Annotated in this window: 107 protein-coding genes and 2 pseudogenes (1 of these 109 running past the window's edge); 67 read left to right on the forward strand and 42 right to left on the reverse strand. The window is 45.6% G+C overall.

From position 1 onward, the window contains the following. The first annotated feature begins 445 nt into the window (after window positions 1-445). The gene (locus BLW33_RS05165) at window positions 446-856 is read left to right on the forward strand and encodes a Fur family transcriptional regulator (protein WP_090306032.1); all 411 of its coding nucleotides are present in this window, start codon (window positions 446-448) and stop codon (window positions 854-856) included. 72 nt (window positions 857-928) lie between these two features. On the opposite strand, the gene lsrF is transcribed toward BLW33_RS05165, so the two are convergent. The 4 genes from lsrF to BLW33_RS05185 all read right to left on the reverse strand — a co-directional run bounded on the left by lsrF (window position 929) and on the right by BLW33_RS05185 (window position 3893). Then, on the reverse strand, window positions 929-1816 hold the full coding sequence (gene lsrF / locus BLW33_RS05170) for a 3-hydroxy-5-phosphonooxypentane-2,4-dione thiolase (protein ID WP_090306035.1): 888 nt from the start codon (window positions 1814-1816) through the stop codon (window positions 929-931). A 62-nt stretch (window positions 1817-1878) separates the two neighbouring features. Further along, window positions 1879-2880: a dihydroxyacetone kinase subunit DhaK gene (locus BLW33_RS05175; protein ID WP_090306038.1), complete on the reverse strand. Its 1002-nt coding sequence runs from the start codon at window positions 2878-2880 to the stop codon at window positions 1879-1881. Window positions 2881-2924: 44 nt separating this feature from the next. Next, window positions 2925-3251 carry a hypothetical protein gene (locus BLW33_RS05180; protein WP_143032591.1) on the reverse strand — a complete coding sequence of 109 codons (327 nt, stop codon included), beginning with the start codon at window positions 3249-3251 and terminating at the stop codon, window positions 2925-2927. A gap of 18 nt (window positions 3252-3269) precedes the next feature. Then, the gene (locus BLW33_RS05185) at window positions 3270-3893 is read right to left on the reverse strand and encodes a dihydroxyacetone kinase subunit L (protein ID WP_090306044.1); all 624 of its coding nucleotides are present in this window, start codon (window positions 3891-3893) and stop codon (window positions 3270-3272) included. A 247-nt stretch (window positions 3894-4140) separates the two neighbouring features. Here BLW33_RS05185 and BLW33_RS05190 point away from each other — a divergent pair, with 247 nt between their 5' ends. The 11 genes from BLW33_RS05190 (at window position 4141) to BLW33_RS05240 (ending at window position 17543) form a co-directional block, all read left to right on the forward strand. Next, window positions 4141-5124, forward strand: coding sequence for a sugar-binding transcriptional regulator (locus BLW33_RS05190; protein ID WP_090306047.1), 984 nt, complete (start codon window positions 4141-4143; stop codon window positions 5122-5124). A gap of 146 nt (window positions 5125-5270) precedes the next feature. Continuing rightward, window positions 5271-6602, forward strand: coding sequence for a peptidoglycan DD-metalloendopeptidase family protein (locus BLW33_RS05195; protein WP_090306050.1), 1332 nt, complete (start codon window positions 5271-5273; stop codon window positions 6600-6602). Between the two features lie 125 nt (window positions 6603-6727). After that, on the forward strand, window positions 6728-7087 hold the full coding sequence (locus tag BLW33_RS05200; protein WP_090243630.1) for a YlbF/YmcA family competence regulator: 360 nt from the start codon (window positions 6728-6730) through the stop codon (window positions 7085-7087). A gap of 12 nt (window positions 7088-7099) precedes the next feature. Continuing rightward, window positions 7100-8350: an endolytic transglycosylase MltG gene (gene mltG / locus BLW33_RS05205; protein WP_090306053.1), complete on the forward strand. Its 1251-nt coding sequence runs from the start codon at window positions 7100-7102 to the stop codon at window positions 8348-8350. Window positions 8351-8359: 9 nt separating this feature from the next. Continuing rightward, a complete protein-coding gene (locus tag BLW33_RS05210; protein ID WP_090306057.1) occupies window positions 8360-9595 on the forward strand; it encodes a peptidase U32 family protein in 1236 nt (411 codons plus the stop codon). Window positions 9596-9780: 185 nt separating this feature from the next. Next, window positions 9781-10530, forward strand: coding sequence for a DeoR/GlpR family DNA-binding transcription regulator (locus BLW33_RS05215; protein ID WP_090306060.1), 750 nt, complete (start codon window positions 9781-9783; stop codon window positions 10528-10530). 1 nt (window position 10531) lies between these two features. Further along, the gene (gene pfkB, locus BLW33_RS05220; protein ID WP_090306062.1) at window positions 10532-11434 is read left to right on the forward strand and encodes a 1-phosphofructokinase; all 903 of its coding nucleotides are present in this window, start codon (window positions 10532-10534) and stop codon (window positions 11432-11434) included. A gap of 22 nt (window positions 11435-11456) precedes the next feature. After that, window positions 11457-13451, forward strand: a complete 1995-nt coding sequence (locus BLW33_RS05225; protein WP_090306066.1) for a PTS fructose transporter subunit IIABC — start codon at window positions 11457-11459, stop codon at window positions 13449-13451. An 81-nt stretch (window positions 13452-13532) separates the two neighbouring features. After that, window positions 13533-13790, forward strand: coding sequence for an HPr family phosphocarrier protein (locus BLW33_RS05230; RefSeq protein WP_090306068.1), 258 nt, complete (start codon window positions 13533-13535; stop codon window positions 13788-13790). 175 nt (window positions 13791-13965) lie between these two features. Further along, complete coding sequence (locus tag BLW33_RS05235) at window positions 13966-16983, forward strand: MrcB family domain-containing protein (protein ID WP_176966632.1); 3018 nt, start codon at window positions 13966-13968, stop codon at window positions 16981-16983. A gap of 122 nt (window positions 16984-17105) precedes the next feature. Further along, the gene (locus BLW33_RS05240; RefSeq protein ID WP_090306073.1) at window positions 17106-17543 is read left to right on the forward strand and encodes a hypothetical protein; all 438 of its coding nucleotides are present in this window, start codon (window positions 17106-17108) and stop codon (window positions 17541-17543) included. 61 nt (window positions 17544-17604) lie between these two features. Here BLW33_RS05240 and BLW33_RS05245 read toward each other — a convergent pair whose 3' ends face one another. The 5 genes from BLW33_RS05245 to cysS all read right to left on the reverse strand — a co-directional run bounded on the left by BLW33_RS05245 (window position 17605) and on the right by cysS (window position 22009). After that, complete coding sequence (locus tag BLW33_RS05245) at window positions 17605-18960, reverse strand: MATE family efflux transporter (protein ID WP_090306076.1); 1356 nt, start codon at window positions 18958-18960, stop codon at window positions 17605-17607. A gap of 64 nt (window positions 18961-19024) precedes the next feature. Then, complete coding sequence (locus BLW33_RS05250) at window positions 19025-19777, reverse strand: DUF3169 family protein (RefSeq protein ID WP_090306079.1); 753 nt, start codon at window positions 19775-19777, stop codon at window positions 19025-19027. Between the two features lie 5 nt (window positions 19778-19782). Continuing rightward, window positions 19783-19995 (reverse strand): helix-turn-helix transcriptional regulator, encoded by a 213-nt coding sequence (locus tag BLW33_RS05255; protein ID WP_090306082.1) that lies wholly within the window; start codon window positions 19993-19995, stop codon window positions 19783-19785. 197 nt (window positions 19996-20192) lie between these two features. Further along, window positions 20193-20627 carry a Mini-ribonuclease 3 gene (locus BLW33_RS05260; RefSeq protein ID WP_090306085.1) on the reverse strand — a complete coding sequence of 145 codons (435 nt, stop codon included), beginning with the start codon at window positions 20625-20627 and terminating at the stop codon, window positions 20193-20195. Further along, window positions 20612-22009 (reverse strand): cysteine--tRNA ligase, encoded by a 1398-nt coding sequence (cysS, locus tag BLW33_RS05265; protein WP_090306088.1) that lies wholly within the window; start codon window positions 22007-22009, stop codon window positions 20612-20614. Before cysS ends, BLW33_RS05260 begins: the two co-directional genes overlap by 16 nt. A 134-nt stretch (window positions 22010-22143) precedes the next feature. Here cysS and BLW33_RS05270 point away from each other — a divergent pair, with 134 nt between their 5' ends. From BLW33_RS05270 to guaA, 10 genes are all read left to right on the forward strand, one after another. Beyond that, entirely contained in the window at window positions 22144-22428 is a 285-nt protein-coding gene (locus BLW33_RS05270; protein ID WP_090243659.1) for a YerC/YecD family TrpR-related protein, read from the forward strand. After that, window positions 22425-23642 carry a pyridoxal phosphate-dependent aminotransferase gene (locus BLW33_RS05275; RefSeq protein WP_090306091.1) on the forward strand — a complete coding sequence of 406 codons (1218 nt, stop codon included), beginning with the start codon at window positions 22425-22427 and terminating at the stop codon, window positions 23640-23642. The genes BLW33_RS05270 and BLW33_RS05275 overlap by 4 nt, the downstream gene beginning before the upstream one ends. Before the next feature lie 5 nt (window positions 23643-23647). Then, window positions 23648-23944: a PspC domain-containing protein gene (locus BLW33_RS05280; protein WP_242911599.1), complete on the forward strand. Its 297-nt coding sequence runs from the start codon at window positions 23648-23650 to the stop codon at window positions 23942-23944. Then, window positions 23922-24386, forward strand: a complete 465-nt coding sequence (tsaE, locus tag BLW33_RS05285) for a tRNA (adenosine(37)-N6)-threonylcarbamoyltransferase complex ATPase subunit type 1 TsaE (RefSeq protein ID WP_090306095.1) — start codon at window positions 23922-23924, stop codon at window positions 24384-24386. Before BLW33_RS05280 ends, tsaE begins: the two co-directional genes overlap by 23 nt. Beyond that, window positions 24349-25089, forward strand: coding sequence for a 2-C-methyl-D-erythritol 4-phosphate cytidylyltransferase (ispD, locus tag BLW33_RS05290; protein ID WP_090306098.1), 741 nt, complete (start codon window positions 24349-24351; stop codon window positions 25087-25089). Before tsaE ends, ispD begins: the two co-directional genes overlap by 38 nt. 108 nt (window positions 25090-25197) lie before the next feature. Then, window positions 25198-26157 (forward strand): thiamine pyrophosphate-dependent dehydrogenase E1 component subunit alpha, encoded by a 960-nt coding sequence (locus BLW33_RS05295; RefSeq protein ID WP_090306101.1) that lies wholly within the window; start codon window positions 25198-25200, stop codon window positions 26155-26157. Between the two features lie 13 nt (window positions 26158-26170). Beyond that, window positions 26171-27166: an alpha-ketoacid dehydrogenase subunit beta gene (locus BLW33_RS05300; RefSeq protein WP_090306104.1), complete on the forward strand. Its 996-nt coding sequence runs from the start codon at window positions 26171-26173 to the stop codon at window positions 27164-27166. 12 nt (window positions 27167-27178) lie between these two features. Then, the gene (locus BLW33_RS05305; protein ID WP_090306107.1) at window positions 27179-28633 is read left to right on the forward strand and encodes a 2-oxo acid dehydrogenase subunit E2; all 1455 of its coding nucleotides are present in this window, start codon (window positions 27179-27181) and stop codon (window positions 28631-28633) included. A 12-nt stretch (window positions 28634-28645) separates the two neighbouring features. Beyond that, on the forward strand, window positions 28646-30040 hold the full coding sequence (locus BLW33_RS05310) for an FAD-dependent oxidoreductase (protein ID WP_090306110.1): 1395 nt from the start codon (window positions 28646-28648) through the stop codon (window positions 30038-30040). A gap of 39 nt (window positions 30041-30079) precedes the next feature. Beyond that, the gene (guaA, locus tag BLW33_RS05315) at window positions 30080-31615 is read left to right on the forward strand and encodes a glutamine-hydrolyzing GMP synthase (protein WP_090306113.1); all 1536 of its coding nucleotides are present in this window, start codon (window positions 30080-30082) and stop codon (window positions 31613-31615) included. A gap of 67 nt (window positions 31616-31682) precedes the next feature. On the opposite strand, the gene BLW33_RS05320 is transcribed toward guaA, so the two are convergent. From BLW33_RS05320 to BLW33_RS05340, 4 genes are all read right to left on the reverse strand, one after another. Beyond that, complete coding sequence (locus tag BLW33_RS05320; protein WP_000237797.1) at window positions 31683-32876, reverse strand: site-specific integrase; 1194 nt, start codon at window positions 32874-32876, stop codon at window positions 31683-31685. A 26-nt stretch (window positions 32877-32902) separates the two neighbouring features. Then, complete coding sequence (locus BLW33_RS05325; protein ID WP_000633907.1) at window positions 32903-33103, reverse strand: DUF3173 family protein; 201 nt, start codon at window positions 33101-33103, stop codon at window positions 32903-32905. A 497-nt stretch (window positions 33104-33600) separates the two neighbouring features. Beyond that, complete coding sequence (locus BLW33_RS05335; RefSeq protein WP_000845143.1) at window positions 33601-33831, reverse strand: helix-turn-helix domain-containing protein; 231 nt, start codon at window positions 33829-33831, stop codon at window positions 33601-33603. Beyond that, window positions 33828-34310: an RNA polymerase sigma factor gene (locus BLW33_RS05340; protein WP_000675479.1), complete on the reverse strand. Its 483-nt coding sequence runs from the start codon at window positions 34308-34310 to the stop codon at window positions 33828-33830. Before BLW33_RS05340 ends, BLW33_RS05335 begins: the two co-directional genes overlap by 4 nt. A gap of 470 nt (window positions 34311-34780) precedes the next feature. On the opposite strand from BLW33_RS05340, the gene BLW33_RS05350 reads away from it, so the two are divergent. Next, complete coding sequence (locus BLW33_RS05350) at window positions 34781-35134, forward strand: helix-turn-helix domain-containing protein (RefSeq protein WP_001227350.1); 354 nt, start codon at window positions 34781-34783, stop codon at window positions 35132-35134. Window positions 35135-35191: 57 nt separating this feature from the next. On the opposite strand, the gene BLW33_RS05355 is transcribed toward BLW33_RS05350, so the two are convergent. The 21 genes and pseudogenes from BLW33_RS05355 to BLW33_RS05460 form a co-directional block, all read right to left on the reverse strand. Further along, the gene (locus BLW33_RS05355; RefSeq protein WP_032506803.1) at window positions 35192-35380 is read right to left on the reverse strand and encodes a cysteine-rich KTR domain-containing protein; all 189 of its coding nucleotides are present in this window, start codon (window positions 35378-35380) and stop codon (window positions 35192-35194) included. Window positions 35381-35477: 97 nt separating this feature from the next. Next, complete coding sequence (gene tet(M), locus BLW33_RS05360) at window positions 35478-37397, reverse strand: tetracycline resistance ribosomal protection protein Tet(M) (protein WP_000691737.1); 1920 nt, start codon at window positions 37395-37397, stop codon at window positions 35478-35480. A 15-nt stretch (window positions 37398-37412) separates the two neighbouring features. Further along, window positions 37413-37460 (reverse strand): annotated as a pseudogene (locus BLW33_RS14610) (hypothetical protein); the annotation flags it as partial. 313 nt (window positions 37461-37773) lie between these two features. Next, complete coding sequence (locus BLW33_RS05370) at window positions 37774-38703, reverse strand: conjugal transfer protein (RefSeq protein WP_000584387.1); 930 nt, start codon at window positions 38701-38703, stop codon at window positions 37774-37776. A gap of 16 nt (window positions 38704-38719) precedes the next feature. Continuing rightward, window positions 38720-39511, reverse strand: a pseudogene (locus BLW33_RS05375) (bifunctional lytic transglycosylase/C40 family peptidase); the annotation flags it as partial. Window positions 39512-39552: 41 nt separating this feature from the next. Then, entirely contained in the window at window positions 39553-40422 is an 870-nt protein-coding gene (locus BLW33_RS05380; RefSeq protein WP_143032593.1) for an IS3 family transposase, read from the reverse strand. A 14-nt stretch (window positions 40423-40436) separates the two neighbouring features. After that, complete coding sequence (locus tag BLW33_RS05385) at window positions 40437-40730, reverse strand: transposase (RefSeq protein WP_090306115.1); 294 nt, start codon at window positions 40728-40730, stop codon at window positions 40437-40439. Between the two features lie 35 nt (window positions 40731-40765). Next, complete coding sequence (gene tcpF, locus BLW33_RS05390) at window positions 40766-43234, reverse strand: conjugal transfer ATPase TcpF (protein WP_090306118.1); 2469 nt, start codon at window positions 43232-43234, stop codon at window positions 40766-40768. Beyond that, window positions 43218-43613: a conjugal transfer protein gene (locus tag BLW33_RS05395; RefSeq protein WP_000723887.1), complete on the reverse strand. Its 396-nt coding sequence runs from the start codon at window positions 43611-43613 to the stop codon at window positions 43218-43220. The genes tcpF and BLW33_RS05395 overlap by 17 nt, the downstream gene beginning before the upstream one ends. Before the next feature lie 71 nt (window positions 43614-43684). Further along, on the reverse strand, window positions 43685-44323 hold the full coding sequence (locus BLW33_RS05400) for a DUF6037 family protein (RefSeq protein ID WP_000248477.1): 639 nt from the start codon (window positions 44321-44323) through the stop codon (window positions 43685-43687). A gap of 55 nt (window positions 44324-44378) precedes the next feature. Then, window positions 44379-44873 (reverse strand): antirestriction protein ArdA, encoded by a 495-nt coding sequence (locus BLW33_RS05405; protein ID WP_000870467.1) that lies wholly within the window; start codon window positions 44871-44873, stop codon window positions 44379-44381. A gap of 66 nt (window positions 44874-44939) precedes the next feature. Continuing rightward, window positions 44940-45719, reverse strand: a complete 780-nt coding sequence (locus BLW33_RS05410; RefSeq protein WP_000675717.1) for an abortive infection family protein — start codon at window positions 45717-45719, stop codon at window positions 44940-44942. Between the two features lie 41 nt (window positions 45720-45760). Then, the gene (locus BLW33_RS05415; RefSeq protein ID WP_001009054.1) at window positions 45761-45982 is read right to left on the reverse strand and encodes a hypothetical protein; all 222 of its coding nucleotides are present in this window, start codon (window positions 45980-45982) and stop codon (window positions 45761-45763) included. 283 nt (window positions 45983-46265) lie between these two features. Next, complete coding sequence (gene mobT, locus BLW33_RS05425; RefSeq protein WP_000426689.1) at window positions 46266-47450, reverse strand: MobT family relaxase; 1185 nt, start codon at window positions 47448-47450, stop codon at window positions 46266-46268. Window positions 47451-47631: 181 nt separating this feature from the next. Beyond that, complete coding sequence (locus tag BLW33_RS05430; protein ID WP_001130244.1) at window positions 47632-49035, reverse strand: FtsK/SpoIIIE domain-containing protein; 1404 nt, start codon at window positions 49033-49035, stop codon at window positions 47632-47634. 21 nt (window positions 49036-49056) lie between these two features. Further along, a complete protein-coding gene (locus BLW33_RS05435) occupies window positions 49057-49830 on the reverse strand; it encodes a Mom family adenine methylcarbamoylation protein (RefSeq protein WP_000185761.1) in 774 nt (257 codons plus the stop codon). 9 nt (window positions 49831-49839) lie between these two features. After that, window positions 49840-50217: a YdcP family protein gene (locus BLW33_RS05440; protein ID WP_001234191.1), complete on the reverse strand. Its 378-nt coding sequence runs from the start codon at window positions 50215-50217 to the stop codon at window positions 49840-49842. Window positions 50218-50237: 20 nt separating this feature from the next. After that, a complete protein-coding gene (locus tag BLW33_RS05445) occupies window positions 50238-50552 on the reverse strand; it encodes a YdcP family protein (RefSeq protein WP_000421279.1) in 315 nt (104 codons plus the stop codon). Window positions 50553-50751: 199 nt separating this feature from the next. Beyond that, window positions 50752-52545, reverse strand: coding sequence for an ATP-dependent helicase (locus BLW33_RS05450; protein ID WP_000181735.1), 1794 nt, complete (start codon window positions 52543-52545; stop codon window positions 50752-50754). Then, complete coding sequence (locus BLW33_RS05455; RefSeq protein ID WP_000470931.1) at window positions 52542-54731, reverse strand: ATP-dependent nuclease; 2190 nt, start codon at window positions 54729-54731, stop codon at window positions 52542-52544. The genes BLW33_RS05450 and BLW33_RS05455 overlap by 4 nt, the downstream gene beginning before the upstream one ends. A gap of 133 nt (window positions 54732-54864) precedes the next feature. Then, window positions 54865-56055, reverse strand: a complete 1191-nt coding sequence (locus BLW33_RS05460) for an IS256-like element ISLgar5 family transposase (protein ID WP_010706102.1) — start codon at window positions 56053-56055, stop codon at window positions 54865-54867. Between the two features lie 620 nt (window positions 56056-56675). Here BLW33_RS05460 and BLW33_RS05465 point away from each other — a divergent pair. The 7 genes from BLW33_RS05465 (at window position 56676) to BLW33_RS05495 (ending at window position 62889) form a co-directional block, all read left to right on the forward strand. Beyond that, window positions 56676-57992 carry a PocR ligand-binding domain-containing protein gene (locus BLW33_RS05465; RefSeq protein WP_090306121.1) on the forward strand — a complete coding sequence of 439 codons (1317 nt, stop codon included), beginning with the start codon at window positions 56676-56678 and terminating at the stop codon, window positions 57990-57992. Between the two features lie 16 nt (window positions 57993-58008). After that, window positions 58009-58674 carry a cobalamin B12-binding domain-containing protein gene (locus BLW33_RS05470; RefSeq protein ID WP_090306124.1) on the forward strand — a complete coding sequence of 222 codons (666 nt, stop codon included), beginning with the start codon at window positions 58009-58011 and terminating at the stop codon, window positions 58672-58674. Window positions 58675-58682: 8 nt separating this feature from the next. Beyond that, on the forward strand, window positions 58683-59300 hold the full coding sequence (locus tag BLW33_RS05475; RefSeq protein WP_090306127.1) for a GTP-binding protein: 618 nt from the start codon (window positions 58683-58685) through the stop codon (window positions 59298-59300). A gap of 3 nt (window positions 59301-59303) precedes the next feature. Next, a complete protein-coding gene (locus BLW33_RS05480) occupies window positions 59304-59807 on the forward strand; it encodes a hypothetical protein (protein WP_090306131.1) in 504 nt (167 codons plus the stop codon). A 218-nt stretch (window positions 59808-60025) separates the two neighbouring features. Next, on the forward strand, window positions 60026-61402 hold the full coding sequence (locus BLW33_RS05485; RefSeq protein WP_090306134.1) for a methyltransferase MtaB domain-containing protein: 1377 nt from the start codon (window positions 60026-60028) through the stop codon (window positions 61400-61402). A 25-nt stretch (window positions 61403-61427) separates the two neighbouring features. Continuing rightward, on the forward strand, window positions 61428-62063 hold the full coding sequence (locus tag BLW33_RS05490; RefSeq protein WP_090306137.1) for a cobalamin B12-binding domain-containing protein: 636 nt from the start codon (window positions 61428-61430) through the stop codon (window positions 62061-62063). Between the two features lie 25 nt (window positions 62064-62088). Then, the gene (locus tag BLW33_RS05495; RefSeq protein ID WP_242911607.1) at window positions 62089-62889 is read left to right on the forward strand and encodes a methyltetrahydrofolate cobalamin methyltransferase; all 801 of its coding nucleotides are present in this window, start codon (window positions 62089-62091) and stop codon (window positions 62887-62889) included. 95 nt (window positions 62890-62984) lie between these two features. Here the strand turns inward: BLW33_RS05495 and BLW33_RS05500 are convergent, their stop codons facing one another. The 4 genes from BLW33_RS05500 to BLW33_RS05515 form a co-directional block, all read right to left on the reverse strand. Next, entirely contained in the window at window positions 62985-64229 is a 1245-nt protein-coding gene (locus tag BLW33_RS05500) for a glycosyltransferase family 2 protein (protein WP_090306144.1), read from the reverse strand. A 235-nt stretch (window positions 64230-64464) separates the two neighbouring features. Further along, on the reverse strand, window positions 64465-66336 hold the full coding sequence (locus BLW33_RS05505; RefSeq protein ID WP_090306146.1) for an ABC transporter ATP-binding protein: 1872 nt from the start codon (window positions 66334-66336) through the stop codon (window positions 64465-64467). Continuing rightward, window positions 66329-68587 carry an ABC transporter ATP-binding protein gene (locus tag BLW33_RS05510; protein ID WP_090306149.1) on the reverse strand — a complete coding sequence of 753 codons (2259 nt, stop codon included), beginning with the start codon at window positions 68585-68587 and terminating at the stop codon, window positions 66329-66331. Before BLW33_RS05510 ends, BLW33_RS05505 begins: the two co-directional genes overlap by 8 nt. Next, the gene (locus BLW33_RS05515) at window positions 68574-69077 is read right to left on the reverse strand and encodes a MarR family winged helix-turn-helix transcriptional regulator (protein WP_090306151.1); all 504 of its coding nucleotides are present in this window, start codon (window positions 69075-69077) and stop codon (window positions 68574-68576) included. The genes BLW33_RS05510 and BLW33_RS05515 overlap by 14 nt, the downstream gene beginning before the upstream one ends. A gap of 138 nt (window positions 69078-69215) precedes the next feature. Between BLW33_RS05515 and BLW33_RS05520 the strand changes: the two genes are divergently transcribed. The 3 genes from BLW33_RS05520 to BLW33_RS05530 all read left to right on the forward strand — a co-directional run bounded on the left by BLW33_RS05520 (window position 69216) and on the right by BLW33_RS05530 (window position 73333). Beyond that, a complete protein-coding gene (locus BLW33_RS05520) occupies window positions 69216-70190 on the forward strand; it encodes a P1 family peptidase (protein WP_341456144.1) in 975 nt (324 codons plus the stop codon). 91 nt (window positions 70191-70281) lie between these two features. Beyond that, window positions 70282-71925 carry a DEAD/DEAH box helicase gene (locus tag BLW33_RS05525; protein ID WP_090306155.1) on the forward strand — a complete coding sequence of 548 codons (1644 nt, stop codon included), beginning with the start codon at window positions 70282-70284 and terminating at the stop codon, window positions 71923-71925. A 13-nt stretch (window positions 71926-71938) separates the two neighbouring features. Further along, window positions 71939-73333, forward strand: a complete 1395-nt coding sequence (locus BLW33_RS05530; RefSeq protein WP_242911600.1) for an MATE family efflux transporter — start codon at window positions 71939-71941, stop codon at window positions 73331-73333. Window positions 73334-73417: 84 nt separating this feature from the next. On the opposite strand, the gene BLW33_RS05535 is transcribed toward BLW33_RS05530, so the two are convergent. Both BLW33_RS05535 and BLW33_RS05540 read right to left on the reverse strand, forming a co-directional pair. Continuing rightward, entirely contained in the window at window positions 73418-74251 is an 834-nt protein-coding gene (locus BLW33_RS05535) for an ABC transporter substrate-binding protein (RefSeq protein ID WP_090306158.1), read from the reverse strand. A 101-nt stretch (window positions 74252-74352) separates the two neighbouring features. Then, window positions 74353-75321 (reverse strand): tyrosine-protein phosphatase, encoded by a 969-nt coding sequence (locus tag BLW33_RS05540; protein ID WP_090306281.1) that lies wholly within the window; start codon window positions 75319-75321, stop codon window positions 74353-74355. A 110-nt stretch (window positions 75322-75431) separates the two neighbouring features. Here BLW33_RS05540 and hemW point away from each other — a divergent pair, with 110 nt between their 5' ends. From hemW to BLW33_RS05705, 33 genes are all read left to right on the forward strand, one after another. Next, window positions 75432-76580, forward strand: a complete 1149-nt coding sequence (gene hemW / locus BLW33_RS05545) for a radical SAM family heme chaperone HemW (RefSeq protein ID WP_176966633.1) — start codon at window positions 75432-75434, stop codon at window positions 76578-76580. A gap of 127 nt (window positions 76581-76707) precedes the next feature. After that, complete coding sequence (hrcA, locus tag BLW33_RS05550; protein WP_090306164.1) at window positions 76708-77745, forward strand: heat-inducible transcriptional repressor HrcA; 1038 nt, start codon at window positions 76708-76710, stop codon at window positions 77743-77745. A gap of 8 nt (window positions 77746-77753) precedes the next feature. After that, window positions 77754-78344, forward strand: a complete 591-nt coding sequence (grpE, locus tag BLW33_RS05555) for a nucleotide exchange factor GrpE (RefSeq protein WP_090306167.1) — start codon at window positions 77754-77756, stop codon at window positions 78342-78344. Window positions 78345-78395: 51 nt separating this feature from the next. Next, window positions 78396-80228, forward strand: coding sequence for a molecular chaperone DnaK (gene dnaK / locus BLW33_RS05560; protein ID WP_090306169.1), 1833 nt, complete (start codon window positions 78396-78398; stop codon window positions 80226-80228). Between the two features lie 122 nt (window positions 80229-80350). Beyond that, the gene (gene dnaJ, locus BLW33_RS05565) at window positions 80351-81517 is read left to right on the forward strand and encodes a molecular chaperone DnaJ (protein WP_090306171.1); all 1167 of its coding nucleotides are present in this window, start codon (window positions 80351-80353) and stop codon (window positions 81515-81517) included. Between the two features lie 13 nt (window positions 81518-81530). Beyond that, window positions 81531-82085: a dihydroxyacetone kinase transcriptional activator DhaS gene (gene dhaS, locus BLW33_RS05570; RefSeq protein ID WP_090306174.1), complete on the forward strand. Its 555-nt coding sequence runs from the start codon at window positions 81531-81533 to the stop codon at window positions 82083-82085. A gap of 150 nt (window positions 82086-82235) precedes the next feature. Beyond that, a complete protein-coding gene (gene radC, locus BLW33_RS05575; RefSeq protein WP_090306177.1) occupies window positions 82236-82937 on the forward strand; it encodes a RadC family protein in 702 nt (233 codons plus the stop codon). An 82-nt stretch (window positions 82938-83019) separates the two neighbouring features. Continuing rightward, window positions 83020-83943: an RluA family pseudouridine synthase gene (locus BLW33_RS05580; RefSeq protein WP_176966636.1), complete on the forward strand. Its 924-nt coding sequence runs from the start codon at window positions 83020-83022 to the stop codon at window positions 83941-83943. A 13-nt stretch (window positions 83944-83956) separates the two neighbouring features. Beyond that, complete coding sequence (locus tag BLW33_RS05585; protein ID WP_242911601.1) at window positions 83957-86035, forward strand: transglycosylase domain-containing protein; 2079 nt, start codon at window positions 83957-83959, stop codon at window positions 86033-86035. 80 nt (window positions 86036-86115) lie between these two features. Continuing rightward, window positions 86116-86475, forward strand: a complete 360-nt coding sequence (locus BLW33_RS05590) for a cupin domain-containing protein (protein ID WP_090306179.1) — start codon at window positions 86116-86118, stop codon at window positions 86473-86475. Next, a complete protein-coding gene (nth, locus tag BLW33_RS05595) occupies window positions 86468-87115 on the forward strand; it encodes an endonuclease III (protein ID WP_090306181.1) in 648 nt (215 codons plus the stop codon). Before BLW33_RS05590 ends, nth begins: the two co-directional genes overlap by 8 nt. An 86-nt stretch (window positions 87116-87201) precedes the next feature. Continuing rightward, complete coding sequence (locus BLW33_RS05600) at window positions 87202-88350, forward strand: ABC transporter substrate-binding protein (RefSeq protein WP_090306183.1); 1149 nt, start codon at window positions 87202-87204, stop codon at window positions 88348-88350. A gap of 89 nt (window positions 88351-88439) precedes the next feature. Next, window positions 88440-89318, forward strand: coding sequence for a branched-chain amino acid ABC transporter permease (locus BLW33_RS05605; protein WP_090243718.1), 879 nt, complete (start codon window positions 88440-88442; stop codon window positions 89316-89318). Window positions 89319-89321: 3 nt separating this feature from the next. Beyond that, on the forward strand, window positions 89322-90329 hold the full coding sequence (locus BLW33_RS05610; RefSeq protein WP_090306184.1) for a branched-chain amino acid ABC transporter permease: 1008 nt from the start codon (window positions 89322-89324) through the stop codon (window positions 90327-90329). Next, entirely contained in the window at window positions 90329-91087 is a 759-nt protein-coding gene (locus BLW33_RS05615) for an ABC transporter ATP-binding protein (protein ID WP_090243722.1), read from the forward strand. The genes BLW33_RS05610 and BLW33_RS05615 overlap by 1 nt, the downstream gene beginning before the upstream one ends. 15 nt (window positions 91088-91102) lie before the next feature. Beyond that, window positions 91103-91807, forward strand: coding sequence for an ABC transporter ATP-binding protein (locus tag BLW33_RS05620; protein WP_090243724.1), 705 nt, complete (start codon window positions 91103-91105; stop codon window positions 91805-91807). 152 nt (window positions 91808-91959) lie between these two features. Continuing rightward, window positions 91960-93249 carry a trigger factor gene (tig, locus tag BLW33_RS05625; protein ID WP_090306186.1) on the forward strand — a complete coding sequence of 430 codons (1290 nt, stop codon included), beginning with the start codon at window positions 91960-91962 and terminating at the stop codon, window positions 93247-93249. Between the two features lie 18 nt (window positions 93250-93267). Next, window positions 93268-93849: an ATP-dependent Clp endopeptidase proteolytic subunit ClpP gene (clpP, locus tag BLW33_RS05630; protein WP_090306292.1), complete on the forward strand. Its 582-nt coding sequence runs from the start codon at window positions 93268-93270 to the stop codon at window positions 93847-93849. 15 nt (window positions 93850-93864) lie between these two features. Beyond that, the gene (gene clpX, locus BLW33_RS05635) at window positions 93865-95130 is read left to right on the forward strand and encodes an ATP-dependent Clp protease ATP-binding subunit ClpX (RefSeq protein WP_090306188.1); all 1266 of its coding nucleotides are present in this window, start codon (window positions 93865-93867) and stop codon (window positions 95128-95130) included. 57 nt (window positions 95131-95187) lie between these two features. Continuing rightward, window positions 95188-97578 (forward strand): endopeptidase La, encoded by a 2391-nt coding sequence (lon, locus tag BLW33_RS05640; protein WP_242911603.1) that lies wholly within the window; start codon window positions 95188-95190, stop codon window positions 97576-97578. Continuing rightward, window positions 97575-98186 carry a ribosome biogenesis GTP-binding protein YihA/YsxC gene (yihA, locus tag BLW33_RS05645; protein WP_090306189.1) on the forward strand — a complete coding sequence of 204 codons (612 nt, stop codon included), beginning with the start codon at window positions 97575-97577 and terminating at the stop codon, window positions 98184-98186. Before lon ends, yihA begins: the two co-directional genes overlap by 4 nt. Then, window positions 98167-99105, forward strand: a complete 939-nt coding sequence (gene queG / locus BLW33_RS05650; protein WP_176966634.1) for a tRNA epoxyqueuosine(34) reductase QueG — start codon at window positions 98167-98169, stop codon at window positions 99103-99105. Before yihA ends, queG begins: the two co-directional genes overlap by 20 nt. A 61-nt stretch (window positions 99106-99166) precedes the next feature. Beyond that, a complete protein-coding gene (gene gltX, locus BLW33_RS05655; RefSeq protein ID WP_090306195.1) occupies window positions 99167-100657 on the forward strand; it encodes a glutamate--tRNA ligase in 1491 nt (496 codons plus the stop codon). A 32-nt stretch (window positions 100658-100689) separates the two neighbouring features. Further along, window positions 100690-101949 (forward strand): protein translocase subunit SecD, encoded by a 1260-nt coding sequence (secD, locus tag BLW33_RS05660; protein WP_242911604.1) that lies wholly within the window; start codon window positions 100690-100692, stop codon window positions 101947-101949. A gap of 14 nt (window positions 101950-101963) precedes the next feature. Next, window positions 101964-102914, forward strand: a complete 951-nt coding sequence (gene secF / locus BLW33_RS05665; protein WP_090306198.1) for a protein translocase subunit SecF — start codon at window positions 101964-101966, stop codon at window positions 102912-102914. Between the two features lie 61 nt (window positions 102915-102975). Beyond that, window positions 102976-105048, forward strand: coding sequence for a single-stranded-DNA-specific exonuclease RecJ (gene recJ / locus BLW33_RS05670; RefSeq protein WP_090306201.1), 2073 nt, complete (start codon window positions 102976-102978; stop codon window positions 105046-105048). A 43-nt stretch (window positions 105049-105091) separates the two neighbouring features. Then, a complete protein-coding gene (locus BLW33_RS05675) occupies window positions 105092-105610 on the forward strand; it encodes an adenine phosphoribosyltransferase (protein WP_090243740.1) in 519 nt (172 codons plus the stop codon). A gap of 40 nt (window positions 105611-105650) precedes the next feature. Beyond that, window positions 105651-107828 carry a RelA/SpoT family protein gene (locus tag BLW33_RS05680; protein WP_090306202.1) on the forward strand — a complete coding sequence of 726 codons (2178 nt, stop codon included), beginning with the start codon at window positions 105651-105653 and terminating at the stop codon, window positions 107826-107828. A gap of 8 nt (window positions 107829-107836) precedes the next feature. Next, a complete protein-coding gene (dtd, locus tag BLW33_RS05685) occupies window positions 107837-108289 on the forward strand; it encodes a D-aminoacyl-tRNA deacylase (RefSeq protein ID WP_090306205.1) in 453 nt (150 codons plus the stop codon). Window positions 108290-108298: 9 nt separating this feature from the next. Then, window positions 108299-108925 carry an MBL fold metallo-hydrolase gene (locus tag BLW33_RS05690; RefSeq protein WP_090306208.1) on the forward strand — a complete coding sequence of 209 codons (627 nt, stop codon included), beginning with the start codon at window positions 108299-108301 and terminating at the stop codon, window positions 108923-108925. Then, window positions 108925-110367, forward strand: a complete 1443-nt coding sequence (gene hemZ / locus BLW33_RS05695; RefSeq protein ID WP_090306211.1) for a coproporphyrinogen dehydrogenase HemZ — start codon at window positions 108925-108927, stop codon at window positions 110365-110367. The genes BLW33_RS05690 and hemZ overlap by 1 nt, the downstream gene beginning before the upstream one ends. A gap of 62 nt (window positions 110368-110429) precedes the next feature. Continuing rightward, window positions 110430-112208, forward strand: coding sequence for an aspartate--tRNA ligase (gene aspS / locus BLW33_RS05700; protein WP_090306214.1), 1779 nt, complete (start codon window positions 110430-110432; stop codon window positions 112206-112208). Between the two features lie 50 nt (window positions 112209-112258). Further along, on the forward strand, window positions 112259-112699 hold the full coding sequence (locus BLW33_RS05705; RefSeq protein WP_090306217.1) for a SoxR reducing system RseC family protein: 441 nt from the start codon (window positions 112259-112261) through the stop codon (window positions 112697-112699). A 100-nt stretch (window positions 112700-112799) separates the two neighbouring features. On the opposite strand, the gene cls is transcribed toward BLW33_RS05705, so the two are convergent. Both cls and BLW33_RS05715 read right to left on the reverse strand, forming a co-directional pair. After that, entirely contained in the window at window positions 112800-114188 is a 1389-nt protein-coding gene (gene cls, locus BLW33_RS05710; RefSeq protein ID WP_242911605.1) for a cardiolipin synthase, read from the reverse strand. Between the two features lie 103 nt (window positions 114189-114291). Then, entirely contained in the window at window positions 114292-115116 is an 825-nt protein-coding gene (locus tag BLW33_RS05715) for a 4Fe-4S binding protein (RefSeq protein ID WP_090306225.1), read from the reverse strand. 98 nt (window positions 115117-115214) lie between these two features. On the opposite strand from BLW33_RS05715, the gene BLW33_RS05720 reads away from it, so the two are divergent. Continuing rightward, window positions 115215-115343, forward strand: the start of a protein-coding gene (locus BLW33_RS05720; RefSeq protein ID WP_176966635.1) for an HAD family hydrolase. Its footprint extends 588 nt past the window's final position; only the first 129 of its 717 coding nucleotides appear in the window; it begins with the start codon at window positions 115215-115217; its stop codon lies beyond the right edge, outside the window.

Here is a 115343-nt window from a genome sequence, read left to right on the forward strand (position 1 = left end):
TCAACACTGTTGACCTTTTTAGAGTCTTCGTGAAGTTGATCTACAATATCAGTCAGAAGACAACTACCAGAAGCTAACATGCCATAGGTCATGTCCGCAGTAAACTTTTTGTCCGGTTTGGAAAGCTTACGGGATATTTTGTTTGAAAAAGATAAAATTTCACGTTTCAAAGTGTAGGTTTTTGTAGTAGAATTAAGCATGAGGAATCCCTTTCTTTATTGTTTAGTGTAGATTTTGTTTCGCAACTTAATTCTACTACAAAAGGACTGGTGATTCCTTATATTTTGGGCATTTTCTGAAAGTTGTTCATTGCATTACCAGTGAAACAAGGGGTTTGTGGATAAAACTACGAAAACTCAAGCGTACCCTCCCTTGACATTTTCTAAAGTTTAAATTATAATCTTTATAAGTAACTATGGTCTAAAAGCACGGGAAGGAGATCCACATGAAGGTAAGTGAGGAGCAAGTTAAAAAACGCATTCGGGATGCTGGTTTACGGGCTACCCCCCAGCGCATCCATCTGCTCCGTATTTTGATGGAAACACCGACCCATCCATCCGCAGAAATGTTGATGACGATGTCCAATGAATCTGGGTTTGAACTGTCCATTGGAACGGTGTACAACACCCTGGAGTGTTTTGAGAATAAGGGGCTGGTTATTCGGGTTCACGATGCCAGCGAGGTTATGCGCTACGATGCAAAAACAGACTTCCATGTCCATTTAGTGGACCGGGAGCACAATGTCATCATGGACTTTTTTGATGACGAGTTGGAAGGGATCATTAAGGGCCACCTCAAAGGAAAAGTTCCGGCAGAATTTTCTGCTAAACATATTGACATTTCGCTTTATGCTTGAGATAGTGTTAAAGCAAAAGAAGCTTCCTCCACAGAGTATCCTCTTGGAGAAAGCTTCTTTTTTTTTGTGGTGTTAGAGGGATTTTTGTAAATCCAGATAGCATTCATAGCCCTGGGCACCGGTGGCACCGTGGTGGACCACCTGGCGGATAGCTTTAATCATAGCCTGGGGATGATCGGCCTGGAAGACATTCCGGCCCATATCTACCCCGTGGGCACCGCGTTTAATGGCCTGGTAGGCCATTTCCAGGGCGTCAGCTTCTGGAATCTTCTTTCCACCGGCAATGACCAGGGGAACGGGACAGGCGGCAGCCACTTCTTCAAAATCTTCGCAATAATATACCTTGACGATTTGACAGCCAAATTCAGCCAGCATCCGGGTAGCCAGGGAAAAATATTTTTTATTTCGTTCCATCTGCTTGCCAACAGCCACAACCCCAAGGGTGGGGATGCCATAGCGGTTACCCGCATCGATGGTCCGAACGATGTTATGAATGCTCTGGCACTCACCGGTATCTCCGATGAAGGTCTGGATGGCCATACAGGTGGCATTCATTCGGATGGCATCTTCAATGTCCACGCCGATGACCTCATGGCTCATGTCATCTCCTACGGAAACCACTGAGCTTCCGGCAGAGCAGCGCAGGGCGATGGCTTTTTTACAATCTGCTGGGATGCAGGTACGCAGGGCACCCCGGGTCCCCATTAGGACATCAGCATCAGCCATGAGTGGCGGAATGGCCAAGTCCAGACGCTCCAGGCCCTGGGTGGGTCCCATGATATAGCCGTGGTCAAAGGCCAGCATGATGGTGTTCCCACTTTGGGGATCGAAGATCTGGGACAACCGGGATTTCATTCCCCAGTCGACATTTTCCATGCCTTTAACGTGGAAGGACGCATTCGCCTGGGGGCGGTCAAATCCAAAATCTTTAGCTTTTTTATTACCAATATTATCTGCCATATGTATTTTCCTCCATGAATAAAGGGCGGTGTTGGCCGCCCTTGTTTTTTTAAATCCGTGTGTTACTGGACAACCTTATAGGGGGTGTTGCAGGGGGCGTTCCAGTATTTCAGTTCCTGCTCGTCGCAGCGGGCCATAAACATTTGGAAGCCTGCAGTTTCCTGGACGGTGAGGATTTCACCGACCCAGCTGGCCACAACGTTGATTCCCTTGTCTGCCAGGTGCTTATAGGTTTTACGGAACACGATGAGCTGTTCCATGAGGGTGGTGGCACCAGAACCATTGATAAAGACTAAAACATCTTCTCCGGCTTTTAAGTCGAGATCGGCAATGAGGGCATCGGCCATGATCACAGCAGTTTCATCGGCGGTTTTCATGGTTTGACGGCCACCGCCGCCTTCACCGTGCTGTCCCATACCGACTTCCATTTCATCATCCCCCAGGGAGGAAATGACTTCCCCATTGGCTGGGTGTGTCGCCCCTCTGGCAGCCACGGCAATGGTGGCCATATTATCGGCGAATTTTTGGGCGATAGCAGCAACCTCGTCCAGGGATTTACCCTGGGCAGCGGCGGCAGCGGCAATCTTATAAACGGCAATACAGCCTACTAAGCCCCGGCGATCGTCGGAATTGGAGCGGGGTGCATTGGAGATATCCTCCTGGGTCACCACCTTGGCCACGTTGAGGCCCAATTTTTCTACTTCTTTCATGGTCTTTTTGCCGGTGAGCATATCCCCGGCGTGGTTCAGGACCACGAAGAGGACGCCGTGGCCCTTGTCGGCCATTTTGATGGCTTCAATACAGGCCTTGTAGCCCGGAGCGGCAAAGACATCGCCAACCACGGAGATATCCACCATCCCTTCACCAACAAAGCCTTCGATGGCGGGTTCGTGGCCAGAGCCGCCAAGGGTGACGATGGTGACACGGTCAGCATCGGCCAGCTTTTTGCTGACGACTAAATTGTTCCCCGTAACTTCCACTAAATCGGGATTGGACAGAGCCAAGCCTTCCAGTAATTCAGCAGTAATGTTTTCCGGTTGATTCAAGAATTTTTTCATAACCATAATATTTCCCTCCCAGTTTGCAATCCGATTTGAATCCGATTCGATTAGTTTTTGAATTCCATTAATTCCAGACAGGTACCATTGACATCGACAAAGGCGATATCCAGGGTATCATCCACGGTCATGCGGCCATTTAAAATGGTGGCCCCTTCGTCCTCAACAAACTTGTCAATATTGGGAACCTTGTAAGCCACATGGGTTTTGTTCACCACATCGGGGTGAAGGGGCGTGCCCTCTTCAAACCGTAAATACTCGAACTTTAAAGGATTGTTGTCCGGACCGGAGATATAAACCTTTAAGCCCTCGGCATAATCCTCGGGGAGCACCGTTTCCTTTACAGGGACTCCAACATGCATGATTTCGTACATCATCGTACCTCCTTAAGCACCTTATATTTGATAGCCTTTGGCTAATCCTTCAAAAAACAGAGCAAATGTCACAGATCCGGGATCGATGTGTCCTAAGGCCCGTACCCCAATATAACGCCCCCGGCCGAATTTAGCGAGCATATCGGCAGTGGCATCAGAACCGGCTTTGGCAGCAGCTGCCGCGGATTCCAGCACTTGGGCAGAAATCGTATCACAGGAGCGGATGATCTGGATAGCCGGGTAGATGGCATCCATCATGGTCTTTCCACCGACCTCTGCACCGGACATATCGTAGAATTCATCGTAGCCACCCAAGAGGATTGTTTTGATAAAAGAATCCGTATCCTCTGTGTTATCAGCAGCTTCGGCCATGCCACAAAAATAGGACCCGACAAGGGGGGCTGCAGAGCCGCCGCTGACATCTTCCAGGACACCATTGAGGGACTCCAGGCTTTCCTTCACATCCGTTTTTTCATCCCAGAGATTGACCTGGGAGTGGATGGTTTTGGCAATTTTTTCCATGGTGGTGCCATGGTCTCCGTCGCCCAGGTCACAGTCTAACTTGGTGAGCTCTGGAATGTGATTGAGGATGGTCTGTGCTGAGGTGAGCAGCATGTTCTTAATTTTAATGGGATCGACAGACATATGTATACCTCCATAGGTCGTTTTCTTGCCCTCAGTATATCAGCGAAAATAACATTGGTCAAATTATAAAAGCCAATAGAATAGAATTAAACGTAAAAATGCTGATGTTTCGTATAATATATAACATATGACAGAATAATGATGAGACAATCCTTATTATTTAAATTGACATATGTTAAGTAAATGCTATAATAAATTTTAATTCTAACTTTTGTCAGGAATAGTGGATAGGCATGGAGGACCCCAAATGAAAGAAAAAGAGTTAATCCGATTAATTAAAGCTTCCCAGCTTTATTATGAACAGAATATGACCCAGGCTGAAATTGCCAGGGAAATGGAGATTTCCAGACCATCGGTGAGTAATCTTCTAGCCCGGGCCAGAAAGGAGGGATTGGTCACCATTACGGTAAAGCCCTTTGAAAGCACTACCTTTGGAAAGGCCCAGGTCCTTAGGGATTATTTCGATTTAAAAAGCTGCCAGGTGGTTGCCGTCGGAAGCACTAAGAAGGAAACGGAGCAGAATATCTCCAATCAGGTGGTGGATACCCTTTTGAGTGTTTTACCCCGAACCCGGGTTTTGGGGGTGGGCTGGGGCTATAATATGGGTCAGGTTGTCGGGGCACTTTGTCAGCGGGAGATCAAGGAGAAACTATCCGCAACGTTGTGTCCTATGATTGGTACAGCAACCATTCCCCATAAGGGTTATCACCCCAATGAGCTGTGTACCGATGTATCACAAAAACTGGGTATTCCGGCGGAATTTCTAATCTCACCCGCCTTTCCCACCACGAGACAAGAATACCGATTATTCATTAATACAGAAAATTATGCCAATATTTATACCCTGTGGAAACGCATGGATACCTGTATGGTCACCCTGGGAGGATATCCCTGTGTGCCAGATCACGCCACCGCCTCCCGTTTTGGACGGCGGCTGGTGTCTGAACGGGCGGTGGGCAATATGCTGTCCTTCTTTTTTGATATCCATGGCAATGCCATCCGGGGAGAAGATGATTGTGCGATTCAAATTCCTTTAAAACAACTGGGACGCATTCGAAATTTCATTGGTGTTGCCCCCGCTGGAGGCAGTGCCTCCGCTGTCATTGGGTGTCTGAATACCCATGTGGTTAAGCATTTAGTCATTGATGAAGGGATTGCAGGTGAGGTGGTGAAGTACTTGTATGACACTGAAAAATTGGGAAAGTTTGATGAGGGTGGGGCAATCCTTTAAGGCTTTTCTTTAGGATATTGATTTTTTGTAAATAATAAGCTATAATTGTTACAAGTTCGAAACAAATAGGGAAAGACGAAAACGAAGGAAGGCGGTGGATCCGTATTAAAGTCAGAAAGAGTGACTCAGACCAGAAGGTCTGTGGTTTGTTGGAAAAAAGAGAATGGGTACTCATTGTTGGTGCCGTTTTAGTGCTGTTAATTGGATTGTTTTCCACTTTTGGAATGGGTTATCAGATCAGCATGGATGGTCGAATCATCGGCTATACTAAGGATACCCAAGCATTTACAGACAGTGTGACCCGCATTGATGATATTATGAAGGCGGCATATGGTGTTGACACCGCCAAGGTTTCCGATGAATTTAAAATCCAGCATGTTCCAGTGTTTGATAAAGTGGAAAGCAGCGTGTCAGACTTTACCAGGGAACTCATTGCAAAGGATCATGATGTGAGTGTTTCCGGTGTTGCCATGTCCATTGATGGGAAAGCAGCGGGCAATTTTGTTTCAGAAAAACAGGCCCAGGAAGCCCTGGAGGCAGCGGTTAAGACCAGCGCTGCTGTAGGTGAAAATGACCGGATTGTCGGTTATCAGATACACTCAAACATTACTTATCAGGATAAAACCTTCGACGTGACCGAAGTCAGGCCCACAAAGGAATGGGGCACGCTTTTGGCAGCTGGACAGTCAGCGTCAGAAGCCGCCACTGTCCAAACCGTGGCCTCCGCGGGAACTGGCCAACAGGTCAATCGTGGCGCCATGACAGCACTGGATAACGTGGTCGAAGCTGAATCCGTGCAGCCTGAGGGAGAAGAAACGCCTGTACTGAAGATGGATGTCACAAAGCAGTCGGTGATTAAAGAAGCCATTCCCTACGATGTTGTACGACAGGAGGATTCAAGTCTTTATGTCGGGCAGATCCAAATCCGTCAGCCGGGCCAGGCTGGGGTTCGGGAGCATGTGGTGGAATCCCAGTATGTTGACGGCGTTGTCACTACCCAAACCCAATTGTCTGAGACCGTGACAAAGGAACCCGTTGCCCAGATCATCGCAGTGGGAAATAATACCTATCCTACCATGGGGGCAAAAAAGGGTGACTTCATTCTGCCAGCGGCAGGAGATGTTACCTCAACGGATAAAAGCGGCAGCCACGCAGGTTACAAAGCCATTGATATTGCCGCCGCCCAGGGAACCCCCATTTACGCACCGAAGGATGGAACCGTGACCATGGCTCAGGAATACGGCAGTTATGGTTTAACCGTCCAGGTTGAGGCGGATGACGGGACCGTTTTCCTCATGGCTCATAACTCCGAGTTTAAATGCAGTGCAGGTGATCGGGTGAGTAAAGGCCAGGTTATAGCCCTTATGGGCAGCACTGGGAATTCAACCGGGCCCCATTGTCATTTTGAAATCCGAATTGGGGGAACCCAACAATGTATGACGGATTATTTTGATTTGGGCCTGGGGGATATTGTATAAAAAGAAGGAAAGAACGCTAAAGTGGCCTTGGCCCAAGGCGTTCTTTTTCGTAAAAAGACTAACAAAATTGTGACACTTATGTTACAATGAAAAAGAATCACTGAAAAGTAGAGGATCGGAAAACAATGAAAAATATTTATGATGAAGCACATAACTTGGCACAGGCCATCAAAGAATCACCCGAAGGACAACGTTTCCGGGAAGCACAAGACCGTTTAAAAGCTAGCCCAGACAGCGAACGGATGGCAAAGGACTTTTTCGCCAAGCAGATGATGGTACAGACCCGACAGATGATGGGCCAGGAATTATCCCAGGAAGAAATTGCTGATTTTAACATTCAGGCAACGGCGGTTATGGGGAATCCCGATGTAGCCCAATATATTCAGGCACAAATGGCTTTTATCACCATTTATCAGGACGTTCTCAAAATCGTTAACGATGCCGCTGGAATCGATATGGATTTCTTCGGAAATGCCGGTGCCTAGAGGACGACGCTCATGGAGAATGAAAAAAAAAGGAATACGAAGAAATCATCCATACCCAGTGCAAATCGAAAGCGCGAGTTAGGAACCCGGGCAAAGAGTACCACTGGGACAAGGCCTAAAGTACCGATAACGACAGAACCACCGGCCGCTGCATCTAGAAAACCTCAGACGGGGGCAGGCGGTGGAAACCGACGCTCGGTCCAGACTAGAAAACCAGGGAACTCACCAGTAAAGCGGATGATTATCGGGCTGGTTGCTCTGGTTCTTTTTGCCGCCCTTCTCATTGGAGGATGGATGGTTTTTTACAATATGAATTTACAGCCGGTGGGGACAAACACTGAAAATGTGGTGGTCGATATCCCCGATGGTTCAACCATTGATGAAATTGCCCAGATCTTACATGATAAGAATCTCATACGGAATACCCTTGTTTTTGAGAGCTATGCCGGCCGGCACAGCCGTGGGTCCAAGCAGATTCAGGCGGCCAACTACGAATTCAACCAGGCCATGTCGGTCCCCCAGATTTTTAATAAGATGCTCAATGGTGAGGCTTACACCGGAGCTGTGGCCATCACCCTGCCAGAGGGACGGAATATTAAGGAAATGGCTGAAATTCTGGAAAAAAACCATGTATGTGCGGCTGCAGATTTTATTGCAGAAACCAAGAAAGTTACCGAGTATAAAGCGAAGTATCCCATATTAGGAAGTATTCCTGATGGGAAGGATCGAACATTAGAAGGTTATCTCTTTGCAGATACCTATAATTGGGGAACAGGAACGGAGCCATCGGTTATTGTCACCAATATGTTGGATCGTTTTGTGGATGTTTATAATGCCTCCATGGAACAGCGAACCCAGGAAATGGGCAAGACGGTGGATGAAATCGTCATTATGGGGTCCATTGTTGAACTGGAAACCAAGCTGGCAGAGGATAAGGCTAATTGTGCCAGCGTATTCTACAATCGGATTGCGGCGGGAATGCCCCTTCAATCGGATATTACAGTAGACTATGCCCTGGGAACGAAAAACGCAGTGCTGACAGAAGCACAAACCCAGGTGGATTCTCCCTATAACACCTATAAAAACCTGGGATTACCCGTGGGTCCAATATGCTCACCCAGCAAATCCTCTTTGGAAGCAGCTCTTTATCCGGCGACGACAACCTATCTCTTCTTTGTTGCAGATATGGACAGTGGGAAGCTGTATTTTAACGAAACTTTGGAAGGGCACAATGCTGATGTCCAGAAATATATGGGAGACTAGACAATCCAGATGATTACAAAAACAAAACCAGAATTGCTGGCACCAGCGGGTAATTTTGAAAAGCTGCGCTATGCCTTACATTATGGTGCGGATGCCGTCTATTGTGCTGGAAAGAAGTTTGGCTTGCGGGCCAGGGCAGATAATTTTACGTCCGAAGAGCTGGAAAAAGCAGTGGCCTTTGTCCATGCCCGGGGAAAGCGCCTTTACGTTACTCTGAATATGATTCCCCACGATGCTGATTTAGTGGCGTTGCCGGAATATGTCCGCTTTTTAGAATCCATTGGTGTGGATGCTGTCTTAGTGGCAGACCCCGGGGTTTTTAATGTTGTCCGGCATCATGCCCCGAATTTGAAGATTACGGTGAGTACCCAGGCCAATAACACCAATTCAGAGACGGTTTCGTTTTGGCATGCTTTGGGGGCAAGCCGCATTGTGTTGGCCAGGGAGCTATCCGGAGGAGAAATCCAGAATATGGTGAGCCAGGCCCCTGAGGGCATGGAGATTGAAACCTTTGTCCACGGAGCCATGTGCATTTCATACTCCGGGCGTTGCCTTTTAAGCCATTATCTTACGGGGCGAAACTCCAACCAAGGGGACTGCGCCCAACCCTGCCGATGGAATTACCAGCTGGTGGAAGCCACCCGCCCGGGAGAAGCCTTCACCCTTGAGGATGGGGAGGATGGTGCTTTCCTTTTCAATTCAAAGGATTTATGCCTGGCCCGGGAAATTCCCCAGCTCATGGCAATGGGTGTGGCCAGCTTTAAAATCGAAGGGCGGATGAAAAGCCCTTATTATGTGGCCACTGTCATTTCGATTTATCGCCGCATCATCGATGCCTGCTGGGCTAATCCAGAATTTGTGGTGCCCGATGCCTGGATCCGGGAATTGTCCAAGGTCAGCCACCGGAATTACACCACGGCCTTCTATTATGGAAAGACCTCTGGAGAAGATCAAAATTACGGAACAAGCAGCTACACAAGACATTACGATTTTATCGGGGTGGTGCTGGATTACGATGATGATACGGGCATGGCCACCATCGAACAGCGCAATAAGATGACGGTGGGGGATACCGTTGAATTGATCTCTCCCGTTGGTGATGCCCTTTATCACAGCCAGAGGGCGGAAATCATTATGGATGCTGAGGGTAATCCCCTGGAGTCCACCCCCCATCCCAAGATGATTTACCAAATGAAAATGGATCGCCCTGTGGCACCCATGGATTTAATACGGAAAGAAAAATAACAATTATAAAAATAACCACTGTATTTGTCATGAATGCAGTGGTTATTTTAATGTTCTCTTGCTACAATATAATCAATAACAGTCATATTAAAGCTTAAAAACGACTGAATATGGCTATAAATGACTAAAAATGATTGACTTTGACTAAAAATGGTGATATTCTAGCAACAAGAAAGGAGTAATGGATGCTGACAGAGGAGAGACAAGGAATTATACTTGAGGTTTTAAATGAACGTGGTGCCATTACAGTGGGGGAATTAACGGATATTTTAGAAACTTCGGAATCCACCATTCGCAGGGATTTGACCACCCTGGGCGAGCAGGGACTGCTTAAAAAGGTTCATGGTGGTGCGACGGCCCTGGAAAGCAGTGCCTATTCAGCGTCTGAGAAGGATGTGCGTTTTAAACAAAGCCAGTACGGTGACGAAAAACACGCGATTGGCAGAAGGGCAGCGGATATTATAAAGCCCGAGGATTTTGTGTATATCGATGCCGGGACGACCACAGAAGCCCTGGTAGAGGCAATTACAGAAACCCAGGCGATTTATGTGACCAATGGGCTTGTCCATGCGGAAAAGCTTCTTAGAAAGGGGTGCTCAGTTTATGTGCCCGGAGGGCGGCTTCGCCCGGAAACAGAAGCCATCGTTGGGGCAGAGGCTCTGGAGGCCATTGGGAAATACCATTTTACCATTGGTTTTTTCGGAACCAACGGTATTGATATTCGGGCGGGATATACCACACCGGATGTTGGCGAAGCCCGGATTAAACAGGAGGCCTTTGGTCGATGCCGATGTGCGTATGTATTGGCGGACGCATCCAAATTTAATCAAATTACACCGGTGACCTTTGGACAATTGGAAGGGGCCCGGATTATTACCAACGCTATACCGGATCTTCGGTATCAGCAGGTAACGGAAATAGTTGAGGTGAAATAAATTGATTTATACCGTAACCTTTAATCCATCCCTGGATTATATTGCTTCGGTGGACGGTTTTAAGCCAGGCATTATAAACCGGACGACATCGGAGCTTCTTTTCCCAGGGGGGAAGGGCATTAATGTGTCCATCGTACTGAATAACCTTGGCATTGAAAGTACAGCACTGGGATTTATTGCCGGATTTACAGGGAAAGAGATTGCTGAAAGACTGACGGTTCATGGCTGCCATTCTGATTTTATAACCATAGCCGAGGGAATGTCCCGAATTAATGTTAAGCTGCGTTCCGATGAGGAAACAGAGATTAACGGGATGGGACCAGCGATCAGTCAGACAGATATTGAGCGGCTCTATGGAAAACTCCATGAACTAAATGCTGGGGATTTTCTAGTGTTAGCTGGAAGCATTCCGGCCAGTATGCCCGCGGATGTGTATGAGAAGATTATGGCCCGCCTTGAAGGACGCGGTGTTCATATTGTGGTGGATGCGACAAAGGATTTGCTTTTAAACGTCTTACCCTATCACCCCTTCCTGATCAAACCCAATAATCATGAGCTTGGGGAGATGTTTGGCGTCGTCTTAAAAAGTGAGGCTGATATTATTACCTATGGGAAAAAGCTCCAGGAAATGGGCGCACGCCACGTGCTGGTGTCCATGGCCGGTGATGGCGCTATTCTCCTTTCTGAGGATGGTGGGGTTTATAAAAGCCCGGCACCTAAAGGCGTGTTAAAGAATTCAGTGGGTGCTGGAGATTCCATGGTTGCTGGCTTCCTTACTGGTTATTTACAAACCGGCAATACGGAAACAGCATTTAAAATGGGCCTGGCCACAGGCAGCGCCAGTGCATTTTCAGATGAACTGGCCACGAAGGCAGACGTAATGGCATTATTCAATTCAATTTAATCTTTTAACGCAGGGGGAAAACATGCGGATTTCAGATTTATTAAAAAAAGAAGGTATCGATTTAAATGGTCCCTCCGCTTCTAAGGCGAAAACCATCGATATCCTGGTTGATTTGATGGCGGCTACGGGGAATTTAAAGGATAAAGAAGTCTATAAAAAGGCGGTTCTGGATCGAGAAGCCCAGGGAACTACTGGGGTTGGTGAAGGCATTGCCATTCCTCATGGGAAATCACCGGCGGTTGAGCGGGCAGGGCTCGCAGCCATGGTGTGCAAAAATGGGACGGATTACGATGCCATGGATGGGCAGCCCGTCTATTTGATTTTTATGATTGCGGTGCCGGATAACTCCGATGATACACACCTGGAGCTCCTCAGCCGTTTGTCCATGATGCTCATGGATGAGGATTTTAGGAAGACACTGATTAACGCATCCAGCAAGGATGAATTCCTAAAGCTGATTGACACTAAGGAACGTGAAAAGTTTGCAGAGGATGAACGGGAGGCTACGGCAAGTGTGGATGCCGAAGCGGTAGCAGAAATTGACGCTGGGGGAGCATCTCCCAAAAGCGGGCCCTATGATATCGTCGCAGTAACGGCCTGTCCTACGGGAATCGCCCATACTTATATGGCAGCTGAAGCCCTGGAGGAAAAAGCCAAGAAAATGGGGATTCGCATCAAGGTCGAAACCAATGGCAGCGGGGGTGTGAAGAACGCACTGACTCCTGAGGACATTGCAGGGGCTAAGGGTGTTATCGTCGCAGCCGATAAAAAGGTGGCCATGGCTCGGTTTGCTGGTAAGCCAGTCCTCCAGACCAAGGTTTCTGACGGCATTAACAAAACCCAGGACCTCATTGAGAAGGCCATGGCAGGGGATCTTCCCATCTTTCAGGCCACCGGAGAGGATTCAGAGGAAATGGGCAGTGACGGTAAGGAAAGCATCGGCCGTCGTATTTATAAGGACCTGATGAATGGGGTTTCCCATATGCTGCCCTTTGTTATCGGCGGCGGGATCCTCATTGCCCTGGCCTTTCTCTTCGATGATTATTCCATCGATCCCTCCAACTTTGGGATGAACACCCCCTTTGCGGCCTTCCTCAAAACGGTAGGTGGGGCGGCCTTCGGCTTTATGCTGCCGGTACTGGCGGGCTTCATCGCCATGAGTATTGCGGACCGTCCGGGCCTGGCTGTCGGCTTTGTAGGTGGATACCTTGCCAGTGAAGGCTATATCCTAACTACGGTGAATGGCAGCCTCACCATTGCCACTGGAGGAACCTCTGGTTTCCTTGGGGCACTGTTGGCTGGTTTTATCGCCGGGTATTTGGTTTTAGGCCTGAAGAAGCTCTTTGATAAGCTGCCGGAAACCCTGGAAGGCATTAAGCCGACGCTGCTATATCCCTTCTTTGGATTGCTGCTCATCGGGGCTATTATGGTCTTTGTGGTCAATCCTCCAGTGGCCTGGCTGAATACCGCAATGACCAATGGTCTGAATAGCATGGGCGAAAGTTCCAAAGTCATTTTAGGCATCGTCCTTGGCGGGATGATGGCCATCGATATGGGTGGTCCTTTCAACAAAGCGGCCTACGTCTTTGGGACGGCTTCCCTGGCCAGTGGGCAGTACGATATCATGGCGGCTGTTATGGTCGGCGGGATGGTCCCACCCCTTGCCATTGCCTTATGCAGCACCTTCTTTAAAAATCGATTCACCAAAAAAGAACGGCAATCGGCATTAACCTGTTATGTGATGGGCCTATCCTTTATTACAGAGGGAGCAATTCCCTTTGCTGCCGCAGATCCGGCAAGGGTGATTCCATCCTGTATTGCCGGTTCAGCCGTTGCTGGTGGTCTGTCCATGTTCTTTGGATGTACCCTGATGGCTCCCCATGGTGGGATCTTCGTATTCCCTGTGGTGGGGAATCCGTTGTTCTATGTGGTCTCACTGGCGGTGGGCGCATTAGTAGGGATGATTCTTCTTGCAATTTTAAAGAAACCTTTACCTGTGGATAAAGTTGATGATTGATTACAATTAAATTTTCATTGAATTTCAATGAATCAATGATAAAATGTAAACAGAAAATAAATTATCCGAAGGAGCGCATTGATGAGAGAATTTACGTATACCATTACGGATCACGCTGGTATCCACGCAAGACCTGCAGGTCTTTTGGTTAAACAGGCACAGCCTTACGCATCTGAAGTCACCATCTGCAAAGAAGACAGACAAGCCAACGCAAAGAGCATGCTCAGCATTATGGGGCTTGGTGCTAAGAATGGTGAAGTTGTTACCGTTAGAGCAGAAGGTGCCGATGAAGACAGCGTTGTCGCTGAACTGGAAGCTTTCTTCAAAGAAAATCTCTAAGACAAACATCTGAGACGGACACCTTAGACGTATCATAATCGCTGATTGCGATGGGCCGGAACCTTTCCATCTGGAAGGTGTTCCGGCCTTTCTTATTGCCAGCCCTTTGGGTCTGTTTTTTTTGAGACATCCATGATACAATAATTAATATTGTAAAAAATGATGGAGAATGACAATGAGTGAATTAACCTTTGGACGAAATAATGAATGGACCCTTCAGAACGATTACGTCGCAACCTGTGTGACCAATGCACGGGTGTTTTCTGAAGGCGAATTATACATCCCGGATGGGCTGCAGGATTTTTTTGGTGCAGACGCCCGGGAGAAACGCATCGTTTTTCTATTTGAAGGCCGGGAGTACCCCTCTTACTTGGAATCAGAAGGGGGAGATGGCAGCTACAAATTGAGCTGGAGTAAAGCCCTCAACAGCAAATTTATCGGGCTTTTTCCGGACTATGCTAATTTCTTTGAAAATGTCAATGAATATAATGCAGGCGAAACGCCAATTGTCTATTTTGAAAAAATGGAGGAAACGGAGTTTCTTTTAAAGCTCATTCTTCCGTCGGATGTCGCCCTGACCTTAAAGCAGTCCCTCTTTGATTTTCTGGGACCAGGTAAATCCGTGGCGGCCTTTGCCGATTCCTACGAGATGGTGTTCTTAAGATACTATATGGAGCAGGTGGATAATCGGTGGCGCTCGGATGTGTTCATGGTTTCGGCCCAGGTACAAAAGTTTTACATGGCCCGGATTAACGCCGGAAAGGACCAGGATCAAAATGCCGAGGCCGTTATTGAGAATATTGCCACGGCAGGCCTGGATGATGTACTCTCCTTTTTGATGGAACATCCCTACATGACCTACGCCGAAAAGGGATTAATGGCGATGGAAACCGTGGATGAGCACTTCTATTTTACCGTAGAAAGTGCGTTGATCGATGAATTAAGCACCGATGACCGCCGCCTCATTATCGAGATGCTGGATCAGAAAATTGAATACTATTTTGAACGTTTGGATGGACCAGGTCTCCAGGAGAATCTGACAACTCTGATGAATGAGTACGCCAGCTTCTTTACCAAGGACTTCCGGTATTCCTTTAAAGATGTTTTAACAGAAGCCATTCCTGCCTGTCTGGGAGGACTTCGGATTCTGCCGGGGAAGCGCTACAAGACTGTCGGATTTGCCGGGGATGAGGAATGGGCTTTGGTGCCCTGGGTCAGCATCCTCGATAAGGAAGTGACCCGTTTTCCAGGGACTGGGGTTTATATTTCCTATTTACTCAATAAGGATACCCAAAAGCTTTATCTGGCCCTTTGCCAGGGATACAAGGAAATCGAAACCCAGGTGCGTAAAAACGGCCTGGAAAATGATGCCACGGTTCGAGTAGCGGTTGAGGGGGCCCTGGAGCCACTGGTTGATGAAATCAAGACCATCGTCCGTCCAGGCAGTTTCGCATCGGATAATTCTGAGGTCGATTTACCCGACGATGCCCATCGGGCCAGTGTTATTTTCTTCCGGGAATACCAGTACACGGTACCTGGAAATGCCATTTTGGAAGAGGACCTCAAAGAAATGCTGGCCGTCTATAATGAGTATTATGAGCGCGTCATCCTCAAGGTACCCTACGAAATAGAGGAAGTCGATGAGGAAACCGAAGGTGTTGAAGCCGAGTCCGAAGCGGATGAAATTCTGGATAACACAGAGGACGATGAGACGGAGGATGAAGCTTGGAGCGAAGAGGAAGAAGGGGTGGAAACCGAGGATGACGAGGATGAAATAGAGGGTGATTCAGTCCTTGAGGCAGGAGACTCGGATGGGGATGAGGACGCTAAAGCAGCCCTGGATATGGCCATGACCATGGCCGAATCCTTGACCGAGGAGTCACCAGAAACCAAGACCGGAGATCAAAAAACAAAGAAAAAACACCCAGGGAAAAAAGTGACAGCTGGGGGAGACGGTGGGGCGTCTCTGAATGCCGCAACCCTGAAGGCACTCCAGCAGATCATTGCATCCACGCAGAAAGAAACCGTTCCTTCCCTCAACAAGCGGGATCGAACGGAAAAAAGGAGTGAGGAGGTTGTGGCTAAGGCTGCGGACTTACCCGGGACGCTTCGACGAATGACCGAGTATATTGTCTCCGGGGGCTTCTCCTGTGAGGTGGATTTAGTCCAAAACCTTTATTTAAGCCTCAAGTCAACGCCCTTCGTCCTTCTAACCGGTGGTTCTGGGGTTGGCAAGAGTCAGTTTGTCCGCCTGTTTGCTGAGGCCATGGGGGCCAATACGGATAACGAACGGTATCTTCAGATTCCGGTTCGGTCGGATTGGAAGGACTCCCGGGAGCTGCTGGGCTACTTGGATGCCAATGGGCATTATATACCGGGATCCATGGTGGACTTTATCGCCGATGCTGTGGATAATCCAGAGCTGCCCTTCTTCCTGTGTCTGGATGAAATGGGAGTCGCCCCACTAGAAGGGTATTTTGGGGAAATACTATCTATCCTGGAAACCCGTCGGGAAAGGGAAAATCGCATCATCACCGATTCCCTTCTGGGCAATGCCCTATTCGGTCGGGATGAAGAAGCCCGGAAATATTATGGGGATTTGTACCTGCCGGGCAATCTGATGTTGGTGGGTACGGTGACTAATGCAGAAGCACGCAGTGGTCTGAGCCGTAAAGTGTTAGACCGGGCAGGGCAAATCGAGATCCGTCCGGTAGGGCTAAAGCTTCAAACCCTTCCTGCTGCCGCACCCCAGGCCATGCCTTTAGGATCGGACTTTCTAAGAAGTGAGGTGCTGGTGCTGGAACGCTGCACCCATCATCGGGAAATGGTTCAGGAGGTGGTTACTCTGTTGGAGGCCATCAATGGCATCTTGGCTGGGGCCGATGCTGGAATCGGCTATCGCATTCGAGACCAAATCTGCTTCTATCTACTGTACAATGCGGAATATGGCCTGATGACCCAGGAAAATGCCTTGGATCACGCACTACTGCAAAATATCCTGCCCCGTATTATGGGTGGAGGGGCAGCCGTGGAATCAGTGATGACGGACCTATTTAAAATCTGTGCAGGGACCCGGGCGGAAAATGCGGTCCGTAATTATCCCGGTGGGGGGCTCTTCCCTAAGAGTGCGGAAAAGTTAAGTCAAATGGTGATGGGCTTCGATCGGGATGGCATTGCAAGCTTTTGGAAGTAACAACTTGCAAAAACCTTAAATTTTCACCAAACGATCACTTTTTTAACAAAAGGCTTTCACTTTTAAGGGTTATTATATACACTTAATAGTGCAATTATTCTATAAAGACGAAGGAGAATTTTATGGAACGACAAAAAATCAACTGGATACCAGTTGTACTGTATGTTTTTGCAATCATCTTTGGGCTATACGCTATTTATGCGTTAGTGAACACCTCCCAATACATCGGGCAGATGCTGGCCTCTGGTTATATTACCATGGCGGATAGCTTCACAGATATTATTGCATATTTCGTGACCAATGTGGCTGTATATGTGTTTTACACATTGGTACTGGGGACCTTTGGGTATGTGGTCGATGTCCTCCAACGTGGTGTGAAGGTTAAGTCTGAAACACCAGCAAGTGAAAAGGCTCATACACCCGAAGTTAAAGACGCGTCAGATGCAGTGGCTGAAACTGAAGTCCTCGCAGTTGATGAAGAAGCGGACACAGCGGAAGCTGTTATTGAAGAAATTGTGGAAGTCACAGAAGCTGAAGAAGAATCAGAAAAAAATAACTAAGGATTTCCAGCTATCATGAAAATGCGTAAACGGCCTGTACATCAGGCCGTTTTTTATATCTTTAATAAAGAGAGGTGTCATCCAGAGAAAGCAGGGTCTTTTTTCGGATAATATAGTAAAGAATGCCGACGAGATCGGCCAGGAACCAGCCGATGGGGACAGACCACCAGATGCCGCTTACGCCCAGGGCTGGCAAAGCAGAAAGCCCGTAGGCCAGCACAACCCGAGACCCCAGAGAGATAATGGTCAGCGCCACGGACATCCCAGGTTTTCCAAGGGCCCGGTACAGGCCGTAGAGAAGGAATAGCGTACTGATTCCGCAGTAAAAGGCACTTTCAATATGGAGATATCGAACGCCCTCCAGGATAATTTCAGCTTCTCCTGGGGGGACAAAAAGTGTCATGAGTGGGGAAGCAAACACCCACACCACAATGGATACCCCAATGCTAAAGATCAGCGAAACGAAAACTGCCGCTTTGAGCCCTGCTTGAATGCGGTCTTTCTTTTTAGCACCGTAATTTTGGGCAATAAAGGTGGAGAAGGCATTGCCAAAATCCTGAACGGGCATATAGGCGAAGGCATCGATTTTAACCGCAGCCGCAAAGGCCGCCATGATGGTGGGGCCAAAGCTGTTGACCAGCCCCTGTACCGCCAGGATGCCCAGATTCATAATGGACTGTTGGATGCAGGTTAAGATGGAAAAGTTAGCTATTTCCCGGACACATCTCCAGCGTATGGGGCAGCCCCTTTTAAGAATCCGAAGAGCCGGGCATCGAATTAGTGCGTACACCGTAATCCCAATACCTGAGACATATTGGGCAATCACCGTTGCCTCTGCCGCCCCGGATACACCCCATCCAAGCCCCAGAACAAACCACAGGTCTAAGACGATGTTCAGTGTGGCAGAGATGGCCAGAAAAATAAGGGGTACGACAGAATTACCCATGGCCCTAAGGAATGAAGCAAAATAATTGTAGAGGAAGGTTGCGGTAATGCCATAGAAAATGATGATAAGATATTGGCGCAAAAGGCCCCAGACTTCCCCAGGCACTCGAAGGAGCGTGGGGATAAAATCCAGGGAGAAAAAGGCCAGGCCGTTAAGGAGGAGCGTCATACCGGCGATCATGACAAAGGAAACAAAGATGCTTTCACCCAGTCCTTTTTCATCGCCCTGGCCAAACTTAATGGAAAACAACGCCCCGCTGCCCATACAAAGCCCCAATAGGATCGAAGTTAAAAAAGTCATCAATGTAAAAGCAGAGCCCACGGCAGCCAGGGCATTTCTCCCTAGGAATTGTCCAACAATGAGGGTATCGGCAATGTTATAGCATTGCTGCAGCAGGTTTCCCACAATCATGGGAACGGCAAAAAGCAGCATGGAGCGCATGACAGGTCCTTGGGTCAAATCTTTATTCATCGTCTCACATCCCGGTAGAAAGTTTATTGCTTCCATTTTACTATCATTATAGCAGTAAAGATCTCTAAATGGAAGTGGCCCCTTTCTGGGAGTAAGCATAAATGGCAATGACCTGAATGGCCCAGATCATGGCCAGAAGAAGAACGGGGAAGACCCCAGTGCCAAAGTAGAGATTACCTACCAGGGCTAGCAAAATGAGGCCGATAATAACATTCTGGACCAAACGGTATGTTTTATAGGCCGCCTGGTAAAGGGTGAATTTTTCACCTTCATCCGAGGTCGCCAGCCAAATTTTTTGGAAAGAAAAATCCAGGGGATTCCCCCGCTTTTCAGGATTGATTTTTTTAAGCAGATTAATGGGCAGGACCTGCATTACCGTGGCGAGAAGAGTAACCAGGATAAAAAAGCCAATACCAGCTAGGGCGGCGTAATTTTCATGAACTTCCAGGATGGCCAGAAAGACAAAAGCAGCAATCAGGGAGAGACTGGCAAATACCACGGACCGATTAATCATTCCATCAGCACGGGCCAGTTGCCCTTCGTCCTCGGGGGATAAATCTGCCTCAGGGTTGATTCCCTGGATGCACTTACGGGCCTGCCAGTACTGAATAAAAGAGACTAAAAGCAGTCCCCCGCAGACCAGGATAAACAAGGGGAGCTGCAGGGGAATGAGGGTTTCCCCCAGGGCCGCACCATCCTGGTTCATATAATCACTGATGCGGAAGCTGAAAAATCCCAGCAGTCCCCCGCAAAAGCCTGCGGCAATGAGAACACCGAAAAATTTAGAATAGACATGCTTACTTTCTTGAACTTTCATCTTACTTAGACCTCCTTGTCCTCTTCATATTGGAAAATCGCTTCCACAGGCACTTGGAACACCTTGGCAATTTTAAGGGCCAGTGTTACCGATGGGGAATAATCCCCCCGTTCAATTAAGCTGATCGTTTGTCGGGACACCCCTACCAGCTTTCCAAGGGTCTGCTGGTTGAGTTGATCCCGAGCCCGATACATTTTGAGTTGGTTGAGTAAGGGCATAAAATTCCTCCTTAAATTCGACAATAAAACAAGTCAGCACGACAAATATACTTGTCATTATTAGGATACTGCTGACAAGGATATTTGTCAAGGTGTTTTATGAAATCATTAAGACAATGAATCGGTCAAAATAAAAACAGGAACCGAAGGTGCATGGATAACACCTTCGGTTCCTGTTTTTGATGGAAAGAAAATTATCAACATTCCAGAGCGTTTTCTAAGTACTCAAGTCCGGTCACCATAAGTTCCCGGAGGCGACGCTGGTTCCCGGTGAGCTCCAAATACCCCACCAAGGCCTCTAGCCCCGTGGCATAGCGATAGTCCATTTTATCCGCATTTTTGGGCGGTGTACTCCGGGTATTACGGCCCCTGCGGACAATGGATTGCTCCTCATCGGTCAGCTGATCCATCAGGGTGTGGACCATCCTGGCCTGGGCATCGGCCTTGACATAGCGAATGGATGCCTTGGTTAGATGGTTGACATTGGCCATGCCCTGGGCCACCAGATATTTCCGGATATAGTCTGAAAAAACACCATCCCCAATGTAGGCCAGGGTCAGTGGGTTCATGGCCCTGGCCTCTGCCTTGGTGTAGGTACGGTCTAAAAAATCCGCGATTACGCTTTTTTCCATTTGACCCCTTCGCGTGTATCCTCTAATACGATACCCCGGGCTAACAAATCATCCCGGATTTGGTCCGCCATGGCGAAGTCTTTATTTTTACGGGCTTGCTGCCGTTTTTCAATGAGGGCTTCCACTTCAGTGCTGAGGTCCTCTGTTTTTTCCTTAACAGCAATCCCGATAACTCCGGTGAGCTCCTTAAAGAGGGTGAGGGCGGCGGCGATACATTCCTTTGAAGATGCATCATTTAAGGTGGAATTAATTTCCCGAACCAGTTCGAAGATGGCGGCGATGCCGTCTGCTGTATTCAGGTCATCCTCCATGGCGGTGACAAAGCTGTTCTTATACTGGGAGAGGGTATCCATCCATTCTCTTTCTGCTGAAGTGGCATCCTCTGCCTTGGCATGATCCAAAAGATATTCCATTTGATACTTGGCGTTATATAGTCTGTCCAGGGCGTTTTTGGCTTGCTCTAATAATTCGTCAGAGAAATTGACAGGGCTTCTGTAATGGGCCATGAGCATAAACATCCGGACGACTTCCAAATCGAAGTGCTTGGCAATATCCCGAACGGTAAAAAAGTTCCCCTTGGATTTGGACATCTTTTCGTTGTTAATATTGATATAGCCATTGTGGACCCAGTAGTTGGAGAATTTGCACCCGCAGGAGCCCTCAGACTGGGCGATTTCGTTTTCGTGATGGGGGAAGATCAGGTCCTGGCCACCACCGTGGATATCAATACGCTCCCCTAAATGCTTGCGGCTCATGGCAGAGCATTCAATATGCCAGCCCGGCCGGCCGTTACCCCATGGGCTATCCCAGAAGGGTTCCCCTGGCTTGGCCTTTTTCCACAGGGCGAAGTCTAAAGGACTGCGTTTTTCGTCGCTTACTTCAATGCGGGCACCGCTTTTTAAATCGTCGATGTTTTGGTGAGAAAGCTTGCCGTAATCATGGAAATGCTCCACCTGATAATATACGTTGCCGTCCACATTATAGGCCAGACCGTTCTTTTCCAGGTCGGAGATCATCTGGATGATCTCAGGCATATGGTCAGACACCCGGGGATGGACATCCGCCCGCTCAATCCCCAGGGCATCGGCATCTTTAAAATATTCGGCAATGTATTTATCGGCGACTTCCTTGGCAGTGATGCCTTCTTCAAGGCTGCGATTAATGATTTTATCATCGACATCGGTGAAATTCTGGACGAATTTGACGTCATAGCCGATGTACTTTAAAAACCGCCGTAATACATCGAAGACGATGAAGGGGCGGGCGTTGCCGATGTGGAAATAGTTGTAGACCGTGGGTCCGCAGGAATACATGCGGACTTTGCTCTCCGTCAGGGGGACAAAGGTTTCTTTTTGCTGGGTTAAGGTATTATATAATTTCATTTGATTGTTTTCCTCCATAAAAGCTGATTGTATTATAACATACCTGCTTTTTTTTTTCGACTGGGAAACATAGGTATTTTACTTTAGTTCGGTGCGTGGTATAATGATTTTTAATCAATTAAAAGAGGTAAATCATGGATACGAAATTAAAAGATCTGGCCACGGCGATCATGGCCATCGAGGACGAGCAGGAGTGCTTAAGCCTTTTAGAGGATATGTGCACCATTAAAGAAGTCGATGATATGGCCAACCGGTTCCATATCGCTTTGCTGCTTTATGCGGGCAAGACCTTTATCGATGTTGAAAATACGACCGGTGCCAGCTCCGCGACCATCAGCCGCGTGAATCGGTGCCTGAAGCATGGCACGGGCTACCGCACCATCATTGAACGAATGACAGGGGAGGCGTATAAGAAATGAGGACCTTTCGAAAGTCCCACAAATTAGATAATGTGTGTTATGACATCCGGGGTCCGGTGGTCCAGGAGGCCAGCCGGATGCAACGGGAGGGTGTAGATATCATTATGCTCAATACGGGGAACCCCCCTACCTTTGATGTCAATGCGCCGGATGAGGTCATCCACGATGTCCGCAGCAATCTGCGCAATGCCGAGGGCTATTGCGATTCCAAGGGGATATTTTCCGCCCGTAAGGCCATTGTCCAATACTATCAGACAAAGGGGCTTATGGACGTGACGGTGGATGACGTGTATATTGGCAACGGAACCAGCGAACTGGTGCAGTTCTGCACCCAGGCCCTGATGGACGATGGAGACGAGCTGCTCATCCCCATGCCGGATTATCCGCTGTGGACGGCAGCCGCTACCTTAGCTGGCGGAAAACCGGTTCATTATCTTTGCGACGAATCCTCGGACTGGTATCCGGATTTAGAGGATATTCGCAGTAAGATTAACAGCAACACCAAGGGGATTGTCATCATCAACCCCAACAATCCCACGGGGGCCGTCTACCCCAAGGAAATTTTAGAGGAAATTGCAAAAATTGCGGTGGAGAATGATTTGATTATCTTTGCCGATGAAATCTACGATCAGATTATTTATGATGAGGTCCCCTTTTACCCCATGGCGAAGATTACGGATGAAACCCTGGTGGTGACCCTCAATGGGCTGTCCAAATCCCATCGAGTTCCGGGGTTTCGCGTGGGATGGATGGTGCTTTCCGGGAACCGGGAGTGTGCCCGGGACTATATCGAGGGGATCGATATTTTAACGACCATGCGTCTGTGTGCCAATGTCCCGGCCCAGCATGCCATCCAGACCTCCCTTGGCGGTTATCAAAGCATCGATGATTTGGTGGCCCCGGGTGGCCGTCTCCACCAGCAGCGGGATATTGTCTACAAGCGGCTCAATGAGATCCCTGGCATTTCCTGTGCCAAGCCAAATGGTGCGCTGTACGCCTTCCCTAAAATTGATGTGGCACGTTTTAACATCACGGATGATACCCAGTTTGCCCTGGACCTTTTGAAGCGGGAAAAGGTGCTTTTGGTTCAGGGAACGGGATTTAATTGGAAAGAGCCGGATCATTTTCGGGTGGTCTTCCTGCCCGCACCCATGCGGCTCAGTGAGACCATGGATCGTTTAGAGCGGTTTATGGCGAATTATATCCAGGCGTGACTAAGATGAAAAAGCGACTGATGCGGGACAAGGAAGCGGGTATTTTTTCTGGCCTGTGCCAGGGACTGGGAGAACGGTTTGAGCTAAGCCCGTGGATATTTCGGGCATTGTTTGTCATTCCGGCTTTACCCTTTGTGCTGACCTGGGTATCCACTGTGGCCAGTATTGCGGTGTACATCATCCTGTCGATCCTGATTAAGGATAAGCACAAAATTACAAGCCATAACGTATCAGTGGAGTATGAAATAGTAGAGGACGAAGAAGGAAAGGAAGAAGACGATGCAGATGATTGTAACCAGTGATGGCCCTGAAACCACCGAAATCGTCGGAAGGGCTATGGGCGGCCTCTTGGCAAAATGCCCGGCGACCCTTCTTTTAATTGGAGATTTAGGGGCGGGTAAAACCACCCTCACAAAAGCCATTGTGGCAGGGATGGGATTGTCGGATTTGGTGGTGAGCCCGACCTATACCCTGGTGAATACCTATGGGACGGAGGCACAAAAAGCCTACCATTTTGACTTATACCGCCTGGAGGACTTTGACGAGCTGCTGGAAATCGGCTTTGACGAGTTTGTGACAGAAGGGGTGCCAGTGATTATTGAATGGCCCCAGATTTTAGGGGATTATACCTTTGATCGCTCGGCCACTGTTACCCTGGAATATACCGATCACGCCGATGAACGACGGATCACCATCGAAACAACCGATGAACAATTGGCGAAGGGACTTGAGTGTATTGGATGAAAAGCAAATAAAAAAAGCCTTTACCAGCGTTGTCATCCCCGCGGCCGGACAGGGTAGTCGGATGAATGCTCCCATTAACAAGCAATATCTTACCCTTCGGGGAAAGCCGATTCTATCCTATACCCTGGAAGTTTTTGAAAATTGTCCCCTCATTGATGAAATTATTTTGGTGATTAATAAGGATGAATTTAAAATCTGTAAGCACCAGGTTTTAGGGCCCGGCAAGTTTAAAAAGGTTCGGATCACCCAGGGGGGAGCAACCCGCCAGCAGTCGGTTTACGAGGGATTAAAGGCTGTTAATTCGGCCTGCGATATCGTCATGATCCACGACGGTGCCCGTCCTCTTATTGGTGAAGAAATCTTAGTGCGCTGTATTTACGAAACCCTCCAGAGCCAGGCGACCATTGTGGCCGTTCCGGCTAAAAATACCATTAAGGTGGTTAAAAAGGCCGGTATCGTAGAATATACCCCGAACCGGGACTTTTTATACGAGGTACAAACCCCCCAAACCTTTTCCTATCCACTGATTATGGATGCCCATGAACGGGCCATTGAGGATGAGGTGGAGGGGACGGACGATGCCTCCCTGGTGGAACGTTTATGTGTCCCGGTCAAGATTGTTCGGGGGCATTATAATAATATTAAAATCACAACACCTGAGGACCTCATCATCGCAGAATCCATCATTGCGGTGAGTCGATAGAGTCTGGTGCGAGAGAGGCATATCCTCTCTTTCTTTTTAAGTAAAAAAGGGATATAATAACGTATAATAGGTTAATGTGAAATACAATCAAGGGGAGGAAAATCACCCATGGTATTAAACGAAGAATTATTAGGTAATCTTTATTATCGGATGAATCAAGCCCGGGACTTTGAGGAAAAAGTCGCATGGATGCTTTCCCATGGACTCATCCATGGAACCAGCCATATGGCCATGGGGCAGGAGGCATCGGCTGTGGCATCCTGTATGGCATTGTCCGAAGGGGATTTGGTGAGCCTGACCCATCGGGGGCATGCCCAGGCCATTGGCTTTGGCTTAGATGTTTCCCGGATGATGGCCGAAATCATGGGGAAGGCAGACGGTTACTGTAAGGGGAAGGGGGGCTCGATGCATATTGCCGACCTGCACTCTGGTAATATTGGGGCTAATGGTGTCGTGGCCGGAGGCTACCCCCTGTCCTGTGGAGCGGCCCTCACCCAGAAGCTTAAGAAAACGGGGAAGGTTGTCCTGTGCTTTGGTGGGGATGGCTCCACCAACGAGGGGAATTTTCACGAAGCCTTGAATTTAGCCTCCGTCTGGAAGCTGCCCGTTGTTTTCTTCATTGAAAATAATTTTTACGGCTTGTCCACACCCATTGAGATGCATATGAATATTGAAAATATTGCCGATCGGGCCGTTGCCTATGGTATTCCAGGGATGACCATTGATGGCAATGATGCCATTGAAGTTTATGAAGCCACGAAGAAGGCCCTGGAATACGCCCGCTCTGGGGAAGGGCCCTTCCTGATCGAATCAAAAACCTATCGCTACAACGGCCATTCCAAAAGCGATCCCCAGGTGTACCGAAGCAAGGAAGAGGTGGATGAATGGCGGGCCTATGACCCCATTTCGAATATGCGCACCTATTTATTGGAATCCGGCACCATTGAGGAGTCCGTACTCGATCAGCTGGAAGAAAAGGCCCAGGCAAGTATTGATGCGGCCTTAGAATTCGCTAAAGCTAGCCCAGAACCAGAAATACTCACCGTTTTGGATGATGTGTACGCATAGAGGAGGATGAGCAATGGAAATCAAAGAAATGAGCTACCGGGAAGCCTTGCGCCTGGCCATGTCCGAGGAAATGCGCCAGGACGAGGATGTTATTTTTCTGGGAGAAGATATTGGCGTCTACGGCGGCACCTTCCATGTATCCACCGGGATGCTGGATGAGTTTGGCGAAGATCGTGTGTTAGATACTCCTATTTCAGAGTCCACCATCGTGGGGTGTGCGGCAGGGGCCGCTTTAACGGGGATGCGCCCCATCTGTGAAATGATGTTCATGGATTTTATTGCCTTTGGGATGGACTCCCTGGCTAATCAGGCGGCTAAGCTGCGCTATATGTTTGGTGGTGAAGCCCAGGTACCCATGGTCCTTCGTCTGCCATCAGGGTCAGGCACCGGGGCAGCAGCCCAGCATTCCCAGTCCTTGGAAGCCTGGCTTTGCCATGTACCGGGTTTGAAGGTCGTGACACCATCGACTCCGGCCCAGGCCAAGGGCCTTTTAAAAGCGGCCATCAGGGATAATAACCCGGTATGCTTTGTTGAGCATAAAATGCTTTATGGCATGAAGGGTCCCGTACCAGTGGATGAGGATTATGCCATTGCTCTGGGAAAGAGCTTTGTGGAACGTAAGGGCAGCGATGTCACCGTGGTATCCTGGGGGCGTTGCCTGGTGGATGTCATCGAAGTAGCTGGTGCCCTGGAAGAAGAAAGCATCGATATCGAAGTGATTAACCCTATGACCTTATATCCCATGGACATGGAGCCGATCTATGACTCCGTTAAAAAAACAGGGCGGTTGCTGGTGGTTCATGAGGCCGCCAAAACCGGTGGCGTTGGGGGCGAGATTGTCTCTAAGGTCGTTGAAAGTGACTGCTTTGATTATATGCAGGCTCCTGTTATCCGTTTGGGGGGACTGGATGTGCCCATTCCTCATAGTGAAGGATTGGAACGCGCTGTCCTGCCCCAAAAGGAGGATATTGTAGATGCCGTCTATCGCCTGATGGGCATAGATGCCTGATGGAGGGGTGCCATGGAACGAGATGATCGTCGGATATCCCGAGAAGAGCGAAGCCGGCTGCGTAGCATTGGTGAAGGGCACCCGGCAGAGCGTGTCATGGCCACGGGGGAACCCGTACGAGCGACGCCAGTGGCGAGACGGTATGCAGTGGAAAAGGGCGTGGATTTAGCGGATGTCGCAGCGACCATGCCCGGTCGGCGCATTCAACCCGAGGATATCGACCGTTACTTAGAGCAGCGTCAGATTTTTGCCAAGCAAAAGGCATACCGCAGTCGCATCGTCCCTGATGATGCGGGTTTTTTGCCCGATGAACAGAAAGTCTTCAAGGCAGTGGAAGAGGAGATGGAAAAGGAAGAAATCATCGCCAAGGCCGAGGCCCGGGAGGCGAAGCTCCTTCAGTCCACAGAGCCCATTCCAGAACCTGAAAAAAAAGATGGGGAAGAGGCCTCAAAGGAAAACGAGGCCGACGACAGTGTAGAAGCTGTGGAAGTGGCCGCACCCTTGGCGGTTCCGGTCATTAAGGCGTCTCCCCTGGCCGAGGCCATGGCAGCGGCTGAAGGCATCGACCTCACCCTCATTGAAAAGGGAACGGGGCCGGACGGCTGTATTATTAAGGCGGATATTACCGCTTATTTAAATGGGCTTAAGCCCCAATACCCCGATGCCCACCTCGTTATTTTTGAACCGCCGGCACTTCCTGCGGTCATTCCGGTTGAACCAGAATTGGCCCAGGAGGAGGTATCGGAGGAAGTCGTCCTCCTGCCAGAGACCGGATCGGAGCTGGAACCGGAGGCGGAGCCAGAAGCAGTCGCTTCTGACACGGATCGTCCCGAGGGACAGCTTAATCCCCCCAGAGTTTTAACCCTGACCATGGAAATTGATCTCACAGAACTGAAGGAAACGCGGAAACGTATTACCAAACGGGTAGAGGTCCAAACGGGATGCCGCTGTACCTATACCGATTTTATCCTCATGGCGGTTGCAAAGGCACTGAAGCTGCATCCCCAATTAAACGGGCGATTCGAAGGCGAGGCCTTTGTCTCTAAAAACCAAGTGCATCTAGGGATTGGCATAAGCAATGGGGATGGATTAGCTTTTCCTGTCATTGCCAATGTCCAGAATCAAAGCTTTGGCGAGGTCGTAAAGATTCGAAATGGTTTTCTTGGGGACATTAAAGAACAGGGAAAGCTCCCTGAGCAAAAAGAAGCCAGCACCTTTGATTTAGTTAATCTCGGTGTTTATGGGCTATTAAACGCCACGCTGCCCTTGGCAGAAGGCCTTGGAGCAATGCTCTGCATCGGAGATGTGGTCGAGCGTTATCGTTATGATCAGGGGGTGGGCTCCAACCGTCCAGTGGTTCGGGCAACCTTGCTGTTAGACAGCCGGATTGCTGGCATTGGGACGGCAGCTGGCTTTTTACGGGATATGAAAAAGGAGCTTGAACATCCGACGGCAATATCATTTTAGATTGAGGTAAGAATGGAAAACGAAGTACAACAGGAAATAAGGTCCTATGATGTGGTGGTCATCGGCGGTGGCGTCGGTGGCTATACCGCGGCCGTTCGGGCGGCCAATGCCGGTTTAAAAACGGCATTGATTGAGCGTATTCAACTGGGGGGAGCCGGGGTCAACCAGGGCTGCATCCCCATCCAGTATTTATATAAAAATGTCCAGTTTATCAAAGAATGTGCCCAGGCCAAAAAGCGAGGGCTGATTATTAAAGGTATTGAGCTGGATCTGCCCCGTATGATGCGGGATAAAAATCAGAAAATCAGAAAATACATTGCAGGGATGAAGGAACGCCTCGAGGATCGGGGCGTCGATATTTTTATGGGAACGGCCACAGTCAATGCCGATAAAACCGTAGAAATCGCCATGGGGAACGGAATCGAAGGTCGGATAAAGGCGGAAAGCATCATTTTGGCCACCGGCTCCACCGGTCGTATCCCCAAGCAGTATCAATCCATGCCGGAGGTCCTCACCGATGAGAATGCCCACGATCTTGTGGAAATTCCACCGGAATTGGTGATCATCGGTAGTGGTGGAAGGGCCTGTGAATATGCCACCTTGTTCAGCATGCTGGGGTCCAAGGTCGTTCTTTTTGTTGGAGAAGACCATCTGTTGTCCTCAGAGGTGGATGGTGCCATCCAGGAGGCAGTAGAACAAAACCTACTTGCCATGCAGGTGGATATCCATTACAACGTCACCGTTTCGGATGTCTTTGAGGATTCCTTGGGGGATATCCATCTGGATGTTAAATTAGGCAGTCGGGATAAAATGATTATTTGTTCCGATATTTTAGTCGTAAAGGAGCGGTGCCCCAATTTACTGGGACTATCCGGTCTAGACCTTAAGGTGAAAAATGATGGTGTCATTGCAGATTTTAGTGGGATTACTTCTGTACCCGGGGTGTATGCCATTGGTGATTTGGTGTCTGGAATGGCATCAGCCAGCGCTGCCGTGGCCATGGCAATCCAGGTGGTGGATACCATCACCGGGAAACAGCGGACACTAAAAAACCAGTGGATTCCAAAAGCCATCCACCTTCTTCCGGAAATCGCCGTGGTTGGAATGAGTGAGGCGGAAGCCCGGCAAAACGGTTATCCCGTTAAGGTTGATCGCATTAATCTGGCCACAAATCTTAAGCTCTATCTGGACGACGCGACCACCGGCTTTGTCAAAATTATTTCCGATGTAGACAGTGGCGAGCTGCTGGGGGTCTGTATTTATGGCGAGGGGGCGGCAGAGCTGATCTCCCAGGCCCAGGCCATCCATGCCATGGGGGGCGGGATCGAGGACTTAAAACGGTCCCTTCACGCCTATCCGGCAGCATCCGCGGTATTATCTGAAGCAACGTTGGCATTTTTGAAATGAATCTGTTACAATAACCCTATAAAACTTGAAGGAGTACCAATGTCAGAGCAAGAAAAAATTATAATTATTGACTTTGGAGCACAATATAATCAGCTCATTGCCCGCCGTGTTCGGGAAGAGCGGGTGTATTCTGAAGTCGTCCCCTACGATGTATCCATCGAACGGATTAAAGAGATGGCACCCAAGGGCATCATCTTTACCGGTGGTCCCTCCAGCGTTCACCAGGACGGTGCCCCCCGCTGTAATCCGGAGATCTATACACTGGGTATCCCGGTTTTAGGCATCTGCTACGGCGCCCAGCTAATGGCAGAGCAAAACGGTGGGAAAACCGATTCCGCTGAAATCCGGGAATACGGAAAAAAGGCCCTGAACATCAAGACGGATAGTCAGTTGCTGGAATCCGTCCGGGATGGTTCCGTCTGCTGGATGAGCCATACTAATTATATCGACCAAATTCCAGAGGGCTTTACCATAACCGCCACCACAGAAACCTGTCCGGTAGCCGCCATGGAAAATCCGGAAGCCGGGTTATACGCTGTACAATACCACCCGGAAGTCGAGCATACGGAGTGTGGCAGAGAGGTGCTGCATAACTTCATTTACAATATCTGTCGGTGTGAAGGCACCTGGACCATGGCTAACTTTGTGGAGGAACAGATTGCCGCTATTCGGGAACGGGTGGGGGATAAGAAGGTGCTGTGCGCGTTAAGCGGCGGCGTTGATTCCTCTGTTGCTTCAACCCTGGTCTTTCGGGCCATCGGCGATCAGCTGACCTGTATCTTTGTGGATCATGGCCTGCTGCGAAAGGACGAAGGGGATCAGGTCGAGGCCATTTTTAAGGATCGCTTTAAGATGAATTTCATCCGTGCCAACTGCCAGGATCGTTTCCTATCCAAGCTGGCCGGAGTAACGGACCCGGAACGCAAGCGGAAGATTATCGGAGAGGAGTTCATCCGGGTCTTCGAGGAAGAATCCGGTAAACTGAAGGGGATGGAATACCTGCTCCAGGGGACCATTTACCCCGATGTCATCGAAAGTGGTACTAAGGATGCAGCGGTCATTAAAAGCCATCATAATGTCGGCGGTCTTCCTGAGGATGTGGATTTTGAGCTCATCGAGCCCCTGCGCAACCTCTTTAAAGATGAAGTCCGTGCCTTAGGTGAAGAGCTGGGATTAGACCATGATTTGGTTTGGCGTCAACCCTTTCCTGGGCCAGGACTGGCCATCCGTGTTATGGGTGAAGTCACAGGTGAAAAGCTGGACATCCTTCGGGAAGCTGACTATGTCTTCCGGGATGAAATTGCCAAAGCCGGATTGGACCAGGAAATCTGGCAGTACTTTGCCGTCCTTCCCGGCAACCGCAGCGTTGGGGTCATGGGGGATGAACGGACCTATGATTACACCATCGGCCTGCGTGCGGTGACCTCTGTGGATGGCATGACCTCCGACTGGGCCCGGATTCCCTTCGATGTGCTGGAATCCATCTCCACCCGCATCGTCAATGAGGTGCCCCACGTCAACCGGATTGTTTATGATATTACGAGTAAGCCACCATCTACGATTGAGTGGGAGTAGTTGTAGGAGAGCTAGAAATCCTCTTATACCAAGGGTTTCTGGCTCTTCTTATCTTTTTACTGCACTTTTATTGCACTTTTTTCATTTCTTTGTTTCGCAAGTAGTCTACAGTAAATTGATTCTTTGGTGAAGTATCATAATTTTGTTTTGCTTCTTTAAAGGAAATGGCTCCATTTAATTTGTTAGCTACCTCGAAATTACTGTTAGGATAAAGATGTCCATACGTTCCTAAAGTCGTCTCAATATCTTCGTGTCCTAGACGATCTTTAATGATAAGTGGATTTTCTCCCATACTGATTAACAAGGAAGCATGAGAATGCCGTAACCCATGGATTCTGATTCGATGGATACCAGCCAGCTTAGCATAGCGTTCAATAGCATATGATAGTGTATGTTTTTGGGTAGGAATACCGTTATAGCTCATTACAAAGTCTGTCTGAATTAGATTTTGTTGTACTTCCTTCCATTCGGATAAATAAGTTAATGTGCATTTATCTAATACAATATGACGAACGCTCGCCTTTGTTTTTGGTTCAACAAATCTATAATTCGATTGATTCTTGTAATAGAGTGTTTTGTTGATGGTTAGTACTCCTGAGTCAAAATCAATATCTTCCCATTGAATGGCAGTAGCTTCACCAATTCGCATTCCAGTCATAAATAAAAACCACAGAGAGATAAATAAAAAGTGTTGATAGTAATCTTCTTTGTAAATTAGAGAGATTACTTTTTCAAATTCTTCTTTTGTCCAAAATTCAATTTTAGACTTTTGCTTTTTCACATTGCCAATAATCTTAGATGGATTTGTGGTGGTTATCCCAAGGACAATTGCTCGATCCATAGCAACTGAAAATAGTCCTTGAACAGCTCTTACATAAGAAGACTTACACTTCTTTGATAATTTTAGTTGCCAATTTTGCACATCAATAGGCTCAATATCGGAAACAGCCATTTTATCAAAATAAGAGAAATGCTTCTTAATAGTTGGTAAGCGATTTTCATATGTTCTGAGCTTTACCTGTGTCTTATACCATGGAAGGAAAATTTCAAAGATATAATGTTTAAACGTCATTTTATCCTTATTCTCACTTAATTCTTCTGGTTTCATCAATAGCAGTTTCGAATATTCTTCTCTTGCTTCTTTTTTAGTAGTGAATCCACTACGATATTTTTGAATTTTTTTCCCTTTAGAATCATAACCTAGATTTGCACGAAAATAATAGGTTCCATTCTTTGCTTTTTTTATTGGGTCTTTAACCATAGTTTTTACTCCTTACTGTGCAAAAACTACTCAGACCTGTTTTCATTTGAAAACCGAATTCCTAGAATTTCTTCAACAGCTTCACGAGGGACTCTATCTAGCTTTCGAGATTGATAGTAGATATGCCCTTTTGTAATCATCAATTCTTTTGCTTTTTTTATGATGTCTGCTGAAAAAGAAGTTCCATATCCTAGCTCAACTAAATCCTTTTTTGTGACCGTTATCATTATTACTCCTTTCCCAATTATAGGCTAGGAAAACTCCAATATTCACCTATAATTATATCAAATAGTTTTATAATAATACACTGACAAGAGAAGAATATCTTAGCAATCGAACAGCTCTAGCAAAGCTCACAGGAATTTCACTTCTGCATGGTTCTCATGTAGCCGTACCCATTGCCTGTGACGCTTCTAACGCTCGGACTATGGCTATACGGGAGTATCATTATCACGATAAGAAAGTCATGGCAGCAATCCTGCTAAAGATTACTTTCGAATTACTAACATGAATCGCTCACTAATTTTGTAGGTCATGGCGTGTTAGTTCATCAGCTCTTTTCTTACCGAAACGTATTCGATTGCCTTTATTTGGTTGTCAAAGAACGTTTGGCTTGTTAGCCTATCAAAACCTACTGAACACACAATATGCTTTGATGGAATAACAAACCTCCCAAATCGGGAAGCGTGGATACGATTCGACACGCTTCCACGAAAAAATGGGACTATTTAATTTCGAACGATAAAATCTTAGAGATGAGTTTCGTTTCCATTCTGCCACGTAGGGTTTCATCAATAACCATATGAGAATTTCCATATTCGTCTGTCATGCGACGTAATGAACGTTTTGAGGTATACCCTCGATAATGTTTAACAATCTGATTAATTGCTTCCACGTCGCCATCTGTCGCCTTTACAATGAGGGGGAAGGGAACCCTTGGATAAGCTGTTTTCATTCTTTACACTCCTTCATGAATTCTTTAATCATCGCTAGTCCACTTATTCGATGACGATAAACAGTCGAACGATTCAAATTTAGTAACTCCGCAATCTCCACATCACTCATATCCATAAAGTAATGAAGTAAAATAATGTTCCGTTTTTTCTCTGAAAGATGACGCAGGGCTTCACTTAATAAATCACTTTCAACATTGATTCTTAATCCAAATAATTTAAATAGTTGGAAATCAGTGACGTACGTATCAACAGTAGAAAAAGAGTTGACAAGGTAGTTATCTATATCAGAAAACGAGACTTCTTTTGCTGATAGTCTGTCTAGATGTTTGAAGTAATCTTTTCGTTCATCTTCAATAACTTGTTTGCAGATATAGTCAAACTGATTTTCTATGGTTTCTTGAAAAGAAGATGGTTTCATGCTTTTCACCCCCTTTCTGTCGTGAAAGGGAGTGGCATGTGCTTCTTTATCTCCCTTCATACTAAGCCCCGACACGAAAGGGGGATTTGTTGCATAAATGAAGAGAAATCCTAAAAGATATTTATTAAGTGACCAAAAAAGCACATAAACAGATTGTTTTCTCTGTTCATATGCTTTGATTTTTCTATCTATGTAATCTGCAAAACCACATTGATGGTCATATCTATCCAGTACAGGTGGATAAGTTTTTTTGATAAGAACTTAATTAAGAGAACTAGATGACAGATTATCTTTCTCATGGCGACTTTTCCCTCCATTAAGTCGCCAATTTTATCTACTTTCTAGGAGTATGACTAAATTTTATAAAGTTGTATAGGTAAATAAAATCAGCGACCTTTCTATTTGAAATTGGATTCATCGCATTAATAAATTCCACAGTGTTCTATAGGAACTCATAAACTATATAACATGTTTTTCTATACCTGTTTATGGTTATATAGGAACAGTAAAATGTATAGAGGTGATTTAGTATGCGTAAAAAAGAAGATAAATACGATTTTAGAGCCGTTGGTTTAGCGATTAAAGAGGCTCGAATGAAACGGGGTCTCACTCGTGAACAAGTGGGAACAATGATTGAAATTGACCCACGTTATTTAACAAATATAGAAAACAAAGGACAACACCCAAGTACACAAGTGCTGTATGATCTTGTATCATTACTCCATGTATCTATTGATGAATTTTTCTTACCTACAGATAATTTGATTAAAAGCACTCGAAGGTTACAGGTAGAAAAATACATGGATAGCTTTACAGACAAAGAACTATCCTTAATGGAAGCACTAGCAAAAGGTATCAATGAAGCAAGAAATATTGAAGGCTAGTCAGTAAAATTCAGATAAACAAAAAGAGCCGATAAGATGAGAGTTTCATTTCTCAAATTATCGGCTCTGCGTCTTGGCGTCTGGCTCTTTGATTGTTATTATATTCATTTTTTGAACATTAATTAAAGTTTCGTTCTTACATTTGGGGCAGTATAAAGGGAAATTTTTAAGTATAGTATCCACTCGTATTCGTAGTCTTGTTTTATTTCCACAAATAGGACACAATATCCACTTGTAGTTTATAATAACAATCTCCTCCTTTCCACTTTAATTCAAATCTATATTAAAGAATATTTCATCTTATTTAATAAGAAACCATATTTATATAACAACATAAAACGCACTAAGTTATTTTATTGAACATATATCTTACTTTATCTATCCGACTATTTAGACGACGGGTCTGGCAAACAGGTTCGCCAGTGGTAACCTGATATCCTTTTAGCTCTGCTAAACAAACACTAAGCCCATTTGTAAAAAAAGTTAAATCATTGCGATAATCTTGAATACATCGAGCAGGAATTTCTCCAATAATAATGACCTCATTATTTTTCAGTTGAGTATTTACGATATTTGCACAATATTTGGGAGCATCGTTATATGCCCGTGAAAGATATTCCTGTGGTGCATAAACTTTAAAACTAAGATATGGCTCTAACAATTCTGTTCCAGCTTTTCTAAAGGCTTGCTCCAGTACAATAGGAGTAAGCATCCGAAAATCTGCTGGAGTACTAACAGGGCTATAGTATAAACCGTACTTAAAACAGATTTTACAATCCGTCACATTCCAACCATATAATCCTTGTTCGCAACCATAGCGTATCCCTTCCATAACTGCATTTTGAAATGATTGATTTAAGTATCCAAGAGAAACCGAGCTCTCATACTGCATTCCACTTCCCAACGGAAGCGGTGATACAGATAAACCAATGGAAGCCCAGAAAGGATTTGGCGGCACTTCGATGTGAATGGTATATTCTGCATTTTTTAACGGTCTCTCCATATAAATGACTGTAGGCTCTTTTAGTTCTATCTCCACATGATACTTTTCTTGCAACAGTGCACTAATCACTTCCATTTGTACTTTCCCTAAGAAAGAAAGTATAATTTCATGTGTCGTAGAATCCACGTAATATCGTAGAAGCGGATCACTATCTGAGATTTCCAAAAGGGCATCAAGCAACATTTCTCTCTGTTCAGGTTTACTCGGTTCAACAGTTGTTTGTAGTAGAGGGTGCGGATTTTCAATCTTTTTTCTCTGTGGCAATAGTTTTGTATCTCCAAGAACACTATTTAACTTCAAAAACTCATTTTGCAAAATAACAATTTCTCCAGAATAAGCTCTATCAATCTTACATAATTCACCATTTATTGAAGTATACATTTCTGTAACTTTTATTTTTTCTTTTTCTGATACTCTAACCGAATCTCGTAAATGTAGTACTCCACTATAAAGGCGTATATATGCAAGACGTTGTCTTTTTTTTGTATATTCAATTTTGAAAACATTTCCGCAAAGTTCAGACGGACCTCGATGTGTTGATGAATAAAATTTATTAGTAATAACTTCTATAAGGTTATCAATCCCTATATTACTTTTTGCACTTCCATGATAAAGAGGGAACAGAGAACAATTCTGAAATCTTATGCTTTCCTCTTGTTCGAGTTCCAATGCTTCTAATGATTTACCGGACATATATTTCTCTAAAAGGTCATCGTTTCCCTCTATTACCGTATCCCATTGTTCAGATTCGGTAAAGTTCGTCACACACATATTAGGATACAGTTCTACCTTCTGTTTGATTACAATTTCGGCAGAAAGTTTCTCTTTAATATCCTGATAAACCGTTGATAAATCAATTCCATTTTGGTCAATCTTATTGATAAAAAAGATTGTGGGAATCCCCATTTTCCTAAGTGCATGAAATAATATACGAGTTTGTGCTTGTACGCCATCTTTTGCAGAAATCAGTAGAATTGCCCCATCTAAAACTGATAATGAACGATATACTTCTGCTAAGAAATCCATATGTCCTGGCGTGTCTATGATGTTCACCTTCGTATTTTCCCACTGAAAAGAGGTTATTCCTGTCTGAATTGTAATTCCTCTCTGACGTTCTAAAAGCGTATTATCCGTCCTCGTTGTACCTTTGTCCACGCTTCCTAATTCTGTAATCGCTCCACTGTTATATAATAAGCTTTCTGTTAAGGTAGTTTTTCCTGCATCAACATGAGCTAAAACTCCAATATTAATAATTTTCATGTGATTTTCCTCCATTCAAAAACCCAAAAGGGCATAAAAATCCCAGTGATAAATACTTTTATCACTGGGATTTTTATGCATAACCATAGGTATACAAAGCATACAGATATTCTCTGGATACTTTAGAATCACATGATAAAGGTATTCTTAAACTGGGTACAAAAAACTAAGCCCTCCTAAAAAAGGACATCTAATTATTTGTTCCCGCTATCAAATTGACAGTTTATTTAAGAATACCTTGCCGCATATTTATTAACTCCTTTTAAATAGTCACTTAAATAATAGCACGTAAGAGCATATTTGTAAAGGAATCTCCAATTTTTTATCAAAAAGAGTACATGATTACAAAGTATCTGTAATCATGTACCAATATTTGTTATTTTACAATCTTCCAATTATCTTGTTTTTCTAATATCAACTCAAATTGCGAGATTTGGGTTGCCTTTGTTTCTTGATCTAAATATTTCACAGCGACATTCACGATTACTTGGTTATCTTTTCTGGTAAAGATAGGATTCACCAATTCCTCGAAAACATATTCCTTGTTAATCATAGGTAACACATGATTACTTACATAGTAAGTCAATTCTTTTTCTGTGGCGGTAGGATAGAGCTGGAAGAACGTTTCTAAAAAGCTAGTGATTTCGTCCATCGTTTCTGTATCTACTGTATGGTCACTTTCTAGCTGTTTGGGTTGGTAGTCCGATTTTTGAGGTTTCTTACTCATTGTCGGATTTTTGATAATAACCATATTATCTGATTCATCTATATGGACAACCACATGAAAGCTAGACGATATAGTTTCCTTGTCTTTGTCTTCGGTAATAACTTGTTCAACAGAAAACAGTACCTCAAAGGTGTTCTCATTCACTTGAGAAACCTGCCACACCTGTATATCGTTCACACTAGAACTAGTAGGAATATCCTTACGAATCATTTCTTCATTTAATACCTGCAATTCTTCCGTCAAATAATGGGTCAATTTTTCATTTCGTTTATCAATGGCTTCTTGGGATTGTTGCCACGAAAAGTAGTCTTTCGCAAAGGATTTCACAAAACTTTCTACTTGGTTGGTATCGACAATCTGCTGTTTAATGATTTCTGTTTCACGGACAGTATGAGTGTCAATGGCAGTAAAATTTTTATAGATTCCAAATCCGACACTACCAATCAATAAAACCCATAAAACAAAGGTTAATTTCTTATGCGTGCCAACTTTAATCATCGGAACTTTTCTTTGCTTGCTCGGTTTTTTAGATTTCTTTGGTTTCTCCTTCTTTTCTTTTCGCTCGATTTTTATAATCATTTGATTCATTCCTTTCTTAGTTATGAATAACACGTCTAGCCCCAATCAGATGGTCTTGCCAATAACGACTGCTTAAGTCGCCATAACCGATTGGGTCGCCTGCATGATAAAAGCGATTTCCCTCTAAATATATCGCCACATGAGTCACATATGTGCCTGCATTATAGGTTGAATGAAAGAAGATAAGGTCGCCTGCTTGGGCTTCTTCCATAGAGATTTCTTGCGTAGCGTCATACTGATCTTGGGCGACACGAGGGAGAGAAATGCCAGCTTTGTCATACACCCATTGTATTAAGCCACTACAATCAAAAGAGGTGGTAGGCGACGCCCCTCCAAAGACATAGGGAAACCCTTCGTATTTCAAGGCTTCGTCCATAATGACTTGCACGGTTTCATCATCAAATTCTGTTGGGGAAGTGTCGGTTAGGTATTGTGAAACCAACTGAACATAAAACTGATTTCCATAGTTATATCGCCAACCACCATTCACAGGTATGGCTATGGGATTGGGATAGTCTGCTTTTTGACCACCCGACTTCTCTTTAGAAAACTGTTCGGCTAATTCATAGGTATATTTTTTCCCATGACTCCTCACATAATTTAAAAAGCCACCGCCATAATTATAAGATTGGATAACAGAATCTATATCCACTCCTTGTTGTTCTGCACTGGTTAATAATTCACTGAAATATTTAACCCCTTGTTTGATGGACTCTTCGGTACTCAAACTGTTGGGCGGTAAACCCAAAGATTCGGAACTTTGCATAACATCTTCTGCTGTACCGCCCGATTCCACTTGCATAATGGCTGGAATTGTCAATAAAAGTTTAGTCCCATCGGCAAGGAGAATTATGCAGCAACAGTACAGTGGTAAAGTGCCCGCTTGGAGAGCGGTGGGAGACCACCGTTGGTGCTGTAAATCCGACGATGATTATAGTATTGGATATATCTAAAGATAACCGTCTTAACCATGTCCTGGGTCATCTTCATCGTATCGATACGATAAAGTTTTTCTTTCTTGAGCGTTGCGAAAAAGCTCTCCATCCGGGCGTTATCATAGCATCGACCAACACTGCTCATACTTTGGATCGCGCCCTTTGCAGCCAATGCGGTGCGGAAGGTTGTGCTTGTAAATTGCGACCCACGATCCGAGTGAAGGATCATGCCTGAAGCACTATAAGTATAGCAAGCGTTTTTAAAGGCTCTGGTACAGAGTGAAGCCCGCATATTGTCATCCATATGATAACCAACGATCGTTCCATCATAGCAATCCAGAATCGCTGCAAGATAAAGCTTCCCATCAAAACATGGAACCTCGGTAATATCAGTCAGCCATTTTGTGTCGGGGGCCTCGGCTGTAAAATTCTGCTTGATCAGATTTTCAGATTTCTGTGCTTCTCCATCGGCCTTCGTAATCCCGTTGGGGTGTGATTTTCGACGAATGATCAGGTTGTTCTCACGACAGATTCGGTAAACCATTCGAAGGCTTCCCTTATAATTGTTATAAATACGAAGATAGTCATAAATTCGACGGACACCGTAGTTACTGTTCTCTGGGTCTTCCTTTAAGCAGTCATAGATTTGCGCCAGAAGAAGGGTGGTCTTAGATGGGGTATACGGTTTTCTCAAATGCTTATAATAACCGGCTTCTGTAACGCCAAGTACCTGACACAGTGCTTTAACACTGAAGGTCCCACGCTTAAGCGTAATATAGCTCATCCGCTCCCGTTTACTTACTTCTTCTGGCGCTTGACGAAAAAACCGAGGGCATCCTGCAGGATTTCGATTTCTTCTTCGCGTTCCCGGAGCTCGCGTCTTAGCTGCTTGTTTTCATCAGCTAAGGCGACCGTACCACCTTTTTTCTGGATTAAGGCATCAACTTCGCTTTGATGATGCTTCGCCTTGCTAATCCAGGTATACATTGTATCAAGATTGATGTTGAGGCGTTCAGATGCTGGCCGTGCGCCAATTTCTTGGGATAGCTTGACGGCCTCTGCTCTGAATTCGGGTGTGTATTTTTTTGCCATTGGGGTGTACAGTCCTCTCTGTTTTCTTTATTTTATCATTTCCTTGCATTTTTGACTGTACTTTTATGATAACACTCCAGTCTGGTATCAAAGGCATGAAGCAACTCTTCAAAAATCGGGTGAAACTGCATAACCCCTACACGACCATAGATGTCTGAAACTAAACATTGTCCATTTTCTAATTCACGTAAGCGTTTCTGATTGTTTTCATCTTCCTTGTCCACACCAAAAAATTCTAAGGTCTTTTTGATTTCCACTAGGTCAGTGGAACGAAAGGCAAATTTCAAGCCAATATTATTCTTCATCTTTTCATCTAGTAAATCGTCCGCGTTTTGAGTAACGAAATAGACCCCTGCATTCATGGCACGTCCTGCTCGAACCAATCGCATAGATAGAGCTTTTCCTTGTGCCACTTGTAAAAAACTCCAAGCCTCATCAAGGTCAACAATTTTAAAAATGGAACGGTCAGAGTGGATAAAGTCTAAAGCAAAGGTACTAATGACAATCAGCATTGCCACACTTAATAATTCCATGGTAGTGTATTCTTCAAAAGAGCTATTGGAATCGGGTAAGACCAAATCTGCCACTTGAATAATATTGAGTTGTTTTTCCAAGCTAATGGATTGGGTGACACTGCCATCACTGAATAACAGATGGGCAAAATCATAATCGACAAAGCTTTCGATATGGTCAGCAATACTATTGCTGATGGGCGTATCTTCTTTTCGCAATTCATCAATCACCAATAACAACCCTCGTTGTTTGCTTTGAGTTACACTCCGAATAGCTTTACGCAGGACAGGAAACTTCTCGCTATCTCGGCTGGAAATACCTGTTAAGAACGTGAGAATATCAATGGCAAGGCTTTCTGAATCTTTCGGGAGTTTTAAAATCACATAAGGGTCAAGTAACCCTTTATTGTCGTTCTCACTCGTGAGATTAACAATATTGATTTCATGGGCAATATCAGGTAAGGTTTCTTTCCATTCACCACGTTCAGCTTTTGGGTCAACAATGGTTGCCTGTCCGCCAAAGAGTACTGAATAATAGACCAGCATATTGTTAGAGAATGATTTTCCGCCACCTAATGAACCAATAAAAGCGGACGCTAATGCATTTGTTACAGAGCCTTTAATTCCTTGACTTGCAAGGCTAGGTTGGAGATAAATATTTCTGCCTGTATCGAGATTGTAACCGACGTAAATACCAGAATTTTCACCAATCATTTGTGTAGCACCGAAACCAAGACCAGCCAAAAAATCCGACGTGACATATTGAATATAGTCATTGATATATCGCTTGCTTGAGGGAATAAATTCATTATGCAAGCCTAGCATATCGCCAAAAGGTCGTACTAATTTGATAGACAGATCATCATAAAAATCTTTTACTTCATCACAACGTTGTTTCAGCTCGTCCAAATTCTTTGCCGATACCCGTACCACATAGCTTAGTTTGTACATAGATTCTTTGGTTTGGTCTAAATTACTTTCTAATTCATCGACAGATTCTAAAGCGTCCACCACATTAGTACTGGTTTCGTTGTCGCTTTCCCATGCGTGGCTATCTAAATCTTTCAGTTCTTTCTTTTTATTGCGAACGGTAGATAAGGCTTTTTTATTGGCGACAATTTCAACATTCATACTGGTATCAACGGGGAAAGTAAACTGCTGTTGCTGGTAATAAAAAATTTCACTATTAGGGAAATCCAATTCACCAACAATACTATTAATTGTAAAATACGCCACATAAGTAGTGGTATCTTCCTGTTCAATCCGTAAATAGCGTTGATTTTCTTCGATTAAACAGCGAGTGGGTTTGAGAATATCGTATTTCTTTACCAACACTTTTTTATCTTCGTATCGTTTCGGTAAATGGTAGTCGTAGTCATCAAAAGGGACACCTGTTTGCCCGTAAAGATGTTCAATAATATAACCAAAATCATCTTTCTCCAATTTACGAATCTGAAAGCGTCTGGATAATTTACTTTCTAACAACTGTTCCATCTTAGAAAAGCGTTCGATTTCCGCCATAGGCATAGAAACAAAATCGCCCATTAATTTGTGATTCACACCATGAAAGAATTCCGCAAATGCTTTTTGAATTTCTTTCCCAACATTTTTTACGGATACTTCCTGTTCATTGAGGTAGAGTTTAAAACCAATAAAAAAGCGATAGTCTACTTGATTGTCACCAATCATAGAAATTAACGCTTCGGTCTGTTCATCTATTTTTTCGTAAGCTATCTCTTTTAATCGTCCAGTGATTTCTTTTTTCGATTGTTCCTGTGTGGCTCGAATACTTGATTCGGTTGCTAGTTGCAGAGCATGAATCTTGCCATCACGATTTTGGGCAATCAATTGACAGAAATTATCATGAACTTGAATTTTTTCATCGGAACTTAAAAAACTGTAATTATAGGGAATTAATTCATAATAAGCGAATACTTCGCCATCATGATTAAATACGAGATTATCTTCCATATATTTAATCGGATATGCCATCTAGTTGTTCACTCCTTACAATCGTAATCGATTCATTCATTGTTTCTTTTTTTAATCGTATTTGTTTGCCAGCGTAGGTTACTTTAGGGCGTAGAGCATAGGTAATGATAGACTTTAGAAATCCATAGGGTTTCTTTCCGTCAAAGGTCTTTTGGCACATGAACCCAGTGAGAACAATGGGAATCCCTAAGTATTTGAGTAGTGCTCCGTCAATCAGAGAAAGTGGTGGTAAACTGCCAAAGAGTATGACGACAAACAAAGAAACGATAAACCATGTCATTTGCGTAAAGGTAATTGGGAAAGGGAGTTGTAAATCATTAATCGCATAAATCACTTTTTCTACTGACCAAATACTGGTGTAACTTCTTATTTTTTTCATGTCTTCACGTCCTTTCCGTAAAAATAGAAAAAGAACAATCAAAATAGGTGATTGCTCTTTCAATGCTTTAACTATTCAATTTTATTTTTTGTCCATTTTGCAATAATACCTTCATCAGTTTCTTCATCATCTGGATTCATTGAATATCTGAAACTTAAATTGGTATCTGACCCTAATCGTTCATATAAGCTGGGTCTATACAATCTCGTTTTATTGTCATTAAAAGGACTTCGTTTTCCCAGCTCACCATTTCCCTTTAAAGGATTTCTTCTAACTGAAAAACAATATTTTTTTCTGGGATCTTCTGAATCACTTTGACTTAATGAGAAACACATGGCTTCTTTTTGGTCTTCATTTTTCTTCTCACTAACTTCTGTCGGAATAAATCGAGCAAGAGTTTGGCTAAATTGAAATAAAACATCTCCCAAGTTACTACTGTATTCGATACCAAAATATTCTCTTATTGTTTTCGTGTCTGTATATAATTTTACCGAATTAGCATAGACAGCTAGCATATCTGAAAAATCGTTTTCCTTTAAAAATTCTAGTTTTAACAGAGCATATTCTGGAACTTTTTCCTCTTTTTCAAATAGCTTAACAAGTACAATATAATTTTGCTGTTTGTAACGAAAGTAAAAGGAATCTATCACCCAGCCTTTATCTTTCATGTCTAGTTTTAATAGTTTAAGATTTTCAAATACATTTACCATAATTTATACCTCTCCGTGCTATTTATTAATTTAATTATAACACGGATTGTTAAACTTACTGACAATATTCAAATACCCCATGAGAGGTAACTAGGTAATTACCCTCTATTTCCATATCACGTCCCAAAGATTGGTAGTCAATATAATTTTGTAAATTGGAAGGGACTTCACCAAGCTGTCCTGTTTCTTCCACGTAATAACGGGCGACATCTTCCATCGAATCACAATCACTATAACAATGAATATCCTCTTTGTTTTCCAGTAATTCTTCCAAGCTACTAAACCACATGCCTTGAATTTCTTTGAGTTCATTATAAATAGGTGTACCTTCGATTTCTTGAATGGCTTCACATAGACGGTTGATTTCACTAATCGGCGTGTATTCGTCCACATCAAAAGGAAGCTCAAAATCATGTATTGCATATTCTTCGTAGTCCTCATTTAAACCGATTCTTTCTGCCATTTCTTCCTCATCAATTGGTGGAGTAAACCATGCTCCGACTAATTCACCTTCATTATACCGTCCTAAATTTGCCACATAGACTTTCATTTCCAATTCTTATCACATCCTTTTTATAAAAATAGTCATAAAAAAAGTAGCAATCAGTTAATGACGCTACTTATCAAGGTATCCGCTAATATAATCTGTAACTGTACTTGAAATACCTATTATTAGTTTTGCTTCTCTCTTTCCAATAATATTTGTATTAGGGTGTGCAAGTGAATGCCTATTTCTTGCTTCATTAAGAGAGCTAATCATTCCATTTGATGACCTTATCGTTGTCTTCACTATATCAGCAAGTTCAGTAGGTTGAATTTCTTTTTCAATTAATTGTTGTATCCTACTATATAATTTAGATAGATTTTCGTCTCTAGGAACTGTAATTTCATATTTTTTTAGTATTTCAATTAAATATCCATGAAAAGCAGTGTGAACTCTGTCAAAGGCACGTTGATATTCACCATTACTCATAAAAGACTCAGCGTCTTCAATAGCTTGTGAAACCACATCACTAATTTTCAACTGACTAAAGTTAATTACTTCGTAATTCTCTGGAAGTGGTACTAAAATAGTATCCACTAATACATTATCACCTTGTTTATCATATATGGAGCTTGCTGTCTGGGTAATCAAATCTTTATGACTTTCAAAAAAGTCTAAATCATCAAAAGGAACTCTTATTTTAAGATATGTGCAAAGCGTATTCCAGCCCTTTTTATATCCTTTATAATAAGTAAAATCGTCAGTCTCATCTAAAGTTACCTCTGATATTTTCATTTTAGAAACAATCTCGTTACCTCCTTCATAATAATTTGAAGAGCTCTTTCTTTCTAATGTTTTAATTAAAAGAGATTTAAATTGATCATTTGTAAACATATTCATAAATCCTTTCATAACAAAATATATACTTCCTATTTTATCATGAAAAATATCTGTTAAGCACCAATGATTCGGTTAAATAAGTTTAATAACACATCTTTCACGCCAGCTGCATTGAACACAAGTCCGACGGCGATTAGAGCAATAATCAAGAAGCCAATGAGTTTTGAAAATTCTCGTTTAAAACCTAAAAACAGTCCAATGACAACAATCGCTAACAATACCAATGACTGTGCATTATCCAAGAACCAGTTGTACAAATTCTGCCCAAAATTCATGTGATTGTCCTCCTTTCCTTAAGATATTTTTCTCGATAATAGATATAGCTTTTTACACGCCTTAATAATTGAAAAGGGGTTAAATGCTCTCCATAGACGGTTACTCGATTGGTATAATTATTATAAAATCTCACCTTGTAAAAATCATAGGTATAGATGGTATCACCAGCTTGCCGTTTTCCCTCAATAATGAGAGACGTATATTTCCCTGTATTTTGTATATACGCTTGAAACTCAATGCCACACTGAAACCCTAACTTCTTTAATTCTTTTGTTAAAAGGCTCATGTAATCAAATCCTCCATGGCTAGATGTTGTTGTTCAATTAATTTCTCATGTTTTTCTGTCAGTTTGGCTTCCTGAATCATGGTGGAGATAATGGTTGTACCGTTGAGAACATCTAAAATGCTTGCGATTTTTAATGTAGGGGCGACTTGATGATGTAACCAGTTCAATGTTCGTTCAAAAGAATAAGGCTCTGGCTGTGTGGTTAGGCGTAATGCTCCACGATTTTTACCGATAAACCATTCCCAACGTTCATTAGTTTTCCAATCACTCCGACGTTTAGTGTCGTCTTTATCTGCAAAGCGGATATAGCGATTGATAATTTCAAAGGCTGTTTTTTCCGCCTGTTGATGTGCCAATAAATCTTTCATGGCTTGGGTGGCTCGGTCATTTTTTAACCGAATTTCAAACCGATTCTTTACTTCTGCGTCTTCTAAGGGAACATCATTTTTCACGTATTGCTCATAATCTTTCTCATATATACAGAAATAGACTTCACTTTTTAATGAGCCAATATAAAGTGTGTTTCCCATGTATGGTTTTTCATCACGGTGAACCAATTCACCACTGCGATAATTTTTAAAGCTTCGAAAGACGGAAATGCATTCTTCCTGTTTACATTTCTTTGCCAAATCTGGAATATTCAAAATCCCTGTTTTATCGTTGATAGCTAAATCCAAGCGTTTGAAAATACCTTTATGTTCCATGCAATCTTGAAAGAAATCATACCAGCTCCGATGTTGAGCCAATAGAAAGTTTTCAAATTGCCGACAGCCTTTTCCTTTCAGTTCTAATAAAACACCTTTACTTACATCATGAGAGACTAGGACAACAATATCACCGAAACGATAGTGTTCGGGATAAGAATAATAGCCAAAGTCTTCGTGTAGCATATAATCCATATTCAAACGTAAAACCTCACCGATAATTTGAGCCACATCATTGGTAGGGAATCGAATCCGTACATAGTCGAATAACATCTCCAATGGGTTATCGGGATTGAAGCGTTCCAAAGCGTTCAGTAAATCTTCTTTCACCTGTTGAGTAGGGACTGCCTTGCCTGTTTCAATATCCGATAGGTAAGGTCTGGTAATATGAGAAGCAACCGCCAGTTTATTTTGAGAAACGCCATAAGCCAGTCGCTTTTCTTTCAATTCCTTAATCCAAATTTTTTCGTTTTCCATTCGCAAACCTCCAATCTAAAAAAGATGTAAACTATGACCCTTGAGTTTACACCTTTCATATTTTCCGCAATCCTTTGTACCATCAACATTGGTTGATGAGAATTGCCTGTTTTCAGTTGTATTTGTGCCCCCCTGTTAGATAGAGGGGGCTAAAGGATTGGCGTGGCTAACGCCACACCAATCAAAGCAAGTCTGAACCTGTACCTTTCACTTCGTGCGGTACAGGCTCAGATTGCTTTTTTTGAATGACTTTTCCTATTTCTCCTAAGAAATCGTACCTTTTTGGTACAAGGGGTGTATAAAACTCACTAATCACACTTTTTCCTGTATCCACGTAACCTCTTCCCTTGATGGGTTTTAAGAAAAATTGTTTTTGTGTATCGCTTCCGAACATCATACCAAAGCCCATTTCAGACATACGACCCAAAGCCACACGGAAGTTAAAGTTGTCCCGAATCCCATCACTAAAATATTTTGCGTCTGGACGTTGACAGGCAAGAATTAAAAAGAAGCCTGCTTGTCGTCCTAACATTACAATTTGTTTGAGTTTATGAATAACGGTGGTACTTTCACGACCTAGCATATCCATCATTGCCACATATTCATCAAAAATAAGAAAATTGGCAGACAAACCAAGATAAGCATAATTTTCTCCTGTTTTATAGTTAGGGTGTTGTTTCATGGTTTCACTGCGATCAATCATATCTTCGTAAAATTGATTGATACATGCCAACATATCTTCTTTACGGTAATAGACATTATTCATGACCGCCCCTAAGTCTGCCAAATCAGCATTTTTAGGGTCAAGAATATAAAGCTTTGCATTTGTATGCAGGAGAGATTCAATCAATGTGAGAATAAAATAGGATTTTCCACTACCAGTGCCCCCAGCAATTAACATGTGAGGGAGAGAATCGAACTCCCAATAGACCGATTCCATCAATTTGACACGTCCATCTTGAGCTACCACGTCTTCAATGCCAATTCGATTGCCAATAGTATCATAAAGTAGGACATACTCTACATAAGAATCTTTCAACGTTTTTTCCACTAATTCACAATACAATCCTGTTTCTAGTTTGTTTTCTAGGTGCAAAAGCTGATCTTGATATTTCCCTAAGGTGATTTCTACATGAATATGGATTAGTCCATCTTTCATTCGATAATATATTTTAGGAAAATGGCGGATTCGTTGTTTGGTTTTCTTGCTGGGTAAATCTTTAAAGAATCCCTCTGATTGAGTTTCTTCGGCTTCATACCAATGATTTTCTAAAATCATACGAGCTAACTTTTGACGGTGCTCTAACTGTTTTATAGAATCTATACGATAGTGATAATAAAGCCAGCTGATAAGTCCGCATACAAAAAGAGCAGTGAGAATACTGCTCCAAAAGTATGGCGTATGAAGTTGATAGAAAAATGTATCTAACTGAACTGCTTGCCAGTTCACCGATTGTAACGCTCTCCAATGAAAAGGGAGTAGGACGACTAGAAAAACTACCAGCAATGAAATTAGTACAAAATGATAGACCAAGTGCTTATCGTTGGCTTTGATTCGCTCTCCTCTGTCATGAAGCAATGGCATAAAAATCCTCCTTTCCACCTATCAAAATAATTGTGTATTGTAGATACGAGCCTGTTTATCAAAAGTTGGTTGAGAAATGGCTTCATATTTCTGATAAGCGATTCGCTTTTCAAAGCGTAAATTTTTTTCTTTCGGATAATAATGACGTCGATAGAGAGTGTGTCCTAACAGTTTTTTCGCTTCTTTTGTCAACGGATAGAGATAGCGAAACATGCGTCCATTGATTTTCTCAATCCCTTTGTATTCGCAAAATGCCTGGGAAAGCCAATGCTTTTTCTCTACCTGTTCAAAGCGAGCATTTTCCTCTAATAAAAGGCGAGCACTTCGAGGGTGTATCTTTTCCCATGACTGCTTATCACGATAGACACTTGTCTTGAAATACCCGCAGTAAAAGAAGTTGGACGCTTGATAGACATAGCCACATTTTCCCTCAATTCCATCTGCCAGTGTATATAAAAAATGACAGTCCGTATGTTCTTTCAACCACTTAATTAGAGCTGAAAGAGCTTGACTGCCAAAATAATTGGTTTGATTCATTTCTGGAAGAAAACACATCTTTCCAATTTCTAAATAATCTGTGGTTTGAAGGGAACTGTCGGGAAAGAGTTTGCGTATGGTTTGTAGGGGTTGCGTACCCCAGCCTAATTCCACAACGCCTAATAATTTTTCTTCTGAAAAAATCCCTAGAAAGTATTTACACAATCTAGGGAGTATCTTTGAATAATGGTATTGCCGAATAAAAGAAATGGCTTCATCTTTCGGAATTTCTTTCAAAATCAATGGTGTGTTTGTCATAAGCAACACCTATTTTTCACTTTCGGACGCTTCTTTTTTATATTTCTGATGAGGTTTTGTCTGTCCTTTTAATACAAGATCGTCTGCTTTCACGTACCAATCAACGTCTGCCCCTCGAAAAGTAGCCGTCGCTACGGTATCTGCCACAGGATTGATTAATTCCACTTCTGCGTTGTAGTCAAATTCTTTCAAAGGAACAGAAGCGGGGATACTGACTTGTATCATGCGTCCTTGTCCTTTTGATTTTAAGTCATAGGTACGTTCTTTAATTTCTTCGGAAACCGTACCATCTTCATTCTGGATACGAACCTCACGACGCAAGGCGGAAAATTTCAATGTGCCAAATGTCTGGTCTTTTTCAATCACAATACCTTCTGCTAATCTCATATTTTTTCACCTTTCCTTTCTTATGCTTTCACCATATCGTCTGCGTGCATAATGTAATTGGTAAATCCTCGATTGCCAATTTTATAACCTTCTGCGGTAATATGTGGGTTGATGAGTTTGACTTTTTCGTCGGATTCAAAATGTTTCTCGCCAGCTTCGGAGGGAAGAATGACAACAATATCATCTGCTCGTTGAATCGTTGAGTATAAATTGTAACTACGAGAGAGAATGGTTGGTCTGCCATTTATTCGACGTTGTTCAATGTTCCCTTCACCAGCATATTCTAATTGTCCAAATGTTTTTTCCATATTGGGAATGACATATTTAAGTTCCATATTTTTACCTATCCTTTCTGTTTTTATGTTTGAATGAATCTTATTTGTGTGATGGTTTTAAAGGGGGGAGAGCGACCTTTTGATTCTTGATTTTTTATTTTCATAAGTTCACTTCCTTTCAAAATTGGGTAAAAAAATAGACGCTCCGTACTGAGCGTCCGATTCCTACTATATTTAAAACAACGACTACCTAGGTATTTTAAATATTATAATCAAATTCTATTTTATCTAATAATTGAGTGGGATAAAGCAAGTCTCCTTTACTCGTAAAATAACCCACCTCTGAGAAAAGAAATAAATTATTTTTTGCTCTTGAACAAATTACGTATAGTAGTTTTCTCGCTGAACTAATTCCTTTATCAGAAACATTAAAAATTTCATTCCAATGAGGAATTTTCCCGTTTAGAAGATTAATAGCGATAACAGTATCATACTCATTTCCTTTAACTTTATGTGCTGTAGTAAGTGTGATACCATCTCGAGATTTAAACATCTTCTTAAAACTAGATACACTACTAGATAATGAATTATTTTTTATCCGATCTTCTACTTCGTTAATAAAAAATAGATAGTGCTTAAAAATAGACGGGTAATTTTTCTCGTCAATATTAAGATTAACAAATATATGTTTGGTAACAAATTTGTATAAATCAACACCGTTGTCGTCTCCACTATACATTCTTTTCACACTGTTTATTAGCTGTAATAAATCTAAGTCAATAAAATAATCTTTAACTTCTATTCCAAATTCATTTTTTAATATAATTAAAATATCGTTTGCAATTAGCTTTCTTCTTCGAACCTTTTCACCTGATTCAGTAAAGTACAAAATTGCTAACTTGAAAAATAAACTATGATTATTTACCTTAATTGGTGATATATTTATAGCATCAAAATTGCAATACGGTAATTCTTTCTTTAAATACTCACCCAGTGAAAACAGAGGATAGTGTTGAGGAGCAAGTACACAAATATCTTTTTCATGAATGCCGCTTTCAATCTTTTCCTTTATTATATTTTTTATTATGTTGGGTAAATCCTCCTTAGTAACTTTGCAATCATAACTTATAAAACCACGGTCGTTTTTATTATTCCCTCTGCTTTCAATCTCGTAAGGACAACTCTGAAAATTAGAGTAGAAGTCTACTAATCTCTGATTAGACCTGTAACAGCCATGTAGCGTCTTTGATTGAAAAGTGTGACTAGTTAGCATTTCTAGTTCTTCAACTGATTTAGCTATACCATCTAATGATCCATAAATTGCTTGGTCAATATCTCCAACAAACATTGACTGAATTTGAGGGTTGTTTTGAAGTAATTTAGCTATTACATTGTATTGTAATTCTCTAGTATCTTGAAATTCATCCACATAAATCGCCCTTATATTACTAGCAATATTACGTGCAACGTTACTGTTTACAGTTAAAATTTTATACGCTACTAGTAAAATCATATCAAAATCAATTTCTTTATTTTTTTCCAACATAGTGTGATACATTTCAGAAACTTGAGTATACTGAACTTCATTAATTTTAAAATCATGAGAAAGTGACAAATCAATTTTGTTCAGTTCATACGTTTTGAGATTTAAATTCAGCATATTATTAATTTGGCTGACGTAAGCTCTTTGAGTATAATCATCAATAATTGTAAATCCTTTTGATACTCTTGAGAGATTCATTTTAAAAGGATAAATAATAAATTCAAGACAAAACTGATGTATTGTCCCCACCCAAATATTAATATCATCATCTATACTAAGTAAACTTAGGCGTTCCTTAATTTCTTCAGCAGCTCTATTAGTGTATGTGATAGCAATTATTCTTTTTAGTGATCCATCGTGTTTAATTGCTTGGTAAGCAATTTTCCTTGTAAGTACCCTTGTTTTCCCACTCCCAGGACATGCATTTACATAAAGGTTATCTTCACTTTCCACAACATCTTTTTGTTCTAAATTTAAATCATTTACGATTTTTTCGAAGATATTTGTCATTTTGAAACCTCAGCATAAAGTATTTTTGTGTAATTTTCTATCTGATTGATTAGATACACAACATCCTCATCTTTACCAAAGTACTCTAATAAAGAAATTATTGCTATATTCAAATCAGCTGTATCACTTGTTTTTAAACTAGCTGATAAAGCTGACAATTCTGTAGTTTCCTCGTACAAGTCGATTGTATGGAGTAGAATTTTTTTATAAATTGAGAGATCTACTATTTCCTGACATGCAAAAGCAATAGCATTAAGAATATACTTAGGAATTTTGATTAAAAAGTCAATTTTTTCACCTAACTCAATTGCAAACCACCCCTTACCAACATGATTGGCTAGTTTTAACATCGCTAAATTTCTTTCTAAATATTGTTCACTTTGTATTTCTTCTTTATAAGCAGTTATTGTTTTTTTATCTTTGAATGCGTCATCTATAATTGGACTGACATAAGTTAGAATATTTTCTTTATTCACATCTAAAAACTCAATTTCAAATGTTGTATTAGCATAAAAACAATTAACCCAATTGTTTTCATTAAAAAGGGAGGATAATTTTTCTTTTCTTGCTTGACCTTTCTCTTGTGCAGTGCTTTTATACAATCGATGTTCTGATGGGATTGCCTGTTCATCTAAATCAGTTACAATAGCACACTTTCTCTGTATTCTATCATCGTCAAACAAGCTAGCGATATATTCAAACGAAGTACTACCAACATTAATCAAACCTATTCCAAGTTCGTCTAAGTTTATACCAAATAATTTTTTTACTATTTGAGGAATAAGTATTTCTTCAGCATCTCCTTCAACTAAGATAACACCTTTAGAAAAAAGCAATCCATTTCTTTTAACATCTAAATATCTCTCTACTGCGTTTATTAGATTTAGATTGTTCTTTTTTAACTTTTCTTTAGCAAATGAGTTCAGATTATTTGCTGGATTCATAACGATAGATTTGCCATTAAACGATTTTAATACATTCATCCGAGATATTTCAGACACTTCAGCTAAATGTACAGAATGTGTGGTCATGAGAATCTGAGTATAGTTTTTTTGAAGATTTAATCCTTCGAACAGAGTTTTTTGAATATGATGATGAATATGAGCTTCTGGTTCTTCAATCAACATAATATTAAGTAGTTCTCTTGAACGACACGCTTCAAATTCGACTATTTTCAAAGCTAAATAAATCATATTTAGATGTCCTAACCCTAGTAAGTCTAAGTCGATATTTTGTTCTGGCTTCATTGAAAGAAATTTTGCTAAAGAACCCATATCATCTGACATAGTTGAGGAAAGAAGAAGATTAGGAGAATACACTGAACCAATTATGCTATTTAGTTGCCGATTAATATTTTCGCCAATTTTCCTAATTTCAGGAACACTGGTAATAGTCTCATTTAATTGCTGTATAATTGTTTTTAATGACTCAACATTATCTGATGATATTTTTGATTCAATTGTTTCCATGATTCTTTTGACTGGGTTTCGATTGTTTTTCATTTCTCTAAGAACATCTCGAAGAGCGTCAACATAAACAACCGAAATATGCTTGAAAATATCTGACATGTCAATTCTTGAGCCCAACAGAGCTTCATCGTCTTCTTCAGGATTACTAGCTATATTGTCATTGAGTCTTCCTACCAATTTATCATAATTTTCATTGATACAGAAATTTAGATTTGATTTAGATGTGTAGTAAAATTCATAGTCGGATAGACGAATAGAATTTCTAAATTCGTTAAATTGATGAGAGTCTAATTCAGTGGAAATATCAAATAATTGCTTTCTAATAGCTTTGTTAGGTCTAATAAATAGAGAAATACTACCTACACCTTTATCTGCATTTGAAATCAATTCTTCTAAGATTGTTTGACTTTCAGAATTTAAAGAAATGGAAGCACAAATCTCATTGTCAAATTCTTCTTCGCTGATTCCTTCAAATGTCGCAGAGATAATAATCCAATGCCCTTGCCACCCATTTTGAATTCCATGAAAAAAATCTGATTCTTTCAGTGTTTTACTACTATAGTAATAACTATCATCTAATAAGATTCTCAATGCAGTAAGAGCATTGGTTTTCCCTGAATCATTCTCACCTATAATAGTATTTGTCTCATTATCGAATCGAAAGATTTCGGATTCATAATTTCTAAAATTTCGAATTTGAAGAGTAGATATAAACATAAGCAGATCTCCTAACTATTTAATTAATATGATTATATAGTAAGTTTATCATAAATTATGTTAGTAAAAGTTCTCATTATAAGGGAGCGTCAATAATTTTGTGTAAATGATTCTTCCCTACTGCAGATTGTTTCTAATTCTCAATCAGTTGGCTTAGCATTTGTTCAAGTTCGCCTTCGGCCTGTTGAAAGCCTTTATGACTGCGACCTAGGAATTTTTGGTTGTAAGTATCAAAAGACGAGACTAAGAAACGTTCCATCGACTCTTCGTTTTGGAACTGTTCCTTGCGGTGGCTGTATTTCTTGATTTGCTTATTAAAGGATTCAATCAAGTTCGTAGAATAAATACTCTTGCGTATGGCCAAGGGGAAATCATAGAAAGTGAGCAAGTGATCGTTCGAAAGAATCGATTCAACCACTTTTGGATAGCTGGTTTTCCATTTTTCCGCAAAAGCACCACGTGCTTCCAACGCCACCTCTTTAGATGAGGCTTGATACACCATTTTAAAATCATCACAGACTTCCTTACGATCATCGACACGCACTTTGTGACTGATATTACGGGAAACGTGTACACAACAATGTTGAAAACGAGCTTTGGGATAGAACCGACTAATCGCTCCTACCATCCCCTTTAAGCCATCCGTGATGAACAGGAGGACATTTTTCAAACCGCGCTCTTGAAGGTCCAATAAAATTTCCTCCCAAATCGTGATGGATTCAGTCGGTGCAATCGCATAGCTCAATACTTCCTTTGATCCGTCCGGGCGAATGCCAACTGCGATATGAATAGCTTCCTTGGCGACGGTTTTCCGCTTTAACGGAATATACGTTGCGTCCATATAAATAGCAGCATAACGGTCATGAAGCTCCCGCCCATTAAACGCCGTTACCTCTTCTGTAAATGATTTTGTTATATTGGACATGGTTTGGGGCGTGTAGTAATGCCCATACATTTTCTCAATCAAGTCTGCGATTTCCGACATGGTAATACCTTTTCGGAAGAGGTGAATGACGGTCTCCTCTAACGTGTCATTCGTCCGTCTATAAGCAGGAACAGTCTGTTGCTTGAACTCACCATTGCGGTCGCGCGGAATCTGGAGATGAAGTTCCCCATACTCGGTCTTGACCGTACGGTCATAGGAGCCGTTACGAGAATTACCCGTGTTAAAACCAATGCGATCATACTTTTCGTAATCTAGGAAAGCCGTTAACTCCGTTTTGAGAAGCGTATTGACTGCTTTCTCCAAATGGACACGGAATAATTCATTCAAATCGCCTTTGTTCGCTAGAGTCTTTAGAATTTCTGTAGTAAAATCGTTCATAGGGAAGTCCTCTCTTCTGTGAATGTGTTGTGGTAACTCTATTCTACAGAAGGGACTTCCTTTTTTCTATTTACACAAAATATTTTACACTCTCCATTATAACAATTGGGTTAAAAAGAAAATAGATAGTATTCTACCTCATATTTATTTGAAAGTAATATATAAAAGACGTCCAAATTCGAACGCCTCTCGTTAACCAAATATTGGATTCAGAATCTAGTTTTCATATATAAACAGAGTATGATTAGGTGCAAAAATTGCACTTTTATTGCACTTTTATTTTTATTTATAGTGTTTTACTGTTCTGTATATTGTTTTAACTCCCTTGATAGTATCGCATTCTGTTTTATACACTTTACGTTGAAAACAGAGTGGGAATAAATAAAAGAAACCCGTAATTCCTTTGTAACAGGGGGGATTTGCGGGTTGTTTTTAATTCAAGGATAATAGGGAATTAAGAAACTGTGGGATGAAAGATAAAAAAACCACAAGATTATCCACAAAAAGCAAGATAGTACCAGAATGAACAAAATAAAACCTGTTCTAAATCACCGTTATGCATTATAACTAGGGTATAGCAATAAGAATTGTAAACGGATTAGGATAGCTGGAGGAATCCGATGAATGATTATAACCATGCACGTAATCAAGAAAATCGCAAGAAGCTATTACAACTAGTGGACAAGGATTTTTTAAAGCAAATTCTCGATGCTTTTTCAGCCGCCACAGGGTTAACGGCGAATATTGTCGATGTGGAGGGAAAGTCTATTTTCTCGGCGGAGGATTCACAGAAGAATTGTGATTTTTGCAAAATTATTCGGCGGGCGGAGCGGGAAAAGGGAGTCGATCGGTGCCAGGGTGCCTATGCCCGTGCGGGAAAACAGGCGGCTATTTTCAACGAGCCCTATATCTTTCGTTGTCCGGCGGGCCTTATTGAGTGGGCGGCGCCGATCATCATCGATGAGGAGAACCTGGGGACCATCATCTGCGGCCAAATTCTCATGTGGGACCCCGAGGCCTTCTTTTGGATTGAGCTGGAGGAGATGAACACCGGTGTTGTCGACGATTTGGCGCCGCTGTTTGAGGCGGCAAAGGAATTACAGGTGATCTCTGGGGATAAGGTCCAGCACGCGGCTTTTTTGTTATACATTATTGCCAATTTTATTGTGCGCTCAGCCTTTGAGCAGCGAAACCAGCAGAAGGAGCTTAAAATCCAGCACTCCCTATTGAATCAGGAAATCCAGACTCGTAAGGAGCTGGAAAAGCAGCTGAACAGCCAAAGCCTGAATTTTTATATGGAGAAGGAAAATGCCCTCATTGGGAAGATTAACATTGGGGATTATGAAGAATGCCTGAAGCTGTACAAGGTGATGCTGTCGGATATTTTTTCGGAGCACACTGGTGATTTGGGTACAATCCGGGCCAGGGTGTGCGATTTGACGGTGGCCGTCTCAAGATCCATGATTACCAAGGGGGTGGAGCCCCAGCAATCCATTGTGATCAATACCGAATTCTTTAAGGAATTGCATCATTGCTACGATATTGGGGAGATATACGACGCTGCGGTGAAGCTTGTCCAGACCTATATTAAGAAATTGGAACGCCAGGGCAAGAATAAGAACAAGTCCGCCATCCAGGGGATTAAGGGCTATATCCGCAATCATTACAAGCAGAACCTCACCCTGGAGGAAATCGTGGATTCCGTTTATCTGAGCCCCTATTACGCCTGTCGGATATTCAAAGAGAGCGAGGGAATCACTGTCATGGATTATGTGACGATGGTCCGCTTAGAGGAAGCAAAGAAGATGCTCAGCAATACAAAATATAAAATTGATGAAATTGCCACAATACTGGGGTACAAGGATGCCAGCTATTTTTCCAAGGTATTCCGGAAAAATCTGAATATGACACCCACTCAATTCCGCAACAGCCAATAGAGGGGAGGCGCGAGACATGCTCATTAAGGAAATACAGGAGGCGCTGCAAATGGGGGATGCCGAAACCGTGAAAAACAAGACGGAGGAGGCCCTGAAAGAGAATTACACCGCGGAGCAGATTCTTGAAAAGGGGTTGATTCCCACCATTACAAAGATTGGAAAGGAATTTCGGGCAGGGGATATCTTTATCCCGGATGTGCTGATGTCCTCCCGGGCCATGCACGCCTGTCTCTACGTTTTAAAGCCACTGCTGAGCGATCATTCCCAGGGGGAGTCGGAAGCTAAGGGGACGATTATCATCGGGACGGTGGCGGGGGATCTCCACGATATTGGAAAAAACATCATCGCCATGTGTCTGTCCGGGGACAGCTACAACGTCATCGATTTAGGAATTGACGTGCCGGCCACGGACTTTGTGGATGCCATCCGAAAATATAAGCCCGATATCGTGGCCATATCCGCCCTGTTGACCACGACCATCGAGGAAATGCGGGATGTCATTACGTCGATTGTCAATGAAGGCCTTCGAAAGAAGGTGAAAATCATCGTTGGGGGGGGACCGGTGACACCAGACTTTGCAGAATCCGTGGGGGCAGATGCCTACGGTGAGGATGTCTTTGACACCATTGAAAGGGTGAATGTCTTGCTGGGCCAGAAGCCGGGCATGGTGATTAAGCATTAGGAGGAAGGATGAAATCCAGAAAGCCGACCATCATCTTGTTTACCGGGTTTCTTGGCTCGGGGAAAACAAGCTTGCTATTGAAAACCATCGATGTCATGATTGCAAAAGAAAAAAAGTGTGCCATCATCATCAATGAAATTGGGGATGTGGGCATTGACAATCGGGAAATGCGCCATTTGGGGTATGATGTCTGGGACCTTTTTGGGGGCTGCGTCTGCTGCACCATGAAGGTGACCCTGGAAGCGACGATTAATCATTTATTGGAGAACAACCCGGATTTGGACTATATTTTCTTTGAGCCTTCGGGGATGGCGGAGCCTGAATCCCTGTATCCAGCCATGGAGAATTGTGGCTATGAGAGGGAGGAAATCCGAAATGTTTTCATCCTGGACCCCATGCGCACAGGGCTTTACAGGGTCCGCCTCCGGGAATTGTTTAAGCATTCCCTACATCTGGCCCAGGCCGTGGTGATTAATAAGATCGATATTGCTCCAGAGGAATCGGTGGAGGAAGCCCTGGAAATGGTGCGCTCGGAGGTGGGGCAGATGCCAGTTTTCAAGCTTAACCTTAAGGATGATGCCTTGACGGATGCCTTTTGCACCTTTATTCAAAGGGAAGGAGATTAACCAATGTATCAGGATACTTTTTTACCCATTACCATCGAATTGCGCATTCAAAGTGATCGGGCCATGGGCTGCTCCGAGTGGCAAAGCCGCATGGGGCTGGTAATGGACAGCTACGCAAAGGCTGTTTCCAACGGAGACGAGCAGATCATTGGGCATATCAAAGCCCTGTTGGAATTTTCCGCCCATTGCTTTATCAAGTTTAGCTGTATTTCTTCCCGGGCGGGGGCGGTGACAGAATGCTTTGGCAACATCCGGGCAGACGAGGGCAGGATGATTATTAACTCCCTGGTGGAGGAAAGGGGCCTTGAAGAGAGCCTGGAGGCATTATCCGCAGCCTGGGCAGAGCACCAACCCCACAATCCGGGGCTAACCATGGCGGTCCATCAGTCCTCACCAGGGGGGCATTCGGGCCATGGGCATCACCATGAGCACCACCATGAGGACGGGGCACCCTGCCCGGTTTGCGGTGGACATCATCACCATCAGGATCACCATCACTGCCAATAAGCGGTGCTAAAAGCTGTCACAGGCGCGTTACTGTGGTGGCTTTTTTTAATTGGGACGTATTGGTATTATCTGGAGGAGGAAAGCAATATCCTACCAAAAAAAAGAGGATTATCCACAGACAAGGCCTTAGAATTGTTATATGATTACATCAAGGTAAATGTGGTGTTCTGCAGAGCATTGAGTATCTGATGTGTATTTTACAAGGAGGTAGGTTCGTTATGGCGATTAAATTTGATAAATGTGCAATAAGCGATTTAGAGGATTTTGTTTATGGATCTTGTCCAAAGCCAGTTACAACTAAAGGGGGTCTCGTCATCGGGGGAGGAACCGTTTATCCGGAAATCAATTTTACGTTACCGGGAATGGACGTCAATGATGATACGATCGGCAAGGCAAATACAATTTATACAAATATTATTGATGGGGTATTAAAGCGTGCGGCCGAATTACATGCCCCAGGTGTGTTGGTTGAATTTGAAACCGTTCCGGATTTCACAGAAAATCCCCAATACGGCATTGATGTCAACCGCATCCTACTCAATGGAATGAAGGAAGCCGGGGAAAAATATGGCCTTAAAACCGCCATCCGGACGACCCCCAACGATTTGCGGGAAATGAGCCGGCCACCGGTCATGCGCGGTGGAAAGTACTGGGATACCATGCTGGCATTGTACGAACAATGTGCTAAGGACGGCTCAGACTTTCTGTCCATCGAATCCACCGGTGGGAAGGAAATTAACGACGATGCCCTGGTCAAGGCCGATATCCGAAAAGCGATTTTCGCCCTTGGGGTTTTAGGCAGCACCGACATGGAATTCCTCTGGGGAAATCTGGTGAAGCTGGCTGAAGAAAACAATTGCTACGCCGCCGGAGATTCCGCCTGTGGCTTTGCCAATACCGCCATGGTCTTGGCTGAAAAAGGATTCATCCCCAAGGTCTTCGCCGCTGTTATGCGTGTGGTAGCCGTTCCAAGGGCTCTGGTGGCCTTTGAACAAGGGGCTGTCGGACCGAGCAAGGACTGCGCCTATGAAGGTCCTTATCTCAAGGCCATGACGGGAAGCCCCATCGCCATGGAAGGCAAGAGCGCCGCCGGTGCCCATTTAAGCCCCATTGGCAATATTGCCGCCTGTGTGTGTGACACCTGGTCCAACGAATCCATCCAGCAGGTTAAGCTGCTGTCGGAAATGGCCCCTGTCGTCGGTATGGAACAGCTGGTGTACGACTGCCGCCTGATGAATACGGCCACGGAAAAGGGACAAAATCGAATGCTGCGTGACTTATTGGCAGAATCCGATGCCCCCCTGGATGTCCAGGCCTGGGTACTTAAGCCCGATGTGGTCTTAAAGATCTCCAAGGAGCTGGTCAAGGTACAGGATAAATTCCTTCAGACCAAGCTGGCGGCCAAGCTCACTATCAACGAGCTCAGAGATGCCATGAAGGCCGAAAAGGTCCTCTACGATCGTCGGGATATGAAATGGCTGGATAAAATGGAAAAAGCCGTGGATAAAATTCCTGATGATAAGGAAAAATTCTACGAAGAAATGAAATCCAGCCTGGACTTCGATAAATTCTTACCCGGCGAATATGGTCTATAAGGTTAAAAAGTAGGAGGAAAAATAGATGTCAACAATTAGCGATATTTCTCAATGTGTTGTCGATGGCGAACTCGACGAAATCAAGGATCTGGTCCAAAAAGCAGTGGATGAAGGGGCTGATGTGTCTGAAATCATCAACGACGGCTTAATTGGTGGGATGAATATTGTGGCCCCACTCTTTAAAAGCGGTGAAATGTTCGTCCCGGAAGTCATGGAGTGTGCCGACACCATGAATGAGGGCATGCAGGTGGTCAAGCCCCTGATGTCCGAAGGGGATGTTACTACCCGGGGCAAAGTTATCATTGGGACCGTCAACGGAGACCTTCACGATATTGGCAAGAACCTGGTGGTACTGATGATGGAAAGCCGTGGCTATGAAGTCATCGATCTGGGCGTGGATGTCAAGGAAGAAATGTTCATTGATGCCATTAACAAGCATCAACCCAACATCGTCGGAATGTCCTCCCTCTTGACGACAACGATGATGAAAATTGACGAAACCATCAAAAAGATTAATGAAGCCGGTATCCGGGACCAAGTGAAGATCATCGTCGGCGGAGCTCCCGTTACCCAGGAATTCGCCGATGAAATCGGGGCTGATGGCTACTCGGATGACGCATCCACCGCTGTGGAAATATGTGATCAATTAATGGCCATGTAATGCAGAAAGTGAGGACAGATTAATGCTGACAATCGTAGGCGAACTCATTAACACCAGTCGAAAAGAAGTCAAGGAGGCCGTGGCGAATAAAGATGAAGCCCTCATCCGTCGATTGGCAAGGGAACAGGCCGATGCCGGGGCGACTTATATTGATGTCAACTGTGGGAATTTAATCGGTCATGAGGTTGAAGTCATGGAATGGCTGGTCCGCCTGGTTCAGGACGAAGTCGACACCCCCCTATGTATCGATAGTCCCAGTGCAGAAGCTCTGGAAGCCGGCTTAGCCCTGTGTGAAAACGGCTGCCCCATGATTAATTCAATTTCAGACGAAGAGGAACGCTATGACAGCGTCCTGCCCCTCATTAAAAAATACAATACCAAGATCGTCGTGCTGTGTATGGACAGCACGGGGATGCCGGTCACCGCAGAGGACCGGATGAAGGTGGTCAAAAAGCTCCACGCCAAGCTGGCAGCAGAGGGTATTGCAGACGAAGACATGTTCTTCGACCCCCTGGTCAAGCCCATTAGCAGCGTGACATCCGCAGGCATTGAAGTGCTGGATACCATCCGGGCCATTAAGCGGGATTATCCAGATGTCCACTTTATGTGTGGGCTGAGCAATATTTCCTACGGACTGCCAAACCGCAGCATTTTAAACCGCTTATTCGTCGTCCAAACCATGACCCTTGGCATGGATGGTTATGTCCTTAACCCGACGAACCGCAGGATGATGGCAGACATTGTGACTGCCACCGCTTTATTGGGGCAGGATAACTATTGCGGTAAATATATAAAGGCCCACCGAAAAGGTCTCTTTGACGAATAGGTCAATCCATCATTTTAGATCATCTCTCCTTATTATCAAAAAAGCCCCACAACCCTTTTAAACAAGGGGAGTGGGGCTATTTATTGGCTAAAATATTATTTCCCAAGCTCAAGCTGGGACATGCTGATGCTCTGAGTATGTTCAATGGGTTCCCAGGTCTCAATGGGCTTCACCACACAGACGATGTTGATGAAGATCCAGGAGAAGAAGAAAAACCAGAAGGAGAAGAAAGAATAATTCTTAACCTGCTTGAGTTGGTGATGCTCCAGCTTTACTACCATGGCCGTGAAGAGGAAGCTGATAAAGATCCCGCCGACGCTGAAAATAATCGCGAAGGTCAAGGCATCGGACCACACCTGGGTATTCACAAACAAAAGGCTTAGGATGATAAAGGAACAAACACTGTAAATCGCCGTTAAAACCTGGACCAGTGGGGCACTTAAGTACAAAATCATATCCGCACAGCCCCAATTTTTGGTCTCTTTGAAGGCCTGCCATAGGAGCGGGGAATAATGGATGAAGCATTGGATGGTTCCTGTGGACCAGCGCTTCCGCTGCTTCCAGGAGGTTTCAAAGGTCAGGGGATGTTCATCATAGGTCAGAGCCTCTGGGACCCAGGCAACCCGGCGCCCCTTCATAATGGACTGGGTGGTAAATTCAATATCCTCAGTCATGCTGAAGGTTCTGAATCCACCATCCCGCAGTACATCCGCAGCAACCATGAAACCCGTACCGTTTAAAGCAGCAGACATCCCGATGGAGTAACGGGCCAGATTCATAAAACGGTTGAGGGTCCAATAGAAGATGGACTGACAGCCAGAAATCCAGGAATCCTTGGGGTTCTTGGCGTCTCGATAGCCCTGGGCAATGGTTTCACCGGCACAGAGCGCATTATTCATGGCACCAAAGAAACCGGGGTCCACCAAATTGTCGGCATCAAAGACACAGAAGGCATCGTAAATATCATTCTCTGCGAAGGTGGCATCAAAGAACTGCTCCAGGGCAGCCCCCTTAGACCGGACATCCTTGGTACAATGGAAAACCTTGGCACCATGGGCCAGGGCAACCGCTTCGGTATCATCGGTACAATTATTCGGCAGAACATAAACATCCAATAGCTCCGTGGGATAATTCTGCTTTTTCAAGGTATCGATCAGGTTTCCAATAACCTGCCCCTCATTCCGTGCGGCGATGACGGCAGCAAACCGATTGGTGGGTGGTGCCACCTCAAATTGATTGTGCTTCCGATAACCCACTAACCCGATGACCATATAATAGATCCCATAGGCGAAGAATGGAGCGCCCAGTACAAACAGGGCGACATAAATGAAATTGACCATTAATCGAACCTCTTTCTTTCTTAATTAGTGCTTTAGCGTAACCTTTAAATTAGCTTATAATGTAACTTACATCATTTTAGCATCATCCCCTGACAAGTGCAAGGTGATTCTTTAAAAAGTTTAAAAATTTAAAGGAAACAAAAAGGTTCGGCCATTATAATATTTGATTTTTACATGATAAAGTTTTCATTAAGAAAAGAGCCATCGCTGAAGCAATGACTCTTTAAAAAATGTTTTACGCTTCCTCAAACTGTGAATTATACAAATCAGCATAGAATCCACTCTGGGCCAGTAGCTCAGTATGGGTGCCCTGCTCCACAATATCCCCATCCTTAAGGACAAGGATCAGATCGGCATTTTTAATGGTGGACAGCCGATGGGCAATGACAAAGCTGGTCCGGCCAACCATGAGGTTATCCATGGCTTTTTGAATAAGGGACTCGGTCCGGGTATCCACAGAGCTGGTGGCTTCATCCAGAATTAAAATCTTGGGATCGGCCAGGACCGCCCGGGCAATGGTTAGGAGCTGTTTTTGGCCCTGGGAGACATTATTGGCGTCTTCACCCAGCACCATGTTGTAGCCATCGGGCAGGGTGTGGACAAAGTGGTCCACCTGGGCAATTTTGGCGGCCCGCTCCACCTCGGCATCGGTGGCACCCAGCTTGCCGTACCGGATATTATCGGCAATGGTGCCATTGTACAGCCAGGTATCCTGGAGGACCATACCAAAGAGATGGCGGAGGTCATTGCGGCGGAAATCCATAATATTATGGCCATCAATTTTAATGGTACCGGCATCCACATCGTAAAACCGCATAAGCAGCTTAACCAAAGTCGTTTTTCCTGCTCCAGTGGGCCCAACAATGGCGATTTTTTTGCCCTGTTCCACTTGGGCGGAGAAATCCTTGATGATGGTTTTATCTGGAGTATAGCCAAAGCGAATATGGTCAAAGGTGACGGAGCCCTCAATACCCTCAGGATTCACAGGATCTAGGGAATCGGGGACTTCCTCTTCTTCTTCCAGGAAGGTAAAGACCCGTTCGGCCGCCGCCATGGTCATTTGCAGAATATTGGAAATATTGGCAATTTGGGTGATGGGCTGGTTAAACTGGCGGACATATTGGATAAAGGCCTGAATATCCCCCACGGTCAGCGCACTGTTCACCGCCAGCCATCCCCCTAAAATACATACGGCCACATAGCCCAGATTCCCGATAAAGGTCATGACCGGCATCATCAGACCGGATAAAAATTGGGATTTCCAGGCGGAGGTGTACAGGGTATTATTGTAGTGGTCGAAGGTTTCAAAGGCCGCTTCTTCATTATTAAAGGCTTGGACCACGGTATGGCCGCCGTAGGTTTCTTCGATGGTACCGTTGATATGCCCCAGATATTCCTGCTGACGGCTAAAGTGGACCTGGGATTTTTTAACCACCATAATAATGAAGACAAAGGACAAGGGGATAATGCACAGGGCCACCAGGGTCATTTGCCAGCTAATGGAGATCATCATCACCAGAATACCAATGAGGGTGGTCACCGAGGTGATAATCTGGGTGAGACTCTGGTTTAAAGTCTGGTTGATGGTTTCGATATCGTTGGTCAGGAAGGAAAGCACCTCCCCATAGGTGGTTTTGTCAAAATATTTAAAGGGTAAGCGGTTGATCTTGGCAAAAACATCCTCCCGAAGGCGATAGGTCACCTTCATGGAAATCCCTGTCATAATGTATCCCTGGATGTAAGAAAACAGGGCAGAAATCAGGTAGAGGCCCACTAGAATCAAGATGATTTTTCCAATATAGCCAAAATCGATACCGGTACCCGTATTGGCAATGATATTCATGACCCCTTCAAAAATCTTTGTGGTCGCCTGGCCTAAAATCTTAGGCCCGACGATGGTGAAGACAGTGGAGGCAATGGCAAAGATTAAAACAAAAGCCACCGCAAATTTATACCGTCCAAGATAGGCCACCAGTTTTTTGAAGGTACCCTTAAAATCTTTCGCCTTTTCACCAGGGACCATGGCACCTGGGCCATGGCCACCACCCATGGGGCCTCTGCGGCGAGGACCGCTTGGGGTCGCATCTTTCGTAATTTTCTTAGGCATTGGCGAGTTCCTCCTCTGATAATTGTGAATAGGCAATTTCCCGATAGGTTTCACAGGTTTTTAAAAGCTGGGTATGGGTTCCCTTGCCCACCATTCGACCTTCATCTAAAACGATGATTTGTTCGGCATTCATAATGGTGTTGATCCGCTGGGCGACAATGAGCACCGTGGCATTTTCAGTATAATCCTTTAATGCGGAGCGGAGGGCCACATCTGTTTTAAAATCCAAGGCGGAAAAGCTGTCATCAAAGATATAGACGTCTGGCTTTTTCGTGAGGGCCCTGGCAATGGATAGCCGCTGTTTTTGGCCGCCGGAGACATTGGCACCGCCCTGGGCGATTTCCCGGGCGTATTGTTCTTCTTCAGATTCAATGAAACCCGCAGCTTGGGCAATATCTGCGGCTACCCGGATATCCGCATCCGAAGCATCGGGTCTTCCGTAGCGAAGGTTGGAGTCGATGGTGCCGGAGAACAGCACCCCCTTTTGAGGAACATAGCCGATGTGATCCCGGAGCTCATGGAGGGTTACATCCCGGATGTCCGTACCGTCTAAGGTAATGCGGCCACCGGTCACATCATAAAACCGAGGGATCAGATTGATGAGGGTTGATTTACCGGAACCCGTAGAGCCAATGAAGGCGGTGGTTTGTCCGGGAATGGCCTCAAAGCTAATGGCATGGAGAACATCTTCGTCGGCACCTTCGTAACGGAAGCTGACATCGTCAAAGACCATTCTCCCTGGGGTCTTCCCCGGGAAGTGGACCGGAGTGGCAGGGTCCTTAATGGTGGGTTCCACAGCCAGGACTTCGGCGATCCGATCGCCAGAGACCGAGGCCCGGGGGATCATAATGAACATCATGGAAATCATGAGGAAAGACATAATAATCTGCATGGCGTACTGCATAAAGGCCATCATATCACCAACCTGCATGGTGGAGGCTGCAATCTGATGGGCACCAACCCAGACAATGACCAGGGTAATGCCATTCATAATCAGCATCATGGCCGGCATCATAAAGACCATGGTCCGGTTGACAAAGAGGTTATTCTGGGTAACCCGAGTATTCTCTTCCTTAAAACGGTCCTTTTCGAAGGCCTGATTGCCAAAGGCCCGGATAACAGACATACCATTTAAGTTTTCCCGCATGACCAAATTAAGGCTGTCTACCAGTTTTTGGATAATCTTAAATCGGGGCATGACCAATGAGAAGACGATACTGATCATCCCAATAAGAACAAGGACGGCCACGGCGATAATCCAGCTCATGGAAGGGCTTTGGCGGATAGCCATGATGATGCCGCCAATTCCCATGATGGGGGCGTAGCAGATCATTCGAATCCCCATAATCAGCATGGTTTGAAGCTGGGTGATGTCATTAGTACTTCGGGTAATGAGGGATGCGGTGGAAAAGCGATTGAATTCTGTATTGGAAAAGGATTCGACCTTTTTAAAGATATCCCGTCGGAGGGTTTGGGAGGCACCTGCCGCAATTTTAGCGGAGAACAAACCGACAATGATGGCAGCGGTGATTCCCAAAAGGGATAAGCCCAGCATATACAGACCGATTCTTAGGATGTACATGGTTTGAATATGCCCGGTATCCATTCCCAGTTCGGAATAGAACATCTTGGTGAGCATGGCACCGGTTTGATTCCGGGTGGACTCGGGCGTGTTTAAAGCCTTGGTCCGGGCAGTATCAAAGGCATCCTGGGGCAGTGTTTTAAGCATTGGGGTTAGCGGGTAAATTTGGGAAATGTCCATTTCGTCCAGATTTCCGCTCATATTTGCGGCGTTTGAGTCCATGGTATCCATTTTAGAGGTGTCCTGTCCCTGACTATCTTTATCTTGGATGAAGTTAATAAAGGTCCAGTCCGCTTCGCCGAAAATAGTATCTAAGGTGGACCAGTTATCCTTTGAGGTGTTGGTTAAAAGATAAACCGGATGATCATTGAGCAGCGGATAGTTCTTCTTCTGGGATTCGGTAGCGTCCTCCGGTGTGATGGATTTATAGGATTCGGATACGGTTTTTTGCTGATCTTCTGTCATGAAAGAAGTGATAAAATCATAACCATCGGCACTGATCGCCTCTGGTGCCGCATGTTCGATGCCCCCCTGTTGAATGCCGACATTGATAATATCAGACATGAAATTGGGCAGGTTAAGATCGGACATGGCTTGAATGAATAACAGAATGACGCACATGATGAGTAGGCCAGTAAAGGGTTTAAGATATTTCTTAAGCTTTGTCATTGAGGTCTCCTTCTTTTGAATGGGATGTAATGTGCTCGATGCCTTCATTATAGGCTTCCAATAGTTCTAACAGAAGCCTTGACTTTTCAGGTCCCATATATTGGGCTGCGTCGTTTAATACATCGATGCCGGGAAAGCGGCTGTTGGCCACAACGGCCATTCCGGTGTCGGTAGGCTGTACCAGGATGAGGCGTCTGTCCTGGGGGGATGTGAAGCGTTGGATGAACGCTCTCTCTTCCAGTGCTCTTAAAATCTGAGAGATATTTGATTTAGAGGTATGGCTCATTTGGCAAAGGGTAGAAACGGGGATACCGGTGGTATTTGGATCAGCGGCCATCCAGGATCGGGATAGCTGCCAGAGCAGGGTGAATTCGCTTAAGCGTAGTCCATGGTACTGGTCATCATCCTTTAATGTATAGGAAAAAACCGTTTTTTTGATTTGGTGGAGGATATGGAAAAGCTGCTCACCAAAACTGAGTTGTGATTGCATAGGGCTCCTTTCATTGATACGGATTAATATTTAAGCTACTAAAATATTTAGATGCTTAAAAATTATACGCCTAAAAGAATGTTTGTCAAGGACTATAAAAAATAGTGTATAATAAACTTAAGAAAATGAATGGAGGGAATGACCGTGCAGAGAATAAGCATCAGAGAAATTGAAGGCTTTCGGATTGGAAATGCCCAGGACCTGGAAGGAGGAACGGGTTGTACCGTTATCCTGTGTGATGAAGGAATGGCGGCGGGATTAGATATCCGGGGTGGTGGGCCGGCCTCCCGGGAAAGTGGATTACTTGAACCCCGGGCAGCCGCCCAGGCTATTCATGGCCTGGTTCTCTCTGGCGGCTCTGCCTTTGGCCTGGGGGCGGCTGGGGGTGTGATGGATTATTTTAAGGAACGGGGGATAGGTTTTGATGCGGGGATTGCTAGAATTCCCTTGGTGTGTCAATCGGATATTTTTGATCTTGGGGTCGGCAGTCCCGATACTTACCCGGACCCAGCGATGGCCTATGCTGCTTGTTTAGATGCCGAAAAAAACGAGCCCAAAAGCGGCAATGTTGGGGCGGGCATAGGGGCAACGGTTGGAAAGATCAAGGGGTCTTCCCGGATGATGAAAAGTGGCTTGGGAATCTATGCCGTCGCCCTGGGGGAATTTAAGATGGGGGCCATCGTCTCTGTCAATGCCCTGGGGGATATCTACGACGTAGACACAGGGAGGAAGTTGGCCGGACTTCTTAACGCAGACCACACGGGCTTTGAGGATTCCTGCCAGGCTATGTATACTTTAACCGAGACGACCCATGGGATGCCCATGGGGAATACCACCATTGGTGCCATTATTACCAATGGCCGGTTTAATAAGGTCCAGCTGGGAAAGATAGCGAGTATGGCGCACAACGGCATGGCCCGGGCCATCCGTCCCGTCCATACCTCTATGGATGGGGATAGCATTTATGCCCTATCCCGGGGAGAGGTGACAGTGGATGTGGATGTTGCCGGAACCCTGGCGGCTGATGTCATGGCGTGGGCTATTGCAGATGCCGTTTTAAGTGCCACGCCTCTTTATGGATTGAAAACGGCAAAGGAGATACTTTTAAAATAGACTTGACAGATTGTAATAACCAGATTAAAATAATAAATTAGACTATTATGTAAAATTTGCAATTAGTAAAACAGATAAGAACAGGAGAATTATGAAGTTTACAGAACTCAATATAGACGAGGCCTTAAAAAAATCCATCGAAGATATGGGATTTGAAGAAATGACCGAAATCCAGGAACGGGCAATTCCGCTACTTATGGAAGGGGGCGACCTCATTGGGAAATCCCAGACAGGAACAGGGAAGACCATGGCCTTTGCCATCCCGGCTATCGAAAAAATCGATGCAGCCACAAAGCAGCCCCAAGTGCTGGTACTGCTGCCAACCCGGGAACTGGCCCTTCAGGTTGCCCAGGAATTTGAAAAGGTCCTTTCCCATAAACCCCAGGTTCGTGTCGTGGCAGTTTTTGGCGGATCCTCCATGGAAAAGCAAATTCGGGAATTACGGGGCGGAGCACAGATCGTTGTGGGAACCCCTGGCCGAATTATGGACCATATGCGCAGAAAAACCTTGAAGTTAGCCGAATTACAGCTGGTGGTGCTGGATGAAGCAGACGAAATGCTCAACATGGGCTTTAGAGAGGATATCGAGCTGATTCTGGATCAGATTGATCATCCCGTCCAGACCGTTTTATTCTCGGCCACCATGCCAGCGCCGATTTTAAAGATAGCGAAGCTTTACCAGAAAAATCCGGAAAAAGTGGAAATTGCCCCCAAGGATATGGTGGCTTCTGGCATCGAGCAGAAATATTTCAATATTTCAGATCATCAGAAATTTGAAGCTTTAACCCGTCTGTTGGATGTGTATAAACCGAGTCGTGCCATGATTTTCTGCAATACCAAGCATTTTGTGGATGAAATTACCAATGATCTCCAGGAACGGGGCTACTCTGTGGATAAAATCCATGGGGATATGCGTCAGGAATCCCGTCATGCGGTTCTGCGCCGCTTCAGTCAGGGCAAGCTCAACATCTTAGTGGCAACGGATGTCGCCGCCCGGGGGATTGATGTGGATGATGTGGATATTGTTTTCAATTATGATGTTCCTGATAATGAAGAATATTACGTTCACCGTATCGGCCGGACCGGTCGTGCCGGTAAAAGTGGCCTCTCCCTGACCCTGGCCAGACGTCGGGATCAGTTCAAGTTGCGTAAAATTACCGATTATACGAAAAAGAGTATTGAACGGGACCTCATTCCTACCAGTGAAGCCATCAACGATATTAAGGTCGCACATTTTAAAGAGCGTTTTGCCCTGCGGGCCGAGGATGAATCGGATATGGTCCGTTATTTATCCATTGTGGATGAGCTGATGGATCGGGGCTATGACCCCCGGTATATTTCGGCGGTGCTATTACGCTCCAGACTTCCTTTAACGGATGCAGAGGATTTGAATGTGACCTTTGAAAATGCCAGAAAGCGCCGGAGTCGTGAGGATTCCAAGGGTGAACGAAAGGGCAAGGGACGCAAGAATGCTTTCGCTCCAGAAAAAACCAAGCGTTTATTCATCTCTGTTGGTGCCAAGGATGGGGCCAAAAAACGGGATGTTCTCGGGGCCATCTGTGGTGAAGCGGGAATCCCTTCTTCCGCAGTGGGGGATATTGAAATGTATTCGAAATTCACCTTTGTGGATGTGGCCGATGAAGTTGCCAAAAAAGTTGAAAAACGGTTAACGGGTAAAAGCATTAAGGGACGCAAAGTCAAGGCGGAAATTACTAAAAAGAAAAAGAGCAAATAGTAGGAGGCATTGGATGGAAAAAGGGTATAGTCGAGAAAACAAGATGGGTGAAATGCCCATCCCTAAGCTTTTAGTATCGATGGCGTTGCCGGCCATTATTTCAATGTTTGTGCAGGCTATGTACAACGTGGTGGATTCCATCTTTGTGGCGCAAGTGAGTGAAAATGCCCTAACAGCGGTATCCCTGGCCTTCCCGGTACAGATGGTGATTGTGTCCTGTTTTGTTGGGATGGGGGTTGGGATAAACTCTGGTATTTCCAGACGGCTGGGAGAAGGCCGTCATAAAGATGCGGAGCAAGTGGCTGAGCACGGATTTTTAATCGCGATTATCCTTTCTGTTATTTTGGCTGTTCTCGGGGGATTGTTTTCCAATGGATTTGTTACCCTTTTTACCGATAATCAAGAAATCATCGCGGGCTGTACCAGCTATTTAATGATTTGCTGCGTATTTTGTTTTGGCAGTATCATTACCCAGGCGGGCTTTTCCATGCTCCAGGGATCAGGGGATATGATTCAGCCGATGATCGGCCAATTGATTGGAGCGGTGGTTAATATCGTTCTGGATCCCATTATGATCTTCGGTCTCCTGGGTTTTCCGGCCATGGGCGTGACTGGTGCTGCCATTGCAACGGTAGCCGGGCAAATCGTCGCCATGATTTATGTGCTGTGTGTCGTCGCCTTTCGGAAGAAGAATATCTTAAAGGTCCATATCCGTGGCTTTAAATTTGATGGGACCATTATGAAGGATATTATTGCCGTGGGCCTTCCCGCCGCTGTCATGCAGGGGATTGCCTCCTTTATGGTTACCTTTTATAATCTTATCCTGACCCAATATGGTACCACGGCCATTGCGGTGTTTGGGGTCTTTTTCAAGGTGCAGTCCTTCATCTTTATGCCGGTGTTCGGTCTGTGTCAAGGCGCTATGCCCATTTATGGGTATAACTACGGGGCTCGGAAGGCCGACCGATTTTTACAGAATGCCAAGGTTGCTTGTATTATCTCAGAGTGCATTATGATCTTAGGCGTTGTGCTGTTCCAGTTCTTCCCAGAGCAGATTTTTAGGATGTTTAACGCCTCTGACGACATGATGGTCCTGGGGGTACAATGTTTCCGGGTGATTAGCTGGTCCTTTGTAACCGCAGGGATATCCATTCCCTTATCCAATGCCTTTCAGGCAGTGGGAAAGGCCTACATCTCTATGTTTTCATCCTTCCTGCGGCAGATGATTCTGCTGCTGCCTTTCTCTTGGCTGTTCTCCTATTTATGGGGCGTCGATTGGATTTGGATGGGTTTTGTGGTCTCAGATGTTTTAAACCTGATTTATGTCGGGGTGATGTTTGTTCGGCTGAAGCGTAAGGAGCTGGATACCTGGGGACAGCATAAAGGAATGCTATCGGCACAAGGGTAATAAAAATAGGATACAATAAACTAATGATAAAATTAAAAGCCCTGGCGAAAACACCAGGGCTTTAATTTTCAGATTTATTCCTTACTACTCAATGGTCTTCAATTCCATATTAATGTTCTTGGTGACATCCTTACCGAACCATTTGTTGGATAATTCGGCCATGGTGCCGTTATCCTGGAGCTTTTTCAAGGTTTCGTTAATCTTGGTGGCAAATTCGGTATCGGCTTTACGGGAGGTAACGCCGATGGGTTCGTTGGACAGGATATCCGAGGTCACGGAGTAAACGTCCGGCTTCAATGCGGTGTAGAAGGAGCCGACAGGTTCATCGGTTAAGATATAATCGATGGTTTTACCTTCCAGAGCGGCAAAGGCATCCAGCATACCGTCAAATTGGGATAACTGCATGGTATTCCCATCTTTTTCAATCATGGCCTTGGCGGCGATATCAGCAGTGGTTTCCAGCTGTACGCCCACTTTTTTGCCGTTCAAATCGGTAGCTTTTGTGGCTTTATTGGGGTCATCGTTACGAGAGACGATGACGATACCGTTGGTCAGATAGGGATCTGACATGTTGTAGCTTTTCTGACGATCTTCGGTAATGCTGGTGCCGCTGATGATGCAGTCATACTGGCCAGCATCAAGCCCGGTAAAAATGCCGTCCCAGGCGGTGGAGACCCATTCGGATTTTACGCCCAATTCTTTAGCGATGGCATCTCCCAGATCAATATCAAAGCCGACGATTTTATTTTCTTCATCCCGGTATTCCAAAGGGACGTAGGTGTCGTTGGTTCCAATCTTGAGCACACCATCTTCCAGGGGATCGGTACTCTTGGCTGTATTCCCCCCTCCGCAGCCGGCAAAGGTGAATACGGCAATCAAGATAAGCAAAACGGACAAACTAAATACTTTTTTTTTCATAAATTTCCTCCATTGTGTTTTCTTAATTATAACTTTAACAGAGCAAAAAGCCAAATAAAAAAACACCTTTGTGCAAGTTTATTCAAAGGTGTTTGAAACGCTTAAGCTTTTGGCTCTAGCATAACCCTTCGGATTTGCTCTAAATCATCGGAGGTCAGGTCGGTTTTATCGAGGAGATAGGTATCGACATCACCGTAATTTTCCTTAATATAATCGAGCTGTATTTTAAGCCATTCGGGCTTAACACCGAAGAAATCCCGAATTTGATTCTTATCAAAATCGTCTCGTTCATCTTCCAGTTCATCGGCCATAATGGAGCCAAGGGTTTGGAAGGCCTCATCAAAGGTGAGGTTGGAAAGGGTGTAGTCGGAGAGGATGGTTTCCTCTGGAACGCCACAGATTAACAGGATGAGGGCGGTCATAAAACCGGTGCGGTCCTTCCCGTTGGTGCAGTGGTATAAAATGGGGGTTTCCCCCTCGGTTGCCAGCATCTTGAGAACCTTGGCAAATTCCGGGGCTTTGTTTTCAACCTGATAGGTATAAATTTTACGCATAAAGCCGTCGATGGCATCGGGCTGTGTGAAATCCAGCTCGTGATGGCTAAAAGGAATACCCTTTAAGGTGGGGAGGTTGGTATAATCTGCGGAATCTGGCAGGCGGTCTGGTGTCCGGTTGGCCTTACCCTCATCCCGGAAATCATAGACGTGTTTGACACCCAGGTCATTTAAATACTCGACGTCGGCATCGCTTAAATGAGCCAGCTCTTCGCTTCGGATGACCTTGCCCCACTGGGTTTTACGGTTATCGTATCCGGTGTAGCCGCCGATATCCCGCATATTGATGGTTTTTTCCAGCTGAATCAGACGACGCCCTAATTGGGATTCGTCGCAAAAGATCAAATGGTCCTGATCTTTAAAATCTGTATGGTGAGATGGAAGGGCTGGGGTAGGAGCCTGGGAATCCATCATGCCCTCTTCCACACGACGCTGTCGTTTCTTGTGGATGAGATAGGGAACAGCAGCAGCGGCAGCAACCAGGGCGCCTAGACCGACAAATTGGAATTTTTTCATATCTGTCACTATACCTCGCTTCTTTATAATTAATAATGTGATAAAATTATTCTATCATAACTTGCAGGAAATGTCCTGCTTTTATATTTGAGAAAAACGGAGGTGGTATCGTGAAACCATTGGGACTCTATATCCATATTCCCTTTTGTGTAAAGAAGTGTCATTATTGTTCCTTTACTTCCTGGTGCCCAAGGGATGGGCGGCAGGTCCAGGATTATTTTAAGGATTTAAGGCAAGAAATTAAAACCTACGCGGGAAGAACGAAGGGGTATGTGGTACGGACGGTTTATTTTGGCGGCGGGACACCGTCGGCCGTATCCGCAGATGAGATTAAACAGACCATGGAAGCTCTGGGAAGAGCTTTTGCCTTTGACCCCCAGGACCCCCTTCTGGAGAAAACCATTGAAGTCAATCCAGGGAGTGGAACGGCTGAAAAGATACTGGCCTACCAGAAAATGGGATTCAACCGACTGAGCATCGGTTTACAAAGTGCCCAGGACCATTTATTAAAGGTTTTGGGACGCGTACACACCCGGGAGGATTTTAAGCTGGCTTGTGGGGCGGCAGAGGCGGCGGGCTTTGATAATGTGTCGGCGGATGTGATGTTCGGGCTACCTGGCCAGAGCCTTCAGGATGTTCTGGAAACCGTTCAGATGCTGGTGGAACTTCCGGTGATTAAACACCTTTCCTGCTATAGTTTAAAGGTGGAAGAGGGAACCGCCTTTGATGTTTGGGAACGCCAAGGCCGATTGGCGCTACCTGGGGAGGAACTGGAGCGGGAAATGTACCATCGCTTGATCGATAATCTTAGGTTACATGGGTTTGAGCAATATGAAATTTCCAACTTTTCTAAACCGGGCGCTGAAAGCCGGCACAACAGCTCATACTGGGATTTAACGGATTATATTGGCTTAGGGCTAGGGGCATCTTCCTTTTTTTGCCATAAACGCTGGTCAAATACAGCTGATTTTAATAAATATCATGTAGGGTTAGAGTGTCGATATCCGATTGAAGAAGGGGCACACAGGCTGTCAGATTTAGAAGCCCGGGGGGATTTTATGTTCCTGGGGCTGAGACGAAATAGAGGTGTGGACGATTTGGAGTACAACCAACAATTCGGCCGACATTTTTTTGATGATTATCGGGAGGAAATCCGGGGACTGCTGGAGTCCGGACTCATTGTCCGAGAGGGTACCCGAATCCGCCTGAGTACACGGGGAATGGATCTGGCCAATCAGGTCTTTATGGCTTTTGTCTGACCTTAAAAGTTGTTTAAAACTTGATGCTATTCTTATAGAAATCTGTTGACAAAGGTTTTAGCAGGTGTTATATTATAGTCAAGATATTAGCACTCACAAATGACGAGTGCTAATAACGGGGTGTAAGATGAAACTGAAAGACCGAAAACAAAAGATTCTAGAAGCAATCGTTAAAGATTATATCAATACCGCTGAGCCTGTTGGATCGCGGACCTTATCAAAACGGTATGATTTAGGCATCAGTCCGGCGACCATCCGGAATGAGATGTCTGATTTGGAGGAGTTGGGCTTTTTAGCACAGCCCCATACGTCATCAGGGCGGATTCCGACCCAGAAGGCCTATCGTTATTATGTGGATGAGATCATGCAAATCCAAAAGCTGGCCAAGGTGCTGCGTAATGATATCCATCGGGGGTATTTAGATTACTCCCGGGAAATTGACAATACGATGCACCATACGGCTGAGGTGCTGTCCAGCCTGACGAATTATACGTCGGTAGTGTTAGCACCAAGGGTATCGCGATTTAATTGTAAGCACGTCCAGATCATTCCTTTGATCCGTGAACGGGTGTTAATGATTGTGGTAACGGTGGAGGGCATTGCGAAAAATATCGAAATGACCTTGAGCCGGGAAATTGATACTGGAGAAGCACTGAAGCTGAGTAACGTCCTGAACAGCATCCTAAAAAATATTGCTTTTCAGGAAATGGGAACGGAGCTGATCGATGAAATACAAGAGCTAAATGAAGAGGAAGGTGTTCTGTTAAGAGAAATCATGCCCATCCTTCGGGAAGAGCTCTTAGCTGAGGCTTCGAATGTTCATGCGGGTGGATTGACCAATCTCTTTAGTTATCCCGAGTTCAATAATGTTGACCGCATCAAGAATTTGGTTAATATTATTGAGGAAAAACCACTTCTTGCCAATGTGCTTTCACAGCAAAATGGTCAACAGAAGGCTCTGCGTGTGACCATCGGTGAAGAAAACAGCGATGAAAACATGAAGGAATTCAGTGTCATCACCACGACCTATGAGGTCGATGGTCATCCCTTGGGGGCCTTTGGTGTCATTGGGCCAACCCGTATGAATTATGATAAAGTCAGTTCTGTGTTGGAAACCATCCGGAACGAGCTTAATAGCAATATTACAAAATTATTAACGGAATAGGTGGTAAAATGCCAGAAAACAAAAATGAAGAAATCCAAGAAGAAATCAATCCGGAAGAGACTGTGAATCCAGAAGCTGACAGTGCCCAGGAAGAAATCGACACCGAAGAAACCTGTAAAGCGGAAGCTGCTGGTGAAGACATCGAGCTTGAGAGCGCCATAGCAGCGGCCGAAAAGGCTGAGGCTGAGGTTAAAAGCAGACTGGTTCGTCTTCAGGCCGATTTTGAAAATTATAAAAAACGGACCCAGAAGGAAAAATCAGAGGTTTATACCTTTGCCATGGAATCCTTCATGACAAAGCTGTTACCCGTTATCGATAATCTGGAGCGTGCAGAAGCTGCGGCGGACGATGATTCCAAGGACAGCTATCGGGAAGGGGTTCAGATGGTCTTCAAAGAATTGATGAATGTGTTGAATGGTGAAGGCCTACAGGAAATTGATGCATTGGGCAAAGCCTTTGATCCCAATTTTCACCATGGTGTGGCAGTGGGAGAAGATGTGGACAAGCCGGATCAGGAGATCCTGGAGGTGTTCCAAAAAGGCTATCTATTCAAAGAAAAGGTCATTCGCGCAGCGATGGTCAAAGTTAACCAAAAATAAGAAAATAACATTAAATTTGAATATTAACGATAATCAGGAGGATTATAGATTATGAGCAAAGAAAAAATCATCGGGATCGATTTAGGAACAACGAATTCTTGTGTTGCCGTATTAGAAGGTGGGGAACCAGTGGTCATCCCCAATGCTGAAGGAAACCGGACAACCCCTTCTGTCGTCGCCTTTACCAAGGACGGTGAACGTCTGGTGGGCCAGGTGGCTAAGCGTCAGGCAGTAACCAACCCGGACCGGACCATTTCGTCTATTAAACGTCATATGGGGACAGATTACAAGGTCACCGTGGACGACAAGAGTTATACTCCCCAGGAAATCTCAGCGATGATTCTGCAAAAGCTGAAGGCAGATGCAGAAGCTTACCTTGGAGAAACCGTTGAAAAAGCAGTCATTACCGTACCCGCTTATTTTAACGATTCCCAGCGTCAGGCAACCAAGGATGCCGGTAAGATTGCCGGATTGGAAGTTTTACGGATCATCAACGAACCGACAGCTGCATCCCTGGCCTATGGTCTGGAAAAGGATGATGCCCAAAAGATTATGGTTTATGACTTAGGTGGTGGGACCTTCGACGTTTCGGTTCTGGAATTAGGGGACGGCGTCTTTGAAGTAAAGGCAACCAGCGGGAATAACCACTTAGGTGGGGACGACTTCGATAATAAAGTCATCGACTGGATGGCTGCTGAATTCAAGAAATCCCACGGGATCGACTTAAAGGCCGATAAAATGGCCCTCCAGCGGTTGAAAGAAGCTGCTGAAAAGGCAAAAATTGAATTGTCTTCTGTCATGAAGACCGATATTAACCTGCCCTTTATTACAGCAACAGCAGAAGGCCCACAGCATCTTGAGCTGACCTTGACCCGTGCGAAGTTTGATGAATTAACCAAAGGCTTGGTCAATGACACCATTACACCGGTTGAAAAATCCATGAAGGATGCGGGAGTTGGTAAGAACGAACTCCACAAGGTAATCCTTGTCGGTGGTTCCACCAGAATCCCTGCGGTACAGGATGAAGTCAAGACCCTGACCGGCGAAGATCCCTACAAGGGCATCAACCCAGATGAATGTGTAGCCATTGGTGCTGCCATCCAGGGTGGTGTTTTAGCTGGTGAAGTCAACGATGTTCTGCTTTTGGATGTCACACCCTTATCTCTGGGGATTGAAACTCTGGGTGGCGTGTGCACCAAGCTCATCGAACGCAATACCACCATTCCGACCAAGAAGAGCCAAGTTTTCTCCACGGCTGCGGATAACCAAACCGCTGTGGACATCCATGTGCTCCAGGGTGAACGTGAAATGGCAAAGGACAACAAGACCTTAGGCCGCTTCCAGCTCGATGGCATTCCGGCAGCACGCCGTGGGGTGCCCCAGGTTGAAGTCACCTTCGACATCGATGCCAACGGGATCGTGAATGTATCTGCCAAGGATTTAGGTACTGGGAAATCCCAGAATGTCGTGATCAAATCCACTACTAATATGAGTGAATCGGATATTGACAAGGCCGTTAAAGAAGCGGAACAGCACGCCGCTGAAGATAAAAAAGTCAAAGATCTGATCGAAGCCAAGAATACCGCAGACAGTACTGCTTATCAGGCCGAACAGTCCTTAAAGGATATGGAAGGTAAGATTACGGATGATGAAAAGGCAAAGGTTGAAGGTGCCATTGCAGCCCTGAAGACCGCTAGTGAAGGGGACGATGTGGAAGCCATTAAATCTGCAACCGAAGCCCTGAACGAAGCCCTTTATCCACTGGCTCAGAAAATGTATGAACAAACCCAACAGGAACAGCCGGCTGATGGTGCAGCAGCAGAAGAAGCCGCCGATGATGGGGTTGAAGATGCAACCTACGAAGAAATCCACGACGATAAATAAATAAGACTTTCGCTTAGAAGTAAACCCGATTGTTAAGTAGAATGGCAGCTTTAACCGGCTGCCATTCTCTTTACAAACAACGGTTTTTTAGGTACAATGTTCAAGCGAGGTGAGAAAACAAAATGAGTGAAAAACGAGATTACTATGAGGTGCTGGGCGTTGATAAAGGTGCCAGTGCAGAGGACATAAAAAAAGCCTATCGTAAAATGGCCATGCAGTACCATCCAGATAAAAACCCCGGGGACAAAGAGGCTGAGGAGAAGTTTAAAGAAGCCAATGAAGCCTACGAGGTTTTAAGTGATGAAGAAAAACGGTCCACCTACGATCAATTCGGTCATGCCGGTATGGAAGGCGGTTTTGGTGGCGGTGGCTTTAGCGGCGGTTTCAGTGGCGGCGGTTTTGAAGATATCTTTAGTGATATTTTTAGCTCCTTTGGCGGCGGCTTCAGCAGTGGCGGCGGATTTGGCGGTTTTGGCGGCGGTTCTTCCCGCCGGCGTGGCCCAAGACGCGGCAGCGATATGAAGATCAATATGACACTGTCCTTTAAAGAGGCTGTTTTCGGAACAGAAAAGAAAATTAAAATTAAACGCAAGGAAACCTGCGAAACCTGTGGTGGAACCGGGGCAAAGCCAGGCAGTGAACCGGTAACCTGTGATAAATGTGGTGGTTCTGGGCAGATTACCGTACGTCAGCAAACCCCCTTTGGAACCATTCAGCAGACAGCCGTTTGTGATAAATGCCATGGAGAGGGAACCATTATTTCCGATCCCTGCGAGACCTGTCATGGTTCCGGGGTTGTCGAAAAGGAACGGACCATCAACATCAAAATCCCTGCTGGGGTGGATGATAATTCAGTGCTGCCCCTGCGCGGGGAAGGCAACGCGGGACCCAATGGTGGTCCCAGCGGCGATTTGCTAGTCTATATGAATGTGAAGGCTGATCCGGTATTCAAACGCGAAGGGGACGATATCTATTTCGATATGCCCATTACCTTTAGCCAGGCGGTCCTCGGCGGGGATATCACGGTGCCTACGGTGGATGGAAAGGTCAAGCTGAAGGTGCCGGAAGGAACCCAAAGCGGAAAGGTTTTCCGCCTGAAGAATAAGGGCGTTCCCAATGTCAATGGCTATGGCCGAGGTGATCAATTCATCACTGTGAAAATTGAAACACCGCAGAAGCTGAATAAGAAACAAAAAGAACTTCTCAAACAATTTGACGATGCCATGGGAAAAGGCCATCACCAGGCTGGAGAAAAATTTTGGGACAAGGTTAAGAACGCCTTTCAATAGGAGAGTGTAAGACATGTCTGATTCAACAACGACGAAGAAAGCGATTGCCAAGGGGTTTAAAAAACTGATGCTCGAAAAGCGGTTCGATAAGATCACGATATCGGATATTGCTGCATCCTGCGGTATCAATCGTCAGACTTTTTATTACCATTTTCGGGATAAGTACGATTTGTTGGATTGGATTTACTATAATGAAGCCATCCATTATCTGGTGGATGATCTAACTCTGGATAATTGGAGCGACAAAGTCTATGAAATGTTGAAAACCATGAAGGCAGAGAGTTATTTCTACATCAACGCCTTTAAAGCTTCAGGGAGCAAGGAGTTTGAAAGCTACTTGACCCACGCGGTCCAGGGAATGTTCCAATCGCTCATTGATCAATTGGCAAAGGGCGTTGAGATGGACCCTAGGGATCGGGAGTTCATCGCTTCATTTTATGCCTTCGGATTGGTAGGGATTATTGTCTCATGGACCCATGCCCGTATGCCTGAGGACCCCGAAGATTTGAAACGTCGCTTTGAAAATCTAGTGCTGGGAACAAAGAAAGTATCCGCCGATCGATTATAAGTGGCGATTATAGAATGTGAATAAATTAATGAGCAGACCCGAAAATGGTCTGCTTTTTTTCATTTTGTTACAAAGTTAATACATAAAGTTAAAAAAACGAAAGCAACTCCTAACACCCCCTTTGCTATAATGATAAACAGGGGTAGAAAAATGAAAAAGATTGACCATCTTGGAATAAAGGATTTACCTGAGGATGATAAACCGAGGGAAAAAATGTGTCGCTTCGGCAGTCACTGCCTTACCGATGCGGAGCTTTTGGCCATTATCATTGGCACGGGGACCCCGGATTTGACAGCCATTGAGCTCAGTCAACAAATATTAAAAGCTTTTGATAATCGACTAGAGGCTCTGTTAACGGCAAGCGTTGAGGAACTAATTGGAAATTCGGCCCTTAAAGGCATTGGACCAGCAAAGGCAGCTAAAATTAAGGCAGCTATTGAACTTGGACGACGGATAAACCGTGGGAAGGTGGAGTACCCCCAGGTGACCAGTCCTAAGGAGGTGGCGGATTTTCTTTTAGAAGAAATGCGCCATTATCAGCAGGAACATTTCGTCATTTTATTGCTGAATACCAAAAATCGCATCTACAAGGTTGAAGAGATTTCTGTAGGAACCATCAATGCGTCCCTGGTTCATCCTCGAGAGGTGTTCAGTGCTGCCATTCGTCAGCATGCCGTATCCATCATCCTAGCACACAATCATCCCTCAGGGGACCCTGCGCCGAGTCGTGAGGACCAACGGATTACCGATCGTTTAAGGGCGACGGGAGAGCTGGTAGGGATACCTGTGTTGGATCATATTATTGTAGGCGGTGATGCCTATCTGAGCTTTAAGGAAGACTCGCTCTTGTAATGATATAATTAATTCGAGTTTTTTGAAATAGCCATTGAAAATCAATGCTGTTTGAAATAAAATTGTAAAGATAAGCTTGGAAATGGAGGAGTGTCCCATCGAACCATCTGGAATCAATCATTATCAATATTGCATCGGAGAGATGGAACCTGTCCCGTTAAATCGATTGTTGGTCAGGGATTTCGGCTATTCCAGCCGGCTTTTAAGGCGGATTAAGCGCCTTGGGGGCGTGACCATCAACGGTAAAGATTGCTGGCTGTGTGATACAGTGACGACTGGTGATCGTATCGAAGTCATGATGCCGGAAGAATCGGTTGATGTTTTGCCCGTTTTGGGGGCCCTTGATATCATCTATGAGGATGATGAGGTGTTGGGGGTTAATAAAGATGCAGGATGTGTGACCCATCCTACGAAGAGGCATCAGGAAGATACCCTTGGTAATTTTGTGGCCCATTATTTTAAATCGACGGGTCAAAACGCAAAAGTTCGCTTTATTAATCGCTTGGATATGGATACTTCCGGGATCGTTCTGATTGCGAAGAATAATTATGTCCATCATTTTGTTCAGTCTGAGAAAATGTGTCAGAAAGCCACAAAGATTTATATGGCCTTTGTACACGGACGGTTAAAGGAGAAGTGTGGAACCATTACTTTCCCCATTGGGCGAATATCCGAAGAGAGCATTAAGCGTCAGGTTCTGGAGACCGGAAAACCCTGCATCACCCATTATGAGGTGATTGAGGAATACAATGAAGCCAGTCTGTTAAGACTGCAGCTGGAGACGGGGCGGACCCATCAAATCAGAGTTCATTTAACCCATGTTGGCCATCCCATTATTGGGGATAGCATGTATCGGGTGGAAGGACTGCCGACTTATGGAATGGAGCGCCAGGCGCTTCATTCAACAGAAATGTGTGTAACACTGCCGAAAGCTGGGGTGGTCCATCTTCGGGCAGGTTTTAAAAATGATATGCAGGAACTTTGGGAAAAGATACGAAAAAATTAAAAAAGGTGGAAACATGAGTAACGAAGAAAAGAAAAATGGTCTTCAGGAGAACGATTCCCCTAAGCAGGTTGAAGCAGGGACTGAAGAGAGTCAATCTAAGAAGATAGAGACGGAAAAAAAAGAAGGGGTGAAGGACACAATGGCAAAAGGATTGCCAAAAAGGAAGAAGACAACTGGGGGCAAAGGCTCACCGCAACGAGGATTGCCTAAAAAAAATAAGGCAAAACTCCGACCTTGGCAGATTGTGTTGATCGTGTTAGGCATTCTTTGTATTGCCGGATGTGCCACTGTATTTGCACTATATCAGGCGAATCGTGTAGACATTTCAAGTGATACCTATACGACAAAAGAAAAAACCCAGATTATTTCTTCAGACAATGTGGTCATTGCGGAAATTTTCTCAAAAAATCAGAGCTATGTTAGCTTAGATCAAGTCCCCCAAGATTTAAGGAATGCGTTGGTGGCGACAGAGGATTCCCGTTTTTATACCCATAATGGCGTGGACTTCTTTGGGATTGTCCGTTCACTATTGGGGAACCTTGTCAGCAGAAGTGCCACTGGACAAGGAGCGAGTACGATTACCCAGCAGCTTGCCAGACTTTTATATTTGCCGGATATTGGGTCAGAACAAACCTTTTCTGATTCAGTTAACCGAAAATTCAAAGAAATATCCATTGCCTGGCAATTGGAAGAAAAATATTCCAAAGACCAGATTATGGAAATGTATCTCAATGAATACTACTTTGGGTCTTCTGCCTATGGTGTGGAGGAAGCCGCTGAGACCTATTTTGGCAAGACGGTGGCCGAGTGTAATTTAGCGGAATGTGCTATGCTGGCGGGATTGCCTCAGGCACCATCTGCCTATGCACCAAATAGTGATTTTGAAGCAGCAAAGGCTCGTCAGAAAGTTGTTCTTGATCGAATGGTGTCGGAAAAATATATTACCCAACAGCAGGCAGATGAAGCCTATGCAACCGAAATTACCATTGTGCCTTGGTCTGCGGATGAGCTGAACAACCAGATCACTCCAGGGTATGAGGCCTTTGTCAATAAAGCCCTCCAGGAGTATGCCTTGAGTCAGGCGCCTAAGATTATGAAGGAGCAAGGACTCAGTGAGGATGCAGCGGTTGAATATATTCGGACGAATATTGCCAGTGGTGGTTATAAGATTTACACAACCATCGATACCCGTTATCAGAACTCTGCCATTAATGCGGTGACCTCTGGTTTATCCAAAGCCGGTTATGGCGATGAATTTACGGGGGCTCTGGTTACCGTTGACCTCGATGGTTCTGTGCGGGCCTACTATGGCGGGAATACGGATGTCGATATGGCAAATTCTGCCCGTCAGCCTGGTTCAGGTATTAAGCCACTGTATTATAGTGGTGCCTTTGAACAGGGTGTTATTACACCGGATACGACGGTAATGGATGAACGGACCACCTTTGGCGGTTGGTCGCCACAGAATTATGGCAACAGCTACAGCGGAGCAATGACCTATCGTCAGGCGCTGATTCAATCAAAGAATATTCCGGCGGTTAAAGCCTTCGATGCCATGGGGGTTGATAATGCTATCCAATGGATTAAGGGATTTGGAATTAGTACGATTGTAGATGATGACTATAACCTGTCCACAGCCTTAGGAGGGATGACCAATGGGATCAAGCCCCTTGAAATGGCAGCAGCCTTTAATGTGTTTAATAATAACGGTGTTTACAATGAGCCTTACTTTGTGGTTCAGATTCAAAAGACAAATGGCGATCAGGTATTTGATAAGAGCCAGTTCAAGCTGGATACGCACCAGGTAATGAGTTCCAATACGGCCAGCACCATGTGGAGCATTCTCCAGCAGGTTGTTACCAGCGGGACGGGAACCAGTGCGGCGAATGCACTGCCCACCGCCGGTAAAACGGGGACAACGGATAACGAAGTAGATCTGTGGTTCAATGGGATGACTGCAAATATTTCAAGCTCGGTATGGTGCGGTGCACCAGACAACACCCCCATTGGAAGTGGGAGTTATATTCCGGCAGGAATCTATGGGACCTATGTCCGGACTCTGATTAATGAGGATGTTCTTGTCGCACAGTAAAAAGATTAAATAAAGCCCTCGGTCTAAAAAGACCGGGGGCTTTATGTTATAATGGGTTAAAACAACAGGAGGTTATTTCCATGATTATTCAAAAAGCTGACAAAAAAATTGAAGAGCGACAGGAAATGCGCGGCGGTGTGGGTAATGTCATTATTGAGCATGTATTGCCAGAAAATGAAATGTGTGGTGCCGGACGCCTATACGCCAAAATGATTGTGCCACCGGGTCATTCTGTTGGAAATCACGATCATATCCATGAACGGGAAATTTATTATATTCTAAAGGGGAACGCCCAAGGGATGGATGATGGTGTATCCTGCACCTTGTCTGAGGGAGATGTCATGATTACGAAAGACGGAGGATCCCATTCCATCCGAAATATCGATCAGGGAGACCTGGAGGTGATGGCCCTGATCCTGTTTGAGGCAGATAATGAATAAAGAAACACGGATGAAGGTCATCGAAGTTTTGGGAGAAGTTTATGGGGATCAAGTCTGTGGGTTAGATTATCAGACCCCTTTTGAACTTCTCATCGCCACCATGCTGTCAGCCCAGTGTACTGATGTTCGGGTTAATCTGGTGACAGCCGAGCTTTTTAAAGAATACAATACTCCCGAAGCCTTGCTCACCTTAAATGAAGGACAATTGAAGGAAAAAATTAAAACCTGTGGATTGGCGAATACAAAGGCAAAAAATATTCTGCTGACCTGCCACCTCTTATTGGCGGAGCATGGGGGGATTGTTCCTCGCACCATGGAAGAGCTGACTGCCCTTCCGGGAGTTGGCAGGAAAACCGCCAATGTAGTGATGAGCAATGCCTTCGATATTCCGGCCATCGCGGTAGATACCCATGTTTTTCGGGTATCCCGGCGGATTGGCTTAGCAAAAGGGAATAATGTGCTGCAGGTAGAGAATTCTCTGATGAAGAATATCCCCAAGGCCTACTGGTCCCGAGCCCATCACTGGATTATTTGGCACGGACGAAAGGTATGTACTGCGCGAAACCCAAAGTGTGAGAGTTGTGTTTTGAACGCTTATTGTGATACCTATAAACGTGAAAATAAAGAATTTAAAAAATAATGTATACAATTTGAAGATATTCCTTGATATTCCAGTGAGATTATATTAAAATTACCTTAAATTAACTTCATGGGAGGAAGGAATATATGAAAAAAAGAGTAATCAGCTTAGCTATGGTAGTGATGCTCTGTTTGTCCGTATTTGCTTTAAGTGGTTGCGGCGGCGGATCATCCAGTTCTGATGATGTCATCAAAATTGGAACACTTGGCCCTTACACTGGTGATACTGCCAGCTATGGTAATGCGGCTAAAAACGGGATTGAATTGGCTGTTGATCAAATCAACGAAGCTGGTGGTGTTTTAGGAAAGAAGATTGAATTAGTTTCCTATGATACCAAAGGCGATGCTACCGAAGCTGTCAATGCCTATAATCGACTGCGTGATAATGATGGCGTTGTTGCCATTGTTGGACCGGTTCTTTCGGGAGAAGCCCTTGCCATCAAGGATTTAGCGAAGGAAGATAATATGCCAATCCTATCACCGACAGCTACGGCTGACGATGTTACAGTAGGGGCGGATAACAGCTTTCGGGTTTGCTACCTTGATGCTTATCAGGGAAATGCCGGAGCGAACTATGCAGCAGACGTCTTAGGAGCCAAGAATGCCGCTATTCTGGTCTGTAAAGGGAATGCCTACTCCGAAGGTTTAGCTTCTGCCTTTACCAAGACTTTTGAAAGTAAAGGCGGCAAAATCCTCGGGACTGAATCCTATTCGGATAAAGACAATGATTACAGTGCGCAGTTGACCAAAATCAAACAGCTGAATCCTGAAATTGTGTACGTACCAGATTACTATTCAACCGTTGGTCCAATTCTCCAAAAAGCAAAGGAAATGGGAATTACCGCAACCTTTGTTGGTGGGGACGGTTGGGACAGTGTCCAGGAAGAATATGCAGAAGCAGCAGAAGGCCAATATTTTGCAAACCATTATGCTGCCGATTCTCCTAAAGAATCAGTTCAGAAGTTTATCACTGCATACAAAGACAAATACAGTAAAGCTGCAAACTCCTTTGCTGCATTAGGCTATGATGCCATGGATTGCATGGTCAAGGCCATTGAAAATGCAGGCAGCACAGATAAGGAAGCCGTTATTAAAGCATTAAAAGAAATGACCTACGATGGTGTAACCGGGAAATTCTCTTTTGATGAAAATGGTAACCCCAAGGGTAAAGAAATCACCATCATCAAAATTGAAAATGGCCAATTAAAATACGTCACCACTGTTACCGGCGACTGATTTTGCCCAAGAATTAAATGAGAAAAAGTCGGATATAGAAGGGCTTCGGCTCTTCTATATCTTTTTTTAGAAACAGGAGGTTATCCTATATGAATATGTTTTTGCAGCAATTCATCAATGGATTGAATTCAGGAAGTATTTACGCCCTTATTGCCATTGGCTATACATTGGTGTATGGAATCCTGAAGCTCATTAACTTCGCCCATGGCGAAATCATGATGTTTGGTGCGTATTTTGCATTTATTGCTGCGGCAACCTTAAACTGGCCCTTTTGGGCGGTTATTCTATTCTCTATGGTATTGACGGCGGTGATGGGAGTCGCCATCGAATTTATCGCTTATCGACCTTTGCGGAATGCACCGCGTTTATCCGCGTTGATCACAGCCATTGGTGTGAGCATGTTCCTTCAGAATCTGGCTCTTGCTATTTTTGGTGCCGATCCTAAGGTTATGCCGAAAATATTCCCCCAAGTTGTTTTTAATGTGGGTGGCGTGGAAATTAGCTCTATTACCCTGATCACCATCGGGCTTTCAGTGGTTTTTATGGTTTTGCTTGAAATTTTTATCAATCAGACGAAGCAGGGACGTGCCATGCGTGCTGTTTCTGAAAACCAAGATGCGGCAGTACTCATGGGGATTAATGTGGACCGAACCATTTCCATTACGTTCCTGATTGGTTCTGCTTTAGGGGCTCTTGGGGGGATTTTGTACAGTACGGCCTACACGATTATCGAACCCACAATGGGGACTATGCCTGGGCTTAAAGCCTTTGTTGCCGCTGTTTTGGGGGGGATCGGAAGCGTACCTGGTGCCATGCTGGGTGGTTTTATCATTGGGATGGTGGAAACCATGACCAAAGCCTATTTATCCTCAACCTGGGCAGATGCCATTGTTTTTGGTGTGCTGATCCTGGTACTACTGTTTAAGCCGACGGGAATCCTAGGTAAAAACATGAAAGAGAAGGTGTAAGAAATGTCAAAGAACATCAAGAAGTCCTATATTGTCAATTCTATCGCCATTCTTGCTATTTTTGCTATCATTTATTCGCTGATTACTTTTAAAATTGTCTCTACTTATTTTAGTGGTATTGTTATTCTGACCTGCATCATGATTATCATGGCTTTGAGCCTGAATATTGTTGCGGGCTTTTTGGGCGAAATGGCCTTGGGTCACGCAGGGTTTATGGCTATTGGCGCTTATGTAGGGGCCAGCGTCAGCTTGGCCGTCACCGGCGCAGTGCCAGAATTTCCACGACTTATTCTACTCATTATCTCATCCCTGGTCGGGGGTGCAGCAGCTGGTGCTGTAGGGATCCTCATCGGGACACCCAGTCTGCGGCTTAGGGGTGACTATTTGGGGATTGTAACCATTGGGTTTGCTGAAATCATCCGAATCTTTTTTGTCAACTTCGAACCCACTGGTGGTGCCCAGGGCCTCAAAGGGATTCCGCGTTTGGCGGGTCTGGGCTCAGTGTATTGGGTGATGATCATCGTTGCGGTGCTTATTTTCACACTGGGGCGTTCCCGCTATGGACGGGCCATCATGTCCATTCGGGAGGATGAAATTGCGGCGGAAGCGGCAGGGATTCCCACCACCAAAGTGAAGGTTCTGGCCTTTACCATTTCCTCCTTCTTTGCAGGAATTGGTGGCTCTTTATATGCCCACTATCAGGGGTATCTGGACCCCAGTAAATTTCAGTTTATGTTTTCCATTGAAATGTTCGTGATTGTGGTCCTGGGGGGGCTAGGAAGCTTGACGGGCTCCATTTTGTCGGCCATCGTTTTGACAGTACTTCCGGAGCTTCTGCGTCAATTTTCGGAATATCGGCTTCTGGTATACTCTTTGGCCCTTATCATTATGATGATTTTCAGACCTCAAGGAATGCTCGGCCGTTATGAATTCTCCCTGACCCGGTTTATTGAAGGGCTCATGGATAAGCGGCGTAAAACCAGTGATTCACTAGATGGGGGTGACATGTAATGGCTGTTTTAGAAGCGAAAGATGTAACCATGCGTTTTGGTGGTCTGACAGCGGTGGACCACTTTAACCTCTCGCTTGGAAATAATGAGCTAGTGGGTTTGATTGGACCTAATGGGGCCGGAAAAACCACCATCTTTAATACCCTGACTGGAGTGTATGAGCCTACCGAAGGGGATGTCCTCATCGAGGGGAAGAGTATTCTGAAGAAAAATCCTCATCAGGTAGTGGCCATGGGTGCTGCCCGGACATTCCAGAATATTCGTCTCTTTAAAGATCTGACTACCATTGAAAATGTGGAGATCGCTTATAATAATTTTATCAAATATAATCTGGCCCAAGGGATGTTCCGTTTGCCTAAATTCTGGAAGGAAGAAAAGCGGGCCTACGACGAGTGCCGGAAGCTGCTTGATATTTTCGATATGGGGGAATATGAGCAGACCAAGGCAAAAAACCTGCCCTATGGACAGCAGCGTAAGCTGGAAATTGCCCGGGCATTGGCCTCAAACCCCAAGGTGTTGATGCTGGATGAACCCGCTGCTGGGATGAATCCCAATGAAACCGCAGAGCTCATGGAGACCATCCATTTCATCCGGGAAAAATTCGATATCACGGTACTCCTCATTGAGCATGACATGCAGCTTGTCATGGGAATCTGTGAACGGATTCTGGTGGTGGACTATGGAAAGACCATTGCAGAGGGAACGCCGGATGAAATTAAAGTTAATCCGGATGTTATCCGAGCCTATTTAGGCGATTGATGGAAGGAGGATGCCATGTTAAAGGTTAAAGATTTAAATGTATACTATGGTAAAATCCATGCCATCAAGGGCATTGATTTTGAGGTGAATGATGGAGAAATTGTGACCCTCATCGGAGCCAACGGTGCCGGAAAGACCACGACCCTTAAAACTGTTTCGGGTTTGCTTAGACCGGAAAGTGGTGTCATCTCATTTAATGGAGAGGACATTACCAAGGTGAAGGCCTTTCAGATTCCGGATTTGGGAATGGCCCATGTCCCAGAAGGACGTCAGGTTTTTGCCGAAATGTCCGTTTATGAAAACCTGATGATGGGAGCCTTTATCCGAAAGGATAAACGGGAGATTGCTTCAGACATGGAAATGGTATATACCTATTTCCCAAGGCTTAAGGAACGAGCCAAGCAAGTGGCTGGTACCCTGAGCGGTGGGGAACAGCAGATGCTGGCCATGGGCCGGGCACTGATGACCAAGCCAAAGATGATTCTATTGGATGAGCCCTCTATGGGGTTAGCTCCCATATTGGTAGATGAAATTTTCAGCATGATCCAAACCATCAATAATGCTGGCGTGACCGTGCTTCTGGTGGAGCAAAATGCTAAAAAGGCCCTGCGTATTGCCAATCGGGCCTATGTACTGGAAACGGGAAAGATCAAGCTTTCCGGCGATGCCCAGGAATTAATGACAAATGATGAAGTACAGTCCGCTTATTTAGGTGGATAATGTGATGAGCCTGGGTTTTTACCCAGGCTCGTTTTATGCATCGATTCTGTGGGAAAACTTATGAAGCCAGGGTAAAACCCTTGATTCAAATTTTTCACTATGTTATACTGAACAAATTGAGAAAGAATATATATAGAGTGTTGGAGGATACAATGAGCGCAAAGATTTTAGGAACGGAAAAGAATGTCGTTACCATGGAATTAACCATTGCTGCTGAAGATTTTACAGCAGCAATTAATCAGGCTTATCAAAAGAATAAGAAATATTTTTCAATTCAGGGCTTCAGAAAGGGTAAAGCACCCCGGAAGATTATCGAAGCCCACTATGGCAAAGGTGTCTTTGTCGAAGATGCCATTGATTTTGCTTTCCCAGGGGCCTACAAGGATGCCTTGGAAGAAACCAAAATTGAAGCCGTGACCCGGCCGACCCTTGAAAAGGTAGAAAAGGTGGACGAAGCAGAAGGGGCAATCTTTATCGTCAAAGTAGGGATTAAACCGGAAGTTACCCTTAAGGACTATAAAGGGGCTGAAATCAATAAACTTGAGCCCGAAATGACCGAAGAAGATATTGCCGCTAAGCTTGCAGAAATGCAAAACCAAAACGCCCGGATCATTTCTGATGATGAAGCAGCCGCTAAATTAGGGGACACGGTCGTCATTGATTACGAAGGCTTTGTGGATGACGAGCCTTTCATTGGCGGTAAGGACGAAGGCCATAGCTTAGAGCTGGGCAGCAACACCTTTATCCCAGGTTTTGAAGATCAATTAGTCGGGGCTAAAAAGGATGATGCCGTAGATGTTAAGGTAACCTTCCCAGAAGAATACCATGCGGATAATCTGGCGGGTAAGGATGCCATTTTTAAAGTCTTAGTAAAGGAAGTTCAGGTAAAAGAATTACCCGTACTGGATGATGAATTTGCCAAAGATGTCAGCGAATTTGATACCTTAGATGAGCTGAAGGCCGATATTTCTGAAAAGTTAAAAGAAGAAAAGACCCGTGCCCTTCGCGCCGACGCCGAAAGAGCGGTTATTGAATTTGCCATCGAAAATGCAGAGCTGGAAGTGCCAGACCTGATGATCGAAGAAGAAGTGGATCGTAGCATGGAAAGCATGGAACAGCAGATGAAGGCCCAGGGAATTTCCTTGGACGACTACTTTAAATTCACTGGAAGCAGCCGTGAAGATTTCCGGGAAAACATGAAACCAGATGCCGAAAAGAACATCAAGATGGAATTAGTCTTGGCAGATATTGCTGAAGCTGAAGAGATGGCCGTGACGGAAGAAGAAATGGATGCAGAAATTAAAGTCTATGCCGATGCCTTCAACCATGAATTTGAAGCCTATAAAGAAACCGTGGACGACAGAATGCGCGAATACTTGGATGCTAACATCAAACGGAAAAAGACCGTAGACTTCCTGGTTGACGCTGCAGTACAGAAATAATCAGGAAGGACGATGGATATGAATCTGGTTCCAATGGTCATTGAGCAGACCGGTCGGGGAGAACGCTCCTTCGATATTTATTCCCGTCTGCTTAAAGAACGCATCGTCTTCCTGGATGGTGAGATTAACGATGCCACAGCAAGCTTAGTGGTTGCCCAGCTGATCTTCCTGGAGGCTGAAAATCCGGATCAGGAGATATCCATGTATATCAATAGTCCCGGAGGCTCGGTTACGGCAGGCTTTGCCATCTACGATACTATGAATTTCATCAAATGTGATGTATCAACCCTTTGTGTAGGAATGGCGGCATCCATGGGGGCATTTTTGCTCTCATCGGGGGCCGTCGGTCGCCGCTTGGCGCTGCCTAACAGCGAGGTGATGATCCATCAGCCCCTGGGCGGCGCCCAGGGCCAAAGTGTGGATGTGGAAATTCACGCCAAGCATTTGGTGCAGACACGCGAGAAATTAAACCGAATCCTGAGTGCGAACACGGGACAACCCCTGGATGTCATTGCCAGGGATACGGACCGTGATAACTTTATGACCGCTGACGAAGCAAAGGCCTATGGCCTCATCGATGAAGTCATCGCCTCACGATAGAAGCGAGGGATTATCATGTCAGAATTTAATGATGGAATCAACCAGGTGACCTGCTCCTTCTGTGGAAAAAACCAATCCCAGGTGAAGCGCATGGTCGCCGGGCCCGGGGTCTACATTTGTGATGAATGCGTCGCCCTATGCGAAGAAATCATCAGCAGTGAAGAAGAACCGGTAGCCATTACCTATGAGGATGTACCCGTACCCAGGGAAATCAAAGATTGCCTGGATGCCTATGTTATTGCCCAGGACGATGCTAAAAAAGCTCTGGCGGTGGCGGTATATAATCATTACAAACGCATTAACTCAGAAGTCCAGGGGGACGATGATGTGGAGCTGCAAAAAAGCAATATCATGCTCATCGGCCCAACGGGCTCTGGAAAAACCCTTCTGGCCCAGACCCTGGCCCGGATTTTGGAGGTGCCCTTCGCCATTGCGGATGCCACTTCCCTGACCGAGGCAGGTTATGTGGGCGAAGATGTGGAAAATATACTCCTCAAGCTTCTCCAGGCAGCGGATATGGATGTGGATCGGGCCCAGCAGGGCATTATCTACATTGACGAAATCGACAAGATTGCCCGGAAAAGCGATAACCCATCCATCACCCGGGATGTGAGTGGAGAGGGGGTCCAGCAAGCCCTCCTTAAAATACTAGAGGGGACTGTGGCTAATGTGCCGCCCCAGGGCGGACGGAAGCACCCCCACCAGGAATTCATCCAAATCGATACCTCCGGTATTTTGTTCATCTGTGGCGGAGCCTTTGATGGGATGGAGGGTGTCATTGAAAAGCGCCTTGAAAAGGGATCTATGGGCTTTGGTGCTACGGTAAAGACCACCCAGGAAAAGGAAAAGGATGCCATGCTTCAAAAGGTGGAGCCTCAGGATCTCTTGAAATATGGTCTAATTCCCGAATTCATCGGTCGGATTCCGGTCATTGCCACCTTAAAGCATCTGGATGAAGAAGCATTGATTACGATTTTGACGGAGCCAAGGAACGCCTTAGTGAAGCAATATCAAAAGATGTTTGCTATTGAAGGGGTTGTCCTGGAGTTTGAACCTGATGCATTGGTATCCATTGCCAAAAGGGCCTTGGACAATAAAACCGGGGCCCGGGGTCTGCGGGGAATTATTGAAGATCTGATGACGGACATCATGTTCGACATTCCGTCCGAAGAAGGGGTGGAAAAGGTCATCATAACCAAGGCAGTGGTAGATAAGACTGCTGAACCCATCATTATCCGAAAGGATGAAGAAGCACAGGCAACAAAAGCGAATGTATCATAGCGATGACAGAGCAATCATTACGATTGCTCTTTTTAACATAAAGGAAGTCAGTGGAAAATGAAAATTAATAATGAGAACACAGAAACCCTTCAGCCTGAAATGGGCCAGGCCTTTGAAGAACTCGAACGTTTGGCACTGGAAGTGGTAGACGGTATCCCCCTGATCCCCATGCGCGGGATGAGCGTCTTCCCTGGAATGGTCATTCATTTCGATATTGGCCGGGAAAAATCCATCAATGCACTGGAAATGGCCATGACCCAGAATCAAATGGTCCTTCTGGTGGAGCAAAAGGATGCCCAAAAGGAAGATCCCGCACCAGAGGATATTTTTGAAGTCGGCTGTATTGCCAAGGTAAAACAGACCCTCAAGATGCCCGATGGCTTAATGCGCGTATTAGTAGAAATCAAGGAACGGGCAAAGATTACCCAGTACTTGTGTGTGGATCCTTATTTTGCGGTGCTTTATGAAGGGGTCAAAAGCATCTTTTACGATAACAAGGAAAACAGGGCTCTGATGCGGATGATCCGCGCAACCTTTACCCAATATATGACGATGACCCGGAAGGTTGCAGGGGATATGGCGGCAACCCTGGATATGGTGGATGACCCGGATCGGCTCATCGATTTGATTTGTGCTAATTTGATGCTCGACCTCCCCGAGGCCCAGCGTATTCTCCAGGAAACAGACATCAACAAACGTCTGATGGCCACCTATGAAGTACTGGTGGATGAAATCGAGATGGCGCGAATCGAACAGGATATCGATGAGAAGGTCAAAGAGGAAGTGGACAAGAGCCAACGGGAATATGTCCTTCGGGAACAGATTAAGGTGATTCAGGATGAGTTGGGAGATACGGATGTCATCGGGAAGTCCGAGGAATATAAAGAGCGTCTGGAAGCCCTGGATGTCAGTGATGAAGTCCGGGAAAAGGTGTTAGGAGAAATTGCCCATTTAAGCAAGGTTCCGAGCGGTTCTTCCGAATCCGGTGTTATTGAAAGCTACATCGAATGGGTCCTGGACCTGCCCTGGAATACGGAAACCGAAGAGGAGATCAACGTCGGGAAAGCCCGCCGTACCCTTAATAAGGATCACTACGCCCTGGACAAGGTAAAGGAACGGATTTTGGAATATATTGCCGTGCTGAAGCTGGCAGATAATCTAAAATCCCCCATTATCTGCTTAGTGGGACCGCCGGGTGTGGGTAAAACATCCATTGCCAAATCCATTGCCAAATCGTTAAACCGTAAATATGTCCGGATGTCCCTGGGGGGGATGCGGGATGAAGCGGAAATCCGTGGGCACCGGAGAACCTACGTTGGGGCGATCCCTGGACGAATTCTTTACCATCTCAAACAGGTAAAGAGCCGCAATCCCCTCTTTTTGCTGGATGAAATCGACAAGATGAGCCAGGATTTTAGGGGAGATCCTGCAGCGGCATTATTAGAGGTGTTGGACCCTGAACAGAATAATACATTCACAGATAATTATTTGGAGTTACCCTTCGATTTATCGGATGTCCTCTTCCTGACTACCGCCAATTCCCTTTCTACCATTCCAAGGCCACTTTTGGACCGGATGGAAATCATTGAACTTAATGGCTATGTGGAAAGTGAAAAGCTGGAAATTGCCAAGCGGTACCTAGTACCCAAGCAGTGTGAAATCCACGGGCTGAATCATGAGAATTTTAAAATCAATAAGAAAGCCCTCCAAGAGATTATCAGCTATTATACCCGGGAATCTGGTGTGCGGGAGCTGGAACGGACCATTGCCAGAGTGTGCCGGGGTGCTGCGAAGGCCATAGTGGAGGATGGCGTTGAGGTGGTTTCCATTACACCAAAGAATTTGGAAAACTATCTTGGAATGAAAAAATACACCTTTGATACCGTCGATGGAGTTCAGGCGGTCGGCCTGGTCAATGGTCTAGCCTGGACCGCTGTTGGCGGGGAAACCCTGGAGATCGAAGTAGCGGTTCTCAAGGGCAAGGGAAAAGTCTCCATCACGGGTCAATTGGGAGATGTCATGCAGGAATCGGCCAAGGCAGCCATTAGCTATATCCGGTCCCGGTGTGATGCACTTGGAATTGAGGATGATTTTTACGAAACCAAGGATATCCATCTCCATGTGCCGGAAGGCGCCGTTCCCAAGGATGGCCCATCGGCTGGGATTACCATGACCACTGCCTTAATTTCGGCCCTAACGGGAAAGCCGGTGCCACGGAATTTGGCCATGACCGGGGAAATTACCCTGAGGGGACGGGTGCTGCCCATCGGTGGGCTTCGGGAGAAGCTAACGGCAGCTACCCGGGCAGGGGTGAAGGAAATCATTCTGCCTAAAGCGAATCTGAAGGATTTGGAAGAGGTGCCCCAGGTGGTGACGGATGCCCTGAACATTCATCCTGTTTCCACCATGGAAGAGGTCACCGCACTTGTATTCGGAGGTCAAAAATGAATGTAACCAAGTCTGAGATTATCATCAGCGCTGTCAGTGAAGCTCAATATCCCCAGGATGCCCTTCCGGAAATTGTTCTGCTGGGTCGATCCAATGTGGGGAAATCCAGCTTTATCAACACTCTGATCAATCGAAAGGGATTGGCACGAACCAGCTCCCAGCCGGGAAAAACCCAGACCATGAATTTCTATCAGATTAACGATACCTTTCGGTTTGTGGATATGCCAGGTTATGGCTATGCCCGGGTGTCGAAGACAGAGCGGGAGAAATGGGGACGGATGATCGAAGATTATCTCCAGAACCGTGAAAATATGGCCTTGATCATCCAGCTGGTGGATAGCCGTCATGAACCCACTGAGGATGATAAGCTCATGTACGATTGGTTAGTTTATTATGGACTCGACCCCATCGTCATTGCTACGAAGGCGGATAAGATTTCCAAAACCCGGCAGAAGAAGGCCCTGGATAATATTGCCAAGACCCTCGGCCTGCGCCAACGTTCCGATGTGTTCCTCTTTTCCGCCGCAGAACGTCGGGGTAAGGAAGAGGCATGGGCTGTCATCGAGGCGCGAATTGCTTCGGCTGAAAATGGCCAGAGCGATGCTTGAGGAGGCAGAAATCCGACGGGTGGCCGCATCCCTGGGAATTCCCATCATCGGATTTACGGAGGCAACCCCTCTTTTAGAGATTAAACCTCATTTGGAGGCACGACATACCACGAATGGCCCGACGCCATTTGTGGGGGTGTCTCCAGATAAGCGGGTGGACTACCGTCAGGCCTATGGGGATGTCGCCGCCGTTATTGTCATTGGGCTGCCCTATACACTCAAGATGTCCCCCCCGAAAAGCACTCAGGGGAAGGGACGTCTTTCTGCTTTTTGCAGGGGTGAGGATTATCATCTTCGGTTATCCCGGACGATGGAGGCCCTCATGGTTGCCTTGAAGGCTAATCATCCCCAGTTGGATTATCGGTTGTTTGTGGATAATGGGAAACTTGTTGATCGGGGGAGTGCTTGGCGAGCAGGCTTAGGGTTTTATGGCAAAAACAATACCCTCATCCATCCCCAATATGGCAGTGGGGTTTTTATTGGCCAAATTCTGGTGAATACACCCATCGCCTTTGTGCCAGTCACTCCCCTTAAAAGCCAGTGCGGCAGCTGCAGGCGCTGCTTGGATGCCTGCCCCCAGGGGGCCTTGAAATCGGGATTTTCCCTGGATGCCAGCCGGTGTATCTCGTACTTAACCCAAAAGAAAAAGCTGAGTGAGGAAGAAGAGCAGCGTGTACAGTATTTTGTCTACGGCTGTGATCTGTGCCAGCTGGCCTGTCCCTATAACGCTCATTTGCCAGAGGTGCGCTGGGAGGACGGCCCCTTGAATGCAGCCTGGCCGGAACTACAGGCCCTGTCTGAAATGGATGAGGCCACCTTTGACGCGGCCTTTGCAGGGAGTGCCCTCCACTGGCGGGGATGCCAAACCCTGGTGCGCAATTCAAAATTATTGCTAAAGTTTCAAGAAAAAGAATGTTAAGGTCTTTTATAAATGTTATAATAGACCAGAAATATTACATTATATAGTAACAGGAGAGAACATGATCAGAGATCGATTCGCCCCGAGCCCCACAGGGAATGTCCACGTGGGAAGCTTGCGGACTGCACTTTACAACTACTTATATGCTAAAAAAAACGGCGGTCAATTCCTGCTGCGTTTAGAGGATACAGACCGGACCCGTTATGAAGAAGGCGCAGTGGAAAATCTGCTGGCCGCACTGGACATCACCGGGGTTCGTCCGGATGAGGGACTTATGGTGAAGGATGGCAGCATCCTGCAATTCGGAGATTGCGGTCCCTATATCCAGTCTGAACGCCTGGATATTTATAGACGTTATATTGAACAGCTGCTGGCAGAGGGTAAGGCGTACTACTGCTTTTGTACCAAGGAACGGCTGGAGGCGGTTCGGGAAGCCCAAAGGTCAGCAGGAGAAACCCCCCGTTACGATGGTCACTGCCGGGATCTCGATCCCGAGGAGATTGGACGTCGGATTGCTGAAGGTGAGCCCTACGTTATTCGTTTAAAGCTGCCGGAAAATACCGTCATTGCCTTTGACGATGCGGTCCGGGGACATATTGAAATCAATACCGATGATTTGGATGATCAAGTGCTCATCAAGGCCGATGGTTTCCCCACTTACCATTTTGCAGTGGTAGTAGATGACCATCTTATGGGCATCACCCATGTCATCCGTGGAGAAGAATGGCTGCCCTCCACGCCTAAGCATGTGTATCTATATGAATGCCTGGGTTGGGAAGCCCCCCAATTTGTCCATTTATCCAATATTTTGAATGACGATCATAAGAAGCTGAGCAAACGCCAGGGGGATGTATCCGTTGGGGATTTCCTTAAAAAGGGCTATTTGCCAGAGGCACTCGTGAATTTCCTGGCCCTGTTGGGCTGGAGCCCTGAAGGGGATCAGGAAATTTTTTCCATGGAAGAATTGGTGGAAGCTTTCGACTTATCTCGGATTAACCGCTCCGGGGCCGTCTTTGACCGCAGCAAGTTGAACTGGATGAACGCCCACTACATTAAGGCTTTATCACCAGAGGCTCTAACCGATCATTGTATTCCCTATCTTTTGGAGGCAGGCTATATTACTGCGGATGATATTGAGAACAAAAGGGAATGGATTGGGACGATTGCAGAGCTTCTTAGAGACCGTCTGGAATACTTTGCCCAGGTGCCCGATGAAGTGGCCCTGATTTTTAACAGCGATTTTGAAATCACCGATGAAGAAAGCCTGGAAATCATTAAGGCAGAAAGCGTTCCGGTACTCCACGGTGCTTTGATGGAGAAGATTGAAGCCGCTGAGGTGGTGGATGCACCGTCTATGATGGCTGTTTTAAAGGCCATCCAGAAGGAGCACAAAGCGGAAAAAATTAAAGGGAAAATGCTCTATATGCCGACACGTATTATGCTGACGGGTGAAATGCATGGACCGGATTTAGCCATGATTATGGAAGTACTGGGAAAAGAAGAATTGATGAAGCGCTTGGCGCGTTTTTCGAAGGTTTTGGAAGCCCTCTAAGATAATTTGGCAAAAGAAATGAGGAGGAACCAGTGAAGCAAAAAGTAAATGTGAAAAAAACCGTGATATTGGTGGTATTCATGGCCCTTCTGGCCTTTTGTGGCTATGTACTCTTTAGTGGGATCACGATTGGTCGTTATGATATCGGAAAAATCGGGGACCGGATGCACTATGGCCTCGATTTAACCGGTGGGGTCAATGTGGTCCTTCAAGCCAAGACGGAGGATGGCTCCGGTGTCGATTCAGAAAAAATGGACAGTACCGTCTCAGCCATTAAAAAGCGGGTGGACTCCCTGGGGGTCAGTGAAGCCACAGTCACCAAGCAGGGGGATGACCGTATCCGGGTGTCCATCCCTTCCATCCAGGATCAGCAGCAGGCCTTAGACCTTATCGGGAAAACGGCTAAACTGGAATTCCTCGCACCGGACGGAACCGTTATCCTCACCGGGGATGATGTGTCCGATTCCAAAGCGGTGAAACAGAATAACAGCAGTGGTGTGGAAGAGTCTGTGGTTACCCTGAAGTTCAATGAATCAGGGACCCAGAAATTCGCCGATGCAACTCAGAAGTACTTAAATCAGGTCATCTCCATTGAGTTGGATGGTGAAACCATCAGCGCTCCAAAGGTTAACGCCGCCATCACCAATGGCGAAGCCATCATTGAGGGGATGTCCGATATGGATGAAGCCAGTCAGCTGGCTGAGCTCATCCGGGGTGGGAGCCTTCCCCTGGAATTGGAGCCCATCGAAGTGACCACCATAGGGCCGACCTTGGGTCAGGATTCCCTCCAGCAAAGTATTTTTGCCGGAGCCATCGGGATTGCCGCTGTTCTGATTTTTATGTTGCTGTTCTACCGGGGCCTTGGCTTTATAGCCGATTTGGCACTGTTAGTCTACATCATGGTGGATCTCATTATCATGGTGGAAATGAATGTTACCCTGACCCTACCAGGAATCGCTGGGATGATCCTATCCATCGGGATGGCCGTGGATGCCAACGTCATTATCTTTGAGCGAATTAAGGACGAGGCACAGAACGGCGGCTCCATTGATAAAGCCATCGATGCTGGGTTCAAGCGGGCCATGGGGACCATTGTAGACTCCAATATTACCACCTTGATTGCAGGCTTCGTGTTATTCTTCCTCGGCTCCGGCAGTGTCCAGGGCTTCGCCCTCACCCTGGTTGTGGGGATTGTGCTGAGCATGATAACCGCTGTAGTGGTGACCAAGCATCTGATTAAGCTGGTGCTGGGAACCCATCTGGTCAATAGCTCGAAGTTTTATGGAATATAGAGAGGGAGAATAAAATGAAAAGACAACTTAAACTGGTTGAAAAAACAAAAATTTGGTTTATTATCTCCCTCATTATGATCGTTATCAGCCTGGGGGCCCTGGCGATTCGGGGCCTCAACTTCGGGATTGATTTTGTGGGGGGGACCATTGTCACCATCGACCTGCACACCACCTTTAATACGGATGATGCCCGGAAAATTACCGATAAGTACGATAAAAATGCGGACATCACTTATTCGGGTGATGCCCAGGAGCAAATTGTGATCAGTACCAAGGAAAGTCTGACTACCGAACAGCGAACCGATCTCTTTGATGCCTTTAAAGCGGAGTATAAGCTGACAGATGCGGATTTAGTGTCTGTGGATACCATTACGCCATCCGTGGGGACAGAAACCGCCCGTAACGCAGTTTTGGCATCGGTGGTGGCCATGGCATTGATGCTGGTGTACATTACCTTTCGCTTTGAATTTTACTTTGGCTTGGCGGCGGTCCTCGCCCTGGTTCACGATATTGTTGTGGTCATTGGGGTCTATGCCCTTTTCCAGATTCAGGTAAATGCCCCCTTTATAGCGGCGGTGCTGACCATTCTAGGGTATTCCATCAACGATACCATTGTGGTCTTTGACCGTATCCGTGAAAATGAAAATGTTATGGGTATGCAGAATCTGACGACCCTGGTGGATGCCAGTGTAAATCAGACCTTGAAGCGAAGTATCAATACAGTGGCAACCACCTTGATTGCAATTCTGGCCCTGTATATCTTCGGTGTGGCGGCCATTAAGGATTTTGCCCTGCCCCTCATCGTCGGGATTGCCTGCGGTTGTTACTCCTCGATTTTCGTTGCCAGCCCTTTGTGGGTGGTATTCCAGAAGAAGTTTAAGAATACCCGATACAATACGAAACAGCAGAAGAAAAATAATCGTAAGCGCCGGGATAAACGGCAAGAAAAAGCACCTCAGGTGTAAGATTAAAAGCACAATGAGCCGGACAGCCTAGGCTGTCCGGCTTTTCGACTTTGGAGGAAAAATGGAAACCATTTGGAAAGCGCGTGATCTCGGCAGAGAAGACGGAGAGACCCTTGTTGAAGAAATTGTGATGGACTGCGGTGTTTCACCACTGACGGCATCGATACTGATCAAACGTGGCTGTGGCTCCGCCGAGGAGGCCATGGCCTTTTTAGAACCAGATTGGGAGGATCTGCACGATCCCTTTCTCTTGCCAGATATGTCAGTTGCGGTAGAACGGATTCTGACGGCCCGGGAAAGTGGGGAGACCATTTGTGTTTATGGAGATTATGATGCCGATGGCACCACGGCGGTATCCATCCTCCTTGGGTATTTTAAAGAAATTGGAATCCATGCCTTCTTCCGGATTCCCAATCGTTTAGAGGAAGGCTATGGGATGAATACGACGGCTCTGGCTGAGGTAAAAGCTGCGGGGGCCAGCCTGATCATTACGGTGGACAATGGGATTTCAGCAGTGGAAGAGGTGGCCTTCTGCAATGCCCAGGGGATGGATGTCATTGTGACGGACCACCATGAGTGCCAGGCAGCCCTTCCCGAGGCCCTAGCCATCATCGATGCCAAGCGTCCGGATTCCCAGTATCCTTTTTCGGAACTGTGCGGGGCCGGTATCGCCTTTAAGCTGGTCCAGGCTCTAGACCAGGCACAAGGGGGAGATGGGGATCTTATGGGATATCTGGAATGCGCCGCCTTGGCCACGGTGGCGGATATTGTGCCCTTAAAGGATGAAAATCGGGTGATGGTCAGCCTGGGGATCCGGACCATGAACGAAGGTCCCCTGATGCCGGGGATTGCCGCCCTTATGGCGGTTAGTGAGATCGAGGTGGTGAATGCCGGAAATATCGGCTTTGTCCTGGCCCCGAAGATCAATGCAGCCGGGCGTCTGGGGGAAGCGGGCCGGGTGGTAGACCTTTATCTGGCAGAGACCATTTCTGAGGCCATGCCCATCGCCTGCTTCCTAAGGGATGAAAACAAAAAACGCCAGGATATTGAGCAGGAAATCCAGATCGCTGCGGAGAAAAAGGTGGCGGCGGAAGGTCTTTACAATCATCTGTTTATGGTGGTGGCTGGTGAGGGATGGCACTCAGGGGTCATTGGCATCGTAGCCAGCAAGATCCAGGAAAAATGGTATCATCCGGTGATCGTCATGGGGATTGGGGAAGATGGTATTGCCAAGGGGAGCTGTCGCAGCGTTCCCGGTATCGATATCTTTGCGGCCCTATCCAGCTGTGCGCCCCTCTTTGAGTCCTTCGGGGGCCATGAGCAGGCGGCTGGGTTTTCCCTGGCGGCAGACCGTATTCCAGAGCTTGTAAAGGGCCTGGAGGCTTGGGGAAGGGCTGCTGGTGCCAGAGGGCACCTGAAAAAGACCCTCTATTATGATGGGGAGATTACGGCGGATGCTGTAGATGAAGGGCTGATGGAGGAGCTTTCCCTCTGTGAGCCCTACGGCATTGGAAACCCTGGCCCGGTCTTTAAGATGGGGGAGGTTAATGCCACCGATGTAAGGCGGATGGGGAAAAACCAGGACCATCTATCCTTTACGGTGGACGGCCTGCGGTGTGTGGGCTTTGGCCTGGGTGAGTGTGATGCCCGGGTACGGAGCGGGGCGGTGTCCCTGCTCTGCAAGCTTAAAATTAACGCTTTTAATGGCAATGAAACCATCCAGCCCATGGTGATAGATTTAAAGGGAGATCCCCTTATGGATCATCAACAGGCCTGGGAGTGGGTGGCTGCCCTTAAAAAGGAGGAGGGGGAGAGCCTTCGGGCATTGCCAATCTGGCATTATCCCTGTAATAGATTGCTGCCCGAACGCAACGCATTGATTGCTGTTTACAAGATGATGGATTTTGAAAAAATACGGGCGCTTCCCTTTGACGATGTTCTATCCCACTGCCCTGGAATGAATAGTTTTCAATTACTGGTGGGCTTAAACGCCCTGAATGAGGTGGGACTCATTGAATTTAAATTAAAACGAGGGGTTATTTATGGGAAGAAATGTAAAACCAATGAAAAAAAAGATATCCAAAAGGCCCCATTAGTGCTAAAATTAAAGAAATATCTTGGAAGCACTGATTGATCGAATCAGTACTTTCTTAAAGAATCAGAGGAGAGGTTTTAAGATGGATTTTAAGAGCAAAATTTCAGTGTACGAAGGATTCCCCAAGGAAGGCATCAGTTTTAAGGATATTAACAGCCTGATTAAGGATCCAGATGCTTTTAGAGCGGTGATTGATGATTTGTATAAAATCGCCAAGGCTTTGGATGTCAATATCGTGGTAATCCCAGAGGCTAGAGGATATATTTTTGGCTCTGCCTTAGCTTATCGCTTAGGTGCAGGGTTGGTGCCGGTCCGTAAACCTGGAAAACTGCCCGGAAAAGTCGTTTCCCAAAAATATTCTCTGGAATATGGCAGCAATACCATTGAAATTCAGCACAATGCCATCAAGCCTGGGGATCGGGTGCTCATCATCGATGACCTGCTGGCTACTGGTGGAACCATGAAGGCCGCCATCGATTTGGTGGAAAACCTTGGTGGTGAAGTATGTGGGGCCCTTTTTGTCATCGAATTGACAGAATTGGGCGGACGGGATCTGCTAAAGGATTATTTTGTATCCAGCATCGTCTCCTATCCCTATTAAGGGATGGCTTTGACATGGCAAATAAGAAAGGAGGCATCGCATGGCCAACCAAGCAGTAAGTAATAAGATCGACAGCGTCATCAAGCTGATTAAGCAGTATGATCCAGCGGCGGATACGACCATGATCCTGCGTGCCTTCGATCTGGCGGATAAGGCCCACTCGGGGCAGAAGCGGAAATCCGGAGAAGATTATATCATCCATCCTGTGGCAGTGGCCTATATTTTAGCAGAATACCACATGGATGTGGAAACCATTGTGGCAGCCCTCCTCCACGATGTTATCGAAGACACCATCTATACCCATGATTTTATTGCAGAAGAGTTCAGTGAGACAGTGGCAGAGCTGGTGGAAGGGGTCACTAAGATTGGGAAGATTGAATTCCAGTCCAAGGAAGAAAATCAGGCGGAGAATCTTAGGAAGATGGTCATGGCCATGTCCAAGGATATCCGAGTTATCCTGATTAAGCTGGTGGACCGCTTACACAATATGCGGACTCTGGAATATATGACCCCTGGGAAGCAGCAGGAAAAATCCCGGGAGACCATGGATATTTACGCGCCCATTGCCAATCGTCTGGGGATCCAGGCCATTAAGGCAGAGCTTGAGGATCTGGCACTGAAATATTTGGACCCTGAGGCCTATTACCATTTGGTCAAACAGGTGAAGATGCGCAAGCAAGTCCGGGAGGAATACATCGGCAAGGTCATCGATGTCCTCAAAGTTAAAATTGGGGATGTGGGGATTCAGGCTAAAATTTATGGCCGGGCCAAGCATTTTTATTCCATTTATCGTAAGATGAAAGCCCAGCACCGGCAGTTTGATGAAATCTACGATATTGTGGCCGTTCGGGTGATTGTGGAAAGCGTGAAGGACTGCTACGGGGTCCTGGGCATCGTCCATACCCAGTGGAAGCCCATACCTGGCCGGTTTAAAGACTATATCGCCATGCCAAAGCCCAATATGTACCAGTCCATCCATACCACGGTCATCGGACCCAATGGTGAGCCCTTTGAAATCCAGATCCGAACTAAGGAAATGCACGAAACCGCAGAATACGGCATTGCTGCCCATTGGAAGTATAAAGAGGGCATGGGTGAAAGCAAGGGCAAGGAGCTCCGGTACGAGAATAAGATGTCCTGGCTCCGCCAGATTATGGAATGGCAAAGCGAGCTGGATAACGCTGGAGATTTGCTGGAGACCATTAAGGTGGATCTTCTCAACGAAGAGGTGTATGTCTTTTCCCCCAAGGGGAAGGTCATTGAGCTGCCCATGGGCTCCTGCCCCTTGGATTTTGCCTATCGGATTCACAGCGATATCGGAAACAGCTGTGTGGGTGCTAAGGTCAACAATAAAATTGTGCCCCTGAATTATACCCTGAACAATGGGGATATTGTGGAGGTCATGACCTCTAAGAATTCCAATGGACCCAGCCGGGATTGGCTGAATTTTGTGAAGAGCGCCCATGCCCGGAATAAAATTCGACAGTACTTTAAGCGGGAAGAAAAGGAAGAAAATGTCTCCAAGGGCAGGTTGATGTTAGAGGCAGAACTTAAGCGTCAAGGGCTGACAGATACCAAGTTGGCCAGTGCTGCCGAGTTGGAAATCCTCAGTGATAAAATGGGTTACAAGACCATTAATGATTTCTATGCTGCCTTGGGTTATAATGGGGTGAAGATGGGGACGGTTTTTCAAAAGATGCGCCTCCTTTTCCCTGGAGAGTTCCCGGAAGAGGTGGAAGAGGTTGTCATCAAAAAACCGACCACCAAGCGAAAAACCACCAGCAATGTGGTGGTAGCCGGACAGAGCGATATCGATGTCCATTACTCCAAGTGCTGTAACCCCGTGCCTGGGGATAAAATCATCGGTTACATCACCCAGACCAATGGGATTTCGATTCATCGGACGGATTGTCCCAATGTGCTGAATATTACGGACCCTGCCCGGATTGTGACCGTGGAGTGGAATAAATTTGGAGTGGATGGCAGCTTTAATGCGGAAATTCATATTAAAGCTCATGAGAAGCGGGAGCTGCTCATTGAACTGTCTAAGCTTTTTATCGAGATGAATATTCCCTTAAATGCCCTGACTGCCAGAAATGAACGTGGGGAGTATGATTTTTTTGAAGCCAGTTTCGAAGTGAAATCCAGGAGAGAGCTGAATCTCCTTATTAAAAATATTAATAAAATCCCTGAGATCATTACGGTTAAGCGGGTATAGGAGGAGCGATGCGAGCAGTGATACAACGGGTCAAAGCCTCATCGGTGACGGTGGATGGTGAGGTGGTTGGCGAAATCGGGAAGGGATTCAACCTGCTTCTGGGGATCAAGGAAGATGATACCGAGGCAGATATGGATTACATCATCAATAAGGTGGTGGGGCTTCGGGTCTTTGAGGACGCGGATGATAAAATGAACCTTTCTCTGGGGGATGTTGACGGGGAACTGTTGGTAGTATCCCAATTCACCCTTTACGGGGACTGCCGGAAGGGCCGTCGCCCCAGCTTTATACGAAGCGGCCCGGTGGCGCTGGCTGAGGAGAAATACAAACGTTTTGTGGAGAAAATCAGTGCCCAGCCCATTAAAAAGGTAGCCTTTGGCGAGTTCCAGGCGGATATGGCGGTGACCATCATTGGCGATGGTCCAGTAACCATTCTCCTGGATAGTGAGAAGAATTTTTAGAGGTAAGTGATGGAAGTTAAAAAATTCATGGTTGGCCCCATGGGTGCCAATTGTTATATCCTGTGGGATAAGGCCACGAAGGATGCCGCAGTGGTGGATCCAGGCTATCCCGACGATCGGGTGGTGGATTTCATCCAAAGAGAAGGCCTAGAGGTTTCGAAGATTCTTTTGACCCACGGCCATTTCGATCATATCGGTGGGCTTCAGGAAATCCGGGATTTAACTGGAGCACCGGTGTATATCCACAGAGATGATGCCGGCTGTCTGACTTCTGCCGGGGAGAACATTTCCACTATGGTAGGAAACCCCATGACCTTCGAGCCAGCTGAAGTGCTGATGCAGCATGGAGACCGAATTAAAATCGGACCAATGGAGGCGCTGAAGGTGGTGCACACCCCAGGGCATACCCCAGGAGGGGTATCCTTCATCGATGAGACCTTTATGATTACTGGGGATACCCTGTTCCAGGGCTCCATCGGACGGACAGATTTTCCCGGTGGGGATTACGATCAGATCATCGATTCCCTGAACACCCTGCTCGAGTATGACGAGGACATGAAAGTCTTGCCGGGACACGGGGAAGATTCCGTAATCGGCTATGAAAAGCGGGCGAACCCCTTCGTTCGGAGGGGCTAATGATTAACCGATTCAACTTTGGGCTTCAGCCGGGGCTGTGGGAGCAGCCCTGTCTGGAGCTCATTCAGCAATTCGACCCAGCTGCTGAAGTCGTCTTTAATGGTGAGGGCTCCCGGGATATTGACATTACCTACGCCGGAGATATTCTGACCTTTGAAGGATGGGATAAGGCGGGAAGGAAGCATCAAAAAGAATATAATCTTTCCGGGAAACCCCTTGAAAAAGATACTTTCAAAGGGTTTCTTTATCTGTTTTTAGTCGCCTTCTTTGGGCGCCCCATGGCCTGGGGATCTTTATCTGGGGTGAAGCCCGTTAAAATAGCCCATCAGCTTATAGTGAAGGAGGGGCAGGATACCCAGGGTGCAGCGAAACAGATGGAGAAGCGCTACAAGGTTTCTCCGGAAAAGGCCATGTTGGCGGCTACCTTGGCTCAGAGGGAGATGCCCATTGTCTATCCCCTGGACCCAAAGCGGGTGAGTGTCTATCTTGGCGTTCCTTTGTGCCCTGCAAAATGTAGCTATTGCTCCTTTGTCTCCACTGTGGCCGACAAAAAAGGCCGACTAGCCGAGACCTATCTGTCCAGCTTGCTCTTGGAGATAAAGGCTATGGCACGGATGGTGCAGGAGAAGGAACTTACTATCGATACCTTGTACATTGGTGGGGGCACCCCCTCCATCCTTTCAGAGGCCCAACTGGAAATACTTCTAAATGCCCTGGAAGGGGACTTCATCCACCGGGACCTTCGGGAATTTACCTTTGAAGCCGGGCGGCCAGAAACAACAAGCCGGGAAAAGCTCGTGCTCTTAAAGGATTACGGTGTGGATCGGGTTTGTCTCAATCCCCAAAGCATGAATGCCGAAACCCTAAGGGCCATCAACCGTAACCACAGCCCCGAGGATATCCGAAGCACTCTGGAAATTATCCGGGAGGTGGGATTTAACAGTGTGAACATGGACCTCATTGTAGGGTTGGCCGAGGAGTCCCCCCAGCGGGTCTTGGATTCCTTAGACGCGGTCATCGCCATGGCACCGGAAAATCTGACGGTCCATAGCCTGGCCATTAAAAAGGGATCGGCCATCAAGGAGGCCCAGGGCCATCAGGTGACCCAGCTTTACGATGAGGATTTTTATGAGGAAATCACCCAGCGAACGTTAGCCGGAGGATATCACCCTTACTACCTTTACCGACAGAAGTACACCCAGGGGAATGGGGAAAACATTGGCTATGCCCGGACAGGTTATGACGGCATCTATAATATCCTGATGATGGCAGAACGTCAAACCATCATCGGCATTGGAGCCGGCTCCTCCGGAAAGGTATACCACGCGGATACCGACCGTTTTGGCAAAATATTAACTGTTAAGGATATCCGGACTTACAATGAACGGATTGAGTCCATTATTGAACGGAAGATTGAAGCTTACAGTGAGAATCTTCCTTGACAGAATACGGGTCTATTGAATATAATTAGGGGATATGAAACGTGAATTTTTCAGGAGGCATAATGAAAACACATTTTAGAAGCGCCCTTTGTGGCGAGATGAATAAAACATATGATGGACAAACCATCAAGCTTTCGGGATGGACTGATAGCCGAAGGGATCTGGGCGGGGTTATTTTTGTCGATCTCCGGGATCGCTCTGGGATTGTGCAGTTAGTAATCAATGAAGAAGTGGCACCCGCTGTTTTTGCCGAGGCCGAAACGGTCCGTAGCGAATATGTGCTGTGTATTGAAGGGACCGTTCGGATGCGGGAAGCCGCCAATGTCAACCCTAAGATGCCCACCGGTGAGGTTGAGGTTATGGTAACGGACTTGACCATTTTGGATACGTCAGCCACTCCCCCCATTTATGTTGAGGATGAGGACAAATCCAACGAAGCCGTTCGCCTGAAATACCGCTATTTGGATTTGCGTAAACCCAAGAACCAGAAAACCCTGATGACCCGGGCCAAGGTCATGTCCATCGCCCGGAATTATCTCAACGATGAAGGCTTCTGCGAAATTGAAACCCCCATTTTAGGGAAGCCTACCCCAGAAGGGGCCCGGGACTTCCTGGTTCCCTCTCGGGTTCAGAATGGCAAGTTCTTCGGATTGCCCCAAAGTCCCCAGCTCTTTAAACAGATCCTGATGATCTCTGGTATGGACCGCTATTATCAGATTGCCAAGTGCTTCCGGGATGAGGACCTCCGTCAGGACCGCCAGCCGGAATTTACCCAGATTGATATGGAAATGTCCTTTGTGACCAAGGATGATATCCTGCCTATCATGGAAGGGATGATTTCCAAAATTTTCAAGGAAATCCGTGGGATCGAGCTTCAAACGCCCTTTATGCGTATGACCTACGCCGAAGCCATGGATCGTTATGGCTCCGATAAGCCGGATACCCGCTTTGGTATGGAGCTGACTAATCTGTCAGACATCCTGGCTGAAAGTGAGTTCAAGGTATTCTCTGGGGCCATTAAAAAGGGCGGCTCTGTCCGGGCCATCATCGCCAAGGATGCCCAGGGCAAGCTGTCGAAAAAGACCATTAAGAATTTAGAAAAATTCGCCCAGGTTTACAAGGCGAAGGGCCTGGCTTGGATTGATGTCAAAGAAGAGGATATGAAATCCCCCATCTTAAAGTTTATCTCCGAAGAAGAAAAGAACGCCATCTTCGCCCGGATGGGCGCAGAACCCGGGGATATGATTTTCATGGTGGCCGATACCGACGAAATCGTCTGTACTTCTTTAGGACAGCTGCGTTTGGAGCTGGCTCGGAAGCTGGAATTCGACCTCTCCGGTAAGTTCAATTTCCTCTGGGTCATTGATTTCCCACTCTTGGAGTACGATGCAGAAGCTGGCCGTTATACCGCCAAGCATCATCCCTTTACGGCACCTCTGACCGAGGATATTCCTATGCTGGAAACCGACCCAGCCAAGGTGCGCTCCGATGCCTACGATATGGTCGTCAATGGGGTTGAGCTGGGTGGGGGCTCCATTCGAATTCATAACCAGGACATTCAGGAAAAGATGTTTGCGGCCCTGGGCATGAGCATGGAATCCGCCTGGCGTCAGTTCGGCTTCCTTTTAGAAGCCCTGAAATACGGCACACCACCCCATGGTGGATTGGCCTTTGGTCTGGATCGCCTTGTCATGATGCTTCTGGATATTGATAATATCCGGGACGTTATTGCCTTCCCCAAGACCCAGAACCACAGCTGTCTGATGAGTGATGCACCGGCACCGGCAGAGCTGGATCAGCTCATCGACTTGGGCATCAGCATTGATGACCCATTAATTTAATGGAAGACGCTCCCATTATGGGGGCGTTTTTTTCAAAGAAGGGTAAACCCATGAAAGAAATCGGAACAGTCAAAAAGTTAAATGGAAATAAAGCCAAGGTCATCATCAAGCGCCATGCGGCCTGTGGTGATTGCGGGGCCTGTCAGGTGGGTAAAGATAAAATGACCATGACCACCCTGGCCCAGAATCCTCTGGGTGCAGTGGTGGGAGATACTGTGGCTGTGGAAATGGAATTTGGCAATGTGATGAAGGCCACCAGTATTGCCTATGGCATCCCCTTAGTTGCCTTTATTTTAGGCTGTGTGGCAGGTTTCTTTGCGGCGCCGGCTCTGGGATGGGATCAAGCCATTACCGCATTTTTCACAGGAATTCTACTCACGGCAGCGGCCTTTGGTCTGATTATGGTCCTTGACCGCAGAGGACGTTTTGGAAAGGCCTATGAACCGCGGATTACCGAGATTCTGGATGCCTCAGAGCTGGAAGGACAGTAGGGTAAACGCTCAGTAGGGCAGACGAAGTGAAAGCAGATGTCCACCTCCCCGTCCCTTACTGAGAGCTACCCCTATCACCCCCTGCATAAGGGGGCTTTTTTTATAGCAGTGGTGCAAATAATCGAGAGATGGATTCCTTGATTTTAATCCGACGGGGACGGCTGCGGTAAGTCTCCAAATCATAGAGCTGGGATTTTTCAATATCTTTATGGAAAATATGACGCAGTGCGGTGGCGGTACTTTGATCGTAAACAAAGGCGTTGGATTCGAAGTTCAGGCTGAAGCTTCGAATATCGAAATTACAGGAGCCCACGGCGCAGATTTCATCATCCACGGTGATGGTTTTGGCATGGAGAAAGCCATTTTCATAAATATAGATCTTGGCACCGTACTCCACTAGCTCTCCCACATAGGCCAGGGTTGCCCAATAAATAAAGATATGGTCAGGCTTATCCGGAATCATGATCCGGACATCGACCCCGGATAAGATGGCGATTTTTAAGGATTCCAGGACACTTTCGTCGGGGACGAAGTAGGGACTTTGGATATAGATATGTTCCTTGGCATTGGTAATCATCCTCAGGAAATCCTGTTTGATCACCTGGTTGGGATCATCTGGACCACTGGAGACGATTTGGATACCGGCACCACAGAATTTTGGCATATCAGGGTAATAACGGCCAATACAACCAGGGTCTAAATCGATGGGGTCGATGTTATCGCTGGTGCGCCAGTCTAAAAAGAATCGTCTCTGGAGTTCGTATACGGCATAACCGGAAATCCGAAGATGGGTATCCCGCCAATAGCCCATTTTAGGGTTTTTCCCCAGGTATTCATCGCCAATATTATACCCTCCGATAAAGGCGGTTCGTCCATCGATGACGGCAATTTTTCGGTGATCCCGGTAGTTAACCCTCAGATTGACCACTCGAAACTTAGTGGGGAAAAAGGCCCCGTATTCCCCACCGGCTCGGGCAAATTCCTTTAGCTTTCGTCTGGGGATATACCGCCCCCCCATTTCATCGTAAAGGAGTCGGACTTCCACCCCTTCAGCGGCCTTACGAGTAAGAAGTGTCAGAAGGCGTCGCCCCAGGTCATCGTATTTGATAATGTAATATTCTAGGTGAATACTGGATTTTGCTCCTTCAATGGCCTTAAAGAGGGCTTCGAATTTGGCATGGCCATCCGTATAGATGTCAATGCCGTTATTATTGGTAAAAAAGGCTTCACAGGTGTTGATGTTGTAATCAATGTTGTTATGGTATTGGTGAAAAAGCTGTTTCTGGGTGTCGTCATCAGGGCCGAAATGGATCAGGCTCTTTCCCAGCATCATTTTTTGGTACTCCTCTTCCTCTGGGGTATCATAGCGATAAATTTTACGTCGGGTCAGGTTTTGGGAGAGGAAGAGATAGAATACAAAGCCCAGAATGGGAATAATCCAAAGAAAAAGCAGCCAGGCGTAGGTACTTTTAGGGCTTTTACGTTCCAAAAAAATGATGACGAAGGTCATAATGATATTTAAGATAAAGACAAAAATTTCAAGTTTGGAGTTGAGGGGAAATAAAAGCATGGTAGGTCAGTCCTTTCGCTGGCTAGTCGGCATCCTTGGGAAAAAACAAATGGGGTTTAGCTCGCCTTTGGTACATCTCCTCAAGTTCGCGCTGATGGTACAAATACCCAGGGTCATCATAATACTTGGCAGCCTGGGGACAGGCTTTCACACAGGCACAACATTTAATGCAGATACCGGTGATTTGGGTATAATCCTCTGAATCGATGGAGCCCATGGGGCAGCGGTGAGCGCAAAGTCCACACCCATTACAGGCATCACTGGTCTTTGGCTTCACCTTAAGGATATTAATGAGGTTGCCCAGGTGATCCTGGGGCTTGTAATACCCCCGGTAGGGTTTGGGTGTGCCATCCACGGCCACAGGGGCGGCAGCTTCCAGATATGCGGCAGCCTGGTGGGCAAAGGACACAGCGGTGGCCAGATCCTCAGCATCCGGGCGACCAGCCCCTAGAATTCGGGAGAAGGAATGCTCACCGATAAAAGCACCGGCGGCAATGGGATGGGTGTGGGCATCTAAAAGAATATCCCGGAGCTCCACAAGGGCATCATCGTAGTGGCGGTTGCCGAAAACCACCACGGGGATGGATAAGGCGTCGCCTCCCTCTACAGTGGACAGATAAGGCAACAGCACGTTGGGGACACGCCCGGCAATGACCGGGGTCCCCAGGATGACAAGGTCCTCTTTGGTGAAGGATAAGGGGACCTGTCTGTTTTGGGGAAGGGTGAAGTCCAGGATCTCCATGGGCTGATTAAGGTGCTCAGCCAGGGCTTCGGCGATGGTGGTGATGATGGACTTGGTGGTGCCAGTAGCACTGAAATAAACGGCTAAAATCCTTCGGATGGCCATAACAATCCTCCTGTAAAATATTATTCTTATTGTAGCATAGAATGGCGAAAAAGGGTTGTGATATAATAGGAGAAAGCGTAAAAAACGGAGGAAATTCAGTGAATTTTATTTTTGATATCGACGATACCTTATACGATCAAAAGGATATTTTTGAAGGGGCTTACCGGAAGATCTTTGGGGATGGGGATGAGCTTCCCATCGAGACGCTTTTCGTACGCAGCCGGGTA

The organism is Eubacterium aggregans, from assembly GCF_900107815.1.
Lineage (GTDB): Bacteria > Bacillota > Clostridia > Eubacteriales > Eubacteriaceae > Eubacterium_O > Eubacterium_O aggregans.

Coding starts and splice junctions, on each gene's coding strand:
- BLW33_RS05680 (WP_090306202.1), top strand. CDS start 105,651: ATGGCCAACCAAGCAGTAAGTAATAAGATCGACAGCGTCATCAAGCTG.
- BLW33_RS05395 (WP_000723887.1), bottom strand. CDS start 43,613: ATGAAAAAAATAAGAAGTTACACCAGTATTTGGTCAGTAGAAAAAGTG.
- BLW33_RS05460 (WP_010706102.1), bottom strand. CDS start 56,055: ATGAACGATTTTACTACAGAAATTCTAAAGACTCTAGCGAACAAAGGC.
- BLW33_RS05210 (WP_090306057.1), top strand. CDS start 8,360: ATGATTACAAAAACAAAACCAGAATTGCTGGCACCAGCGGGTAATTTT.
- BLW33_RS05240 (WP_090306073.1), top strand. CDS start 17,106: ATGGAACGACAAAAAATCAACTGGATACCAGTTGTACTGTATGTTTTT.
- BLW33_RS05525 (WP_090306155.1), top strand. CDS start 70,282: ATGAAGTTTACAGAACTCAATATAGACGAGGCCTTAAAAAAATCCATC.
- BLW33_RS05270 (WP_090243659.1), top strand. CDS start 22,144: ATGGATACGAAATTAAAAGATCTGGCCACGGCGATCATGGCCATCGAG.
- BLW33_RS05705 (WP_090306217.1), top strand. CDS start 112,259: ATGAAAGAAATCGGAACAGTCAAAAAGTTAAATGGAAATAAAGCCAAG.
- dhaS (WP_090306174.1), top strand. CDS start 81,531: ATGTCTGATTCAACAACGACGAAGAAAGCGATTGCCAAGGGGTTTAAA.
- BLW33_RS05715 (WP_090306225.1), bottom strand. CDS start 115,116: ATGGCCATCCGAAGGATTTTAGCCGTTTATTTCAGTGCTACTGGCACC.
- mobT (WP_000426689.1), bottom strand. CDS start 47,450: ATGGAAAACGAAAAAATTTGGATTAAGGAATTGAAAGAAAAGCGACTG.
- tcpF (WP_090306118.1), bottom strand. CDS start 43,234: ATGGCATATCCGATTAAATATATGGAAGATAATCTCGTATTTAATCAT.
- BLW33_RS05230 (WP_090306068.1), top strand. CDS start 13,533: ATGAGAGAATTTACGTATACCATTACGGATCACGCTGGTATCCACGCA.
- BLW33_RS05255 (WP_090306082.1), bottom strand. CDS start 19,995: ATGCCCTTACTCAACCAACTCAAAATGTATCGGGCTCGGGATCAACTC.
- BLW33_RS05505 (WP_090306146.1), bottom strand. CDS start 66,336: ATGCCTAAGAAAATTACGAAAGATGCGACCCCAAGCGGTCCTCGCCGC.
- BLW33_RS05430 (WP_001130244.1), bottom strand. CDS start 49,035: ATGCCATTGCTTCATGACAGAGGAGAGCGAATCAAAGCCAACGATAAG.
- BLW33_RS05500 (WP_090306144.1), bottom strand. CDS start 64,229: ATGGTCAATTTCATTTATGTCGCCCTGTTTGTACTGGGCGCTCCATTC.
- queG (WP_176966634.1), top strand. CDS start 98,167: ATGGCCAGAGCGATGCTTGAGGAGGCAGAAATCCGACGGGTGGCCGCA.
- hrcA (WP_090306164.1), top strand. CDS start 76,708: ATGAAACTGAAAGACCGAAAACAAAAGATTCTAGAAGCAATCGTTAAA.
- BLW33_RS05180 (WP_143032591.1), bottom strand. CDS start 3,251: ATGATGTACGAAATCATGCATGTTGGAGTCCCTGTAAAGGAAACGGTG.
- lsrF (WP_090306035.1), bottom strand. CDS start 1,816: ATGGCAGATAATATTGGTAATAAAAAAGCTAAAGATTTTGGATTTGAC.
- BLW33_RS05225 (WP_090306066.1), top strand. CDS start 11,457: ATGCGGATTTCAGATTTATTAAAAAAAGAAGGTATCGATTTAAATGGT.
- BLW33_RS05465 (WP_090306121.1), top strand. CDS start 56,676: ATGAATGATTATAACCATGCACGTAATCAAGAAAATCGCAAGAAGCTA.
- BLW33_RS05540 (WP_090306281.1), bottom strand. CDS start 75,321: ATGAAAAAATTCCAATTTGTCGGTCTAGGCGCCCTGGTTGCTGCCGCT.
- BLW33_RS05335 (WP_000845143.1), bottom strand. CDS start 33,831: ATGAAAACAGCTTATCCAAGGGTTCCCTTCCCCCTCATTGTAAAGGCG.
- secF (WP_090306198.1), top strand. CDS start 101,964: ATGAAAAGACAACTTAAACTGGTTGAAAAAACAAAAATTTGGTTTATT.
- BLW33_RS05295 (WP_090306101.1), top strand. CDS start 25,198: ATGGTATTAAACGAAGAATTATTAGGTAATCTTTATTATCGGATGAAT.
- yihA (WP_090306189.1), top strand. CDS start 97,575: ATGAATGTAACCAAGTCTGAGATTATCATCAGCGCTGTCAGTGAAGCT.
- BLW33_RS05580 (WP_176966636.1), top strand. CDS start 83,020: ATGGAGGAGTGTCCCATCGAACCATCTGGAATCAATCATTATCAATAT.
- tig (WP_090306186.1), top strand. CDS start 91,960: ATGAGCGCAAAGATTTTAGGAACGGAAAAGAATGTCGTTACCATGGAA.
- aspS (WP_090306214.1), top strand. CDS start 110,430: ATGAAAACACATTTTAGAAGCGCCCTTTGTGGCGAGATGAATAAAACA.
- BLW33_RS05445 (WP_000421279.1), bottom strand. CDS start 50,552: ATGGAACTTAAATATGTCATTCCCAATATGGAAAAAACATTTGGACAA.
- BLW33_RS05485 (WP_090306134.1), top strand. CDS start 60,026: ATGGCGATTAAATTTGATAAATGTGCAATAAGCGATTTAGAGGATTTT.
- BLW33_RS05475 (WP_090306127.1), top strand. CDS start 58,683: ATGAAATCCAGAAAGCCGACCATCATCTTGTTTACCGGGTTTCTTGGC.
- ispD (WP_090306098.1), top strand. CDS start 24,349: ATGAACAATTGGCGAAGGGACTTGAGTGTATTGGATGAAAAGCAAATA.
- BLW33_RS05350 (WP_001227350.1), top strand. CDS start 34,781: ATGCGTAAAAAAGAAGATAAATACGATTTTAGAGCCGTTGGTTTAGCG.
- BLW33_RS05165 (WP_090306032.1), top strand. CDS start 446: ATGAAGGTAAGTGAGGAGCAAGTTAAAAAACGCATTCGGGATGCTGGT.
- BLW33_RS05450 (WP_000181735.1), bottom strand. CDS start 52,545: ATGACAAATATCTTCGAAAAAATCGTAAATGATTTAAATTTAGAACAA.
- BLW33_RS05310 (WP_090306110.1), top strand. CDS start 28,646: ATGGAAAACGAAGTACAACAGGAAATAAGGTCCTATGATGTGGTGGTC.
- clpX (WP_090306188.1), top strand. CDS start 93,865: ATGTCAGAATTTAATGATGGAATCAACCAGGTGACCTGCTCCTTCTGT.
- grpE (WP_090306167.1), top strand. CDS start 77,754: ATGCCAGAAAACAAAAATGAAGAAATCCAAGAAGAAATCAATCCGGAA.
- dnaJ (WP_090306171.1), top strand. CDS start 80,351: ATGAGTGAAAAACGAGATTACTATGAGGTGCTGGGCGTTGATAAAGGT.
- radC (WP_090306177.1), top strand. CDS start 82,236: ATGAAAAAGATTGACCATCTTGGAATAAAGGATTTACCTGAGGATGAT.
- nth (WP_090306181.1), top strand. CDS start 86,468: ATGAATAAAGAAACACGGATGAAGGTCATCGAAGTTTTGGGAGAAGTT.
- lon (WP_242911603.1), top strand. CDS start 95,188: ATGAAAATTAATAATGAGAACACAGAAACCCTTCAGCCTGAAATGGGC.
- guaA (WP_090306113.1), top strand. CDS start 30,080: ATGTCAGAGCAAGAAAAAATTATAATTATTGACTTTGGAGCACAATAT.
- BLW33_RS05435 (WP_000185761.1), bottom strand. CDS start 49,830: ATGACAAACACACCATTGATTTTGAAAGAAATTCCGAAAGATGAAGCC.
- BLW33_RS05410 (WP_000675717.1), bottom strand. CDS start 45,719: ATGAAAGGATTTATGAATATGTTTACAAATGATCAATTTAAATCTCTT.
- BLW33_RS05325 (WP_000633907.1), bottom strand. CDS start 33,103: ATGATAACGGTCACAAAAAAGGATTTAGTTGAGCTAGGATATGGAACT.
- BLW33_RS05490 (WP_090306137.1), top strand. CDS start 61,428: ATGTCAACAATTAGCGATATTTCTCAATGTGTTGTCGATGGCGAACTC.
- BLW33_RS05280 (WP_242911599.1), top strand. CDS start 23,648: ATGAAAAAGCGACTGATGCGGGACAAGGAAGCGGGTATTTTTTCTGGC.
- BLW33_RS05415 (WP_001009054.1), bottom strand. CDS start 45,982: ATGAATTTTGGGCAGAATTTGTACAACTGGTTCTTGGATAATGCACAG.
- BLW33_RS05530 (WP_242911600.1), top strand. CDS start 71,939: ATGGAAAAAGGGTATAGTCGAGAAAACAAGATGGGTGAAATGCCCATC.
- BLW33_RS05215 (WP_090306060.1), top strand. CDS start 9,781: ATGCTGACAGAGGAGAGACAAGGAATTATACTTGAGGTTTTAAATGAA.
- BLW33_RS05480 (WP_090306131.1), top strand. CDS start 59,304: ATGTATCAGGATACTTTTTTACCCATTACCATCGAATTGCGCATTCAA.
- BLW33_RS05190 (WP_090306047.1), top strand. CDS start 4,141: ATGAAAGAAAAAGAGTTAATCCGATTAATTAAAGCTTCCCAGCTTTAT.
- BLW33_RS05300 (WP_090306104.1), top strand. CDS start 26,171: ATGGAAATCAAAGAAATGAGCTACCGGGAAGCCTTGCGCCTGGCCATG.
- BLW33_RS05470 (WP_090306124.1), top strand. CDS start 58,009: ATGCTCATTAAGGAAATACAGGAGGCGCTGCAAATGGGGGATGCCGAA.
- BLW33_RS05675 (WP_090243740.1), top strand. CDS start 105,092: ATGGATTTTAAGAGCAAAATTTCAGTGTACGAAGGATTCCCCAAGGAA.
- tsaE (WP_090306095.1), top strand. CDS start 23,922: ATGCAGATGATTGTAACCAGTGATGGCCCTGAAACCACCGAAATCGTC.
- BLW33_RS05605 (WP_090243718.1), top strand. CDS start 88,440: ATGAATATGTTTTTGCAGCAATTCATCAATGGATTGAATTCAGGAAGT.
- BLW33_RS05185 (WP_090306044.1), bottom strand. CDS start 3,893: ATGTCTGTCGATCCCATTAAAATTAAGAACATGCTGCTCACCTCAGCA.
- BLW33_RS05260 (WP_090306085.1), bottom strand. CDS start 20,627: ATGGAAAAAAGCGTAATCGCGGATTTTTTAGACCGTACCTACACCAAG.
- cysS (WP_090306088.1), bottom strand. CDS start 22,009: ATGAAATTATATAATACCTTAACCCAGCAAAAAGAAACCTTTGTCCCC.
- BLW33_RS05600 (WP_090306183.1), top strand. CDS start 87,202: ATGAAAAAAAGAGTAATCAGCTTAGCTATGGTAGTGATGCTCTGTTTG.
- BLW33_RS05340 (WP_000675479.1), bottom strand. CDS start 34,310: ATGAAGGGAGATAAAGAAGCACATGCCACTCCCTTTCACGACAGAAAG.
- BLW33_RS05320 (WP_000237797.1), bottom strand. CDS start 32,876: ATGGTTAAAGACCCAATAAAAAAAGCAAAGAATGGAACCTATTATTTT.
- clpP (WP_090306292.1), top strand. CDS start 93,268: ATGAATCTGGTTCCAATGGTCATTGAGCAGACCGGTCGGGGAGAACGC.
- BLW33_RS05250 (WP_090306079.1), bottom strand. CDS start 19,777: ATGAAAGTTCAAGAAAGTAAGCATGTCTATTCTAAATTTTTCGGTGTT.
- dtd (WP_090306205.1), top strand. CDS start 107,837: ATGCGAGCAGTGATACAACGGGTCAAAGCCTCATCGGTGACGGTGGAT.
- gltX (WP_090306195.1), top strand. CDS start 99,167: ATGATCAGAGATCGATTCGCCCCGAGCCCCACAGGGAATGTCCACGTG.
- BLW33_RS05590 (WP_090306179.1), top strand. CDS start 86,116: ATGATTATTCAAAAAGCTGACAAAAAAATTGAAGAGCGACAGGAAATG.
- BLW33_RS05305 (WP_090306107.1), top strand. CDS start 27,179: ATGGAACGAGATGATCGTCGGATATCCCGAGAAGAGCGAAGCCGGCTG.
- BLW33_RS05585 (WP_242911601.1), top strand. CDS start 83,957: ATGAGTAACGAAGAAAAGAAAAATGGTCTTCAGGAGAACGATTCCCCT.
- recJ (WP_090306201.1), top strand. CDS start 102,976: ATGGAAACCATTTGGAAAGCGCGTGATCTCGGCAGAGAAGACGGAGAG.
- dnaK (WP_090306169.1), top strand. CDS start 78,396: ATGAGCAAAGAAAAAATCATCGGGATCGATTTAGGAACAACGAATTCT.
- BLW33_RS05380 (WP_143032593.1), bottom strand. CDS start 40,422: ATGAGCTATATTACGCTTAAGCGTGGGACCTTCAGTGTTAAAGCACTG.
- BLW33_RS05400 (WP_000248477.1), bottom strand. CDS start 44,323: ATGGTAAATGTATTTGAAAATCTTAAACTATTAAAACTAGACATGAAA.
- BLW33_RS05370 (WP_000584387.1), bottom strand. CDS start 38,703: ATGATTATAAAAATCGAGCGAAAAGAAAAGAAGGAGAAACCAAAGAAA.
- BLW33_RS05610 (WP_090306184.1), top strand. CDS start 89,322: ATGTCAAAGAACATCAAGAAGTCCTATATTGTCAATTCTATCGCCATT.
- BLW33_RS05200 (WP_090243630.1), top strand. CDS start 6,728: ATGAAAAATATTTATGATGAAGCACATAACTTGGCACAGGCCATCAAA.
- hemZ (WP_090306211.1), top strand. CDS start 108,925: ATGATTAACCGATTCAACTTTGGGCTTCAGCCGGGGCTGTGGGAGCAG.
- BLW33_RS05615 (WP_090243722.1), top strand. CDS start 90,329: ATGGCTGTTTTAGAAGCGAAAGATGTAACCATGCGTTTTGGTGGTCTG.
- BLW33_RS05510 (WP_090306149.1), bottom strand. CDS start 68,587: ATGACAAAGCTTAAGAAATATCTTAAACCCTTTACTGGCCTACTCATC.
- BLW33_RS05690 (WP_090306208.1), top strand. CDS start 108,299: ATGGAAGTTAAAAAATTCATGGTTGGCCCCATGGGTGCCAATTGTTAT.
- BLW33_RS05245 (WP_090306076.1), bottom strand. CDS start 18,960: ATGAATAAAGATTTGACCCAAGGACCTGTCATGCGCTCCATGCTGCTT.
- BLW33_RS05235 (WP_176966632.1), top strand. CDS start 13,966: ATGAGTGAATTAACCTTTGGACGAAATAATGAATGGACCCTTCAGAAC.
- BLW33_RS05175 (WP_090306038.1), bottom strand. CDS start 2,880: ATGGTTATGAAAAAATTCTTGAATCAACCGGAAAACATTACTGCTGAA.
- BLW33_RS05275 (WP_090306091.1), top strand. CDS start 22,425: ATGAGGACCTTTCGAAAGTCCCACAAATTAGATAATGTGTGTTATGAC.
- mltG (WP_090306053.1), top strand. CDS start 7,100: ATGGAGAATGAAAAAAAAAGGAATACGAAGAAATCATCCATACCCAGT.
- BLW33_RS05455 (WP_000470931.1), bottom strand. CDS start 54,731: ATGTTTATATCTACTCTTCAAATTCGAAATTTTAGAAATTATGAATCC.
- BLW33_RS05520 (WP_341456144.1), top strand. CDS start 69,216: ATGACCGTGCAGAGAATAAGCATCAGAGAAATTGAAGGCTTTCGGATT.
- BLW33_RS05535 (WP_090306158.1), bottom strand. CDS start 74,251: ATGAAAAAAAAAGTATTTAGTTTGTCCGTTTTGCTTATCTTGATTGCC.
- BLW33_RS05405 (WP_000870467.1), bottom strand. CDS start 44,873: ATGAAAGTCTATGTGGCAAATTTAGGACGGTATAATGAAGGTGAATTA.
- BLW33_RS05385 (WP_090306115.1), bottom strand. CDS start 40,730: ATGGCAAAAAAATACACACCCGAATTCAGAGCAGAGGCCGTCAAGCTA.
- BLW33_RS05440 (WP_001234191.1), bottom strand. CDS start 50,217: ATGAGATTAGCAGAAGGTATTGTGATTGAAAAAGACCAGACATTTGGC.
- BLW33_RS05620 (WP_090243724.1), top strand. CDS start 91,103: ATGTTAAAGGTTAAAGATTTAAATGTATACTATGGTAAAATCCATGCC.
- BLW33_RS05515 (WP_090306151.1), bottom strand. CDS start 69,077: ATGCAATCACAACTCAGTTTTGGTGAGCAGCTTTTCCATATCCTCCAC.